Origin of the sequence: Kitasatospora indigofera, from assembly GCF_014655955.1 — a bacterium.
In the GTDB taxonomy this organism is placed as follows: domain Bacteria; phylum Actinomycetota; class Actinomycetes; order Streptomycetales; family Streptomycetaceae; genus Kitasatospora; species Kitasatospora indigofera.
This window is the reverse complement of the sequence record NZ_BNBO01000026.1, coordinates 1-115,343: the sequence shown is the minus strand read 5'-3', so window position 1 is coordinate 115,343 and position 115,343 is coordinate 1. Positions and strand designations below refer to the sequence as shown.

Sequence of the window (115,343 nt, the reverse complement as noted above, 5' to 3'; positions counted from 1 at the left end):
TCGGTCTGGGCGGTCAGGTACCCGCAGGGGTAGTGGATGCCGATGACGTCGACGGCCGCGGCGAACGCGGGGTCGGCGGCCATCGTGTCGGCCACCGTCCAGTCGGCGCCGCCGTCGTCGGCCCCGACGATCCTGGTGGGCAGGCCGTGTGCGGCGAGGGCGGCGTGGAACTCCTGGTACCAGGCCCGGTCGACGTCCTGGTGCTCGTTCCAGCCGCCGACGAAGTCGATGGTCAGGCCGTGGTCGCTGCGGGCGTGCTCGATCCACCGGACGTAGTAGTCGATCATCGCGGTGGACCAGAAGGAGCCGATCCAGCCGGGGGCGCCCCAGGCCAGGGCGTAGAGCCGGATGTCCGGGTTGCGGGCCTTGGCCTGCTCCATCAGCCACCACTCGTAGCCGCGGTTCCAGTCGACGTCGGTGGCGGTGTGCTCGGCGCTGGGCTCGGCGCCGTCGGTGGAGTTGGTGTCCCCGCCCACCTCCACCTTGAGGATCTGCAGGCTCGCGCCGTAGCCGGGCTTGAAGAGCAGGTCCAGGATCTCGGAGCGCTGCGGCTCCGGGTAGTCGTACAGCAGCCGGCTGTTGCCGCCGCCGCCGCTGGCCGCGCCGATGCCGTCGAGGAGCCGCCCGCCGGAGGCCCCGTCGACGGTGATCGTCCCGCCGGCCGCCGGTCCCGGGGCCGCCGGCGGTACCGGGACCGCGGCCGCGGGCGGCGCGGCAGCAGGGTGCGCGGCCGTGGGGGGTGCGGCGCCGGCGGCCGGCGGGACGGCCAGGACCAGCGCGGCGGCCAGGCCCACGGCGCGCAGACGGCGGAGCGCAGGCCGGCGCCGGCCCGTCGGCGGGGCCGGGCGGGCGGGGGTAGCGGCACCGGCCGGGCCGGCGGGCGGGTCCATGGGTGCGGGCGGGTCCAGGGGCGCGGACGCGGGGGCGGGCAAGGCGGACTCCCGGGGTGCTCCGAAGGAATGCCGGGACGTCAGGACGCCGCCGGGGCGGGACTCGTGCGCGCGGCACCGCCCCGCGCCCGACCCGGGGCCGCGTCGCGGGACCCGTGCTACCCGTCCGTCATACCGGCCGGTCCGCCCGCCGGCGGGTGACGCGCCGTGAGCACTCGCCCTACCGGGTGAGCGGAGGCATGGAACGGGCCCCGCACCGGGAACGACTCCGGCCCGACCGGAGGAGGCCGACATGCAGACCGTACGCACCTCGGAGCGGATCACCGAAGCGGTGACCGCCTACCTGGAACCCGCCCTGCGCGAGGCCACGGCCCGGCTCAGCCAGCCGGTCCGGCGGATGGCGGAGTACCACTTCGGCTGGATCGACGCCGACGGCCGGCCCTCGGTGCCCGTCGGGTTCCGGCGGCGGCCCGCACTGGTCGCGCTGCTCTGCGCGGGGAGCACCCGCGAGGCCTGGGACGCGGTGCGCGGCGCCGCCGTCGCGGGCACCCTGATGTCGGCGGCGGGCACCGTGCACGACGACATCGGCGACCGGGAGATGCTCCGCAAGGGGCGGCCGACCCTGTGGACGGTCTTCGGGGTGCCCGCCGCCGTGCAGGTCGGGGTCGCGCTGCACTGCCTGGCCTTCGAGCTGCTGGCGCAGGAGGCCACCCCGGCCTCCTGCGAGCTGGGCCGCCAGGCGGCCTTCGCGATCCGCGAGTGCTGCTCCGGGCAGATCCGCGACCTGGACTCCGAGGGGAGTTCGCGGGCCGACCTCCAGGGTGCGCTGGACCTGCTGGAGAGCACCATCGCGCTGCCGACGGCGGGTGTGGCGATGGTCGGCGCGGTGGTGCGCGGGGCGCCGGTGGCGGAGGTCGAGGCGGCGAAGCTGTTCGGCTACCACGCCGGGATGGCGATGGCCTTCTTCGACGACTGGGAGGGCGTCTGGAGCGACGCCCGGGACCAGCTGGAGGACCCGCTGGCCGACCTCCGCCGGCGCAAGGCGCGGGCCTTCGTCGCGGTGGCGCTGCAGGGCGAAGGACCGGCCCGGGACCGGTTGGCCGCCTTCTACGACGACGGCTCGGACCCGTCCCTGGCGGAGCTGGAGCAGGTGGCCGCGCTGATCGAGGAGTGCGGCGGGCGCGCCTGGCTGGAGGACCGGATCAGGGAGCACGTCCGGCTGGCCGCCCGCGCGCTGCCCGGTGCGGTGCCCGACCCGGTCGCCCGGGCCGAACTCGCGGCCTTCGTGAACATGATCGCCGACGAACTGCCGTAGCGGGCCGCCGCCCCGGCGGACGGCCGAGGCCGTACGGCCGCGTCCGCACGGCCTCGTCCGGACGGGACCGCGAGCGGACGGTGGCTCGCGCGTACGGACGGCATCGCGGGCCGAGCCCCTCCGGGCCGGCTACGGCGCGTCCGGCGCCGCTCCGGCGTGCCCGCCGGGCTCGTCCGGCGCGGCCAGGCCGGCCGGGGAGCGCCACTGGGCGGGGGTGCGGCGCAGCGACAGGGCGGCGATGTCGTCGCGCCGGGCGCCGGCGGTGAACCGGTCGATGTCGCTCCGCAGGGCGGTGAGCAGCTCCGCCGGGGGCAGCTGGGCCATGTCGGGCAGCCGGCGTTCCAGGGGGTAGAAGCGCCCCTGGGGGTCGCGGGCCTCCGTGACCCCGTCGGTGTACAGCAGCAGGGTGGTCCGCGGCGGGAGGTCGAACCAGCCGACGAGGCGGGGGCCGTCGGCGAGGGCGGCCAGGCCCAGCGGGACGGCGGTGTCCGCGATCGGGACGGACCGGCTGCCGCCCTCGTCGATCAGGTACGGCTGGAGGTGGCCGCAGTTGACCACCTGGACTTCGGCCGACTCGTCGATGCTCAGGGCGAGCGCGGTGACGAACCGGGACGGCTCCTCGTTCTCCTCGGCGAAGGCGTTGTGGCGGACCACCGCGTCCTCCAGGGCGTCGACCACGGCGGTGAGCGTGGGTTCGCGGAAGGCCGCCTCGCGGAACGCCCCGAGGACGGCGAAGCCGGCGCCGATCGCGGCCAGGCCCTTGCCCTGGACGTCGCCGATCAGGACCCTGGTGCCGTACGGCGAGCTGACGATCTCGTAGATGTCCCCGCCGACCAGGCGGTCCTCCTCCACGGGCGAGTAGAGGCCGTCCACCATGACCTGCCGGGTGACCGTCGGGAGCGGCCGCAGGATCTGCCGCTGCAGGGTGACCAGGGTGGAGCGGAGCCGGTCCAGCTCGCGCTGCCGCGCCGTCCGCCAGAAGCAGGCGGCGACGGCCAGCGCCTGGAAGGCCAGCGCGGCGACGGTCGCGGCGACGACGTCACCGCGGTGCGCCGGGTGCTCGTAGAGGAACGACGCCCAGAGGCCGGCCATCGCCCAGGCGGAGGCGATGACCGTCTGGCGGACGCTGCCCAGCCCGGCCACCAGGGCCGGCAGCACGATCAGCAGCGGCGAGAGCCGGCCCGCGGTGCTGGTGGTCACGGCGAGCAGGACGACCATCAGGGTGACCAGGATCAGACCCGGCCAGAACACGCGGGCGTTCAGCGCGGAGCGGTCGGCCCCCGCCTCCCGGGGAGTGGCTGTCGCGGTCATCTGTCCTCTCCTGGCCCGGCCGCGGCCCCCGGCGGGCGACGGCCGTGGTCCCGGACTGCGGGTTGCTCTGCCTCCATTGCCGCGCGCGAGGACCGTCGGCGCCACCGGACCGCCCGCGGGCCGCCGGCCGGGGGCCGCGCGGGGCCCGCGGAACCCGGGGTCCGCGGCGGTCACGCGGGGTAGCGTGGCGGCGGGCAGCAGGCCGGCCCGCCGGGCCCCGCGCGTCGGCCGGCGCCGGGCCCGGGGCAGCCGTGCCCGCGCCGCCGCCGTACCCGGTGCCGCTGACGGCCGCACGCTGACAGCCGCACGGTGACGGCCGGACGGTGACGGCCGGGTGCCGTCGGACGGCCGGGCGGTGCCGCCCACCCGACCGGACGACCAGGGGAGAACGTGATGGACAGGACGATGCGGGCCGTGGTGCTGGACGGGCCGGGGCCGGTGGAGCAGCTGCGGCTGACCCGGCTGCCGCTCCCGGAGCCGCCCCCGGGGTGGGTCCGGATCAAGGTCGAGGCGTTCGGGCTGAACCGCTCCGAGCTGCACACCCGGCTCGGCCTCGCCCAGGGGGTGACCTTCCCCCGGGTGCCCGGCATCGAGGCGACCGGGACGGTGGACGCCGACCCCGACGGCGTGCTGCGCCCGGGCCAACAGGTCGCGACGCTGATGGGCGGCATGGGCCGCACCTTCGACGGCGGCTACGCCGAGTACACGGTGGTGCCCCGCGCACAGGTGGTGCCGTTCCGCTCCGAGCTGCCCTGGGAGGTCCTGGGAGCCGTCCCGGAGACCCTGCAGACCGCGTACGGGTCGCTGACCGTCGGGCTGGACCTGCGGGCCGGGCAGTCCCTGCTGATCCGCGGCGGCACCTCGGCGCTCGGCCTGGTGGCGGCCACCCTGGCCAAGGACCTCGGCGCCACCGTGCTGGCCACCACCCGCGCCGCCGGGCGGGTGCGGGCGCTGGCCGACCACGGCGTCGACCACCCGGTCCTGGACGACGGCGAGGTCGCCGCCCGGGTCCGGGCGATCCTGCCCGGCGGGGTGGACGCGGCGCTGGAGCTGGTCGGCACGCCGACCCTGCCGGACACCCTGGCGGCGACCCGGGTGCACGGCACCGTGTGCTTCACCGGGATGCTCTCCAACCGGTGGACGGTCCCGGACTTCTACCCCATCGACTACCTGCCCCGGGGCGTGCGGCTCACCGCCTACTCCGGCGGGGCCGCGGACCTGCCCGCCCGGGTGCTGCAGCGCCACCTCGACCGGATCGCCTCCGGCGAACTCACCCCCGGGCCCACCCACGTCTACCCGCTCGACGCGATCCGGGCCGCGCACGAGGACCTCGAACACGGCCGCCGGATCGGAAAGCTGGTCGTCCGCACCGGCTGAGCGCGGCCGCGGCGGGCCTCCCGGCAGCCCGGCGGGGGCCGCCCGGCCCGGTGCCCGGCGGCGCCCCCCGGGGGGCGGCTCCGTCGACGGGCCGTCAAAATCGTATACATAGTGTGGGACCGGTGAAAGTCGCCCGCGTCTTTCGTTCAGCTGTCCCGTGTCCGGCGTTCATCCCGTTGCACCTGAGCGGTATCGCTGAGCCGACACCGTCCCTTTCCAGCCAGGTAGTGCGGCGGAAGGGCGAACCCCGGCATGAAACATCCCAGATTCCTGATCGTCAGCAGACCGTCCCGTCCGGACCGTTCGGCGAGCGGCGCCGTCTGGCGGCTGCTCGGGGCCAACAACCGGCACCTCGGGCAGAGCGAGGAGACCTTCCGGGACGCAGCCGCCTGCCGGGCCGCGATCGAGCAGTACCAGCACCGGCTGGCCGACGGCCGGGCCACCCTCTGCGCGCAGGGCGGCGGCGGGCTCTGGCTGTGGAAGCTGGAGCTGGACGGCCGGACCGTCGCCGCCTCGGCCCGTGGCTACCGGCGCCAGCGGGAGTGCCAGTACAACCTGGCGCGCTTCCTCGCCGGTGCCCGCGCCGCCTCCGACGCCGCCCGGCCCGGCGCCCCGCTGGGCGGTGCCGGATGAGCGCCGGGCAGCTGCCGCACCGGCCCGACGTCCGGCGCTCGCCGGCCGCCGACCCCGGCCTGGCGGACCGCCTCTTCCTGCTCTGGGCGCGCTGCAGCGGCGCCTTCGTGCTGCTGGTGATGCTCGGCGTGGGCGGCTACCTCGCCGTCCGGGCCGCCCGCGCGCTGCGCGTCGCCGGCCTCTCCTTCCTGACCACCGAGAGCTGGAACCCGGACGGCGGGCACGGCCAGTTCGGCATCGCGGCCGTCCTGGCCGGCACGGTGCTGATCGGCGGCATCGCGGTGGTCCTGGCGGTGCCGCTGGCCCTCGGCAGCGCCCTGTACATCAGCGAGTACGCCCCCCGGAAGCTGCGCCGGACGCTGATCGGCATGGTCGACCTGATGGCCGCCGTGCCCAGCGTGGTCTACGGGGTCTGGGGCTTCGTCCTGCTGCAGTACCAGCTGACCGGCGTGGCCCGCTGGGTGTCCACCTACTTCGGCTGGATCCCGCTGTTCAAGGTCAACGGCGTCGACGTGGACGACCCGCTGACCCCGCCGCTCGTCTACACCGCGTCGAGCCTGATGGCCGGCACCGTGGTCGCCTTCATGATCACGCCGATCATGTGCTCGATCATGCGCGAGGTCTTCGACCAGGCCCCGGCCGGCGAACGCGAGGGGGCCTACGCCCTGGGCAGCACCCGGTGGGGCATGATCCGCTCGGTGGTGCTCCCGTTCGGCCGCGGCGGCATCATCGGCGGCACCATGCTGGGCCTGGGCCGGGCCCTCGGCGAGACCATCACCGTCTACCTGATCCTCTCGATGACCTTCGAGATCCAGCCGCACATCCTGCAGACCGGCGGCAGCGCCGTCGCCCCGATGATCGCGCTGCGCTACGGCGACTCCACCCCCTTCTCCATCTCCGCCCTGATGGCCGCGGGACTGGCGCTCTTCCTGCTGACCCTGGTGGTCAACTTCGCCGCGGCCGCCGTGGTCGCCCGCAGCCGCTCGGGAGCCAGCACATGACCACCACCGCACCCCGTACCACCGTGGTGGTGCCGCCGCCCGCCGCGGCGGCCCCGCAGCAACGCCGCCGGCCCGGCCGGCGCCGGGCCTCCGACCACTACGCCTTCTGGGGCAGCCTGGCCGCCGCCGTGGCGCTCTCCGCCCTGGTCTTCCAGCGGATCGCCCCGTTCAGCGGCGGCATCGGCTTCGTGGTCTGCACCTGGCTCGCCTTCCTCGGCCTGTACGCGCTGCTGGTCTCCCGCGACGAGACCGGCCTGGCCGTCCGGGACCGCCTGGCCTCCGCCGTGGTGCACAGCACCGCCGTCGTGCTGCTCGCCGTCCTGGTGTGGACCGTCGGCTACGTCTTCCTGCACGGCTTCGACGCCCTGCGGCACGTCAACTTCTACACCCAGGACCTCTCCGAGGCCGGCCCCACCCAGCCGCTCGGCCAGGGCGGCGCCCTGCACGCGCTGGTCGGCACCCTGACCCAGATCGGCATCGCGCTGGCGATCACCATCCCGCTCGGCGTCAGCTGCGCCGTCTTCCTCAGCGAGGTGCCGGGCCGGTTCAGCCGGCTGGTCCGCACCCTGGTCGAGGCGATGACCGCGCTGCCGTCCATCCTGGCCGGGCTGTTCGTCTACGCGCTGGTGCTCGGCCTGCACAAGCACCGCTCCGGACTGGCGGCCGGCGTGGCCCTGTCGGTGATGATGCTGCCGATCCTGATCCGGGCCGCCGACGTGGTGCTGCGGCTCGTCCCGGCCTCGCTCAAGGAGGCCTCCTACGCGCTGGGCGCGAGCCGCTGGCGCACCGTCCTGACGGTCACCCTGCCGAGCGCCCGCTCCGGCCTGGCCACGGCGGTGATCCTCGGCGCCGCGCGCGGGATCGGCGAGACCTCGCCGGTGCTGCTCTGCTCCGGCTACACCAAGAACCTCAACCTCGACCCGCTGGACGGCCCGCAGGCCAGCCTGCCGCTGATGGCCTTCACCCTGGTCAAGTTCCCCTCCCAGCTCCAGGTCACCCGGGCGTTCGGCGCGGCGGCCCTGCTGCTCGCGCTGGTGCTGCTGCTCTTCCTGGTCGCCCGCACCCTCGGCGGGCGCGGCCCAGGCGACCTGACGAAACGTCAGCAGGTGCGCCGGGCCCGGAGGTCCGCCGAGGACCTGCGGCGGATGGCCGCCGTCCCCACTGCCCGAAAGGCGCCCGTGCTCACCCGTACCGTCACCCTGCTGGCCGCGCTCGCGGTGTTCAGCACCTCCCTGCTGCTCGGCCCGGCCCCGCGGGCGGCGGCGGCCGACTACCGGCGGATCAGCGGCGCGGGCTCCACCTGGAGCAGCAACGCCGTCGACTCCTGGGTCAGCAACGTCCGCCAGTACGGCATGACGATCGACTTCGACGCACAGGGCTCCAGCTACGGGCGCAACCAGTTCAAGAACGGCGCCACCGACTTCGCGGTCTCCGAGATCCCCTACGGGCTCACCGACGGCGGCCAGTTCGACGCCCCGCCGCCGTGGCCGTCGGCCTACCTGCCGATCGTCGCCGGCGGTACCGCCTTCATGTACAACCTCAAGATCAACGGGAAGCGGGTCACCAACCTGCGGCTCTCCGGCGGCGTGATCGCGAAGATCTTCACCGGCCAGATCACCCGCTGGAACGACCCGGCGGTGGCGGCCGACAACCCCGGCCTGAAGATGCCCGACGTCGCCGTCCGCCCGGTGGTCCGCTCGGACGGCTCCGGCACCACCGCGCAGCTCACCACCTGGCTGAGCAAGCGCCAGCAGTCCGTCTGGGACGCCTACTGCGTGAAGTCCCCGCGCCGGGCCCCCTGCGGGATGACCTCCTTCTTCCCGCTGCTCGGCGGCTCCACCTGGCAGGCCCTGGGCACCTCGGTCGCGGTGGCGAACGCCGTCGCCACCGACTCCAACGTCGGCGCCATCACCTACGTCGAGTACTCCTACGCGCTGAACAGCGGGTTCCCGGTGGTGAAGATGCTCAACCCGGCCGGCTACTACGTCGAACCCAAGGGCCAGAATGTCTCGGTGGCGCTGGAGAAGGCCCGGATCAACGCCGACCTCACGCAGAACCTCGACGCCGTCTACGACAACGACCTGCCGAACTCCTACCCGCTCTCCAGCTACAGCTACATGGCCGTGCACACCTCCGAGGTGGGCACCTTCACCGCCGAGAAGGGCCGCACGCTCGCCGCCTTCGGCTACTACTTCCTCTGCGAGGGCCAGAAGCAGGCCGACCAGCTCGGCTACTCCCCGCTCACCAGGCAGCTCGTGCAGTCCGCCTTCGAGCAGTTCGCCAAGGTGCCCGGCAGCGAGGCCCGCGCCTTCGACGCCGCCAAGTGCAGCAACCCCACCTTCGGGGCGGGCAGCACCAACCCGTACGCGGCCGGCGCGCCCAAGCCGCAGGACTGCGACAAGAAGGCCTCCGGCGGCCAGTGCGGCACCGGCACCGGCGGCGCCGCACAGACCCCGACCCAGACCAACACCGGTACCGGGACGGGCGGATCGGGCTCCGGCGCCGCCACGGGCGGTTCCGGCGGCAGCGGCTCGGGCGCGGGCGCGGGCTCCGGCGGCGGGAGCGGCCCGGCCGCCGCCGGCGGTGGCTCCGCGGCCTCGGGCGGCGCCGCGGCGGGCGGTACCACCGCCGGCGGGACGGCCGGCGGTGCGGCAGGCGGTCCCGGCGGTGCGGCCGGCGCGGCCGGCGGCGGAGACCCGGCGCTGAGCGGCGGCGCCGGCGGGGGAGACCCGGCGCTCGGCGGCGGCACCGGTGGCTCGGGCGGCTCGGGCGGCTCCGGCGGCCAGCAGGTGAGTGCCGACTCGACGGCCATCGCCGCCGATGCCGGCAGCGGCCTGCGGTACTCGCTGATGGTGATCGCCGTGCTGCTGCTCGGCGCCGTCGTCGTCCTGCCGCCGCTGGTCGCCGGCCGCGCGGCCGGTGCCTCGAAGGAGCGGGCATGACCAGGGCCACCGGCCTGCGCCGGGTGCTGCGCACCACCGGACTGCTCACCCTGCTGGTGGCCACCGCGGCCGGGGCGGCGCTGTCCGGCACCCCCGCCGCCGCGCCCGGCCGGGCCCCGGTTGCGGCCTCGGGCGCCCCGGACATCCCGGTGGACGCGATGACCGGCGCGCCCGTCCCGATCGACCCCCCGGCGGCCTCCGGTGCGCCGGCCGCGTCCACCACCGGCGGCGCGACCGGCCCGGCCGCCGCGGCCGCCGCGGCCGCCGCGACCGCCGCGACCGCCGCCCCGAGGGCAGCGGCGCAGCCGGCCGCCCGGACGGCTCCGCTCATCGCCACCTCCTCGTCGGCCTTCGCGGCCCGGGAGGCCGGCGCGGCACCGACCGCCGCCGGCGACCCCGTCCCCGTGGTCGTCCGCGGCAGCGGCGAGTTCGCCGGCCTGGAGGTGACGGTCAGCCAGACCAGCCACCTGGTCAACCAGGTGATCGGGCTGTCCTGGACGGGCGGCCGCGCCACCTCGCCGAGCCCGATGTCCTTCGGCCAGAACTACCTGGAGGTCATGCAGTGCTGGGGCGACCAGGCCGGCGGCCCGGACCGCGAGCAGTGCCAGTACGGCGCCTCCAAGGGTGACGGCCGCGGCGGTGCCTACGTGCCCAGCCGGCAGCTCAACTACGGCCGTACACTGACCGATCCGGCCGAGACGATCCGTCCCGCGGGCGAGAACCAGAACGTCTACGCGCCGTTCCGCCCGGCCGGCGGCGGCCCGGCCGAGACCGACGGCAGCAGCCAGTACTACGACTCGCAGTCCACCAACGAGGTGCCGTTCGCACCGACCCGGGCCGACGGCACCGGACAGCTCTACTTCGAGATCCAGACCGGGATGGAGGCCCCCGGCCTCGGCTGCGGCCAGACCCCGGCCGACCGGCCCGGGCCGTTCACCGAGGGCCGGGCCTGCTGGCTGGTGATCGTGCCGCGCGGCGACCGCGAGGTCGACGGACAGCCGCCGACCGGCGACTCCGCAAAACTCCAGTCCTCCCCGCTCAGCGCCACCAACTGGGCCGAACGCCTGGTCGTCCCGCTGCACTTCGAGCCGGTCGGCCTGTCCTGCCCGATCGGCAGCACCGAACGCCCCACCAGCGGCACCGAGATGGCCGCCGAGGCGGTCTGGCGCTGGCAGCCGGTGCTCTGCCGCCAGGCCGGCGGGATCTTCAGCTTCACCAGGACCACCGACTCGCTGGCCCGCGGCCGGCTCCTCCAGGGCGACCCCGGCCTGGTCTACGTCGGCTTCCCGCTTCCCAAGGACGCCCAGACGCCCGGCCGGACCCCGGTCTACGCACCGCTCGGCGTCTCCGGGCTCGCCATCTCCTTCGTGGTCGAGAGCCAGTCCTACTCGCTCACCCCTCCGGAGATCCGGCAGAAGGACGGCCAGCGCATCCAGGAGATGAACCTGACGCCGAGGCTGGTGGCCAAGCTGCTCACCCAGAGCTACCGGTACGCCGTCAACCCGGGCGATCCCGACGTCCCCGCCGGCAACCCGCTCGACCTCACCTCCGACCCCGAGTTCCTCGACCTGAACCCGCAGTTCAAGAACCTGTACTTCCCGTCCAGGATCCCCGACCTGCTGCTGCCGACCGGCGACAGCGACGCCGCCTCGCTGGTCTGGGCCTGGCTCTACTCCGACCCGCAGGCCAAGGCCTTCCTGGAGGGTGTGGTCAGCCCGGGGTGGGGCGACTCGGTCAACCCGGCCTTCCTACGCGACGGGATCACCCTGCCGGTCTCCAACTACCCCAAGCCGGACAGCTACTGCCAGAGCTTCCCGGACGATCCGACCGCCCGCCCGGCCTGGTGCAACCTCGACTCGCACCCGTACGCCAACACCATGCTGGAGGCGGCCCGTTCGGCGGCGCGCGGGGACACCCTGTCCAAGTCCGTCTGGGACTCCACCACCACGCCGGGCTCGCTCAAGAAGGGCGCCGCGCAGGCCCAGGGCCTGCGCGGGGTGCTGGCACTCACCACCACCGCCCAGGCGGCCAGGTACGGCCTGAGCACCGCCCGGCTGCGCAACGGCAAGGGCGAGTTCGTCGCTCCGGACAACACCTCGATGCTGGCGATGCTCGACCAGGGCCTGGTGCCCACCACCAGCGGCCTGCCCATCGTTTCGCCGGCCGCCCAGGTCGCCGGTGGCTACCCGCTGACCTCGATCACCTACGCGGCGACCGTGCCCTCGGCCCTCGACGCCGCGAGCGGCGCCTCCTACGCCTCGCTGCTGCGCTACGCGATGGGCGACGGGCAGACGCCGGGCGTCGCGGCCGGGCAACTCGCCGAGGGGTACCTGCCGTTGCCCGAGGACGTCCGGTTCGCGACCGGCGTGGTCGCCGGCGTCATCGAGGCCCTGGCCGGCAAGCCCGAGCCGACGCCCAAGCCCACACCCACTGCCACGCCCACCTCGACCGCCGGACCCTCGCCGAGCGCCCGGCCCACGGTGACGCCGACCACGCCGAGCGGCTCGCTGGCCGCCGGTGTCACCGGCCAGCCGGTGGTGCGGGAGGCCTCGGACGCGACGGAGGCCGCGCCGTCGAACGACCGGCAGCCCGCCGCCCTGGCCCCGTCCGGCGGTGGCGCGACCGGCGCCCCGGCCACCACCCCGGCGCCCGACCCGTCCCCGGCCGGCCCGTCCCCGGAACACACCCCGGTCGTGCTGGCGCCGGCCACGCCCGCCGCGGCGGTGGCCAGGACGGCGAGGACCGAGGTGGGCAACGTCCGCTTCCTGCTGCTCGGCGCCCTGATCGCCGGAGTGCTGGCGGGCGCCGCCGGGCTGCTGGTGCCCCGGCTGCTGCGCAGGCGCCGCCCCTGACGGACGGCCGGCCCGGCCAGGCCCGGCCCCGACAGCCGGCCCGGGCCCGCCCGGCCACCGGCCGTTCCCCACGACCAACCTCCGAACGGCGGCCGGACCCACCGGCCGGACCCACCGGCCGACCACCGCCACCGATCCGCCGCGTCACCCGACCGGCCGCTTCACCGGCTCCACCTCCGACGCATGTGCGCCACACGGCCGGAACTCCTCCGGCCGTGCCCGAGAGATGCCTCCACACAGGGAAGATCACCATGAAGAGCCTCACCAAGAGCCACCTCGCCAAGTGCGTGACCGTCGCGGCCGGCCTCGGCCTGGTGCTGGCCGGCACCGGCTCCGCCCAGGCGGACCCGTCCGGCCCGCCGGTCTACCGCCCGCTCGCGGGCGTCGGCTCGGACACCACCCAGGGCGTCATGAACGCCCTCGCCGGCGACATCACCGTCGGCGGCCAGAAGGTGCTCGGCTCCTACAACGCGCTCGGCTCGGCCACCATCGCCACCAAGGACTCGGCCGACTGCCAGGCGCTGGCCCGCCCCAACGGCTCCGGCGCCGGCCGCTCCGCCCTGCTGAACGAGCTCAACAAGGGCAAGGGCTGCCTGGACTTCGCCCGCTCCTCCAGCCTGAACCTGGCAGCCGCCACCCCCGGCCTGACCTACGTGCCGTTCGCCGTGGACGGCGTCACCTACGCCGTCAGCGCCGGCAGTTCGCTGCCGCTCGACCTCACCACCGCGGACCTGCACGCCATCTACAGCTGCGACCCGGGCTACGTCGGCACCGCCCCGAACTACGGCATCCACCCGCTGCTCCCGCAGGCCGGCTCCGGCACCCGCTCGTTCTGGCTCTCCGTGGTGGGCATCACCGAGGCCGACGTGGTCGCGAACAAGTACCCCTGCGTGAGCGACACCAAGGGCGGCAAGAAGATCGAGGAGCACGACGGCCGCGTGCTGGACACCGCCTCGCTGGTGCCGTTCTCGATCGCCCAGTACATCGCGCAGAGCTCCAACACCATCGCGGACATCCGCGGCACCGCCCAGCTCGGCAACATCAACGGCGTGCCGTCGGTGCTGCTGAACACCGGCGCCCCGGCCACCCGCGACGTCTACAACGTCATCCCGACCAGCAAGGTCGCCACCTCCCCGTGGAGCGACGTCTTCGTCGGCGGCACCTCGCAGATCTGCCAGCGCTCCTCGCTGATCAAGCAGTACGGCTTCGGCGTCAACACCAACTGCGGCGACACCTCGCGCACCACCGGCTGATCCCCGCCGCGCCCTCCGTCCCCTGCGTGCCCCTCCTTTCACCCTGGAAGCGAGCAACACCGTGAGCATCCGCATGACGCGCTCCGTAGCACTCGGCGCGGCCACCCTGCTGGCCGCCGGCAGCATCAGCATGATCGGCTCCGTCGCGTACGCCGCCGACGAGAGCCCGGCCATCGGCACCCTGGCCCTCAACCCGGCGACCGGCGCGGACGACGAGCTGATCAGCGTGGTCAGCTCCGCCTCCTGCCCGGGCGGCACCAACCTGCAGACCCTGGTCTTCGGCCAGGGCTTCCCGGCCGAGGGCTACGGCGTCACGCCGAACCAGGCGCAGTCGGTCTTCCCGCCCGACGCGCAGGGCCACCTCACCATCCCGCTCAGCGACACCATGCGCAGCTTCGCGCAGAAGAACGGCTTCTCCACCCTCTCCGGCAAGTACGAGTTCCGGCTGCGCTGCCGCGCCAAGATCGGCACCACCTACTTCGGCGACTTCGTCGGCGCGGTCTGGTTCACCAGCCCCACCAGCTACACCTCCACCGACCCGAACACGCCCGCCGCGGTGGCCACCGGCACCGCGCTGAGCGTCACCCCGGCCGGCTCGGCGACGGCCGGCAGCGACGTCACGCTGACCGCCGACGTCACCCCGGCCGCCTCGGGCACCGTGCAGTTCCTGGACGGTGCCACCCCGATCGGCACCCCGGTCGCGGTGTCCGGCGGCCGGGCGAGCCTGACCACCGCGGCCCTGGCCGAGGGCGCCCACACACTGTCCGCCGTGTTCAGCTCGACGAACGCGGGCTTCCTCGGCTCGACCTCCCCGGCGGTCGCCTACACCATCAGCCCGCGCGGCGCCGCGGCCACCCGCACCGCGCTGGCGGTCTCCCCGGCCGGCTCCGCCGCCCAGGGCACCCCGGTGCAGCTCAGCGCCACCGTCACCCCGGGTGTCGCGGGCACCGTGCAGTTCAAGGACGGCGGCGCCGTGCTCGACACCAAGCCGGTCGTCGCGGGCGCGGCCCAGCTGAGCGTCAACGGCCTGCTGGAGGGCGACCACTCGTTCACGGCCGCCTTCACCCCGGCCGACCCGGCCGCGTACGCCGCCTCCGCCTCGGACGCGGTGGCGTTCACCGTGACCCCCGTGGTCACCCCGCCGAACCCGGGCGGCCCGACGCCGCCGGCCCCGGTCGGCGAGACCATCACCACCACGGTCGCCCCCGGCGCCCTGGTGATCAGCGTGGCCGGCGGCAACGTCACCCTGCCGCCGCTCGCCCTGAACAGCACCAGCACCCTGTTCAGCACCAACGGCCCGATCCAGACCGTCACCGTCACGGACACCCGCGCGGGTGCGCCGGGCTGGTCGGTCAGCGGCCAGGTCGCGCAGTTCGCCTCCGGCGCCAACGCCATCAACGCGCAGAACCTCGGCTGGGCCCCGAACCTGGTCTCCAAGGGCGACGGCCTCAAGGTCACCCTCGGCGGCCAGGTCAGCCCGGCCAACGCGGTCGGGGCGAACGACGCCGGTGTGCTCGGCCTCCGGTCCGCCCGGACGCTGGCCGTCGCGACCGGCCTCGGCACCGCGAAGTTCGGCGCCGACCTGACCCTGCTCGCCCCGACCTCCACCCAGGCCGGGACGTACCAGGGCGTGCTCACCCTGACCGCGATCTGACGCCGGTCCCCACCGGGGACCGGTCAGGCCGTCATGCGGCGGCCGGACCGTCCGGGCGACATTCGCCTGAGCCCGGACGGTCCGGCGGTCGTGCTCCAACTCACCTTCCCGCAAACGAGGATGACGCCACCATGCAGCACCGATGGCTCCTGGTACCCGCCCTGGCGGCACTGCTGCTGGCCGGCGGTCCCGCGTTCGCCGACGACCCGCCGGCCGCTCCGGCGCCGGTCGCTCCCGCATCGGCCGCCCCGGCACCGGCCGGGCCCGCGCCGACTGCTCCGGCACCGGCGGCCGGCGGCCCCGCCGCCGTGCAGACCTTCGGCATCCAGCCCGCGAGCGAGACCGGACCGGACACCCGGGGCACCTTCAGCTACGGCGTCACCCCCGGCGCCCTCCTCAAGGACAACGTCGCGGTCTGGAACTACAGCGAGCAGCCGCTGACCCTGCGGATCTACCCCGCCGACGCCTTCAACACCGACACCGGCGGCTACGACGTGCTGCCCGAGGGCACCGCCTCCACCCAGGCCGGCAGCTGGCTGCGGACCGCCGTCGCCACCGTCGACCTGCCGGCCCGCAGCCGCCACATCGTCCCCTTCACCCTGGCCGTCCCCGCCGACGCCCCGCCCGGCGACCACCCCGCCGGGATCGTCGCCTCCCTGCGCGGCGAGAGCAAGGACGCCCAGGGCAACGCCGTGACGGTCGACCAGCGGGTCGGCGCCCGGATCAACATCCGGGTCTCCGGCGAGCTGCGGGCCGAGCTCAAGGTGGAGGACGCCCACGCGGCCTACCACCCCAGCCTGAACCCGCTCTCCACCGGGCACACCACCATCAGCTGGTCGGTCCGCAACACCGGCAACGTCCGGCTGGGCGGCAAGCAGGCCGTCCGGGTCGCCAACGTCCTCGGCACCATCGCCACCGGTGACGCGCCCGCCGACCTCCAGGAACTGCTGCCCGGCAACGTGGTGCACCACCGGGTGGACGTGGCCGGGTCGTACCCGACGCTCTGGTCCACCGCCGGGATCACCGTCGACCCGCTGCCGATCGCGGGGGACAAGGACCCGGCGCTCTCCAGCAGCGTCGACAAGCGGCGCTTCGCCAGCATCCCCTGGGCGCTGCTGGCCCTCCTGGTGCCGCTCGGGCTGCTCGGCGGCTGGTGGTGGAGCCGACGCCACGGGACGCCCGCCGGCCTGCCGCCCGCCGGGTTCCCGCCCGCCGGTTTCCCGCCCGTGGGCCCGGCCGAGCCGCCCGTGGGCTCCCAGCCCGTCGGCCCCGCCGGGGCGCCGGTCGCGGCCGGGGCCGGCCCGTCGTCGGGTCCGTCGTCCGGGGCCGGCCCGTCGTCGGGCCCGTCGTCGGCTCCGTCGTCCGGCGCCGGTGCGGTGGTCACCGCCACGACGCTGCTGCTCGCCGCGCTGGTGCTCTGCCAACTCCCGTTCGCCCCCGGCGCGTCCGCCGCCGAGCCGGTGGGCACGCTGGCCTTCGACTACGCGACCGGCCGCGACGACGACGCCCTCGACCTGCTCAGCTCGGGCCAGTGCCCCGACCCGGCGGCCGACTACCTGGCCGTCCGGATCACCGGCGAGGGCTTCCCGGCCGAGGGCGCCCCGCTCACCGGCACGGTGGCCGCCTCGGTCTACCGGACGGCCGCCAACGGCGGGTACGTGCTGCCGCTCAGCAACACCCTGCGGGTGGTCGCCACCCGTAGCGGCACGGGTCGGCTGACCGGTGCCTACACCATCACCGCCAGCTGCCGGGGCAAGGTCAGCCCGATCTCGCACCGGGACTTCACCGGGGTTCTCACCTTCACCACCCCCACCACCTGGCAGGCCGTCACGGTGGCCCCCGAGGGTCTGATCCACGACGCCGCGGCGGCGGCCGAACCGGCCCCTCCGGCCGCTTCCCCGCCCGCCCCGGCGGCGGTGGCGGCCGCGCCCCGCCCGTCCGGAACCCCGTGGTTCTCGCTGCTGGCCGTCGGCGCCGGAGCGCTGCTGCTCGGCCGGGCCGCCCTGCCGTACGCCCGCCGGTGGCGCCGCCGCCCGGCCCCGGAGGCCGCCGAATGACCGTCACCGAACTCCCCCCGGCGCCGGCCGCGGCCCCGTCGGCCCGGCCGCCGGCGGCCGCGCCGCCCACCCGGGCCCGCCTCCGTCCGGACGGTCCGCAGGCGCTCGGCGCCGGGCTGGCCATCGTGGCGGCCCTGCTGCTCGGCCTGCTGCTCGACCTCGGCCCGCTCGGCGGGCTCCGGCACCTGCGCGACCACGAGACCGGCTACGCGGAGCTGCGGCAGACCCTCGCGATGGGCACCGCCCCGGTCGGCCAGCTCGACAAGGACGGCAGACCGGTGCGGCTCGGGACCCCGGTCGCCCTGCTGGAGATCCCGCAGCTCGGCCTGCGCGAGGTGATCCGGGAGGGCACCACCGGGGGAGTGCTCGCGCAGGGCCCCGGCCACCGCAGGGACAGCCCGATGCCCGGTCAGGCCGGCACCAGCGTGCTGCTCGGCCGGCAGGCCGGGTTCGGCGGCCCGTTCGGCGTGCTGGGCAACCTCCGCGGGGGCGAGACCTTCACCGTCACCACCGGGCAGGGCACCCACACCTACCGGGTGCTGGGCCTTCGGCGCGCGGGCGACCCGGTGCCGCCGGTGCCCGCCGACGGCGCCGGCCGGATCGCGCTGGTCACCGGCAGCGGCGCGAGGTACGCCCCGTCCGGGGTGCTGCTGGTCGACGCGGACCTGATCACCGACGTCGTGCCGGCCAACGCCCGCCCGTTGACCCCGGGCGCGCTGCCGGCCGCCGAGCAGGCCATGGGCACCGAGGACGCGGCCTGGATCCCGCTGGTGCTCTGGGGGGAGGGGCTGCTGCTCGGCGCGGTCGCGCTCGCGATGGCCTGGTCGCGCTGGGGGCGGCGGCAGGCCTGGATCGTCGGGGTACCGGTGCTGACCGCACTCGCCCTCGCGGTGGCCGACCAGGTGGCCCGCCTGCTGCCGAACCTGGTCTGACCGCCCCGCCTGACCGCCCCGCCTGACCGCCCCGCCTGACCGTCCGGCCCCGACCGTCCGGCCCCGACCGTCCGGCGGCGACCGTCCGGCCCTGATCGCCCCGCCCGCACCGCCCGCACCGCCCGCACCGTCCGCACCGTCCGCCCGGCCCGTTTTGCCCGTCCGCCGGTCAACCGTCACCACCACGAAAGGGGCCGTCCCGTGACCAGCCTCGACACCACGGCCGTCCCGCCCACCGTCCTGGCCCGCCCGGCCGGCACCGCGGGCACCCTCGACGCCCGGGCCGTATCGGCCTGGTTCGGCGACCGCAAGGTCCTGGAGCAGGTTTCGCTGCTGATGCCCGCCGGGCAGGTCACCGCACTGATCGGCCCGTCCGGCTGCGGCAAGTCGACCTTCCTGCGGATCCTCAACCGGATGCACGAGCTGATCCCGGGCGCCACCCTCGCGGGCGAGGTGCTGCTGGACGGCGCCGACATCTACGCCCCGGAACGCCGCCTCACCGCCGCCCGCCGGGACATCGGCATGGTCTTCCAGAAGCCCAACCCGTTCCCCGCGATGAGCATCTACGACAACGTGGTGGCGGGCCTCAAGCTCACCGGGGTCCGGGCGAGCCGCCCGGAGAAGGACCAGCTGGTCGAGGAGTGCCTGACCAAGGCGGGCCTGTGGCGCGAGGTCCAGGACCGGCTGCGCCAGCCCGGCGGCGCGCTCTCCGGCGGCCAGCAGCAGCGGCTCTGCATCGCCCGGTCGCTCGCCGTCCGCCCGAAGATCCTGCTGATGGACGAGCCGTGCTCGGCCCTCGACCCGACCTCCACCCGCCGGATCGAGCAGACCGTTCGCGAGCTGGTCCACGAGGTGACGATCGTGATCGTCACCCACAACATGCAGCAGGCCCAGCGGGTCTCCGACCAGTGCGCGTTCTTCCTGGCCGAGCAGGGCACCCCGGGCGCGATCGTCGAGCACGGCCCGACCGAGGCGATGTTCAGCACCCCGGTGGACCAGCGCACCTCCGACTACGTCAACGGCCGCTTCGGCTGAGCGCCGCGGACCGGCGCCCCCGGCGGTCGGCACCCCGCCCCCGCGTTCGGGCACCTGCCCCCCGCATTCGGGCACCCGGCCGCGCCGGGGCCGGGGCACCGGCCCGCGCCACGGCCGGGGGCGCCCGACCCGCTCGCGGGCGCCGGCCACCGTACGCCTGGACAGTTCGTCCGATCTGGACGTACAGTCCGAACATGGCAGATGCAGAGGTGGGACAGGATCCGCGCGTCCGGATGTGGGCCCCGGTGTGCCAGGCCGTCGTCCTGCTGCTCGGACCGTACGCGGAGGTGGTCCTGCACGACCCGCGGACCGACCGGGTGCTCGGCATCTGGAACCCGATGACCGCCCGGCAGCACGGTGATCCGTCCCTGCTGGGCGAGCTGGACGCGCTCGATCAGGCGAAGCAGGACGTCTACGGGCCCTACCTCAAGGTGCTGGCGGACGGGCGGCGGCTGTCCTCGGTCAGCGCGGTCCTGCGCGATCCCGGGGGCGAGCCCTCGGCGGTGCTCTGCATCAACCTCGACCGCACGCCGCTGGAGGAGGCGGCCGCCGTCCTGGCGGGCTTCGCGGCCCCCACCGTCCAGCGGCCGGAGCCGCTGTTCGAACAGGACTGGGTGGACCGCGTCCAGCACACCGTGGGCAGCTACGTACGGGAGTCCGGGCGGCGGGTCGAGCGGTTCGGGCGGGAGGACCGCCTCGCCGTGGTCGGACGGCTCGACGAGGCCGGCGTGTTCGCGGTGCGCCGCGCGACGCCGGTGGTCGCCGCGGCCCTGAAGGTCTCCCGCTCGACCGTCTACGCCCTGCTCGCCGAACATCGCGACCGAAGGACCAGCCCGTGACCCGACTGCCGGACTTCCGCCTGGAAACCTACTTCTCCCGCTGGGAGTTCACCGCCCGCCACCACCTCACCGCCTCCGACGCGCAGACGATGACGTTGTCCGGACTGCTCGCGCTGGCCGACGACGAGGACCGCGAGGCCTTCGAGAACCTGTCCCTCGGCTACACCGAGACCTTCGGCGACCCGGGCCTGCGCGAGGCGATCGCGGCCGGCTACCGGAACGCCGGGGCCGACGACGTGATCTGCTTCGCGGGTGCGGAGGAGGCCCTCTACCTCGCGATGAACGTGCTGCTCGGCCCCGGCGACCACGCGGTGGTGCTGACCCCCAACTACCAGGCGGCCGAGACGGTGCCGATGGCGCTGTGCGAGGTCACCGGCGTGGCCCTCGACCCGGCGCGGGACTGGGCGCTGGACCTGGACCAGGTCCGCGCGGCCATCCGGCCGAACACCCGGGTGGTCTCCGTCAACTTCCCCAACAACCCGACCGGGAAGCTCCTCGGCGCCGACGAGTTCGGCGCGCTGGTCCGGCTGTGCGACGAACGCGGTATCCACCTGTTCAGCGACGAGGTCTACCGCGGCCTGGAGCGCGACCCGGCCCGCACCCTGCCGAACGCGGCGGACCTCTCGGAGCGTGCCCTCTCGCTGAACGTGACCTCGAAGTCGCTCGGGCTCCCGGGCCTGCGGATCGGCTGGATCACCTGCCGCGACCGCGAGTTGCGCTCCCGCCTGGAGCGCGCCAAGCATTACACGACGATCTGCAACTCCGCCCCGAGCGAGGTGCTGGCCCGGATCGCGCTGAAGGCGAGCGGGACGATCCTGGCCCGCAACCGGGCCCTGGTCGCCGCCAACCTGCCGCTCTTCGACGCCTTCTTCGCCGAGTTCGCCGACCTGTTCGAGTGGCGTGCCCCGGACGGCGGCTGTGTGGCCTACCCGCGCTACCTCGGCGAGGACGGCGTCGAGGAGTTCTGCGCCCGCCTGGTGGAGGAGGCCGGCGTGCTGCTGCTGCCTTCCGGCATCTACCGGTCCGAACTCACCCCCACGCCCACGGACCGCTTCCGCATCGGCGTGGGCCGCGCCGACCCGCAGGACGGGCTGGAGGCCTTCGCTCGCTGGCTGCGCGAACGCCGCTGACCCGTCCGGGGGCGGGTCGCCGGGGCGCGGACCGACCGGTCGTCATATTCGGTCGGCTCAGGGACGAATGGACCGATCGGTCGTCATATTCGGCTGGCTCCTACGTGAACAGACCGACCGGTCGTCATATTCTGTGGCCGCGGACAGGAATGGACCGACCGATCGTCATATTCGACCGGGCGGGACGTGATGGACCGACCGGTCTTCATGCGGCTCCGCTCCCGGGCCGTCAGCCGGCCTCGGTGGCTGCCCGGGCCTTCGCCTGCTCGCGGGTGATCCGCCAGATCCGGTCCACGCCGGTGTCGGCCGGGGCGAGCCGCTCGGCGGGGCGCCGGAGGTGTTCGGTGAAGCCGAGCCTGGCCGGGACGGCGCCGCTGGCGTGGTTCGCCACGTCGTGGACGACCTCGACGTAGTCGACGCCGGGGAGCCGGAAGGCCTGTTCGACCAGGGCGCGGGTGGCCCGGGTGGCCACCCCGCGGCCGGTGGCGGCGGGGTGCAGCCAGTAGCCGATCTCACGGCCGTTCGCCGGGGTGTCGCCGCGCCGGAACAGCCCGCAGGCGCCGACGATCGCGCCGTCCAGCACGATCGCGTAGGTGTGGTCCTCGCCGCTCGCCCAGCGCTCCGCGCGGCGCGCCAGGAACTCGGCCGTCCTGTCCCGGCTGTGCTCGGCGATCCAGGGCATCCACGGGCGCAGGTGCTCCAGCGCCTCCTCGATCACCCGGAAGAGCTCCGGGAGGTCTGCCGCGCCGTCGAAGCGGCGCAGGGTCAGGTCGTCCAGTTCGATCACCTGCTGCGGAAGGTCCATGACAGGAGGATCGTCGGCGCACACTCCCGTCGGCAACGGGATTTCGGGGGCCCGGCCGCTTTGATGGCCCGGCCGCCCCCGTCCGGCTCCGCGGACGACCGGACGACCGGACGACCGCACGACCGGACGGCAGCCGTCAGACCGGCTCGGGCCGGCCCGTCCGTTCGCGGGTGAGGGCGGTCAACAGGGGGACGAGGAAGCGGCGTTCGAGCTGGCCGGGTGGGAGCTGCTCCGGCTCGACGTAGCTCTGCGCCAGCCCGCCCTCGCGGATCGCGATCAGCAGCCGGGCGAGTTCGTCGGCGTCCACGGTGAGGGTGCGGCCGGCCCGCGCCAGGTGCTCGGTGAGGCAGCGGGCGATCTCCGCGCGCAGGCGGGCGTCGTGTTGGGCGAGGGCCCAGCCGGCCTGCGGGTCGCGGATGGCGTACAGGGTGAACTCGGTGGTGACGAGGTACCAGTCGCGCTCGGCGGGTTCGATGTCGGCGAGGACCTCCACCAGGCCCTGGAGCGTGAGGTTCTCGGTGCTGATCGAGTCGACCAGGGTGGTGATCCGGGCGACGACCCGTTCGCTGTGCTCGTCGAACAGTGCGAGGAAGAGCTCCTCCTTGCTGCTGAAGTTCGAGTAGAACGCGCCCCGGGTGAAGCCGGCCCGTTCGCAGATCTGCTCGATCGGGGCCGCGTGGAAGCCGTGTTCGGCGAAGACCTCCAGTGCGGCCGCCAGCAGGGCGGCGCGGGTGCGCGGGCGGCGCTTGGTCACTCCCCTGGGCATGGGCTCCCTCTCCCGGCGGTGCGGTGCGATCCGGCAGTGCGATCCGGCGGTGCGATCCGGCTGGGCGCCGCGCGGAGCGGTGCGGTGCGACGGCGTCCGCCCGTCACGATACCGCCCGGACGGGTGAGTCGGATGCATTGGCGTATCCGATACAGCACTGTATCTTTCGTGCTGTCCGCACCGCCGCTGACTCCTGGAGCTGTCATGAGCACCTCGCTGCCGTCCGCCCTGGCCGCCGTCGTGGGACCGGTACCGGAGGGCGTCACCCTGCCGATGCCGCCGGTCTTCGACTCGGTGGCGGCGGAACGCCAGTACCGCAAGGAACAACTCGCTGCCGGATTCCGGCTGTTCGGCCGGTTCGGGTTCTCCGAAGGGGTCGCCGGGCACATCACCGTGCGCGACCCGGAGAACCCGCAGTCGTTCTGGGTGAACCCCTTCGGGATGAGCTTCCAGCAGATCAAGGCCTCCGACCTGGTCCTGGTCGACCACGAGGGCACCCTCCTGCACGGCAGCCGTCCGGTGAACCGCGCCGCCTTCGTCATCCACTCCGAGGTGCACGCCGCCCGCCCGGACGCCATCGCCGCCGCGCACTCCCACTCGCTGTACGGGAAGGCGTTCTCCAGCCTCGGCATCCCGCTCGACCCGATCACCCAGGACGCCTGCGCCTTCTTCGAGGACCACGGCCTCTACAGCGACTACCGGGGCGTGGTCAACGAGGTCGAGGAGGGCAAGCGGATCGCCGCCGCCCTCGGCGGGCACAAGGCCGTCGTCCTGCAGAACCACGGCCTGCTCACCGTCGGCCATTCGGTGGCGGAGGCCGTCTGGTGGTTCATCACCATGGAGCGGTCCTGCCAGGCCCAGCTGCTCGCGATGGCCGCCGGCACGCCCCGGCTGATCGACCGGGAGACCGCGTTGACCACCCGGGCGCAGATCGGCTCGCACCTCGCGGGCTGGTTCCAGGCCCGGCCGCTCTGGGACCAGATCACCGCCTCCGACCCGGACCTCTTCGACTGAGGCCGGGCCGCCGCCGGCCTCGCCCCGGCCCGCGCCGCCGCCGGCACGCCCCGGCCCGCTCGCCGCGCCGGACCCACCGCGTACCTCTCGCGCCTCTCGCGCCCCCTGCCCCCGCCCCCGTCCGGAGGAACCCGCCCGTGCCCACCGAGACCGCCCCCGCCCCGCCGCGCCTGCGGATCGCCGTGTTCGGCGCCGGCAGCATCGGCTGCCACCTCGGCGGCATGCTCGCCGAGGTCGCCGACGTCACGCTGATCGGCCGGCCGGCCGCGACGGAGGAGATCGGGCGGCTGGGGCTGACCCTGACCGGCCCCGCCGGGGCCCGTCGCGAGGTCCACGGCCTGGCCCTCGCCACCGACGCGGCGCCGGCCGCCGGCGCCGACTGGGTGCTGGTGACGGTCAAGAGCGACGACACGGCCGCCGCCGCCCGTGACCTCGCCGGGCACCTGACCCCGGGCACGGTGGTGGCCAGCTTCCAGAACGGCCTGCACAACCCCCGGGTGCTGCGCGCCGGACTCCCCGGTCACCGGGTGCTGGCAGGCATGGTCCCGTACAACGTGGTGCGCACCGGCCCGGCCGCCTTCCACCAGGGCAGCGGCGGACAGGTGATGCTGGACGCGGGCGGCCCGGCCACCGGCGGCGGTTCGGACGGTGACGCGCTGGCGGCGGCGGCCTCGGCGGCCGGGCTCCGGCTGGCGCTGCGCCGGGACATGCCGGCGGTGCAGGCGGCGAAGCTGCTGATGAACCTCAACAACGCGGTGAACGCACTCTCCGGCCTGCCGCTGCGCGAACAGCTCGGCGGCCGCGCCTACCGGGCCTGCCTCGCCCGGTGCCAGCGCGAGGCGCTCGCGGCCTTCCGGGCGGCCGGCCTCCGCCCGGCCCGGCTGGGACCGGTGCCCCCGGGCTGGACACCGGCCGTACTGGGCCTGCCCGACGCGCTGTTCCGCCGACTGGCCGGGGCCTCGCTACGGATCGACGGGCAGGCCCGCTCCTCGATGTGGGAGGACCTGCAGCGCGGTCGCACCACCGAGATCGGCAGCCTCCAGGGCGAGATCGTCAGCCTGGCCGGGCAGTCCGGCCTGGCGGCCCCGGCCAACGCCCGACTGGTGGAACTGGTCCGGGAGGCGGAGCGGGCCGCCCCCGGCACGGCACGGCGGTGGAGCGGCCCGGACCTGCTGACCGAACTCGCGAAGGCGGCCGGGTAGGTCGGGCGGGTTCGCGGGCCCGCCGAGCGGGCCGCGGTACGAGTAGCACCCGGAACGAGCGGGCCCCCGGTACGGGCGGCCCCCGGAACGAGCGGGCCCCCGGGCTGACGGATCGGCCCGGGGGCGGGTGGACAGGTGGGGCGTGAGCGGTCGGAGGGGCGGGGCCGGGCGCGCGGGTGGCGCTGGGTCAGCTCGCGGCGGGCGGCTCCTGCTTCCACTCGGGGTCGCAGTCGATCGGCAGGACGAGCAGCTGGTCCGCCTCCTGGTTCTGCGCGCGGTCGACCGAGCGGAAGAGCAGCTCGTGCCGGCCCTGGCCGCTGACCGTGACCGGCCCGGTGTACGTCGTCCAGCCGGCGCCGTCGAGGTTGTACTCGGTCAGGGCGACACCGGAGATGTCGTCCGTGGCGGTGAGCGTGACGACGGCCTCGTCCCGGTGGTCACCGCCCTTGTGGTGGACCTGTACCGGCCGGGTGGTGGCGGTGGTCACCGGGGGAGTGCTGTCCACCGGGAGGTCCATCGCCTCGTCCTCCGGGGTGGCCTCGTTGTCCAGGGTCGGCGCCGAGACGCCGCCGGTCGCGCCCTGGTGGCCGACCGAGCCGCCGCGCAACTGCAGGGCGCTCCAGTCGTCGTGACCGGCCAGTGAGGTCTTCTGGGTGTCGCCGTTGACGTCGACGCTGACCGACTCGGTGGCGATCCGGCCGTTGCAGTCCCAGTCGACCGAGGTCCTGGTGGACGGCACCGTCACGAACTTGCCGACCGTCCCGTCCACGCCGGGGCAGTAGTGGCTGACGTCGTAGCGCGGTGTGGTCGGCGGGTAGGTGTTCTCGAACAGGGTGGTCTCGTTCAGCGAGAGGTTCTGGCGGGAGTAGTCGACCAGGCCGGTGGTGGTCCCGCTGGCCAGGCCGAACTGGTAGGTGTAGTTCATCACGCTGAAGTACTGCGGCTCGTGGTTGGGCAGGTCGGAGTCGCCGCTGTGCCGCAGGCCGAGGTTGTGCCCCAGCTCGTGCATCAGCGTGCCGGCCTGCTCGCTGACCGTGCCGACCTGGTTGGTGAAGCCGCCCAGGCTGACGATGAAGTCGCTGCCGGGAGTGCCGGCGGAGATGCCGCTGGAGTTGGTGCCGACCTCCAGCTTGTGCGCCGAGATCGCGTAGTGGAAGATCGGCGCCCGCGCGGTGCTGCGGAACCCGCCCACGGCGTTCTTCAGCGCGGTGAAGGCGTCCCACTGGTACATGCCGTCGACCTTGGTGCCCAGGTTGGCCGTCTCGGTGAGCTTCTTCGCCTGGCTGAGGGTGCCCCAGGTGGTGTTGGTGGCGAAGTCCATGATGCTGTCGGGCCCGGCGTCGATGTGCAGGTTGATGCCGGTGCCGGTCTGGCGCTTGCTGTACGGCGAGTTCTTGAACGCGTCCACGACCTGCTTGATCGCGGCGGGGGCGATCGCGTGGCTGTGGGCGGTGTCGGCCATCCAGTCCAGCTGGATGAAGACGTCGGGCTTGTTGACGTCGGCACCCATCTTCTTCAGGTCGATGAACTTCGCGGGGCTCCCGTCACCCGGGTTGAGGGTGACGCCGTTGAGCTTCCACGCGTCGGGGATGCCGTCACAGGTCTTGGAGTTGCAGTCGAAGGCGAACCGGACCGGGGTCTCCGGGTCGGTGCCGCCGGTGTGGCTGATCACGTAGCCGGTGGGCGCCGACTCGGTGAAGGTGTTCTGGCCGGTGAGCGGGAGGTCCCAGCCCACCTGGAGCGTCGCGTTGCCCTCGCCCTGGACGAAGAGGTTGACGGTGGCCCGGGCGCCGTACGTGGAGTCGCACGGCGCGACCGTCCAGCTCGCCGAGGAGCCGGCCGGGATGGTGGACGGTACGAAGGGGATCACGCAGCCGTCGGGCTGGTTGGCGCTGGCGGCCGTCACGTCGCGGTCGCTCTTGTTGTCGAAGAACACGGTCACGGTGCCGCCCGCCCGGCGCGCGGCCGCGGCGGGTGTGATCGCCGCGATGAACGTGAGCAGGGCCAGAGCCAGCACGAAGAGCGCTGCGAACCTGCTGCGCCGGGGCATCTCGAAGATGCCCGGCCCGCCCGCGGCGCCGAGAGAGCGATGTACATTCATGCTGTCACGCTAGGTGGTGGCTTGACCACATCACGTCACGGCGCGACCTGTTCTCACTCCTACGGACGCTTCACCGGACGGCTGCCCCGCAGGACGGCTGCCCCGACGGACGGTCGTGTCTGCGACGGCCCGCCGGGCGGTCGCCTCCTGCGACGGCCCGCCGCGCAGGGTCGGCGCCCGCCGTTACCGGGGTGACCAGCCGACGTCGCGGCTCAGCTCCAGGGCGAGCACCTGGTCCACCCGGACGAAGGTCTCGAACACGGCGCCCGTCGGGAGTTCCGGACGGGTGCTCAGTTCGTCCAGCAGTCGCAGGGCCGGTGCTGGGTCCAGGTCGTCCGCGAAGCCGTCGAAGGCGAGCCCCACGGCGTCCGCGAACGGCGGCCTGGAGACCGTCCGGGCCGCCTCGGCGACCACCCGGCGCCAGCGGTGCAGGGTGGCCTGCGCCTCGGCGAGCGACTCGGCGGTGAGGTCGGCGGGCGCGTGGTGGGGCGTGCCGAGCAGGGCGAGGCGGACGGCGAGCGGTTCGGGCCCGGCCGGTGACAGGGCGGCCAGCGGGCTCGGCAGCCCGGCCTCGTCCGGAAGGAAGGGCGCCGTCACCGGTCCGACCTCGATGCACGGCGGCGGCCCGTCCGCGCCCGGCGCCTGCTCCGCGGTGGCCGGCCGCCCGGCCGGCCCCGCCCGGTGGGCCCGCACCTCCAGGTCGGCCGGGCCGGCGTCCTCGTCGGCCGGCGGATGGATGCCCAGCAGGCCCGCGTCCCGTTGGAGCAGTTTGACCTGCTGCGGCGTGCTCGCCGGGTGGCCGAGGGAGGTGGTGACCTGGAGGTGGCGGATCTCGGCCGTGCGCAGCAGCAGGTCGGTGACCAGCAGGGCGCGCAGGTCGGAGAGGTCGAACGGCCGGCCGGGCCGGCCGGCCAGGGTGCGGACCCGGAGCAGTCCGGCGCGGCGGGGGCGGATCTCGGTGCCGCGGCCGGTGCGGGCGTCGGTGATGCGCAAGGCTTCCTCCGGGGCCGGCCGGGGGAGGGGGCGGTGGCCTGCGGTGCGACGGCCGGCCGGTCCATTCTCCGCCCGCCGGGGGCGGCCGGTCCGGAAGGTGCCGTCTTCGGGCGCGTTCCCCTCCCGTCGTCCGTTCCCGCTGGTCGTCCGCCCCCGCCCGTCGTCCGGACCGCCGCCCGTCCGTACGGTCCCTGTCCGTTCCCGCCGCCTGTCCCGCCCCTCCCGTCGTCCGTTCCCGCCGGTCGTCCGGACCGCCGCGAGCGGGGCCCGACGCCCCGGTGGGCGTCGGGCCCGACGGTTCAGCGGGTGACCTGCCAGGACAGCGAGTCGGTCAGCGAGTCGCGCAGCTCCGGATCGAGGACGTCCGGGGTCGGGTCGGTCGCCACCGCGGTGAGGCGGTGCCGCAGGCCCTTGGGCCCGGTGAGGCCGAGGTCGGCCGGGCGGACGGTGGTCCGGCCGCTCAGGGCCGGGAGCTCCCGGCCGTCGACGAACCAGCGCACCCGGGTGGCGGGGGTCGCCAGGCCGACCGTGACCGGGTCGGTCCGGCCGAGGAGGGAGCCGACGGGGGTGGTGCTGGCCAGCACCGAGGCGTACCGGTAGAAGCCGCCGATCATGGCCTCGCGGCCGGGCAGGTTGAACTCCCGGCCCAGCGACCGCATGATCGAGTTGTCGGTCGGCCGGTAGAGCCCGAGCGGGTGGTAGCCGCCGCCCTCGTAGGTGCCGACGGTGCCGCCGTCCGGCGAGGTGCGGCCGAGCCAGCGGTACCACTTGCTGTGGGTGCGCCGCAGCTGGGACGCCGTCAGTTCGGTGAGGTTGGCCTCCGGCGGTTCGTCGCCCTGGTAGGCGCCGCCGTCCTCGTAGGAGTACTCGTCCGCGAGCTTGCCGAGCGAGTGGCCGGTCTCGTGCACCGCGATCTGGCCGGACTTGGCGTTCCCGCCGGCCACCGTGGCTATGCCCGAGTACCCGAGCGGCGACACCACGTCGTTGTAGCCCGCGCCGCCGTACTTGGCGCTGTTGGCGACCACGATGACGAGGTCCGCCTGCGGGGCCCTGGCCGCGTACCGCTCGACGGCGCCGGTGTCCACGCAGAGCAGGCGCTCCACCCCCTCGCACCAGAACCAGGAGCCTAGGGCGGTGCTCCGCACGGTGGCCGGGTCCGGGTCGCCCGAGACGCCCGACTCGGCGGAGACGGCGTCCACGGCCCACACGTTGAACAGCGCGCGGTACGTCGCGTACGGCTCCACCGCGGTGATCTCCTGCCACTTCGCGGCCGCGTCGGCACGGAACCGGCCCTGCTCGGCGGCGGTGTAGCCGTCGCCGACGACGACCACGTCGAGCTTGGCGTCGGTGCCGCCGTTCTGCACGATCGGGGTCACGGTGCCGTCGTCCGAGGCCGCCCCCTCCGGTGCGCCGAGGCCCTGCGTCAGGCTGCCCGGGCGGCCGGACGCGACGGGGGAGGCGGTCCGGACCTGGGTCCGGCCGATGCTGCCGTCCTCGCCGAAGACCTCGACCTGGTGGATGGGCCCGGTTGTTGACGGGGCGTGGGCGACGGCGGCGGACGGGCCCGCCCCGGCGGGGGCGGCCGCGGCGCCCGGCGCACCGGCCGGACCGAGGACCGCCAGGGCGGTGAGGCCGGCCAGGGCCATGGCGGTGAAAGGGGCTCTGCGCACTGGAGCAACCTCCTGGCTGATGTTAACTTGACGCTTAATCAGACTTAAGCGCGGGGTTAATGTAGGGCACCCCTACGCGTCGGGCAACGGTGCGGGGAAGAATGCGAGCGAACGACGAAGGAGGCGGCGATGACCCAGCGGACCGGGACGGACGGTGCCGGAACGGCCGCGGCCGCGGTGGACGAGGAGTCACCGGCCGACCGGCGGGACGCGGCCGCCATCGGGGCCCGGGTCCTCCGGCTCCGCCGCGAACGGGGCCTCACCCAGCGGAAACTGGCCGAACCCGCGTACACCGCCGCCTACGTCTCCACCCTGGAGGCGGGCCGGGTCAAACCCTCCGAGCCGGCCCTGCGGCACCTCGCCGAACGGCTCGGCGTCACCTACGACGAACTCGCCACCGGCCGCCCCGCCCACCTGGCCACCGAACTGCGGCTCGCCCTGACCGAGGCGCACGGCGTCCTGGCGGCCGGGGACACCGCCGACGCGGCCGGACGCTTCGCCGACTGCCTGGACCGGGCCCGCCGGCACGGCCTGACGGCCGTCCAGCCCGCGGCCCTGCTCGGCCTCGGCGAGTGCGCCCTGGAGAGCGGCCGGCTCGACCTGGCCCGCGAACACTTCGAGGAGGCCGAGCGGCTGCAGGCCGGCGAGCCGCTGCCCCGCCGTGCGGCCGCCGTCCGCGGGCGGGCCGTGGCGCACCTGCTGGCGGGTGAACTCCGTTACGCCTGCTACCTGCTGGAAACCGCGATCGACCGGCTCAACGAGAGCGGACTGCACGACCCGGACGCCCTGCTGCTGCTCTACTCGGCCGCCATCGGGCCCTACATGGACATGGGCGCGCACGCCCGCGCCGCCCAGGCCGCCGAACTGGCCCTCGCCCTGGCGCCCGGCGCCACCGACCCCGCGCTGGTCGCCGGGATGCACCGCAGCGTCGCCCGGACCCTGATCGCCGAGGGCCGCACCGCCGAGGCCGACGTCTCGCTCGCCAAGGCCCAGGAGCTCTACCAGGGGCTGCGGCTCAGCGCAGACCTCGCCAAGTGCCACTGGATGCGCGGATACGTCCACGCGCAGGCCGGCGAGCTGGAGCGGGCGGAGAGCGAACTGCGCACCGCCCGGGCCATGCTGGCCTCCCGGCAGGCGGCCCTGTTCACCGACCAGGTCGAGGTCGAACTGGCGGACGTGCTGCGCCGCCGGGGCCGTACGGACGAGGCCGGTGAACTGCTCGGCAGCCTGCTCGGCCGGATCGGTCCGGAGCGCGGCGCCGTCCACGCCGCCGGGGCGCACCGCCTGCTCGGGCTGATCGCGGAGGACCGCGGCGACGCCGAGGCCGCCGAGGAGCACTACGTCAACGCCCTGTCGCTGCTGGAGCGCGCCGGAGCCGCCGGCGACCTGGCCGACCTCTGCCGGCTGCTGGGCGACCTGCTGCGCCGGACCGGCCGGGTCGAGGCGGCGCTGGACGTCTACCGGACCGGCCTCGGACACCGCGCCGCCCCCGGGACGACCACGCTCGGGCCGGCCCCGGCGGCTCCGCCCCTCGGAGCCGGCGGCTCGCGGGCGGCCCGGCGCGCCTAGCGTGCCGACACCGCGGCCCCGGCCCGGCCGTACTCCGGGAGGGTGCACCCGAACGCCTCGGACGCCGGTGCGGGGCGTTGCTCCGGAGGGGGCAACGCCCCGCCCGGTGCGGACCGGAGCCCGCGCGGGGCAGGAGACCCCCGCGCCCGGGCTGCGGGCCACGGCCGTGGTGCGTCCGCCCGGCGGGCGGCGATGGCTCCCCGTCGCCCGTTCGGGCAGATGGCCGGGAGCCGGCCGGGCGGAACCGGGGTTGCCGGTCCGGCGCGGCGCTGAGTCAATGAGCCGGGGGTGACCAGCCAGGGGGGCGCAGCACGCCCCCGCCCGGGGGCCTCACCGACAAGGAACGCAGATCATGATCCTCAACAGTGGCCTTCTCGGCCTTCTCCAGCCCGTGGCCGATGCCGTCGCCAACCTGCTGTACGCGGTGGCCGACCTGCTCTAGGGGCGGACAGGCCCTGGGCCTGGGCGTACAACGGGTCGACCGGCCCACCGTGGTGGGCCGGTCGACCCCGCGTGCGGGGTGCGTCGCCCCGGCGTCCGGTGGGTTCCGGTGCCGTCCGCCACCGGGGTGCGCCCGTCCGCGCCGTGCCGTCCGGTCCCCCCTGCCGTGCCCGCCCGCGCCGCGCCGCCCGATGCCGGACGCCGGGCCGATCACGCCGCACGCCTTGCATGAGCAAGGTTAGTGCGAGTGGCCACATCGCAGATGCGAGGCCACCGGCGGTCCGTCCCAGCTGGTCGATCCTCCAGCCGGGCGGTGGATCACTGGTGCTCGACACCACTCGTTCCCGCTGCCGGGCGTTGCTTCAATCGCCGTAACGAGCCGCTACCGAGCTGCCGAGGACGGTGGGACAACGTGGATCTGAACACGGTGCTGGAGGTGCGCGACGCCCGCAGCGGCGGCGCGTGGCAGCCCGGTGACGCCTGGCTGGGCGGCGGCACCTACCTGTTCTCCGAGCCGCAGCCGCACCTGCGGCGGCTTATCGACCTCAGCCGGACCGGCTGGGAGCCGCTGCAGATCACCCCCGGGGGCGGCCTGGAGATCGCCGCGACCTGCACCATCGCCCAGCTCTCGCGGTTCGCCCGCAACGCGTCCTGGACGGCCCGGCCGCTGTTCGAACAGTGCTGCCGGGCCTTCCTGGCCTCCTGGAAGATCTGGAACATGGCCACCTTCGGCGGGAACCTGTGCAACTCGCTGCCGGCCGGCCCGATGATCTCGCTGGCCGCCGGGCTGGACGGGGTCGCCCTGCTGCGCGCCCAGACCGGGGCGCTGCGCCGGGTGCCGGTCGCCGACTTCGTCGTGGGCGCCGGGCGCAACCTGCTGAAGCCCGGTGAACTGCTGCGCTCGGTCACCCTGCCGGCCCGGGCCCTGGCCTGCCGGACGGCTTTCCGGCAGGCCTCGCTGTACGGGCTGGGCCGCTCGGCCGCGCTGATCACCGGCACCCTCGACCCGGTGGACGGGACCTTCACGCTCACCGTCACCGCCTCCACGGTGCGGCCGGTCCAGCTGCGGTTCGCGACGGCGCCGAACGCCGAGGCGGTGCGCGAGGCCGTCGAGTACGCCGTCCGCCCCGACGAGTACTTCGACGACATCCACGGGCTGCCCGCCTGGCGCCGGCACATGACCTTCCGGTTCGCCGAGGAGATCCGCCGCGAACTGACCGAGTCCGAGACCAGCGAAGGGGCCGGACGATGAGCTTCTCGATCCGCGTCAACGACCAGCCGTTCGAGGAAGAACCGCGACCGGGCCAGTGCCTGCGCACCTACCTGCGCGACCGCGGCTGGTTCGGCGTCAAGAAGGGGTGCGACGCCGGCGACTGCGGCGCCTGCACCGTGCAGGTCGACGGGCGGCCGGTGCACAGCTGCATCTACCCGGCGGTCCGCGCCGACGGCCGCGCGGTGACCACCGTCGAGGGCCTCGCCCGCGAGGGCGGCGAACTGCACCCGATGCAGCAACGGTTCCTCGACGCCCAGGGCTTCCAGTGCGGCTTCTGCACGGCCGGCTTCCTGATGACCACCTCGGCCCTGGACGAGGAGCAGCTCACGGACCTGCCGCGGTCGCTCAAGGGCAACCTCTGCCGCTGCACCGGCTACCGGGCGATCGAGGACGCGATCCGGGGCGTCAAGCACGCCGAGGAGCCGTGCGCCGGCCAGGCGGTCGGCCGCAGCCTCGGCGCGCCGGCCGGCCCGCAGGTGGTCACCGGCACCGCCCGCTACACCTTCGACGTCGAGGTCGAGGGCCTGCTGCACATGAAGCTGCTGCGCTCCCCGCACCCGCACGCCCGGATCCGCTCGATCGACACCACGGCCGCGCTGCGGGTGCCCGGCGTGCACGCCGTCCTCACCCATCACGACGCGCCGGCCAAGCTCTACTCCTCCGCCCGCCACGAGCACCCCACCGAGGACCCGGACGACACCCGGGTGCTGGACGACGTGGTCCGGTTCGCCGGCCAGCGGGTCGCGGCCGTGGTCGCCGACACCGAGGGCGCCGCCGAGGAGGGCTGCCGCCGGATCGTCGTCGACTACGAGGTGCTCCCGTTCGTCGTCGACCCGGAGGAGGCGATGCTGCCGGGCGCGCCGGTGATCCACCCGAAGGGCCCCGAGTCCCGCATCTTCCGCGCCCAGGACAACGTCTGCGGCGAGGTGCACGGCGAGATGGGCGACGTCGAGCAGGGCTTCGCCGAGGCCGACGTGGTCTACGAGGAGACCTTCCGGACGCAGCGGGTGCAGCACGCCAGCCTGGAGACCCACGGGTGCCTCGTCCGGTTCGAGCCGGCCCCCGGCGAGGACGGCGAGCCGGAGCAGGAGCGGATCGTGGTCCGCTCCAGCACCCAGGTGCCGTTCCTGACCCGGCGCGCCCTCTGCGACCTGTACGACCTGCCGATGGAGCAGGTCCGGGTGGTCGCGGGCCGGGTCGGCGGCGGCTTCGGCGGCAAGCAGGAGATGCTGACCGAGGACATCGCGGTGCTCGCCGCGTTGAAGCTGCACCGCCCGGTCAAGCTGGAGTTCACCCGCCCCGAGCAGTTCTACGGCGCCACCACCCGGCACCCGTTCAAGATCACGGTGAAGCTCGGCGCGAGGAGCGACGGCACCCTGACGGCCATCCAGTTCCGGGTGGTCGCCAACACCGGGGCGTACGGCAACCACGGCCCCGCGGTGATGTTCCACAGCGTCGGCGAGTCGATGGGCGTGTACCGGGCGCCCAACAAGAAGGTCAACGCCTACTCCGTGTACACCAACTGCGTGCCCGCCGGTGCCTTCCGCGGTTACGGGCTGGGCCAGGTCACCTTCGCCTTGGAGTCGGCGATGGACGAACTCGCCCGCCGGCTGGGGATCGACCCGCTGGTGCTGCGCGAGAGGAACGTCATCGGCCCCGGCGAGCACATGGAGGGCCCGCTCGGCGAGGAGGAGGACCTGCACATCGCCAGTTACGGCCTGGACCAGTGCCTCCAGGTCGTCCGGGACGCGCTCGCCGACGACAGCAGTGCCGAACTCGCCCCCGAGGGATGGCTGGTGGGTCAGGGCTTCGCCATGGCGGCGATCGCCTGCGGTCCGCCCGGCGGGCACATCGCCGACGCCACGGTGAAGCTGCTGGAGGACGGCACCTACGACATCGCGGTGGGCACCGCGGAGTTCGGCAACGGCACCACCACCGTGCACAAGCAGATCACCGCGGGCGCGCTCGGCACCACCGTCGACCGGATCGGCATCCGGCAGTCCGACACCGACGTGGTCAAGCACGACACCGGCGCGTTCGGCTCGGCCGGCACGGTGGTCGCGGGCAAGGCGGTGATGAAGGCCGCCAACGCCCTCGGCGAGCAACTCCTCACCTTCGCCGCCGAGTACACCCGCACCCCGCGCAGCCTGTTGCGGCTCACCGCCGACTCGGTGGAGTGCGAGGGGCGGCCGGTGTCGCTGAAGGAGATCTTCGCGGCCGCGCGCGCCGAGGGCGTCGAGCTGAAGGCCGACGGGTACTTCGGCGGCTCGCCCCGGTCGATCGCCTTCAACTCCCAGTGGTTCCGGATCGCGGTCGACCCGGACACCGGGGAGATCAGGATCCTGCGCAGCGTGCACGGGGCCGACGCGGGCAAGGTGATGAACCCGATGCAGTGCCGGGGCCAGGTCGAGGGCGGCGTCGCGCAGGCGCTCGGCGCGACCCTCTTCGAGCAGGTGCTGCTCGACGAGGACGGCCAGGTCACCACGGCCGCCTTCCGCCGCTACCGGCTGCCGGCCTTCGCCGACGTGCCGCGCACCGAGGTGCACTTCAGCGAGACCTCCGACGCCATCGGCCCGCTGGGCGCCAAGTCCATGAGCGAGAGCCCGTTCAACCCCGTCCCGCCGGCCTTCGCCAACGCGCTGCGCGACGCCACCGGCATCCGCTTCACCGAAGCGCCGTTCCTGCGGGACAAGGTCTGGCTCGCCCTGGAGGAGGCCCGGACGGGCCGCCCGGTGGCGACGGGCTGAGCCCGGCCGGGGCCCGGAACGACGTCGCCCGGCTCCCTCGCGCGGTGCCGGCCCGGGTGCCCTCGGTCACCCGATCGACCGACTCCCGCCGGCCCCGCCTCGCCCGGGGTTCACCGGCCGGGGTAGGGAGAGGGCGGGACGACCGGGAGGGCCGCCATGACCGACGAACGGGTACGGGACGATGCCGGGGACGGGCCGGCGATCGACCGCCGGGGCCTGCTCCGGGCGGGCGCGCTGGCCGGCGCGGTCACCCTGGCATCGGGGGTGACCGCCGCCGCGGCCGCGGCGGAACCCGGCGGCGCCGCCCGCGCCGCGGGCGACGCGGGGCCGGCCGGTGGCGAGGCGGCCGTCGTGCTGACCGGCCGGCTGGACACCGGCGCGGCGGACTTCGTGCACCTGCCCTTCGACGTCCCGGCCGGGGTCCGGGAGATCGCGGTCTCCTACTCCTACGACCGGCCGCCCGTCCCGGCCGGGACGCCGGGGAACTCCTGCGACATCGGCATCTTCGACGAGCGCGGCACCGAACTCGGCGGCCGCGGGTTCCGGGGCTGGTCCGGCGGGTTCCGGACGTCCTTCGCGATCAGCCGTACCGAGGCCACCCCCGGTTACCTGCCGGGCCCGGTGCGGCCGGGGCGCTGGCACGTCGTCCTCGGCCCGTACCAGGTGGCGCCGCAGGGGCTGGAGTACCGGGTGGAGGTGACCCTGCGGTTCGGGGCGCCGGGGCCGGAGTTCAAGCCCGCCTACCCGCCGGAGCGGGCCCGCGGCCGCGGCCGCGCCTGGTACCGGGGGGACTGCCACCTGCACACGGTGCACTCCGACGGGCGGCGGCTGCCGGCCGAGGTGGCGGCAGCCGCGCGCGAGGCCGGGCTGGACTTCATCGTCTCGACCGACCACAACACGCCTTCCGCGCACGGCAGCTGGGGCCCTTCGGCCGGGCCCGACCTGTTGGTGATCACCGGTGAGGAGGTCACCACCCGCAACGGGCACTGGCTGGCGCTGGGCCTGCCGGCCGGCCGTTTCGTGGACTGGCGCTACCGGTCCCGCGACGAGGCCTTCCCGCGGCTCGCCCGGCAGGTCCGGCGGGACGGCGGCCTGGTGGTGCCGGCGCACCCGTACTGCCCGTACGTGGGCTGCCAGTGGAAGTTCGGCTACCAGGACGCGGACGCCGTCGAGGTCTGGAACGGCCCGTGGACGTACGACGACGAGTCGGCCGTCGACGGCTGGGACGCCGGGCTGGCCGAGGCCCTCCGGCAGGGCCGGTCGTGGCTGCCGGCCGTCGGCAACAGCGACGCGCACAGCGCGCCGCAGGTCGTCGGCACCCCGCACACCGTGGTGCTGGCGGACGACCTGACCCGGGACGACGTGCTCGCCGGCATCCGGGCCGGTCGCAGCTGGATCGCCGAATCCGCCGCCGTCCGGCTGGAGTTCACCGCGACCGGGGCCGGCCGGCAGGCGGGTGTCGGTGAGCGGCTCGCGGTGCCGGCGGACGCGCCGGTGGACGTCCGGCTCACGGTGTCGGGGGTGCCGGGCGGCACGGTGCGGTTCCTCACCGACGAGGGGCAGATGCACCAGGAGTCACTGCCGGCCGACGGTGCGGGCACGGTGGTCTGGCGCACGACGGCCTCGCTGGCCGGATACGTCCGCGCGGAGGTCCGCCACCCCAGGGCCGACGGCACGCCCGGGCGGGGGAACAGCATGGGCCCCGAGCTGCCCTGGGGCCCGATGGCGGCACTCACCAACCCGGTCTTCCTCGGGGTGCCGCCGGAGGGCCGCTGAGCCGGGGTGCCGCCGCTGGTCCGCCGAACCGCCGGCGGCCCGGCACGCGCCGGGCCCCGCCCGACCGGTGCGCCCCGCCGTAGCCCAGGGCCGCCGGCCGGCTGCCGGACCTCCCCGGCAGCCGGCAGGGAAAAGGCCTAGACCACTGGCCCTGCGGGTGACCGCTGCCCTATCGTTCGAGGTGATCGGAACCCACCCGCCCGGCGGCCCGTCGAGGCGCCGTCCCCCCCGGCACGGTACGGCTGTTGGCGCGCCCCGGACCCGGCCGCCGCCGGGCACCCATGCCCCGAAGTGGAGCCCCGCACCATGAGCGCCTGGCCACAGTTGCGTGAGTCCCGTACCGTCCGCGCCGGGCAGGCCCCGGGCACGGTGGTGCGCTGCGGGCTGGTCGACACCATGCTGGCCGACCTCTCGGTCTCGGTCGTGTACTTCTTCGAGCAGGCCCTGGACGAGGAACGCCTCACCGCCGGGCTGGCCCGCGCCCTGGAGCGGCTGCCGGTCTTCGGCGGCCGGCTGCGGACGGCCGACGGACGGCTGGAGATCGTCTGCGACGATTCCGGTGTGCCGGTGGACAGTTACGACCTGGACGAGACACTCGCCGAGGCGATGGGCCGGGTCACCATGCCCACCGCGCGGCTGGTCGACCCGGTCGAGGCCTCGGCCGCCCGGGCGGGCGGCCTGCCGCTGTTCACCGTCCGGGTCAGCCGCCTGGCGGGCGGGGGCACCGCGCTCGGCTGCTCCTGGCACCACGCGGTCGGCGACGTGCAGACCTTCATGCTGTTGATGCGGACCTGGTCCGCGGCGGTCGAGGGGACGGAACTCCCGCCGGCCGAACTCGTCCAGGACCAGGACGCCTTCCTCGACGAGGTGCTTCCGGCCGGGGACTGCGGACGCCCGGGATTCCGCCTGCCCGGCCCGGAGGAGGCCGCGCTGCTGGGGCGGGAGGTGGCCGGCGCGCTGCGGGCCAACCGGACGGTCCAGGTGTACTTCGGCCAGGCCGAAGTGGACCGGATGCGCCAGGAGCTCAGTGCCCAGGCCGGCCGGAGGCTCTCCTCCGGCGACGTTCTCTGTGCCCATGTGGTTTCCTCCGTGCGGGAGTTGGATGCCGACGCGGAGGTCAGATGGCTGACCGTGCCGGTCAACGTCCGGCGTCCGCTGGGGCTGTCCGCCGGTCTGGTGGGCAACCTGCTCAGCGAGATCCACCTGCCCTGGGCGCCGAAGGAGGGTACGGCCGCGCTCGCGGAGGCGCTCCGCGGGGCGGTGGAGGAGTTCACCGCCGAGCACCTCAACCTCCGGGCCAACCTCCGGTTCCTGGAGTCGATCGGACGTGAGCGCTTCGCCGACTGCGTGCCGCTCGGGTTCGACCCGGAGCGGCGCAGGTTCACCTTCTCGAACTGGAGCCGGTTCGGTGCGTACGACGTCGAGTTCGGAGGGCGGCGCCCGGTGTTCTTCAGCCCGGCCGCCAACCTCCCGCTGCCCTGGGTGTCCTGGATGGTCGAGGGTTTCGAGGGCAGCGGGTACCTCTTCACCGTCGTGCTGCCCGCCAAGCTGGCCGGGCGCCTGCGCGGGGCGGAGGGCCGGGCCGTGCTGCACCGGTTCCGCGATCCGGCCGACGTGCTCCCGGCGGCGGCCGGATCCGTTCCCAAGGTCGTCTGAATCAACGTCAGGATCGTTGTTCGATCCGGAACATGCTCACGGCAACGCAGAGGGACGGAGGGGCGCCGGCTGACCTCGTGCCAGGCGGACGACCTGAGGACCCAGGCCGTGCCTGCTCGGTCACCGTGCCCCTCCGCCCGGGACTTCCGAGATCCCCGACGGGGCCGGTCCCGTGCTACGGGACCGCGCCGCTACCCTGCGTAGGTCTCGAACTCGGCGACCTTCGGCGTCCCGGTCGAGCTGGTGATCTCGAAGGTGATCTTGCTCAGCGAGGTGCGGGGGACGGTGATGGCGCCCGCACCGCTGCCGGAGGTCAGAACGGCGCCGGTGTCACCGTTGAGCACCCGCCAGGATCCGATGCTGCCCGCGGAGCCCGCCGCCTCCCGGATGTTGAGGCCGGCCACGGCGGTGGGGGAGGACCACTTGACCGAGACGGAACCGGTGGCGCCGGCCGGCGACCAGAAGGTGCTCAGGTTGCCGTCCTTCACGTTGCCGTAGCTCGTCCCGGCGGCCTTGCTGGAGCCGTCGGCACCGGCGCCGATGCTGAGGTTCGTCCCGCCGGGCTGGGTCGGGGTGGACGTGGGGCTGGACGTGGGGGTGGTGGTGGGGCTGGAGGTGGGGGTGGTCGGGGTCGGTGACGGCGTCTGCGGCGTGCAGGTGCCGTTCGACACCTTCAGTCCCTTGTTGGCCCCGGCCGTCTGGGTCACGACGTCCGGCACGCAGGTGGCCGCGTCGAGGCTGAAGGAGTAGGGGACGCTGACGGTGGCGGTGGACTTCACGTCGGGCCCGGCGGGGTTGTTGTCGGTGCCGGGGCTGGACCAGGTCACGTTGTCGAAGATGTTGCCGGCGACCTGCCAGTATCCGGCCGCACTGGTGTAGAAGGTGCCCAGGACGTCCTTGGAGTCCTTGAAGTAGTTGTTGTCCACCTTGGCGTGGGCCCCGGCCCGGGAGTTGATCCCGGACTCGTTGAGCTTCACGTAGTAGTTGTTGTAGATGTGCGCCGTGCCGCCACGCAGCAGGGGCGCGCGGGAGTCGATGTTCTCGTACAGGTTGTGGTGGAAGGTGATGAAGCTGTTCGAGAGCTCGGTCTCGCTGGACCCGATGAGGCCACCGCGGCCGGAGTTGCGCAGGGTGCTGTAGGACAACGTCACGTACTGGGTGTTGTCCTTCATGTCGAAGAGCCCGTCGAACCCTGCCGATTCGCCGCCCGACGCCTCCAGGCTGGCGTGGTCGACCCAGACGTTGCGCACGTTCGTCTCCATGCCGATGGCGTCACCACCGTTGGAGATCGGCGAACCCGACTTCTTGACGTTCTTGACGGTCACGTTCTGGATGATGATGTTGCTGGACTCCCTGATGTGGATGCCCAGTTGATCGAAGACGGCGCCGCTGCCGACGCCGACGAGCGTGACGTTGCTGATCTGCTTGAGCTCGATGACGCCGGCGGCGGTGTTGCAGGAGGCGCCCGACACCTTGTCGGTGTTGGCGTGGTTGATGGTGCCCTCGACCTCGATGACGATCGGGGTGCTGGCGCTGGCCCGGCCGCACAGGGCCGCATGGATCGCGGTCCCCGTGGTGGCGCGCACGGTCTGTCCGCCCGCGCCGCCGGTGGTCCCACCGTTCTGGGTCGCGTAGCCGGTGGCGCTGCCGGTCGCCGCGGCCGATGCCGAGGGCATCGCCACCAGCACACCGGTCGTGGCCGCAAGGGCCGCCGTGGCGAGCGTCGCGCAGAGCCGCAGGGCGACTGGTCGTCTCATATCCGTCTCCAGATCCGTTGTCCGACTCCGAGTGATGGTGCTGCGTACGTGCGACGGCCCTGCCGACGGACCGCCGGGACCACGGGCCCGTCGCCGGGCGGGCCCGTACAGGTCCCCGTTGTGAGCGCGCTCCCCGACGCCACCGGGCCGGCGTCTCCGCCGGAGCCCGGCCCCGCGAGGCCGGAGACCACTACGGAAGGTCACCGCCGCCGGTCACCGCGGCCGGCGCCGCGGCAGCGGCAACGGACGGTGCGTCGCGTCTTCGGCATGACGTGCACCCTTCGTTCCGTAGCGGGTCGACCACCTGCGCCGAGCCCCGCACCGGCATCGGCCCATGCGGAAGTCGCGGTCGACGCCGTGACGGCCGCACCAACCGGAACGTGGCTTGCGAGGGGAAGTGTCTCTGTCCGCGAGCGTAGGTCCGGGTCTGACGGACTGACAAGGTTCTGGTCACATATGGAATTTGTGCCGTCCTCTCCCGGATGACCTTGCCGTACGGTCTTGGTGGGACTACAAGGATGTTTTTCCTGCAAAAAAGCCAGTAGGCAGTAAATCCTACGGCTCAAGCCGTATTCGACGGTTCGATCGTCACGGGTGCTGCGACTGGAAAAGTTCAAGATGTCGAGCATTATTCGAGGATGTGAACATATATGGGTACTCTGCTGCTCCTGTGGTGATGCTGGGAAGACGTGACGATCAATCAAACACAAGACCCAGTAAGGGCCTTGTGGTCCTGGGTGCGGCGGGGCCAGGTCTGCCCGGCCGCCTTCCGGGGCGAGCGCCGGGGGGTCCGCGCAAGTGAGTGCCGAGCCGCACGGCCGCCATCCCTGGTGGTCGTCGAGGTCCCGAAGGTCGCTTGCCGGCCGTCGATCTGTCGTGCGGTCGGACAGGTGTGGGCGCGGTGGAACGGCTGACGGGGCCGGCGGCCCGGGGTGGGCGGCCGGCCCCGTCGGGGCTGGGCGAAGGGGCGGCGGGTCAGCCGGCGAAGGCCGCCTCGATCGCCGTCCAGAGCTGCACCCGGGCCCGGAGCGCGGTGCGGACGGTCTCGGCGCAGGCCTCCCACTTGGCGGTGTCGTCGCCGCAGAGGTCGATCAGCATCTGCATCGCCATCGGTGTGTGCTGCTCGCCGTCCACCTCGATGTGGCGGGCCAGGTAGTCCTTGAAGGTGGTCAGGACGCCGTCGGCGTCGTCGATCTTGATGACCTGGGCGAACATGTCCGGGATGAGGTCCTCCCGGCCGAAGGCGAAGGCCGCCGCGCGGCAGTGCACCGGCGCGTTCTCGATGATGCCCCAGGTGGTGCTGGTGAAGTCGACGGCCGCCTGCGGCACACCGGCCGCCCGCAGCGCCTCGGGCACGGGGGTGCCGGAGCGCAGCAGCGCCAGGAAGGCCTCGACCGGTGCGGGGTCGGCGCCGGCCTGCCGCATGCCGTCCACGTACAGCTCGAAGTGGCTGATGAAGCCCTCGCCGAGTTCGTCGCTCTCCTCGACGAGCACGATCTCGTTGATCAGGCGGCGGCTGGCGGTCGGGCCGGACGGGACCCACGGCACGTCCACGCTGGTCAGTTCGCGCTGCAGACTCTTCAGCAGCGACATGAAGTCCCAGACGGCGAAGACGTGCCGGTCCAGGAAGACCCGGACGCGGTCGAGGCTGTCGAGCCCGCCGTAGACGGTGTGCTCGACCACCTCGCGGCGCAGCGGCTCGATGGCCTGCTGCAGGCCGGACAGGCCGGGGTGCGAACGGTCCCAGTGGTAGCGGTTGTTGGACATCTGAGGGCTCCTCGGGGCAGGCCCGGCTCGGGTGCGGGCGGGCGTGGGGGGTGTGTCCGGTGCGGTGCGGAGCGCCGATTCTGGCAGGACCGGTGAGTCAGCGCCACGGATTCTTCACAACTGACCTGACGGCGTGCAGGAGTTGCTCGCGTCCGGGCTGGAGCGCGCGGTCCAGGGCCGGGGCGAAGGGCAGCACGGCTCCGTCCGGCCGGGTGATCCGGCGCGGTGGGGCGGTCAGGCGCATCTCCTCGGCGGCGGTGGCCAGGATCTCGGCGCCGATGCCGCAGCTGCGGTTGGAGTCGTCGATCACCACCAGTCGGCCGGTGCGCTCCAGCGAGGCGGCGAGCGCCGCCCAGTCGAAGGGGTGCAGGGTGCGCGGGTCGAGGACCTCGACCGAGATCTCGCCGGCCAGCTCCTCGGCCACCGCGAGCGCCTCGTGCACCAGGTGGCCCACGGCGACGACCGTGACGTCGGTGCCCGGCCGGTGCACCCGGGCCGAGCCCAGCGGGACGGGCGCCAGCTCCCAGGTGACGTTCTCGCGGACGCCGAGGACGGCGGCCGGCGCGAAGACGACCACCGGGTCCGGGTCCCGGACCGCCGACAGCAGCAGGCCGTAGGCGTCGGTCGGGGTGGCCGGCACCACGGTCTTCACCCCGGCGTGCGCGAACAGGCTGTACGGGTGGTCGGAGTGCTGGCCGGCCCAGCCGTCCCGGGAGCCCGAGCCGGGCACCAGGCAGGTCAGCGGGACGCCGGTCTGGCCGCCCGTCATCAGCGAGAACTTGTGCGCCTGGTTGACGAGTTGCTCGAAGACCAGGAAGAGCAGCGCGGGGATCTGGAACTCGATCACCGGCTTCCGCCCGGCCAGCGCGGCGCCGACCGCCATGCCGGTGAAGGCCTGCTCGGACAACGGGGTGTCCACCACCCGGCCGGGCCCGAAGCGGTCCAGCAGGCCGAGGGTCGGGCCGGCCAGGCCGGCGCCGATGTCCTCGCCGAGCACGAAGACCGCCGGGTCCTCGGCGAGGGCGTCGCCGAGTGCCCGGTTGAGCGCCTTGGTGTACGAGAGCTTGCTCATGCCACCGCCCCCGCCCGTGGCCGCAGCCCGTCGGCGTACAGGTGGTCGCAGGCGCCGGCGGGGTCGGGGTGGTCCGAGGCGAGGGCGAACCGTTCGGCCTCGGCCAGCTCCGCGTCGACCGCGGCGTCGAGGCCGGCCCGCCGGCCGTCCGCCAGGCCGGCGGCCGCCCGCTCCAGCGGGTCCCGCGCGCGCCAGTGCTCGATCTCCTCGGTGGAGCGGTAGCGCAGCTTCATCCGCCGCTCCATGGTGTGGTGCCCCTCGAACCGGTAGGTCCGGCACTCCAGGAAGGCCGGGCCGCCGCCCTCCCGGGCCCGGCGCACGGCCAGTTCGGTCGCCTCCCGGACGGCCTCGGTGTCCATCCCGTCCACCTCGACGGCCGGGATCCCGAAGCCGGCCGCCCGGCCGGTGCCGCTGCCGGCCACCGCGGTCGCGGCGGGCAGGGTGGTGGCGTACCCGTTGTTCTCGCAGACGAAGAGGACGGGCAGTCGCCAGACGGCGGCCAGGTTGAGGGACTCCAGCAGGACGCCCTGGTTGAGCGCGCCGTCGCCGAAGAAGCTGACCGCGACCCGGTCCTCGCCGGCCTGCCGGGCGGCCCAGGCGGCGCCGACCGCGATCGGTGCGCCGGCGCCGACGATGCCGTTGGCGCCGAGGATGCCGAGCGAGAGGTCGGCGGCGTGCATGGAGCCGCCCCGGCCCTGGTTCAACCCGCCTACCCGGCCGCAGAGTTCGGCGAGCAGCCGGCCCGGGTCGGCGCCCTTGGCGAGCACGTGGCCGTGGCCCCGGTGGGTGCTGGTGATCCGGTCCTGCGGGCGCAGCGCCGCGCAGACGCCGACCGCGACGGCCTCCTGGCCGATGTACGGGTGGATGCCGCCGGTGATGGCCCCGGACTTCACCAGGCCGAGCGCCAGCTGCTCGAAGCCGCGGATCAGCCGGAGCATCCGGTAGCGGCCCTCGGGGTCGGCGAGGTCCGGCAGGTGACGGTCTGTCACAGTGCGCCCCGCCAGATCGGCGGGCAGATGTCCGGGTCTGCGTAGTCGGGCCGCCCGTCGGGGGTGCGGCGGACCACCACGTCGTGGTTGTAGACCACCGGGCTGCCGTCCGGCCGGGTGTGCCCGCGGTACTCGTTGGCGCCGTCCTGGAGGTGCAGCGAGACGGCCCGGCGGGGGTCGGCGGCGAGGTTGGGACCGCTGCCGTGGTAGGTGCGGCAGTGGTGGAAGCTGACGTGGCCGCGCGGGATCAGCATCGGGATCTTCCGCACCTGCTGCCCGTTGAGCCGGGCGTTCTCGGCCAGCAGTTCCTCCAGCTCGGAGCGGTCGCGCTGGGCGAAGTGCCGGCTGGAGTCCTCGCCGGAGTCGAGTTCGCGCCAGCGGTGGCTGCCGTCGACCATGGTGATGGTGCCGTTCTCCTCCCCGCAGTCGTGGAAGGGGATGAAGGCGGTGAGCATCCGCTCGGAGGTGCTGGTCTGCCAGTAGTGCCGGTCGAAGTGCCAGGGCACCTGGTTGCTGGGCTCCTCGGGCACCGGCGGCTTGTAGATCAGGGTGGCCTGGAAGATCCGGATCTCCTCGGCCCCGGCGAGCAGCGCGGCGACCGCCCCGAGCAGCGGCTTGCGCAGGATCTCGCCGATCGCGTCGCTCTCGTGGTGCACGTAGTCGTTGTGGCGCTGGACGGGCCCGTGCGAGGGCTCCCAGGCGGCGAGGTTCGGCGGCCGGACCGCCAGGGTGCGGTCGCGGTGGCCCTCGTAGTACTTATCGGTGGCCGCCTGGAGGGTGTCCAGCTCCTCGTCGGAGAACAGCCGGCGGGAGAGGTACCAGCCGTGCTCCAGGTAGCCGGCCACCTCCTCGGGGGTGGGCAGCAGGGCGCGCTCGGCGTCGGTGAGCCGGAAGGTTGCGTGCGGGGTCGTCGTCACGTGCGGGCTCGTCATGGGCCGGGCCTCCTCGTTCGGTCGGTGCGTGCTCGGATGGCGCGTGTGCGGGCGGTGCGTGGACGGGCTGTCCGGCCGGAGTGCCGTGGTGGGCCGGACGGGCGCCGTCAGACGGAGGCGGTGGCGTTCTGCCGTTCGACGGCCTCGTACAGGGCCTTGATGTTGGCGGTGCCGAAGGTCCCGGCGCCCTGCCGCTCGATGAGTTCCAGGAAGAAGGTCCGCCGGGAGTGCACCGAGCGGACGAAGATCTGGAAGAGCTGGCCGCCGTGGTCCTGGTCCACCAGGACGTCGAGCTCGCGCAGGGTCTCGACCGGGATCGCCGTCCCGCCGAGGCGCGCGGTGAGGCCGTCGTAGTAGGCGGCCGGGGTGCTGAGGAACTCGACGCCGCGCTCCCGGCAGGTCCGGACGGCGGCGGCGATGTCCCGGGTGCGGAAGGCCAGGTGCTGCACGCCGGCGCCCTCGTGCGCCTCCAGGAAGGTGTCGATCTGACCCGGCCGGCGGGTGGTGTCCGGCTCGATCAGGGTGAAGGTGACGGCCCCGGAGCCGCTCTGCACGACACTGGAGTCCATCCCCTGCTCGCCGACCGAGATGTACTCGCCGAAGATCCGGTGGAAGCCCAGCGCGGCCTCGCAGAACTGCACGGCGGGGGCCAGCTCGCCGGCCGGGACGCAGATCGCGACGTGGTCGAGCGCCTCCAGCAGGTGCTCGGACGGGGCCGCTCCGGCCTCGGCCGGGGCGTCGGCGACGAACCGCAGGGCGACGTCGCCGAAACCGGCGACCAGCCCGCCCGCGCGGTCCAGCACGACCGCGCCGTGCCGCTCGGCGCGCTCCAGCGCGGCCTGCGGGTCGGCGCAGCCGAGCGCGATCACGGCGACGCCGTCCCCGTGCCGGGCCACGAACCGCGCGACCGGGTGGTCGGGGTGCCCGGCCGAGCTGAGCCGCAGCCGGATCGCGCCCTGGTGCAGGTGGACGGTGTGCAGGCCGGGCTGCGGTGCCGGCTGGTCGGCGTCGGGCGTGAAGCCGAAGCCCGCGCCGAGGTCGGCGGCGGACCGGGTGGCGTCCGCACAGTGGTACTCGACATGGGTGATGGCCTGGATGGACAACGGATCTCCCCGGACTGAAGGTCTGACTGGTGGACCGCTACTTCGCGGCGCAGGTGGACGGCGGGCCGAAGATCAGGCTGATGTTGTGGCCGCCGAAGGCGAAGGCGTTGCTGAGCGCGGCCCGCAGCGGGACGGCCCTGGCCCGGCCGCGCACGTGGTCGAGGTCGCAGCCGGGGTCGGGGCTCTCCAGGTTCGCCGTCGGCGGCAGCAGGCCGCGGGCCACGGCCAGCGCGGTGACCGCGGCCTCGACGGCTCCGGCGGCGCCGAGCAGGTGGCCGGTGGACCCCTTGGTGGAGCTGACGGCGGGCTGGTCGTCGCCGAAGACGGTGCGCAGCGCGGTCGCTTCGGCGAGGTCGCCCAGCCTGGTGCCCGTCCCGTGGGCGTTCACGTAGCCGATGTCGGCGGGGGCCAGGCCGGCGTTGGCCAGCGCCGAGCGCATGGAGTCGGCGGCGCCCTCGCCGTCGGGGCGCGGCATGGTCGGGTGGTGCGCGTCGGTGGACGCGCCCCAGCCGATCAGGTCGGCGTAGCCGGCCGCGCCCCGGGCGTCGGCGTGGGCGGTGCGTTCCAGCACCAGGACGGCGCTGCCCTCGCCGAGCACGAAGCCGTTGCGGCTCCCGTCGAAGGGCCGGCTGGAGCGCTCCGGGTCCTCCCAGCCGTGGGCCAGGGCACGGGCGTTGGTGAAGGCGGCCGCGATGGTCGGGTGCAGGGAGGACTCGCTGCCGCCGCAGACCACCACGTCGGCGTCCCCGGCGCGGATCAGCCGCAGGCCCTCCGCGACGGCCTGGGCGCCGGCCGCGCAGGCCGTCACGACGGCCGAACTGTAGCCCCGCACACCGTGCTTGATGGCGATCCGGGCGGCCGCCATGTTGGACAGCATCCCGGGCAGCAGGTACGGGCTGACGCCCGGCCGCCCGCGCTCCAGCCGCTTGTGCGACTGCTGTTCGAAGGTCTCCAGGCCGCCGCCGCCGGTCGCCAGCACCACCGCGACCCGGCGCGGGTCGGCGTCGCGGCCGACCACCAGGCCCGCGTCGGCGAGGGCGTCGTCGGCCGCGGCGAGGGCCAGCAGGACGAAGCGGTCCACGCAGCGGGTCTCGGTCGGCGGCAGCACCTCGCGCCCGTTGATCGCGGGGGCGGTGCCGGCCGCCTCCAGCCAGCCGTGCGCGGCGTGGCCCTCCGGCAGGGCCCGGATGCCGGAGCGGCCGGCGGCCAGCGCCTCGAAGACCTCGGCGGGCTTGCGGCCGACCGGCGTGACCAGGCCGATGCCGGTGATCACGGCGCCCGGCCTGGCCCGCGCGGAGTCGGCGGCGGGGGCGGCCCGCCCGGGTACGGGAGTCACCGGGCGGCCACCGAGTCGAGGTACTGCCGGCGCAGCAGCACCTTGCGGACCTTGCCGGTCGGCCCGAGCGGGATCCGGTCGCCGTCGACCACCAGGACCTGGCGGACGGTGGCGGCACTGTGCTCGTCGAGCGCGGCCGTCACCTCCTTGGTGCGGTCGGTCGCGGGGTCGGCGCCGGCGGTGAGCTGCAGCAGGATGTCGGTGACCACCCGCTCGCCGTCCTTGACCGCGACCACCGTGCAGTCCACCACCTCGGGGCAGGCGGCCAGCACCCGCTCCTCCGACATGGCGGTGAACAGTCGCTTCCCGTCGCCGAGTTCGACCGAGTCGACGGCCCGGTCCACGTGGTACCAGTAGCCCTCCTCGTCCCGGTACATCAGGTCGCCGGTGAGGAAGTAGCCGCGCACCCTGGTCCGGAAGGTGGTCGCCGAGTCGTTCCAGTAGCCGAGCGCCAGGGTGGGCGAGGTGGTGCCCAACTCGCCCACCTCGCCCGGGCCGAGGGGCTCACCGTCGGGGCCCAGCACCGCGCAGTCGACGAACGCGTGCGGGCGTCCGACGCAGCGGCCGTACCGCTCGGTGCCGGGCCCGTGGGTGATGAAGAAGTGCGAGTGGCCCATCTCGGTCGAGCCGAGCCCGTCCACGAACAGCGAGCCCGGGGTGCGGCCGCGGCCCTGCCGGGTGACGGTCTCCCGCGAGCCGGTCGCGATCAGCCGCCTGATGTGCACCTCGTGGGCGCAGTCCCCGGTGTTCCACCACAGGGCGACCGAGTCCAGCCCGCGCTCGGCGAGGTCGTGGTGGGCCAGTTCGGACCAGGTCGCGGCGAAGCCGATCACGCCGCGCGGCTGCCAGCTCTCGATCGCGTCGAGCACGCCCGCGCCGGCCTGCCGGGACAGCAGGGCGATCTCGGCCTGGGTGCTCAGTGCGAGGTTCACCGCGATCAGGGTGGCGGCGTGCGGCGCGGGCAGCGCGCTGAGCATCCGGTCGGAGCCCTGCGGGCGGGGCAGCGAGAGGCGGTGGCGGATCGCCGCGTACAGGCTCGCGTGCGAGTGCACGACGGCCTTCGGCATACCGGTGGTTCCCGAGGAGTGGGTGATCGCCACCGGGTCACCGGACCAGTGGCGGTACGGCTCGGGGGCCGCGTCCGGGTCGCCGGCGCCCAGGGTGGCGATCTCCGGCAGCGCGGGGGTGCCCGTCTCGTGCCCGGCGAGCGCCGTCAGGTGCTCCGCGTCGGCGAGGACGCCGGTGGCGCCGAGCCGGCTGATGTAGCGGGCCGCCCGCTCGCCGTCCAGGTTGGGGTTGAGCAGCGCGGGGATCGCGCCCAGCCGGGCCAGCGCCAGGAAGGACAGCACGTGGTCGGCGGCGTCGGTCGCGTAGACCACCACCGGGTCGCGCGGGACGACGCCGAGGGCGTGCAGCGCGGCGGCCCTGGCGCGGACGGCGCGGTCCAGCTCGCGCAGGGTGAAGGGCTGCCAGGCGGCGTGGTCGTCCACCGGGGTGTCGAAGGTCAGCAGTGGCTCGTCCAGGCCCACGCCCAGGGCGATCCTGCTGGTCAGCACGTTGCCGGCGCCGACCTGCGGATCGTCCGCCAGGAGGCTGCGGATGCTGCGGATGCTCACGGTGATGGATCCCTCCCATGGCGCGGGCCATGTTGGTGCGAGATGCGGCGTGCGGGAGCCGCTCGGGGCGGGTGACGGGTGTGCGGCTCGGTACGGGGTGGCTGCGGTGCCGGCGGTGGTGCGCGGGCAGGGGCTTCGGGCTGGGCTTCCCGGGCTGGGGGGCCGGGGCTTCGGGCGGGTCAGGCGAGGGTGACCAGCAGGGCGACGGCCGTGTCGCCGTGCGGCGGGGGTGCGGCGGGCCAGGACCTGCCGCCCGGGTGGGGCTGCTCGTCCGGACGGGGTGGTCCGGGCCGCGCGGCAGGTCCGGGCTGCTCGGCTCCTTCGGGCGGTGCGGTTTCGTCGGCCTGCTCGGCGGCGATGACGAGCACCTGGTCGGCGTCGCCGTCCGAGAGGAGCAGCGCCGCCAGTTCGAGGGCGTCCGGCGGGACTTCGCCCGGGACGCTCCCGGGTGGGCTGACGGCGACCACCGGGCCGGTCAGCTTCCAGCGGGCGGCGACCAGTCCGAGCACGGCGTTGGGGTTGGACTGGAAGAACAGCAGCGGCGGGACCCGCCGCCCCGACGCCGCGGCGGCGTCGATGGCCCGGGCGGTGGCGCGGTCGCCGCCGCCGCTGGCCAGCAGCAGCGCCGTCCGGCTCGGGGGCCGGTCCGGGGCGTCGGCAGGCCCGAAGTGGGCCCGCAGGCAGCGTTCGGCGGTCTCGGCGACCAGCGGGCTGAAGCTGGAGGCGGCGAACCCCGGGAGCGGGGGCAGCGCCGGCGCGGCCGCCCGGCCGGAGTCGTCCAGGGCCTCCGGGCCCGGCCAGCGGCCCTCGGCGAGGATGTGCAGCCGGCTCACCTGGCGGCCACCAGGAGCGCCGTGTTGGCGCCGCCGAAGGCGGAGTTGAGGCTGAGCGCGTACCGGGTGGCGGTCTCGCGCGGGCCGTCCAGCACGAGGTCCAGGCCGAGGTCCGGGTCCGGGCCGAGCCAGCCGGCGTTCACCGGCAGCAGGCCGTCGCGCAACGCCCCCACCGTGACGGCGAGTTCGAGCAGGGCGGACGCCTCCAGCGCATGCCCGTGGACGGACTTGCTGGAGCTGACCGGGAGTTGCTCCAGGTGCCGGCCGAACACCCGGCGCAGGGCCAGGGCCTCGGCCCGGTCGGCGAGCGGGGAGCCGGTGCCGTTGGCGTTGACGTACCCGACCTCCGCCGGGTCGACGCCGGCCCGGGCGAGCGCCGATCCGACGGCCCGGGCGAGCCCTTCGCCGTCCGGGACGGGACGGCAGACGTGGTACGCGTCCCCGGACCGGCCCCAGCCGGCCAGCCGGGCCAGCACGGGTGCCCCGCGCCGTTCGGCGGACTGTTCGGCCTCGACCACGACGGCCACCGCGGCGTCCCCGAGCAGGGTGCCGCTGCGCCCGGCGCTGAACGGCCGCAGCTCGCCGTCCCGGGCCAGCGCCCGTCCGGCGTCGAAGGCGGCGAAGACCCCGGGCTCCACCAGGTGTCCGGCCGCGACCAGCACGCGGGCGTGCCGGCCCGAGGCGATCAGGGCCGCGGCGTCCGCCACGGCGGTGCCGGCCGCCACGCAGGCGCCGGTGTACACCCGGGTGACGCCCGGGACGCCCCAGCGGCCCGCCACCGATTCCGCGACCCGCGCGGCGACCTCCGTGGTGCGGAGGTCGCTGTGCAGGGCCAGCAGCAGCGGCATCGGGGTGCCGTCGGGCGAGGCGGCGCCGTCCTGGGCCACCGGGTGCGGGTCCGGGTGGTCCGATGCGCCGGGTACGTCGTCGAGGCCGGCCTGCCGGCAGGCGTCGGCGATGACACCGGCCACGGCGACGCCGAGCGGTAACGGGTCGGGCAGCAGGGCGGCCCGGCGGGTCCGGCGCCCGGTGGCGTCGAAGCGGCGCACCTCGGTGAAGCCGGTCCGGCCGTGGGTGACCGCCGCGGCCAGCGGGCCGGGGCCGGGGCCGCAGGCGCTGAGCACGCCGAGGCCGGTGATCACCGGCCGGGCGGCGGGCGGGACGTTGGCGCTCATGGCCGGGCGGCCCCGGCGGGCGGCGCTTCGGCGGTCGCCCCGGGGCCGGTCGCCCCGGAGCCGGACGCCTTGCGGCCGGCAGCCTCGGAGTGCGCCGGGCCCGAGCCGGCCGGGCCGGCGGCGAGGACGGCCGCGCGCAGCACCTCGGTGGCGTCGTCCACCGTCCGGATCGTCTCGAAGCGCTCGTCCGACAGCTCCAGCTCGATGTCGAAGCGCTGCTCGAACTCCGCTATCAGCCATGTCAGTTCGAGCGAGCCGAGGGTGTCTTGGACGGCTCCGGGGGACCGCTCTGCGAAGGTGGCGAGCATCGCCAGGACGTCCGTCCGGTCCGGCGGTGCGAGCCGGGTCATGCGGGGCTGCCGGAGGTCGCCGGGGTCGCGGCGGCGGCGATCCGCGCGGCCACGTCGGCGGTGAACTCGTCCAGGGTCATCAGCGCGGTGCCCTCCATCTCGTCCAGGTCGAACTTCACCCCGAACTCGTCCTCGACCTGCACCGACAGGTCGGCCAGCGCGAGCGACTCCAGGTCCAGCCCGGCCGGGCCGAGGTCGGTGTCGCCGGTGACCTCGGACACGTCGTACTGCATCTCGGTCAGTGCCGCGAGGACGAACTCACGGATCCGGTCCTGCATGGTGGGCTCCTTGGGGGGTGCTGTGCGCCGGGGCACGGTGTCGGGGGGCAACGCGGGTTCGGGGGAATGCGGGCCCTGGGCGGGCCGGTCCGGGACGAGCCGGTTCGGCGGCAGCCAGGTCGGGGGAGGGCAGCTTGGGGAGGGGCAGGGGTTCGGGCGCGGTGGAGGGCTCAGGGCGCGGGAGGGTCAGGGCGCGGGAGGCGTCGCGACGGCCGCGTGCAGGGCCGCCGGGTCCCGCAGGAGCTTTCCGGTGGCCGTCCGGGGGAGGGCGGCGAGGAAGGAGAGCCGCCGCGGCCGCTTGTAGGAGGCGAGCAGGCGGGTGACGCCGTCGCGGATGGCGTCCGCGTCGGCGGCCTCGTCCGCGGCCAGGAAGGCCTCGACTGCTCCCCCTGCGAAGACCACCACGGCCTCGCGCACCTCGGGGAGCGCGGCCAGCGTCTGCTCGACCTCGGTGAGGTCCACCTTGAGGCCGCCGATGGAGACCTGCGAGTCCCGCCGGCCGAGGACGGTGACCAGCCCGGTGCCGGCGTCCAGCAGGCCCGCGTCCCTGGTGTGCAGCCAGCCGTCGGACCAGCGGCCCGGGTCCAGCAGCCCGGGGTAGGGCGAGGCGGCCGTCCGGATGTGCAGTTCGCCGCCCTCCTCGCGGAGTTCGACGCCGGGCACCGGCCGCGCCTGCGGATGCAGGGCGCCGCTGAGGTCGGTGGCGATCACCCCGAGCTCGGTCATGCCGTACATGGTGCCCAGCGGCACGCCGTAGCGCGCCGTGAACGCCGCGGGCAGCCCCGGCCGGACGAGTTCGCCGGCCACGATCATCCGGCGCAGCTGCGGGAGCCGCGGCGGTGCCGAGGCCGCCGCCAGCAGCTCGGCGTGGAACGGGACACCGATCACGGTGGTGGGGCGCTCGTCGGCGGCGACGGCGGCGAGGATGCCGGCCGCCGTCATCCGTTCGGGGACGCAGAGCGGGGCCCGGGCGTGCAGGCTGTTGAGCAGCCCGCCGACCAGTCCGAGGACGTGCACCACGGAGGAGAGCAGCACCACCCGCTCACCCGCGCGGGGGAAGCCGGCGAGGCTTGCGTAGCAGTCGAGTTCGCGGATCAGGTCGCCTGCTGTCCGGGCGATCACCTTGGACGGTCCGGTGGAGCCGGAGCTGAGCTGCACCAGCGCGTGCCCGGTGCCTGCCGGCCGCCCGCCCGCCACCGGTTCGGCGACCGGCTCGACCTCGGCCCAGCCCCGCAGCGCCGCCGAGGGGCGGTGCCGCGAACCTACCAGGACCTGCGGCCGCAGCCGCTCGACCGCGAGGCCGATCTCATGGTCGGTCAGACGATGGTCCAGCAGCACCACTTGGGCCCCGAGCCGCCAGCCGGCCAGCAGGGTGGTGACGAATCCGAGCGAGGGCGGCAGCCGGAGCGCCACCGTGCCGCCGGCTGCCAGGCCGGCGGCCGCGAGCTGCGTGGCCTGTCCGTCGACCAGGCCGCGCAGGGCCCGCCGGTCGACGGGAGCACCGAAGTGCAGGCACTCCTCGTCCTCGGGACCGGACAGGAGGACGTGCTCCACCCAGTCCTGCGGGGCTTCGGCGTGCGGATGTGAAGAGGAGGGAAAGCCGGTCAACGCCACTCCACACAGAGGAGGTTGATATGGACGTCGGTTCACAAGCAGTACGGTCAATTCCGAATCCAGACAATCGCACAGACGAATCGTCAAATCAAGGTCTATACCAATCAGGTCTGGACCTCCTACGCTGCCGATCCGGGACTGGTCCGAGCGCGGCCGTCCGGGAGAGGAAGCCCGAGGATGCCCGTGGGACCCTTCACACTCGCGGATGTCGAGCGCGAAGCGCGTGCCCGACTTCCCTCCGAGGTCTGGGACTTCATCCAGGGCGGCAGTGGGTCGGAACGCACCCTGGCGGCCAATGCCGCCCAGTTCGGCCGTTACGCCCTGCGTCCCCGGACGCTGGTCGACGTCTCGGCCTGCGACACCGGGCTGGACCTGCTGGGATCGGCCCTGGAGCTGCCGGTCGGGGTCGCGCCGATGGCCTACCACCGGCTGGCCGACGACGAGGGGGAGACCGCCACGGCGCGCGCCGCGGGCCGGGCCGGCGCACTGCTGGTCGCCGGGATCTTCGCCAGCCGGACTTTGGAGGAGATCGCGGCCGCCGCCACCGGGCCGCTCTGGCTGCAGCTCTACTGGCTGCGCCGCCGGGACGCGCTGGCCGCGCTGGTCGAGCGCGCCGAGGCGGCCGGCTACCGGGCGCTGGTGCTCACCGTGGACGCGCCCCGGGTCGGCCGCCGGCTGCGGGACGCCCGCAACGGCTTCGCCGTCCCCGCGGGGATCCGCGCCGTCAACCTGGACCCCGGCCTGATGGCCGCCAGCCACCGGAGCGCCGCGGGTGCGTCCGGCATCGAGTCGCACGCCCGGGAGCAGTTCGACCCCGCCCTGAGCTGGTCGGACCTGGCCTGGCTGCGGGAGCGCAGCAGCCTGCCGCTCGTCCTCAAGGGGATCCTCACCGCGGAGGACGCCCGGCTGGCGGCCGAGCACGGGGTGGCGGCCGTGGTGGTCTCCAACCACGGCGGCCGGCAACTGGACGGCGCCCTGCCGAGCCTGGCCGCGCTGCCGGAGGTGGTGGGCGCCCTGCCGCCGGAGATCCCGGCGCTGTTCGACGGCGGGGTGCGCACCGGTGCGGACGTCGCCGTGGCACTCGCCCTCGGCGCCCGCGCCGTCCTGGTCGGCCGCCCGGTGCTGTGGGGGCTGGCCGCCGGCGGCGAGGCGGGGGTCGACGCGGTGCTGGGCCTGCTGCGCAGCGAACTTGAGGACGCCATGGCCCTGCTGGGCCGCCCCGCACTGCGCGACCTGGACCGGACCACGCTGGCGCCCTGGCCCGGGGTGCCGGCCGGCCACCGCCCCGACCGGTAGGACGCGTCCGGCCCGCCCGATATCCCGCTGTGCCGGTGCGGCCCGGAGCGTCGCCCGCAGGCCGCGAGAACGGACGGTGGTATGTCGGCGAACAATCTTTTCGACAGTTTTTGACATGAACGGTCATAGGCGCACCAAAGAAAGACAAGGCGGAGCAGCGGACATGACAAAGAAGGCCTCCTTTCCCGGTTGGGACTGGGACGATCCGGACGCCCTCGCCGTCCTCCTCGACGACTTCAGCGAGCAGGTCGCCGGCTGCGGGAAGCTCGAACCGATCGCCTCCGAGCTGCCGCACGACCGTGCGGACTTCCTGGAACTCGGGCTCACCGGCATCGAGTTCGCCGCCTTCCGGACGGCCCACCCCGGCGGCCTCGGCACCGACCTCGCCGCCCTGCGCGGCCCCGGCCTCACCAGTGAGCCGGGCACCCTCTACCGGGTCGACGGCGACCGGGTCTTCACCCAGCTGGACATCTCCGAGCCGCTGCCCTTCGCCGACGGCAGCGTCGACTGGGTCTACGCCGAGCACCTGATCGAGCACGTCACCATGCCGGTGGCGGTCGGCTGGCTGCGCGAGGCGCGGCGGGTCCTCCGGCCCGGCGGCGTCCTCCGGATCACCACCCCCGACCTCGCCCGCTACCTGGCCGGCTACGTCAACGACGACGGCTTCCTGGCCCGGCACCGCCGACGGCTCGGGATGCTGGGCTTCGGCCCGCCGATGCCGGCCCGCCCGGCCTTCCTGGTGAACCAGATCTTCCGCTACTACGGCCATCAGTGGATCTACGACCTGGACGAGCTGCGGCACGTGCTCACCAGGGCCGGCTTCGAGACCGGCCAGGTCCGGGAGTGCGCCTACCGGCAGGGGGTCCGCCCCGACGTCGCCGACCTCGACACCGCCTTCCGCACCGACGAGACGATCTACGTCGAGGCCGACCGCTGACCTCGCGGGGCCGACGGATGCACCGGCCCCACCAGCCCCACGGGCCTCTTCTGGCGCACCGGCCCCACCGGCCCCGACCGGCCTCTTCTGGCGCACCTGCCCCGACCGGCGTGGCCGCCCGACCGCGTACCCGACCGCGACTCCCCGCACAGACCGACGGGACACCCATGCCACTGCACCCCCAGGCCCAGGACCTGCGCGACCGCCGCGCGCGCTCCGGGGCGCCACCCCTTTACACGCTGACCCTGGCCGAGGCCCGGGCCGCCGACCTGGCCGACATCCGGGCCGCCGCCGGAACCCCGGAGCCCGTGGCGGCGGTCGAGGAGCACCGGATCGACGGGCCCGGCGGCCCGCTCGTGCTCCGGCTCTACCGGCCGGCGGCGCCGCCGGGCCCGCTCCCCGGGCTGCTCTACCTGTTCGGCGGCGGCTGGACCCTCGGCTCGCCCGACACCTCCGACGCGATCTGCCGCCGGCTGACCAACACGGCCGGCTGCGTGACCGCCTCCGTCGGCTACCGGCTCGCGCCCGAGCATCCCTTCCCCGCCGCCGTCGAGGACTGCCGGGCCGCCGTCCGGTGGTTCGCCCGGCACGCCGGCGGCCTGGGCGTGGACCCGGCGCGGCTGGCCGTCGGCGGCGACAGCGCGGGCGGCAACCTGGCCGCCGCCGTCACCCTGCTCTGCCGCGACGAGGGCGGCCCCGCCCTCGTGCACCAGCTGCTCGTCTACCCCAACACCGACCACCGGGCCGACACCGCCTCGCTGCGCGAGAACGACGACCCGGCGCTCTTCAACCGCCGTTCGGTCCGCTGGTACTGGAACCACTACCTGGCGGACGCCGCCGACGGCGGCCACCCGCTGGCCTCGCCGCTGCGCGCCGCCGACCTGGCGGGCCTGCCCCCGGCCACCGTGATCACCGCCGAGTACGACCCGCTGCGGGACGAGGGCGAGCGCTACGCCGACGCGCTGCGGGCGGCCGGCGTGCCCGTCGCCCTGCGCCGCTACCAGGGGATGCCGCACGGCTTCTTCGCGATGGCGGGCGTCCTGGACGCGGCCCAGGAGGCGCAGCGGTACGCCGCCGAGCGGCTGCGCGAGGCGTTCCGGTGACGGCCGCGCCCGCCCGGGACACGGCCCGCGGCGGCGCCTCGGCGACGGCCCGCGACGACGGACCGAACCCCGTCCCGCCCGTCGCCCCGACCACCGGCGCGCCCGTCCTGCCCCCCGTCGCCCCGATCCCGATCGCCGACCTGCACGGCTCGCTCGCCGACCCGCTGCTCGACGCCATGACCTTCCTCAACGAGGTCACCGAGCGCTACCCCGACGCCGTCTCCTTCGCCCCCGGACGCCCCTACGAGGGCTTCTTCGAGCCGGAGCAGGTGCACGAGCACCTCGACGCCTACCTCGCCCACCTGGCCGAGCGCGGGCTGAGCCGCGCGGCCGTCCGCACGGCCCTGTTCCAGTACGGGCCGACCAAGGGCATCATCACCGACCTGGTGGCCCGCACCCTGGCCAACGACGAGGGGCTGGACGTGCCGGCGGAGTCCCTGGTGCTGACCGTCGGCGCCCAGGAGGGGATGCTGCTGGTGCTCCGGGCGCTCTGCGCGGACCAGGACGACGTCCTGCTGGTCAGCTCGCCCTGCTACGTCGGCGTCACCGGCGCCGCCCGGCTGCTCGGCCTCAGCACCGTGCCGGTGCCGGAGGGGCCGGACCACGGCCCCGACCCGGAGGCCGTGGCCGCCGCGGCCCGAGAGGCCCGGGCGGCGGGCCGGCGGCCCCGCGCGCTCTACGTCGTCCCCGACTTCGCCAACCCCTCGGGGGCCAGCATGCCGACGCCGGCCCGGATCCGGCTGCTGGACGTGGCGGCCGCCGAGGGCCTGCTGGTGGTGGAGGACAACCCGTACGGCTTCTTCACCCGCGAACCGGGCGCCAGGCCCACGCTCAAGGCGCTCGACCGGCGCCGGCAGGTCGTCTACCTCGGCTCCTTCGCCAAGACCTGTTTCCCCGGGGCCCGGCTCGGCTACGTGGTCGCCGACCAGCAGGTGGCCGGCCCGGGCGGGCGGCTGTCCCTGCTGGCCGACGAGCTGGCCAGGCTGAAGAGCATGACGACGGTCAACACGCCCGCCCTCAGCCAGGCCGTCATCGGCGGCATGCTGCTGCGCAACGACTGCCGGCTGCGCAGGGCCAACGCCCCGGCCACCGCCTTCTACGCGGCCAACCTGGAGACCCTGCTGAGGGAGCTCGAACGGCACTTCCCCGCGCCGGAGCGGGCGCGGCTCGGGCTGGACTGGAACCGCCCCGAGGGCGGCTTCTTCGCCGTCCTCACCGTGCCGTTCACGGCGGACGAGGCCGCGATGGAGCGCTGCGCCCGGGGCTACGGGGTGCTCTGGACCCCGATGGCGCCGTTCTACCCGGCGGGCGGCGGCGAACGCCGGCTGCGGCTGTCGATCAGCTCGCTCACCGAGCCCGAGATCGTGGCGGGTGTCGCCGGGCTGGCCCGCTTCGTCCGGGACGAGGCGCGGTAGGCGGCGGCCCGGCCGCGGGCATGCCGAAGGGGCCCTGTGCCCGCTCGTGGGAGCGGGCACAGGGCCTCTGTGTCGGCTGTCGCCGGGGTGTTACTTGGTGAGGCCGGCCTTGACGGAGCAGACGGGCCAGGCGCCGGGGCCCTGGGCGGCGAGGACCTTCTCGCCGATGGCGATCTGCTGCGCCTTGGTGGCCTGGTGCGCCTGCGGGGCGTACGCGGTGCCGCCGAAGGCGGCCCAGGTGGAGGAGGTGAACTGCAGCCCGCCGTAGAAGCCGTTGCCGGAGTTGATCGCCCAGTTGCCGGTCGCCTCGCACTGCGCGACCTTGTCCCAGGTCGACGCCGGCGCGGCGGAGGCGGAGGTGGCCGTGACGAGGCCTGCCACCGGCAGGGCCAGCACGGCACCCGCCATCAGGGCCGTCCGCACGCGGTTGCGCTTGGTGGCGGTCTTGGTGGTGGCAGCGGCGGTCTCGTTACGGAAGGTCATGTATATCCTCTCGGGCGCCCTGGCACGGGCAGGTGTGAGCAGGCCCGGCAGGGCCCGTTCGGTACTGGGGGAGTGCGCCGGCGGTGCTCCCGGCCGAGTGGCCGTTGTGCTCGCCGCACTGGTTTCGAAGTTACGGACCTCGGCCGAGGGCATCAAGGTTTCGAAGGAAAGACCCAGGTCAGGGCTTGGTTACCAGCGGTATTCGGCATGGCGGGGCGCCGAGTTCACGGGGATCCGGCCCGGTCGGGCGGCCCGGATGTGGCCCCGGTCACCGCCCCTGGCGGGTGACCTCGGCCACATTGTCGACCCAGCGTGACCCCGTGCGGACGTTCCGCCGAAGCTCCGGGCCCCGGCGCGGGCCGCCGGAATGGCCCAGGTCACATCGCGGCCCGGGGGGCCGGCTCCGGGCCCGCCGGCCGGGTTCGCACGCGGCCGGCGCGCACGCCAGGACGGACCGCGACGTGGGTCCGTCGAGGTCCGTCCGGGTCCTTCCTTGGTCCGCCGGGTCCGTTCCGGGCGGGCCGGCCGGAGCCGTCCCCTCACCGCACCCGGGAGGAGAACAGCCGGGCCGACCAGAACACGGCGGCCACCGTCATGGCAGCCACGATCAGCAGGCTCTGCCACACCGCGTTGTCGCCCAGGTGGCCGGAGAACAGCGCCCGCATGCCCTCGACGGCCCAGTAGAAGGGGTTCCAGTGGGCGGCCGCCTGCAGCCAGTGCGGCGCCAGGGCCAGCGGCAGCAGCACCCCGGAGAGCAGGGCGATCGGCTGGGCGATGGTGTTGACCACCGGGGCCAGTGCCGAGTCGCTCGGCACCAGCAGAGCGATGCCGTACGAGATGGCGGAGGTCATCAGCGCCAGCAGGGCGAGCAGCAGGTAGGCGAGCAGCAGGTCCAGCAGGCGGACCTGGAGGCCGAAGGGCAGGGCCAGCAGGGTGATGATGACGGCCTGCACCAGCAGCGCCACCACCTCCCGCAGGGCCCGCCCGAGCAGCAGGGCCAGCCGGCTCACCGGGGTGACCCGCGAGCGTTCGATGATCCCGGCGCGTAGCTCGCCGAGCAGGCTGAACCCGGTGAACAGGCCGCCGAAGATGACCAGCACGGCCAGCAGGCCGGGCACGTAGATCTGGTAGGTCTCGGCGTAGGTGGTGGCTCCCATCGGGGCGAACACGGGCTTGAGCAGTGGGGCGAACAGCAGCAGGTAGAAGAGCGGCTGGATGACCCCGACGGCGATCCAGACCGGGGTGCGGGCCATCAGCAGCAGTTGCCGCTGGAAGACCAGCCAGGTGTCGCGGGCGAGCTTCAACGGTGTCCCTGCCTCGGTCGGTCGGTGGTCCGGTCGGTCTGTGGCTCTGCGGCTCTGCGGCTGTGTCGGTCTGTGGTGCGCGGTCGGCCTGTCTGCGGGACGGGCGTGGTCGGCCCCGGCGTTCGGCGCCAGGGCCGCCCCGGCCCGCCGGGCGCCGCAGTCGGTGCCGCAATCGGCGCCGCAGTCAGTTCTGCTTCAGCGACCGTCCGGTCCGGGCCAGGAACACGTCGTCCAGGCTGGGCCGTTGGAGCTGGACGGTGCCGGGCGCCAGGCCCGCGCCCTCCAGGGTCCGCAGCAGCTGCGGGATCGCGGCCGCGCCGTTCTCCACGTAGAGCCGCAGGCCGTCCTCGCCCTGGAGTTCGAGCCGGTGCAGGTAGGGCTCGGCGCGCAGGGCGTCGGCGGCCCGCTGGGACCGGTCGGCCGCGCCGTCGCCGAGTTCGAGGCCGACCAGCACCACGTCCCCCGCGATCTCGCGCTTGAGCTCCTCGGGGGTGCCCTCGGCCACCGTTCCGCCGTGGTCGATGATCGCGATCCGGTCGCAGAGCGCGTCGGCCTCGTCCAGGTAGTGGGTGGTCACGAAGACGGTCATGCCCTCGGTGCGCAGGCGCCGGATCTCGTCCCAGACCTGGCTGCGGCTGGGCGGGTCGAGGCCCACCGTGGGCTCGTCCAGGAACAGCACGTTCGGCCCGTGGATCACCCCGAGGGCGATGTCGAGCCGGCGGCGCTGGCCGCCGGAGTAGCTGCTGCAGGGGCGGTCGGCGAACTCGGTGAGGTCGAAGGACTTCACCGCGTCCTCGGTGCGCTGCCTGGCCTCGGACTTGCCGATGCCGTACATCCGCGCCTGCAGCACCAACTCCTCGCGGGCGCTGACGGCGTCGGCGGTGCCGCCGCCCTGGGCGACGTAGCCGATCCGGCGGCGGACCTCACCGGGGTCGGTGAGCAGATCCGCGCCGGCGATCCGGGCGGCGCCGCCGTCCGGCCTGATCAGGGTGGCGAGCATGCGCAGAGTGGTGGTCTTCCCGGCGCCGTTGGGGCCGAGGAAGCCGAAGATCTCACCTGCCGCCACCGAGAGGTCGATGCCGCGGACGGCGTCCACGGTGGCGGCCTTGCTGCGTTTCCGGGACGGGTAGGACTTGCGCAGTCCCTTGGTCTCGATCAACCAGAACTCCCGGGAGGGGATGGGTTGCCGGGGCACCTGGGAATCGGTGCTGCGCGCCACCCTAGGGCTCCGGCCGTACCGAAAACAATGGCCTAGACCATTGGAAATCAGCTTGATCGAGTTCTGCCAATGCTTGCGGCCAGCGCCTCCAGGTGGTCCGCCGCCCGGCCGGCCCCGCCGCCCGCCCGCAGGGCCGCACCCACCCGAACGGCGGCCTCCCGGTGCGCCGTTCCGTCCAGCACCGTGCCGAGGGCGGCCGCCAGCGCCGCCGGTGCGACCCGGGGGAACGGCACCCGTACGCCCGCGCCGGATGCCACCAGCTGGGCCGCGACGAACGGCTGGTCGTGCCGGATCGGCGCCGCCACCAGCGGAATCCCGTGCATCAGGGCCTCGCCGACGGTGTTCATCCCGCCGTGGCAGAGCACCGCGTCCAGTTGCCCACGGGCCATCAACTCGACGACCGGAGCGCGGTCCACGGCCACCGTCCCGGTGGGCAGTGCCGCCGGCAGCAGCTCGCGCGGCGCGGTGACGACGGCCTGCACTCCCGGCCCGCAGAGTTCCAGCGCCCGGGCCGCCCGGGCGTGGAAGTCCGCGCCGATGTCGCCGGCCAGCGTGCCCATGGTGACCAGGACGGTGCGCCGGCCCGGGTCCAGGCGCTCCCAGGGGAACCCGGGATCGGCCGGACGCTCCGACAGCACCGGCCCCACCAGGGCGTACTGCTCCGGGAAGGGCGCCGGGCCGGTCAGTGCGGGCCCGGTCAGCGCGAGCACCAGGTCCGGCGAGAAGCGGGGGTCGGTGAACTCCTCCGGCGGCAGGCCGGCCCGCTGCCAGAGGTCGCCGAGCAGTTCGCGCATCCACGCTTCGACCTGCGGCAACGCCCGTAGCGGGCGGCCCAGTTCCATCGCGCCGGGCGCCAGGCTGGCCCAGCGCAGGCCGTGCCGGTGGGCCACCAGCGCCCCCGCCGGAGTGTGCTGGTCGACCAGCAGGACGTCCGGTCGGAACGCCCGGACCACCGCGTCCAGCGGCTTCGCGGTGAACCGCGCGTACGGGACGATGAAGCCCTCCCAGAGCGAGCGCAGCGCGGCGAGACCGTGCCCGCCCTGGGCCCGGAACAGCCGGCTGCCCGTCCCCAGCACCTGTTCCCCGGGCCCGAGCAGCGGCCGCAGGACGGCCTCCGAGCCCGTCCAGGCGACCTCGTGGCCACGGGCGGTGAGCTCCCGGGCGATGCCGACCGCGGGGTACACGTGCCCGGTGAGCGGGGGAACCACCAGCAGGAAGCGGCTCATCCGGACACCCGCCCGGGCAGCAGGGCGCGCTCCAGGGCGCCGACGGTGAGCGACTCCAGGCCGGCCAGGTCGAGTCCGGCGCGCAGCGCCGCAAGGTCGGCACCTGCTCCGAACCGTTCGCGCAGCAGGACGGCCAGGGTGGCGAGTTCGCACTCGTCCAGCATCAGGTCGCCGTCCAGCCGGGCCTGCGGCGTCACCAGCGCGGCCCATTCCGGCGGTGCTTCGGCGGCTGCCACCAGCAGCGACACCAGGTCGGGGTGCACTTCGGCACCCCGGCCCGGGGCCTGGGCAGGGGACGGTCGGGGGTGTTCCATGGGGGGCTCCACCTGCTCGACGGCACGGGGGCGGGGAATGCGGCGACAGCCCGTGATCACTTGTGCGACCCGGCGGGCGTCGGAATACTAGCCCGGGTGACCGCACTGGAGGCAGTGGCCGTTCACCTGCCCCGCCACACCGTTCCCATTGAGGCGGTAGGGGCCCGGATCGGCCTGACCCCACGTCAACTTCGACTCTTCCGCCGCTTCCACGGCCTGGACCAGGTGCGCCTGGATCCGGACGGGACGCTGCTCGACCTGCTGACCGGCGCGCTGGAGGCGCTGCCGGAACTGCGCGGGCGCGAGCACCTGGTCCGCTTCGTGCTGCACGCACGGAGCATGCCGGTGGCCGTGCCCTACCCGCTCAACCCCCTGCACGACCTGCTCGACCGTTTCGGCCTGAGCGGCGCCAACGCCTTCACCGTCACCCACCACGCCTGCGCGGTGGGACTGCTTGCGGTCGACCTGGCCGGCCGGCTGCTGGCCGGCGAGCCCGACCCGGAGGCGCTCGCGCTGGTGCTGACCGGTGAGAAGACCTTCACCAGGGATGCCCAACTGGTGCCGGAGACGTCCGTCTTCGGCGAGGGCGCGGCGGCCTGCCTGGTCCGGGCCGAGGGCGAACGCGACCGCGTGCTCGCCTACGCCGTCCGGCAGCGTCCGGAGTTCGACGGCCGGCTGGCCGAGGATCCGGATCTGCTGGCGCGCTACCAGCGGGACTACCCGGAGGTGATGGCCGAGGCCGTCCAGGCGGCGCTGGACCAGGCAGGACTAGACCTGTCGGACATCGCGCTGCTGCTTCCGCACAACGTCAACCAGGTCTCCTGGCGGGCGATCTGCCGTCGGATCGGCTATCCGCTCGACAAGGTGGTGCTGGACAACGTGCCATCGGTCGGGCACAGTTTCGCTGCGGACGCTTTCATCAATCTGCACACCGCCACCACACGGGGCCTGCTCCACCAGGGTGACCGCTACCTGATCGCCGCCGCCGGCATCGGAGCCACCTTCTCGGCCATGGTCGTCACGCACTGACGGACCGTCAGCCGAGCCACCCCGTAGGAACCTCAGCCACTGCCGCCCGCCGGCCCCCGGACCGCTGCCCGCGATCACCGGGCCGCGGGCCGGCGAACTCCCGGGCCGGGCCCGGACAAGTCCACTCCTCCACGCACGACGGGACGGGATAGCCATGTCAGACTCCGCGGTACGGACCGACGCCGAACTGCGCGGCCAGGTCCTCCGAAGCATCGGGGACCTGCTGCCGCGCGTCCTGAAGCGCGAACTCGCCGAGGTGCCGGAGAACGCCTGCCTCTTCGACGACCTCGGCCTGACCTCGGCCGGCACCCTGGAACTCATCCTGGAGCTGGAGGAGTCGCTCGACATCCAGGTCGACGTGGAGGAGATCGGGGAGGACGACCTGCGCTCGGTCGCCAGCCTGGCCGACTTCGTCGCCGGACACGTCATCCCCGAGGACTGACCGGATGCCAGGTGCGACCGCCCCCGCCCCCGTCTCCGGCGCAGTCCGGCCGGGCGCCCCGGCGGGGCCCGGACTGCGCGTCGCCCGGGTGCTGACCAGGGACTTCGGCGGCCGGTCGGAAACCTCGCTCGACCCGGACCTGCGGGTCTTCGTCTCCGACCTGGCCCGCCCCTACGGCGTCCCGCTCCGCGAGGACCTGCTGGCGCAGGGCGTCGGGCACTCCTACGGGGAAATGGCCGAGGGCCTGCTGCGGGAGGTCCTGCCCGAGGACGAGCCGGTGGACCTGCTGATCCTGGCCTTCTCGTCCCCCGACGTACGGCCGGGCCGCTCCACCGCCCTGCACCTCAGCCGGTTCTGCCCCGGCTCGCCGCTGGCCTTCGCCGTCTGCGACCAGGGCTCGGCCGCCCCCTTCACGGCGCTCCGGATCGCCACCGACTACGCCCGGACGGGGGCCTGCCGCCGGGCGGTCGTCCTGGTGATGGAGGCGGCCCACCTGCACCACGAACCGGCGGGCCCGGTGGCACTGCCGGAGCGGCACTGCGCGGTCCTCCTGGTCTGCGAGGCGGACGGCGGTGAGGGCGGCGGCGCGGTGGTCCGTCAGTCCTCCGGGCCGGCCGCGGACCCGGCCCCCGACCTCGTCCGGGCCGAGCGGGCGGCGCTGGGTCCGGCGGCGGCCGTCGTGCTCGGACCCGGGCTCACCGTGCCGTCCGGGCCCACTGCACCGCCGGGGCTCACCGCACTGTCCGGCGTGACCGGTTGCGACCGGACGGCGGAGGCGAGGGGCGGGCAGCCGCTCACCGGCGTCTGGAGCGCGCTTGCCGAGCGGCTGCCCGGCTGGCGCGCCGAGGGACGACCGGTGCTGGTCGCCGACCTCGACCGGCGGCTCGGCCGGCTGAGCACCCTCACGCTGCTGCCGGAGCCCGCGCCGTGACCGCCGATCCGCCGCCGCGCGAAGGCGCCGGCCAGGGCTCCGGAGATCCCCGCCCCGCCGGCCCGCGCCCCTCGGCGCCCGACCTCGAACCGGACCCGGTGGACCTGTGGGTGATCCGCACCGACCAGCCGGCGCCCGTCGTCCACCGGCTGCGCCAACTGCTCGACCGGACCGAACTCCACCGGGCCGGCGCCGGCCACGACCCCGAACGGACCGAGCGGTTCACCGTGGTGCACGGCGTCGTCCGGCTGCTCGCCGCCGAGCGGCTCGGGGTGGCCCCCGTCGACCTGGCCTGGCGCCGCGGCCCGCACGGCAAACCGGAGCCGGTGCCCGACGGCTCGGCGGCCGGCGCCCGGCTGCGGCTCAGCTGGTCGGCCTCCGGCGCGCTCGCCGTGCTGGCCCTCGCCGAGGGGCGGCGGGTCGGGGCGGACGTCGAGGAGATCAGGGACGAACGGGTGGCGGCCCGGGTCGCCGGCCGGTACTTCCCCGACACCGACGTGCGGTTCGTGGCGGCGGCCCGCTCGCCCGGCGCCCGGGCCGAGCGCTTCACCCGCCTGTGGTGCCGCCGCGAGGCCGTCGTGAAGGCCTACGGCGGGCGGCTGGCCCAGGGCCTCGGTCTGCCGCTGGCCGGCCCCGCCCCGCTGTGGCTGCCGGACGCCGGCCCCTTGGACCCGGGGCCGTGCTGGGTACGGGACGTCCCCGTGCCCGGGCCGTTCCGCGCAGCCGTTGCGGTCGAGGGCGACCGCCCGTTCCTGGTCCACCGCCGTCGGTGGACCGCCGCCGGCCTTCCGGCGATCCGCTGAGCCACGGCCTCCCGGCCGTCCGCTGAGCCACGGCCTCCCGGCCGTCCGCCGGGCTGCGACCCCTGGCCGTCCGCCGGGCCGCAGCCGTCTCCGAACCGAGCAGGGAAGAACAGGACATGACGAGTACTCATCTCACGATGCCCGACGGCGAGGCCGCCCCGATTCCGGCCGGAGCGCCCGGCGTCCAGCTGTACCCGGCGCCCTTCGAGGCGGTGGTCACCCTGCTGCGCCAGGGCATCGACGCCCTGGCCGCGGAGGAGGGCTTTCCCCGGCTGGCGATCCCCCCGGTCGTCCCGCGAGCCCTGGTCGAGCGGGCCGGCTACGTGAAGGCGTTCCCGCAACTGCTGGGCACCGTGCACAGCTTCGCCGGGACGCCGGCGGAGTGGAAGGAGCTGGCCCCGCACGCCGTGGAGGGCGGCGCCTGGGACTCCGCGCAGCGGGCCGGCGACCTGGTGCTGCTGCCCGCCGCCTGCTACCCCGTCTACGCGGGGCTGGCCGGCAGGGAGTTGGCGCAGCCCGAACGCTTCGCCGTGGAGGGGCAGTGCTTCCGGCAGGAGGCGACCAGCGAGCCGGGCCGGCTGCGCAGCTTCCGGATGGTGGAGCTGGTCACCGCCGGTACCGAGGCGCACTGCCTGGGCTGGCGGGCGTCCTGGCTGGAGACGGTGGCCGGCTGGCTGCGCGGGATGTCGCTCAAGGTGGAGATCGAGGTGGCCGACGACCCGTTCTTCGGCCCGACCCGCCGGCTGTTCCAGGCGGCCCAGCGGGCCCAGGAGTTGAAGTACGAACTCAAGGTCCCGGTGGCGGACGGGCTGGTGCAGGCGATCGCCTCGGCGAACTTCCACAAGGACCACTTCGGCGAGGTCTTCGGGTTCACCGGCGAGGGCGCCCCCGGCAACACCGCCTGCATGGCGTTCGGGATCGAGCGGATCGTTCTCGCGCTGCTGCACGCCCACGGCGGGCGCCCCGCCGAGTGGCCGCGGTCCGTCATCGACGCCATCCGCGGCGACAACTGAGCAAGTGTCACCGGATGACCGGTTTGGTATGGACCAATGACCGGGGGCGCTGATAGCGTCCCGATCCACACCCGCTGAGACGGGCCGGCCGAAGGACGCGTGCGACGTGACACCGACCAGGCGGATCACAGTCCGCTACAGCGCCGAGGGCGGCGGCTCGGGGCCGCTCACCATGGGCCAGGACAACATGATCCGCTGCATCCGGCGCGACGATCCGGAGCAGATCAACAAAGAGGCCGTCTGGCCGGTCCCGGCCGGCACCGACCTGCCCGCCGCGCTGGCCGCCCTGCGCACCCTGGCAGAGCGGCACGCCTCGCTGCGGACGGTCTTCCCGTCCGGCCCCGACGGCTTCCCGGCCCGCCAGGAGGTCCGGGGGGAGGGGGAGTTCACCGTCCGGGTGGTGGAGGCGGGCCTGCTCGGCGAGCGCGAACTCGACCGGCTCGCCGACGACCTGGCGCGCGCCGACAACGCCGTTCCCTTCGACCTGGCCGCCGACTTCCCGCTGCGCTGCACCCTGGTGACCGCGGAGGACCGGCCGGTCCGGATGCCGGTGGTGATCTGCCACTCCGGCGCGGACGGCGCGGCCACCGCCCTGCTGATCCAGGAGTGGCTGCTGCTCGCGGCGGGAAAGGAACTGCCGCCCGCCACCGCGCGGACACCGTTGGAGGTGGCCGCGTTCGAGAGTTCCGCGTTGGGGCGCCGTCGTGCCACCGCCTCGCTGCGGCACTGGGAACGGATCCTGCGCACCGGCCCGCAGGCCGTCTTCGCGGACTCCCGGATCACCGGGCCGCCGGACGTCGTCTCGACGCTGATCCTCCGCTCGCGCGAGGCGGCGGAGCACCTCACGGCCGCCTCGCTGCGGACCGGGGCCAGCCCCTCCGTGGTGCTGCTGGCGGCCTTCGCTGCGCTGGTGGCGCACCGCGCGGACCAGCCCCGGCTGGTGATCGCTGCGCTCTCGGCGAACCGGCACCGCCCGGTGATGGCCGACCACATCGGCACCCTCGCCCAGGACGCCTTCATGGCGGTGGACACCGGCCTGCGCGACCTGGACGAGGTGATCGGCCACACCAAGGCGGCCTCGCTGGCCGGCTACTGGCACAGCACCTTCGACGCCGAGCAGATCTGGCGGATGATCGACGACGTCGCCCACCTGCGCGGCTCCCGGTACGCCCGGCACGTGGTGGTGAACGATCTCAGTCTGACGATCCCCGAATCGGCCTCGGACGCGCGGCCGCCCGCGGTCGCCGACCCCGAGATCAGCTGGTTCCCCGACCAGCGGGTGCCGGTCCGGCTGATGTTCAACATCCTCCGGGTCAACGGCTCGCTCGAACTCGCCCTGCTGGCCTGCCCGCAGGTGCTGGACCGGACCGAGATCGAGGAGTTCGCCCGCGGACTGCTGGCCGTGGTCAGGGCTGCCGCGACCGGCCCGGTCCCGCTGGCCGGACTGGACGCGCTGACCACGGTCCGCCCGGGCGTACGGGAGGGGGACTGGCACGAGGTCGACGGGTCCTGGATCGACCTGGACGCCGTCCGCCAGTTGCTCGCCGACGTCCTGGGTGCGGGTGTGGCCACGGGTGCTGTTGCGAACGCGTCCGTTGCGAACGTGGACGTTGCGAACGCGTCCGTTACGGACGTGGACGTTGCGAACGCGTCCGTTGCGAACGCGTCCGTTACGAACGTGAACGGGTCGAACGTGGACGGGTCGAACGTGGTTGCGGCGAACATGCCCGTCTCGAATGCGTTCGTCCCGAACGCGTCCGCTGCCAACGTGGACGGCCCGAATGCGGTCGGGGCGAACAAGGACGCCGCGAACGCGATCGGGACGAATGCGATCTCCACGAATGAGATCGCCACGAACGCGATCGTGACGAACGCGATCGTTCGGAACATGGCCGTGCCCGCTCCGAAGGTCACCGCCCGTGTTGAGCTGACCGACGGCCGACTGATCGCCCACCTGTGGACGGATGCCGCCATCTCCGGCGGCCCGGCGCTCACCCCGCTCACCGTGCACCGAGCCGTGGTCGACGCGCTGCCCGGCCGGGACACCGCGATGGCTCCGCACCACTACGTGATCCACCGGACCGACCCGGTCGGGCCGGAGCACCGGGACGGCGGGGCGGTGCCCGCGCCGGTGGTGGAGGGCGACGGCCGGGACCCGGAGGTGGCCGGCCGCCAGGCGTAGCAGGTCCGACCAGGCGCCAGGCGCTGCCGGGCGGCCACCCGGGCGGCCACCCGGCCGACCGCCCGGCCAACCGCCCGGCGCGACCCTCCGGCAGCACCGCGTTCGGCGGCCACCGTCGGCGCGGTCACCCATGGCACGGTCGCCTCAGCCTGTCGAACTTGGCGCACCCGCCGTCAGGGCGCCCGGCGGGTGACCGGCCGGACGTCGATGACCGCCATCCCGGCCGCCCGGGCGGCCTCGATGCCCTCGTCGCTGTCCTCGTACACCAGGCATCGGGCGGGCGGGACGGCCAGGGCGTCGGCGGCCCGCAGGAAGATGTCCGGTGCGGGCTTGCCGCGCCGCACCTCGTCCCGGGTGACCAGGGCGGTGAACAGGCCCTGGTAGGGGAGGTGCCGCATGGTGGTCTCGATGATCAGGCGGGCGCCGCCGGACGCCACCGCCATGGGGAGCGTGCCGTGGTGGGCGTGCACCACCTCGGCGACCTCCGGATGGACCTCGATCCGGTCGGCGTTGGCCAGGAACAGCACGTCCCGGGCTGCGACGAGTTCCTCGACGGGGAGGTCCGGCCCGGCCCCGCCCTCCTTCGCGAGCGTCCGGATCAGGTCGGCGGAGGAGAGGCCGGTCCGGGCGTCGAACCACTCCTGCTGGAGCGTCACCCCGTGCGGGGCCAGGACGTCGGCCATCGCGCGGTAGTTGGCGTACTGGCTGTCGACGAGCGTGCCGTCCCAGTCGAAGAGGAGCGCTTCGGCGTGGCCCGGGTGGAGTTCGGGGAGCAAGGTGGCGGCGGCCTTCCTGATCGGCGGGGGCCGGGGCCCCGGAGAGGATCTGCGGTCGACGCTGTCACACCCGGACGGGTTCCGCGCGCGTGTCGTCCAGGCTGATGCCCTTGGTCTCGGGCATCCACCTGGCCAGGCCGAGCGCGGCGGCCAGTGTGACGGCGCCGTACAGGGCGAACGCCCCGCCCAGAGACAGGGCCTTGACGAGCGGGAGGAAGGTGGCCGCCACCACGAAGTCGGCCGCCCAGTGTGCCGCCGTGGCCAGGCTCATCAGTGCGCCCCGGGCTCGTCGCGGGTAGATCTCCGCGGCGAAGACCCAGAAGACCGGGGCCGGGCCGACGGCGCCGGCGACGATGAACCCGCAGAGGAGCAGCGCGGTCGTGCCGGCGTGCCCGCCGGACCACTGGGTGGCGGCGATGCCGGCGGCCGCGGCGGCCATCGCGGCGAGTCCGCCCAGCATCAGCGGCCGCCGGCCGCCCCGGTCGAGCAGGGCGATCGTCACCACTGTGGCCGCGACGTTGCAGACGCCGACCAGGACGGCGCCCAGGACCCCGCCGGACGGGGTGAGGCCGGAGGCGGCGAGGATCGTCGGGGCGTAGTAGATGGCGGTGTTGAGGCCGGTGAGGTGCACCAGGACGGCGATGCCCAGGCCGAGTGCTACCCGCCGGGGCCCGGCCTCGGCCAGCGCCTCCCGGAATCCGGCCCCGCCGCCGCGCCGCCCATCTCCCTGCGGCCCGCCTCCCTGCGGCCCGCCTCCCTGGGGCCCGGCGGCCGCCGGCCGCTCCGGGGCCGGCGGCAGTCCGAGCGCCGCGGCCGCGGCCCGGGCCCGCGCCCGGTGGCCCGCGCTCTCCAGCCAGGACGGCGACTCGGGGACACCGGCCATGCCGACCAGCAGGACCAGTGCCGGGGCCAGACCGGCCGCCAGCATCAGCCGCCAGGCGCCGTCGGACTGCAGGGCGTACGACACCGCGTAGGCGAGCAGCAGGCCGATGGTGATCATCAGTTGGTTGAGGGTCACCAGTGCGCCGCGGCGGGCCGGGGGCGCGATCTCGGCGATGTAGAGCGGCACCGCGAAGGAGATCGCGCCGAGGGCCAGGCCCACCAGGAACCGGCCGAGGACGAGGGCGGCCGGGCCGCCGGCCGCCGCGGACACGGCCGTGCCGGCGGCGAAGGCCGCGGCGGCGGCCGCGATCACCGGGCGGCGGCCGAAGCGGTCGGTGAGCCGGCCGCTGACGGGGGCGGTGAGGGCCGCGCCGAGCAGCGCCGCGGACACCACCACCCCCTGGGTCCAGGCCGACAGGCCGTACTGCTCGCCGATCAGCGGCAGCACCCCGGCGATCCCGCCGGTGCCGTAGCCGAAGAGCAGCCCGCCGGTGGACGGGATCAGCACCGCCAGGACCCGGCCGCGGGCCCCGCGGGCCCCGTCGGGTGCCTCGCGGCCTTCCGTCCCCGCGCCGGCCTCCACGGCCTCGGCCGCCATGACGCCGTCCTTCATGACGCCGTCCTCCAGGGCACGGGCCTCCAGGGCACGGGCCTCCAGGGCACGGGCCTCCAGGGCACGTGCCTCCAAAGCACTTACGTCCATGGCACGGGCCTCCAATGCGCCGGCGTCCGTCACCTGACTGTCCGTCATGTCCGCGCCGGCCCGGCACCGACCGGCTCGTCGGCCCGGCCGTCCGCCGTGGCCACCGGCGTGCCACCGGCCGCCGCCGACGCCACCAGCGCCGCACCGACACGCGCCGCCCGCCGGGAGTCGGCGATCGGGTACGGTCCGGGGCGGCCCTCGGCCACCGCCCGGGCGAAGGCGCCGACCTGGAGCTGGTAGTGGTCGGCGGCCGGTACGGTCTCGGTCAGGACGCCGTCGGCGGTGCGGACGGTCAGGACGCCGTCCTCGCCGGACATCGCCCAGGCGTTCCGGACGCTGATCGTGCCGCTGGTGCCCTGCAGTTCGTACCAGGCGCGCGGCCCGTAGTCGATGCTCCAGTCGAGGACGGCGCCGCGGCCCTCGCCGAAGTCCATCCAGCCGAAGGCACTGGTCTCCACCTGGTGCCCGGGGCGGCTGCTGAACCGGGCGCCGACCCGGTCGGGCGCCCGGCCGAAGAAGAACTGCGGGACGTCCACGGCGTAGCAGCCGACGTCCCAGGTGGCGCCGCCGCCGAGGGCCGGGTCGAGCCGGATGTTGCCGCTGCCGGTCGGGATCTCGAAGGCGAACGCGGTACGGACGAAACGGAGTTCGCCGATCGTCCCGGCGGCCAGCAGGTCCGCGGCCCGCTGCTGCTGCGGGTGGAAGCGGTACATGAACGCCTCCGTCGCGATCCGCGAGGCGTCGGCGGCGGCCCGCTCGATCCGCCGGACGCCGTCCTCGTCCATCGCCATCGGCTTCTCGACCAGGACGTGCTTGCCGGCGGCCAGCGCCCGCACCGTCCACTCGACGTGGTCGGTGTTGGGGAGGGCGATGTACACCGCGTCGACGTCGGGATCGGCGATCAGCGCGGCGTAGTCCTCGTGCGCGGTCGCGCCGTACGGCTTGGCCACCTCGACGGCCTGCGCGTGCCGCTCCGGGCGGCTGGCGACGGCGGTCAGCACGCAGCCGTCGGTGCGGGCGATCGCGGGCAGCAGGAGGCCGCTGATGTAGGCGGTCGCGCCGAGGGCGCCCCAGCGCAGCTCGGCTCCGGCGGGGCGGGCGGGGGTCGGCGTGGTCATCGGGTGGGCTCCTGGATGAAATCGGCGGCGCGCTCGGCGACCGCGACCACGGCGGCGTGGATGTTTCCGGTGATCATGCTCGGGATGACGGAGGCGTCGGCGACCCGCAGGCCGGCCACACCGCGCACCCGCAGCCACGGGTCGACGACCGCCGACTCGTCGTCGTCCGCGCCCAGCCGGCAGGTGCCGACCGGGTGGAACTGCGTCTGGGCGTTGCGGCGGACGAACTCCGCCAGCTCGGCCCGGCCGGTGAACGGGGGCGGCACCGGCGACGACCGCAGCGAGCCGAGCGGCTCGGTGGCGGCGATCTCCTGGGCCAGCTTCACCCCCTCCAGCAGGGTGTCGAGGTCGGCGGGGTCGTCCAGGTAGGCCGGGTCGATCAGCGGGTGCCCGAGCGGCCCGGCCGGGTCGAGGGTGAGCCGGCCGCGACTGCGCGGCCGGGTCAGCGCCGGGCCGATGGTGAAGCCCCAGCCGAGCCGGGAGGCGTTGTTCAGGTCCTTCATGGGGGCGAACGACAGCTGGATGTCCGGTGCGGGGGAGCCCGGCAGCACGGTGACGAACCCGCCCGCCTCCCCGAGGTTGGAGCGGTCGGCCACCGGGTGCCCCTCGGTGGTGTCGTACGCCAGCGAGACCTGGACGTGGTCGTGCAGGTTCTCGCCGACGCCCGGCAGGTCCACGGTGGACGCGATGCCGAGCGCCGCCAGCCGGTCGGCCGGGCCGATGCCGCTGAGCAGCAGCAGCTGAGGGCTGGCCACCGTGCCGGCGCAGAGCACCACCTCGGTGCCGGCGCCGATGCTGTGGACCTCCCCGCCGTGGCTCACCCGGACGCCACGGGCCCGGCCGCCGGTGACCTCGATCCGCAGCACCGTGGCGTCGGTCAGCACGGTCAGGTTCGGCCGGTCCAGCACCGGGCCGAGGTGGGTGAAGGCGGTGTTGGCCCGCCGGGCCGGCTCCTGCGGGGTGCCGGCGGTGACGGTCGTGCGGTACAGGCCGACCCCCTCCTGGGTGGCCGCGTTGAAGTCCGAGTTGGCCGGCAGCCCGGCCTTCTGCGCGGCGGCGACGAAGGCGGCCGCGAACGGGTGCGGGTCGGTGTTCTCGGCGACCGGTACCGCCCCGGGCACGGGCGCGTCCGCCGGAGCGTCCAGCCGCTCCAGGTACGGGAGGAAGGCCTCCGCGTTCCACAGCTCGCCGCCCCACCGGCTCCAGGCGTCGAAGTCCGAGGCGGCGCCGCGGATGTGCACCATCGCGTTGATCGCGCCGGAGCCGCCCAGCACCCGCCCGCGCGGCCAGGCCAGCCGCCGGCCGTTCAGCGCGGCCTGCGGCACCGTCCGGTACCCCCAGTCGAGTTCGCCGCCGAGCAGCCCGGGCCAGGCCACCGGGCGGGCGATCCGCGGGTCGTGGTCCGCGGGGCCGGCCTCCACCAGCAGGACGCTCTGCTCGGGCCGGGCACTGAGCCGGGCGGCGAGGACGCACCCCGCCGCTCCGGCGCCGATCACCACGAAGTCGTACGTCCGGGCCGGGATCTCCATGGACACCTCTCATCCTGCGTTCGGGTGGGTCTGTCAGGGGCCGGCCGGCGGCCTCGGGAGGAGGACCGCCGGCCGGTGGGGCCGGTACGGCGGGCCGGGCGGTGCTCAGACGGCGAGGAAGCCGCCGTCCACGGCCACCACCTGGCCGTTGACGTAGCCGGACGCCTCGGAGAAGAGCCACAGCACCACGTCCGCGACCTGCCGGGGGGTGCCGATCACGCCGGACGGGATCAGCCCCCGCCAGGTGGTGGCGCCGCCGACCGCCGCCTCCGAGGCGGCCAGCATCTCCGTCTCGATCGGCCCGGGGGCGACCGCGTTCACCCGGACCCCGTCCCGCGCGTGCTCCAGGGCGCCGATCCGGGTCAGCGCGATCGCCGCGTGCTTCGACGTCACGTAGGCGCCGATGCCGGGGAAGACGGTCCGCAGCCCGTGCACCGAGGTGTTGTTGACGATGCTGCCGAAGCCCTGCGCCGCCATCGTCCGCAGCTCCTCCCGCATGCACAGCCACAGGCCGCGGGTGTTCACCGCGAAGGTGGCGTCGAACTGCTCGGGCGTCAGGTCGACCAGCCGGCCGTCACCCGGGACGCCCGCGTTGTTGAACGCGTGGTGCACCGCGCCGTACGTCGAGCGCACCGTCGCGAACAGCTCCCGCACCTGCTCGGGGTCGGTGACGTCGCAGGCCAGGAACTGCGCCTCGCCGCCCGCCTCCTTGATCTCCGCGGCCGCGTCCTCGCCCTGCTCGGCCCGGCGGGAGGCGAGTACCACCCGCATCCCCGCCTCCGCGAAGGCCAGCGCCGCGGCCCGGCCGATGCCGGTGCTGCCGCCGGTGACGACGACCACCCGGCCGGCCGGGCCCGGGGGCACCGGCCGGCCGGCGTCGTCCGCCACCGTCACCCGAGCCGCCCGGCGGCCACCGGCACGGCGGCGGGGCCGAGCAGCCGCCCCATCCGGTCGGCGGCCGAGGCGATCTCGGCGACGGTGAGGTCGTCGAGGAAGCAGACCGCGCCGATCCGGGTCAGCATCGGCAGGTGCTGCTTGCCGTTGCGGTGCCGGACGGTGTCGGCGAGCGCCTCGGTCAACAGGTCGACGTCGCAGAACAGCGGGTGCGAGGGGCTGAGGCCGAGCCGGGCCGCGGCGGCGATGATCCGCTCCAGCACGGCCTCGCCGATCAGGCCGCGCTGCGCCGCCAGGACGGCGGAGAAGACGCAGTCCATCGCCACGGCCTCGCCGTGCAGCAGCTCCGGCAGCGCCCGCATCTCCACCAGGGGGGAGAAGGAGTGCCCGTAGTCGACGCTGCGCCGCAGGTCCTTCTCCCAGAGGTTGGGCTGGAGCTCCTCCGCCATGCCGGCGATGGCGCGGCCGATCACCTCGTCCGGGACGCCGGCCGGCAGCGGACGGTCGCCGCCCGAGGCCTGGAAGCGCGCCTCGATCAGGTCGGCGCCGTACTCCTCCAGCAGTTCGAACAGCCGGACGTCCTTGATCAGGGCCATCTTGAAGATCTCGCCCATGCCGTTGCGGATCTGCCGGCGCGGCACCGTCGCCAGGAACTCGCGGTCGATCAGCGTGCGCGGCGGCGGGCTGTAGCTGCCCAGCCGGTTGCGGTACCCGCCGAAGTTGATGCCGGTCTTCGCCGCGACACTGACGTCGACCTGGCCGAGCAGGGTGGTGGGCACCCGGATGTAGGGGATGCCGCGCCGGTACAGGCTGGCGGCGAGTCCGACGACGTCCGCGAGCACGCCGCCGCCGATCACGATCGGCGGATTGCTGAGGCGGTTGGTGCCGACCTCGTTGAGCTTCGCGACGACGTCCAGCACGTTGCCGATCGACTTGCTCTCCTCGTCCCCCGGCATGGAGAGGTAGGTGACGGGCACGTCGTTGGCGTCGAAGTAGGCGCGGATCCGCTCGCCGTACAGGTCGGAGACCGAGTGGTCCAGCACCACCAGGCGGGTCTCGGTGCCGGTGCCGCCGCCGGGCAGGCTGAGCAGTTCCGGGTTGGCGGGGTCGAGCAGGCCGGGCGTCTCGACGATCTCGTAGGCGACGGGGAGCTGGGTCCTGATCGTCCAGCGCAGGGGCTCTCGGGACTGGGCTGCTGTGTTCAAGGCCTGATCCTCAACTGTGAGAGGTGACGACACCCGCCGTCAGGACTTCGCGACAGGGCGGACGAGCCACAGGGTGCTGTGGTCGATGGTGTCGTTCGAAGGAGGTGAGGCTCTCGCAGGCAGGGCAGCACTGGCCGGCCGTGCGGGGCGTGCCGCCGGAGGGCGCGCCAGGTCTGACCTGGCGTCCGGGTGACCTCCGGCCGTTCAAGGGGTGAATTCACCGTAGTCATATGACGTGGCGTCAATCAAGGACTACCCCTGCGGGAGGGGCCGCCCCGGCGGGGGCTCCGGGCTCGCTCCGCCGGCCCTGGTGGCAGGCGCTGGCCTGCGACGATCGGGCCACGCTCCGGATGCCGGTGGTCACGGTCCGCACCGGCTCGCGGGCGGAGAAGTGATGCAGGCCACATGACGCGCCTCTTGCCGGGCGGTCGAGGCCGGCCGGCGGCGGCCCGCCGGGGCGGGGCGGGGGTGGGGGCGCTACGGCCGGCCGGACGGTGACGGGCCTGGTGGTGGCGGTGCTGATGGCCTTGACGGTGCTGGTGGGGCTGTTGGTGCTTGAGGTTCCTGGAGTGCTTGTGGCGCCTGTGGTACTCGGGGCGCTTGAGGTACTCGGGTGTCTGAGGTGCGAGGGATGCCTGTGCTTCTGGCGGTGCCCGCGTCGCGGGGGCGGGGCCCGTCGGCGGTGCGGGCACCCGGGTCGTGCTCCCTCCGCCCCGGGTGTGGAAGCACACAGCGGCGGCCCCGGAGCGGTCGTACGCTCCGGGGCCGCCGCTGGGGTGCCCGTTCAGGTGCCGGCGCGGGGAGGCGCCCACCCCGGGGGCGGCACCGTCACCGCCGCCCCCGGGTGGCGGTGATCAGAGGCCCTGCCAGGCGGGCTTGGCCGCGTAGGTGTCGCGGAAGTAGTCGGCGAGCTTGAGGCCGGCTGCGGCGGCCTCGTCGACCACCACGGTGGCGTGCGGGTGCAGTTGGAGCGCGGAGGCCGGGACGGCGGCCGACAGCGGGCCCTCGAGGGCCAGCGCGACGGCCTCGGCCTTGGCCTCGCCGGTGGCCAGCAGCACCAGGTGGCGGGCCTCCAGGATGGTGCCGATGCCCTGGGTGATGACGTGGTGCGGCACCTCGTCCAGGCTGTCGAAGAAGCGGGCGTTGTCCTCCCGGGTCTGCCGGGTCAGCGTCTTGATCCGGGTGCGGGAGGCGAGCGAGGAGCACGGCTCGTTGAAGCCGATGTGCCCGTCGGTGCCGATGCCCAGCAGCTGGAGGTCCACGCCGCCGGCCTCGGCCAGCGCGCGGTCGTAGGCGATGGCGGCCGCGGCGATGTCCTGCGCGTTGCCGTCCGGGCCGAGGAAGGACTCCTCGGTGAGGCCGAGCGGCTCGACGACCTCGCGGAGCACCACCGAGCGGTAGGACTCGGGGTGGCCGGCGGGCAGGCCCACGTACTCGTCCAGCTGGCAGATCCGGGCCCGCGAGGCGTCCAGCGTCGCGGCCTGGACCCGGGCGGCCAGGGCCTGGTAGATCGGCAGCGGGGTGGAGCCGGTGGCGACGCCGAGCAGGGCGTCGGGCTTGGCGGACAGGAGATCGGCGATCGCCGCGGCGATGAGCTCGCCGCCGGCGGCGGCGTCGGGGACGATCACGATTTCCATACAGGGTCCGCCATTTCTGGAGCGACAGAGAGAGGTCTAGACCATATTGCCGTGAACTCGCCCCTCAGGTCCAGTCCGGCAGGTGGTCGCCCCGGCCCCGCGGGCGGGCGGGGTCCGGCCCCTGGCCTGCCGGTCCGTGCCGCCGGCCGCCGTGGGCCCGCCTCCGGGCCGCCGGACCGGCCGCCCGCCGGACCCGCCCGGCGGCCCGGTCCGGCGGTGAGGTGACGTCAGCGGAGGTACCACTTCTGGTTCGCGGTGCCGGCGCAGTTCCAGAGCTGGAGGCGGGTGCCGTTCGCGGTGCCCTGGTCCTTCGCGTCCACGCACTTGTCGGCCTGCGGGTTGACCAGGTCCCCGGCGCCGCTCAGCACGAAGCGCTGGGCCGGCCCGCCGTTGCAGTTCACCAGCTGGATGGCGGCGCCGTTGGCCACCGAGGCCCAGGCCACGTCCATGCAGAGGCCGAGCGCGCGGACCGAGCCGTCGGCCCGGAAGTCCCAGGTCTGCCCGGCCGAGCCGTTGCAGTCCTGCAGCTCCAGCGGGGTGCCGTCGGAGCCCTTCCCGCCGAGGACGCCGATGCACCGGCCGGACGCCCGGCCCGCCACCGGCCGGCCCGGTACGGGCGCCGGTACGGGCTTGGCGACGGCCGGGGCGGGCGGGGTGGCCTGCGCCGGCGCGGCGGACTGCGCAGGTGCCGCCGCCGGGGGAGCGGCGGCGGCCGGTGCGGACGCGGCCTGGGCCGGCGCCTGGGTCCGGCCGGGCGCGCGGTCGGCACTCTGCGGCGCGGCCCCCGCCGCCCCGGACCCGGCTCCGGCCCCGGACCCCGCTGCGGCCGGCGGCGCGGCGGCCCCGTCGGGCTGCCCGGCCGGGGCGGGGTCCGCGGGATCGGCGACGGCCTGGTTGGCGGCCTGCACGGTGACGGTGGGCGCGGGCCCGGGTGTGGCCGGTGCGGACCCGGCGGGGGAGGCCGCCCCGCCCGCGGCTGACGGCCCGCCGTTGGCGGCCGCCACCGGCCGCCCGGCGCCGCCGCCCGGGGGCTGCCGGAGCAGCTCCGGCAGCTGCGCGGCGCCGAGCACGGCCACCCCGGCCAGGGTGGCGGCCGCCGCCGTCGCCCCCCAGGCCCGGGCGCCGGGCAGCAGCCCGCGCGGCGGCGAGGGGGTGTGCCGGGCGAAGGTGTCGGCGAAGCGGTCGGCGGGCGGGCCGGCGGGCCGCGCCGGCCGCGGGTCGGACGGGGGCACCGGGCCTCCAGGGGGCGTGAGGGTGTGGGCGACACCTTCCTCCGCACACACCACGGGCGGGTGAACAGTTGCCGTTCCGGAGGTGGCGGACAGTCAAGATGTGCTGCCGGTTGGCTGGTTGAACGACATGACTTGGCCTGCTGTTCACCCTGGCACGAACTTTCGGACGACTTGCGTCAGTACCGTGGCCGCCGGTTGGGGATGCGCGACCTGCGCGCACATGACATGGGGGTCTCCGCCGCTGCAGATCGCCGTACGATCAGGAAGAGCAGTGTCATGGAGCGCACCGCCGGCCCGACCCACCGGGCGTCCGCCAGCCAGTCCGAGCCCCCGGGTGCAGTCCGCCGCAGAGCGGTGGCCGCGCCGCCCGCCCCGGAGCGGCGCGCCGAACTCCTGCTGGCCGAGCGCGAACGGCTCCAGCGGTTCGTCACCAGCCTCTCCCGGCACGACCCGCACCAGGTCGAGGACATCGTCCAGGAAACCCTCTTGCGGGCCTGGCAGTTGTCGGACCGGCTGGACTGGAGCGACCTGCCGATCCGGATGTGGCTGTTCCGGGTCGCCCGCCATCTGCTGATCGACGGCCGGCGCAAGGACCGCGCCGTCCCGGTCGGCATCGCCGCCGAGGGCTTCCCGGACCAGGCGCCGGTCGCCGACCAGACGGCGCAGGTGCTGGACCGCCAGGTGCTGGTCGACTCGCTGCGCTCGCTGGACCCGATCCACCGGGAGGCCGTCGTGCACGTCCACCTGCTGGGCCGGGCCGGCCCGGACGCCGCCCAACACCTCGGGATACCCGGCGGAACCCTCAAGTCCCGTACCCATTACGGGGTGCAGGCCCTGCGCCGGAACCTCGCCGACCGCGGCGTGGTCGCGCACGGGATCGCCTCGTGAGCGCCCTGCCCGCCGTGCCCGGCGGCACGGCCACCCTGTTCGGCCTGGCCGGTCTGCTCCTGCTGCTCGCCGTGCTCGCCCAGCTGGGCGCCCGGCGCGCCGGCGGCTGGCGGGTCGTCCGGCGCCGCCTGCGCCGGGAGGCGGCCGCCACCGCCGCCGCGTTCGCCGCACCCGTCCGCGCCCAGCTCCGCTACCGCCGCCACCTGCGGCTGCTGCTCCGCCTGCTCGGCGACCGGTCCGGCTGGGCCGACGCCGAACGGGCCGCGCTGGGCGCCGGGCGGGTCCCGGGCGTCCAGCCGTACGGGGTGCTGCTCGGCCGGACCGTGGTGGGGGTGCTGGTGGCCTGCGGGCCCGCCGCGCCGCCGCAGCCGCCCAAGCCCTGGGCGGCGGACGACACCGACCCCCGGCTCTGGTGGCTCGACCGCGCGGACGCGGCCCGGGTGGCCACCGGCGGCCGCCCGGCGCCGCTGCTCGCGGCGTTCGGCACCGACGGGCGGCACGCCGTCCTGCTGGACCTGGCCACCGGGCCGGCCGTCACGGTGCTGGGCGGCGACAAGGGCACCGCCCGCGCCGTGCTGCAGGCGCTGGCGGCCCAGCTCGACGCCCGGCTGCCGGCCGGCGCCGTGACCGTCGCGGACGGCGTCAACCCCCGCCACACCGGCCCCGAGCCGGCCGCCGCACTGGCGCTGGCCGAGCGGGCCGCCACCGGCGGTGCCCCGGCCTTCGCGGTCTGCGCCGAACTGCCGGCCGGGGCCCGCCCCGCCGCCGGCTCCCGACTGCTGGCCCTGAGCGGCGCCAGGGGCTCCGCCCGACTGCTCACCGCGGACCGGGCCGGGCTGAGCGTCCTGGGCACCGGCCTGCGGGTGGACGCCGTCCCGCTGGCCAGGGCTACCGCCCGTAGCCTCCCGCTGCTGCCGCCGTACCCCGCGCACGACGCGGGCCCCACGGACGACAGCGACCTGTCCGAGCCGGCCCTCGACGCGGAGGGCCCCGGCGGGCCCGGCGCCGCTGCCGGCCCCGGCGGTCCCGTCGCCATCGAGCGGCCGGCGCCCGCCGGGCTGCCCGGCCGGTCCGCGCTGGGCGCGACGGTGGCGGGCGCGACGGTGGCGGGCCCGACGCCGGCGGGGGGCTCCACCGGCCCGTCGGCCGGCCCGCTCGCCGGTCCCGCCGCGGTGCGAGGCACCCGCCCCGACGCGGCCCGCCCGGCGACCGGGGAGCCGGTGGGGCCCCGGCCCGGCTCGGCCGAGCTGCCCGGCCGGTCCGCCCTCGCCCCGCCGCACCCGGACGGGCCCGTACCAGCCGAGCCCGTGTCGGCCGAGCCCGTACCGGACGGGCCCACGCCGGACGAGTCCGTACCGGGCCGGCCCACGCCCGGCCGCCCGGAGCCTGGCCGGGCGGTCGACCCGGTGACCACCGCAGTCGGCCCCACCGCTCCGGCCGCTCCGGCCGCACCGGAGCCGGAGCCGGAGCCGGAGCCGGGCCCGCCCCCACTGGTGCTCGGCCCGGTGATCGTCCCTGGCCGGGCGACACCGCCCGGGGCGCCCCGGCCCACGGGCCTGACGCCGCCGGCCCGGCCACGCTTCGTCCAGCGCCCAGGCCCGCCGGCCGGCGACGGCCCGGCTCCCGGGCCGGTGCAGCCCGCGCCCGTCGCGCCCGGGCCCGTGCTGCCCGATCCGGCCACCCGGTACCCCCTGGTGCCCGGCCGGGCCGCCACCGGCCCGGTGCTCTCCGGCCCTGCCCGCGCGGCCGCCCCGGCCACCGGTACCGGCCTCCGCCCGCCCGGTGCCGCGGCCGCCCCGGCCACACCCGGCTCGCCGGACCCGGCCGGTCCGATCACGGCTTCGCCCGCCGGTCCGATCACCGCTCCGCCCGCCGGCGGCGCTCCCGCGGCCCCCGGGGTCCGGGGGCGGCTCAGGCTGCCGGCACCGCCGGCCGCGCCGCAGGGCGACCAGGACACCTTCGGCCCGGTTCGGGTGCCCGGTGGCCCGGAGGCCGGCCGGAGCGGTCCGGCTCCGGCGGCCGGCGGACCGGACGTGCTCACGGCTGCCCTGGCGGCCCCGCCCCTCGTTCCGGTCCTCGCCGCCGTCCCCGCTCCGCCCGCCGCCCGGATCGGCGTCCCGGCCGCCCAGCTCCCGGTCGACGACGACCTCGCCGAGCCGGAGCCGGACCCTGGTTCGGGCCCGCCCGGGGTCTCCGCCGCCGTCCCGAACTGACCGTCCCGAACTGACCGTCCCGAACTGACCGTCCCGAACTGGCCGCCCTGACCTGACCGTCCCGGCGCCGGCCCACCCCCGGCCGGCGCCACCGGGCCCCGGGCCCCGCGCCCCCACCCTCCCGACACCCGACACCCGACACCCGACACCCGACACCCGAGCCCGACCCCTGGAGACCACCCGGTGAAGCTCACCGTCACGCTCGTCGACAGCGCCGACGCCCGCCGCCGCGACCATGTGCTGGACCTGCCGCCGTACGCGACCGTCGGTGACCTGGCCGCCGCCGTCGACCGGCCCCCGTCCGACGCGCACGGCCCCCGCGGGGAGGCCGGCGCGGCCGGCGGCGCGGCGGCGTTCGCGGCCGGCCAGGCGGCGACGGCCGCCCCGCGTGCGCTGCACCTGGGCCCGGCGGTGCTGGACCCGGCGGCCCCGGTCAGCGGGGCTGGCGTGCTGGAGGGGGCGGTGCTCGGGCTGGGCGCGCCGGTCGACGACCACGACCGGGTACGGGTGCCGGCCCCGGACGGGCGGCCCGGCGGCCCGGCGCAACTGGAGCTGCACCTGGTCTCCGGCCCCGGCGCCGGCCGCAGCTGGCGGCTCGGGCCCGGCAGCCACGAGATCGGCTCCGACCCGGACTGCGCCGTCCGGCTGTCCGGCGCCGGCGTCCCCGCCGGGGGTCTCTGGCTGACGGTGGGCCAGGACGGCTCGGCCTTCTGGCAGCGCTCCGGCGGCTCCTCCGTGGAGGTCAGGGCCTGCGTCCCGGGCCCGCCCGGGAGCGCACCGGCCGATCCGCCCGCCCCCGGCACCGCATCAGCCGCATCAGCCCGCCCGTCCGCGTCACCAGCCTCACCCGCCGCGACGGACGGTCCCGCCGCCTCCCGGCCCACCGCCGGGACGCTCCCGCCCGCCGAGGCGCTGCCGCCCGGCGCCACCCCCTGGCCGCTCGGCGGCGACGTGGCCGCCGGCGCCGCGCTGCTGCGCCTGGTGGAACCGGTCGAACCGGACGCCGCCGTGGTGCCCTCCGCGGACGGCATCGGCGTGGACTACAACCGCCCGCCCCGGATCGCCCCGCACCTGGACGCCGAGCGGATCCGGCTGCCGATGCCGCCCACCGCGCCGTCCCGGCGGCCGTTCCCGCTGCTGCTGATGGTCGCGCCGATGGTGCTGGGCATGGTGATGGTGGCGGTCTTCCACTCCTACTTCTACCTGGTGTTCATCCTGTTCAGCCCGCTGATGGCGCTCTCCAACTGGATCGTCGGGCGGCGCGGCAACCGCAAGGCGCACGAACTGGCCGAGGCCCGCTACCGGCAGCGCCGCCGCACCCTGGAGGGGGAGATCCGGACGGCGGCCGACCGCGAGCGGGTGGTCCGCGGCCTCGCCGGGCCGGACCCGGCGACGGTCGGCCTGACCGCCGTCGGCCCGGGCAGCCGGCTCTGGGAGCGGCGCCGCCGCGACCCGGACCACCTGGTCCTGCGGCTCGGCACGGTCGACCAGCCGTCCGTGAAGGAGCTGGACGATCCCGCCCGCGACGAGAACCACCGCACGGTGCGCTGGAACATCCCGGACGTCCCGATCGGGGTGGAGATCGCCGAGTACGGCGTGGTCGGCGTGGCCGGCGCGGGTGAGCCCGTCCAGGCGCTGGCCCGCTGGCTGGTCGCCCAGTCGGCCGTCCTGCACAGCCCGCGCGACCTGCGGATCGTGGTGCTCACCGAACGGGCCGGGGCGGAGGGGTGGGAGTGGGTGCGGTGGCTGCCGCACCTGCGGCCGGCCACCGCCGGCGGACCGGTGGTGAGCATCGGCAACGACCCGGAGTCCACCGCCAACCGGATCTCCGAGCTGGTCGCCCAGATCCAGGCCCGGCAGCGGGCGCTGGGCTCGTCCATGGGCAAGGCGATGTTCAACGAGCCGGACGTGCTGGTGATCGCCGACCGGGCCCGGCAGCTGCGCGACGTCCCCGGCATGGTGCAGGTGCTCACCGACGGCCCCCGGGTGCGGGTCTTCAGCGTCTGCCTGGACGAGCAGGAGCGGCTGCTGCCGGAGGAGTGCGCCGCCGTGGTGCTGGCCGCCGGCCACCGCCTGACGGTGCGCCGGACCGGCGCGCCGGACATCACGGACGTCCGCGCCGACCTGGTCGACACCGACTGGTGCGAGCAGGTCGCCCGCGCGCTCGCCCCGGTCAGGGACGTCAGCCCCGAGCACGACGCCGGGCTGCCGCAACAGGTCAAACTGCTGGACCTGCTGCGCCTGGAGCCGCCCGCCCCGGCCGAGCTGCTGGCGCGCTGGCGCCGCCGGCCCGCGTCCACCGGCTTCCTGCTCGGCACCGGCTACGACGGTCCGCTCACCCTCGACCTGGTGCGGGACGGCCCGCACGCGCTGGTCGCGGGCACCACCGGCTCCGGCAAGTCCGAACTGCTGCAGTCCTTCGTCGCCTCGCTGGCCGCTGCCAACCGGCCCGACGAGCTGACCTTCGTGCTGGTCGACTACAAGGGCGGCTCCGCCTTCCGCGAGTGCGCCGAACTCCCGCACACCCTGGGCATGGTGACCGACCTCGACGCCCACCTGGTGGAGCGCGCGCTGGAGTCGCTCGGCGCCGAACTGCGCCGCCGGGAGCGGCTGCTCGCCGAGGTGGCGGCCAAGGACCACCCCGAGTACCGCTCCAAGCGGCTGGCCGACCCCACCCTCGCACCGCTGCCCCGACTGCTGCTGGTCATCGACGAGTTCGCCACCCTGGTCCGCGAGGTGCCGGACTTCGTGCCCGGCCTGATCGGGATCGCCCAGCGCGGCCGCTCGCTCGGCATCCACCTGGTGCTCGCCACCCAGCGCCCCTCGGGCGCCGTCACCAGCGACATCCGCGCCAACACCAACCTCCGGATCGCGCTGCGGGTCACCGACTCGACCGAGAGCCAGGACATCATCGACACCTCCGAGGCCGTGCACATCCCGGCCTCCGCCCCCGGCCGGGCCCTGGTGCGCCTCGGGCACCGATCCACCGTGCCGTTCCAGGGCGCCTGGGCGGGCGCCGCCCGGCCCGGTACCGGCAGCGGCCCGGCCCGGCCCGCCGGCGCCCCGGTCCGCGCCGCCGAACTCTCCTGGGCCAGGCTCGGCCGGCCCGTCGCGATGCCGCTCGGCGACAGCGACCCGGGCGCCCCCGCCGCGCCGGCCCCCACCGACCTCCAGGCCCTGGTCGCGGCCCTGCGCGAGGCGGCGGCCGGCCTGGACGACTTCGTCCCGCAGCCCAGCCCCTGGCTGCCCGCCCTGGCCGAGCACGTCCTGCTGGACGACCTCACCGCGCTGCTGCCCGACCACGCCGGCCCCCTGCCGCCGATCCCGTACGCCCTGGAGGACGTCCCGCAGCTCCAGGAACGCCGGGTGGCCACCGCCGACCTCGCGACCTTCGGCCACCTGTACGTGATCGGCGCGCCCCGCTCCGGCCGCACCCAGGTGCTCCGCACCCTGGCCGGCTCCGCCGCCCGTACCGCGTCCTCGGCCGACGTGCACATCTACGGCATCGACGCGGCCGGCGGCGGCCTGGCCGCGCTGTCCGCCCTGCCGCACTGCGGCGCGGTGGTCTCCCGGCACGACCTGGAGCGTCTGGAGCGCCTGCTGCACCGGCTCACCGCCGAGCTGACCGCCCGCCAGGAGAGCTGCAGCGAGCACAGCGCGGCCGGGCTGAACGAACTGCGCGCGCTGCTCCCCAGGGCCGAGCGGCCGGCCCACATCCTGCTGCTGATCGACGGCTGGGACGCGCTCTCCGGCCTGCTCGACGACCACGACAACGGGCGGCTGGTGGACCTGGTCACCCGGCTGCTGCGGGAGGGCGCGGCGGCGGGCATCCATGTGATCGCCAGCTCCGAGCGCTCGCTGCTCGGTGGGCGGCTGGCCGCCCACAACGACCACAAGCTGCTGCTCCGCCAGGGGGACCGCAACGACTACCAGCTGGTCGGGCTCTCCCCGGGCAAGGTGCCCGCGGCGGTGCCGCCCGGCCGCGGCTGGCACGCGCTGAGCGGCACCGAGACCCAGGTGGCGCTGCTCGCCCCCGGTGACGGCGGCCAGGAGCAGGCGAAGGCGCTCGCCGCGATCGGCATCGAGACCACCCGCCGGGACGCCGCGGTGCCGGACGCCCGGCGGCCCTTCCCGGTGGCCTCGCTGCCGAGGTCGGTGGACTTCGCCGAGGCCTACGAGACGGTCGACGCCGGACTGCGCCGCCCGATGTGGGGCCTGCTCGGCATGGGCGGCGACGACGCCGGCCCGGTCGGGGTGGACTTCGCCGGCCCGTCCGCCGCCTTCGCGGTGCTCGGCCCGCCCGGATCGGGCCGCAGCACGGTGCTGGCCTCGCTGGCGGTGTCCCTGCTGGCCGGCGGCACCTCCCTGGTGGTGCTGACCCCCCGCCACTCCCCGCTGCGGGCGCTCGCCCGGCACCCGCTGGCCCGGGTCCTCACCGAGCCGGACCCGGCCGCCGAGCTGGTCCAGGCGGCCCTGGACGACCTGGGCGGCCCCCGGGTGATCGTGGTCGACGACGCCGACCTGCTGGCGATGCCGGCCTGCGACCGGGTCCTCAAGGAGACCGCGACCTTCGGCCGCGACCGGGGTCTCGGCCTGCTCTACGCCGGCCCGGCCGACGCCCTCCAGGTGGCGATGGGCGGCTGGGTCACCGCCGCCAAGCGGGCCCGCCGGGGGCTGCTGCTGGCACCGAAGAGCCTCCAGGAGGGCGACATGATCGGGATCCGGCTCCCGGTCCACCTGATCCGCGCCACCCCGGTCACCGGCCGCGGCTGGACCACCGGCCGGGCCGGCGAGGCGATGGCGGTGCAGGTGCCGCTGACGGTGCTGCGGGCGGACGGCTGAACCGGCCGGGGCCGGCCGGGCCTTGACGGCGGCGGGCACGCGGGAGGGGCCGGGACGGGTGTCCCGGCCCCTCGGCGTCCTGCGGTCAGCTGCCCTCGCGCAGGCTGCTGGCCATGTCGGCGTCCATCTGGTGCATCTGGTCCTTGATCTGGCGGAACTGCTTGGCGAAGCCCTTGATACCGTCCATCGCGGCCAGCAGGCTGGTGTTGAACTTGTCGTAGGCCTCCTGCATCGCCGGGCTGGACTGCTGGAACACCATGCCGTCGCCGAGCAGGTTGTTCACGTCGTTCTTGAGGTCGTTGAGCATCGGCACGATGTTGTCGCTGGCCGAGTCCAGGCGGGCCGAAGTGGCCTCGATCTTGTCGAAGTCCAGGGAGATGTTGGGCATGGTCGTCCTCTCAACGGGGATGGTCGATACGGGTGTTCGCATCGTGCGGGTGCGGGTGCGGGTGCGGGTGCGGGTGCGAGGGCCGGGTGGGCGTCGGGCCCGGTGGGCGTCGGCGTCGGCGTGCGGTCAGAACACCGGCGGGTAGGAGCTGTCGTCCGAGGAGTCCTCCGGCTTGCCGCCGCCGGTCTGCTGCCACTCCTGGCCCGGGCCGCCGCGGTGGTACTCGGTCTTCACGCCGTCGTTGTCCGTGACCGTCATGTCGCCGGTGCCGTCGTCGTGCAGATGGGTCTCGGCGTGGTTCTTGGTGCCGTCCGAGTACACGGTGTCGGTGGTGAAGGACTTGCCGTTGTCCGTGTAGCTGGTGGTGGAGGTGTAGGTCTGGCCGTCGTGGGTGACGGTCGTCTCCTCCTTCACCACGTTGTTGTTGCCGTCCAGGGTGAGATGGGTGTGGACCGAGCCGTTGGCGGTGTTGATGGTCTGGTCGACCGGCGGCGCGCCGGGGTCGGTGGCGCTGCAGAACTCCGGCACCTTGCCGTGCTCGTCCGGCGTGCACTGGTCGGCGTGGGCGTTGCGGTAGTCCCAGGCGGACTTCCGGCCGCGCCAGGCGTCCAGCCCCATGTTGGCGCCCATCACGCCCAGGCCGTCGGAGATCTGCGCGTCCACGTCGAAGTAGCCGTCGGCGACGGCCCCGAAGACGTCGCCCAGTTGCTTGAGGTGGTCCACGGCCCGGTTCATCGGGTCCTTGGAGAGCCGGTAGAGGCTGCGGAACCCGTTGGTCACGTTGGGGTCGCCGAAGACCGCCTGGGCGTCGCCGAGATTCCCCGAACCCAGCTGGGAGAAGATGCTGTTGGACAGCGTGGGGGAGATCCGGTCGGCCAGGTCGTGCAGGTCCTTGCGGGCCTCGTTGAGGATGCCGTAGTCCATCGCGAAGTCGGGCAAGAGGTCCCTCCGGTCGGGTAGCCGTGCTGCTCCGGCCTGACCACGTGCGGGAGGGGGCCGCGGTTCACCGCGCCCCGGCGTGCCGGCCGTCCGGACGCGGGGAACCGGCCCGGGGAGCCGGCCCGCCGCCACCCGGTGAACCGCGCCGGGGCCTCGCACGTGGTCAGGCCGGGAGTGCTGTGCGCACGCCGGGGGAGGGCCCCGCCCGCCAGGCCGCGTACGGAGAGGACCCGAGATGGCCCAGCGTCCGACCGACTGGAACGCGATCGGCCTGACCGCCGACCCCACCCCCGGGGACCCGGAGCGGATGGACGAGGTGCAGCGCTCGCTGGCCGACCTCGGCCGGGTCGCCAGGGAGATCGACGACGCGCTGGACGCGGTGCTCAACAAGACCGGCGACGGCGCCTTCGTCGGCCAGACCGCGGACGCCCTCCGGGACAAGATCAGCGGTCCGCTGCGCGGCTTCGTGCAGTCCGTCGCCGACGCCTTCGAGAACTCCGCCCGGGCGATCACCACCTACGCGGGCGTGGTCCGCGACCAGCAGTGGCGCGCCGACAACGCGCTCTCCCAGGGACGCGGCCTGGCCAAGGACGACACCCGGCTGACCGAACTCGCGAGCACCGCCAGGGCGGCCGGCACCGCCCAGGACGAGGCCGGGCGGACGGCCGGCAGCGCGCTGAGCAGCGCCGCCCGGGGCATCAAGCAGCCGGTCTCCGACTGCGACCTGTTCTGGGAGGCCTTCCAGTGGCTGGCGATCGCGCTGATCCTGCCGGCCCTGATCTTCGGCGGCCCGATCGCGCTGATCGCGATCGGCGTCAACCTGGCGATCTTCGTCAAGACCGCCGTGGACTTCGCCCAGGGCAAGGCCAGCGCGCTGGACCTCTTCCTCTCCGGCCTCGGCATGATCGCGCCGACCACCAAGGGCCTGCCGCTGCTCAAACTGATCAGCGCCGGGGCCAAGTTCACCTGGAAGGGCATCAAGGGCGTCGGCCAGGCGGTGGCCAACTTCTTCCGCGGCATGTTCACCGGCGGCGGGATGCACGGCTTCGCCTTCCTGCCCGGCCTGCGCGACTTCGCCTCGCTGACCGGCAACTGGGTGAAGTCCGGCGGCCTCTGGGTGCTGAACTCCGTCACCAAGCTGCCCAACTGGGCCGGCATGACCTTCCGCGGCAGCGGCCTCGCCGTCATCAACGGCATCAAGGCGATCCCCGGGCTGGTCCGCGGCCTGCCCGCCGGGCTCGGCCGGTTCGGCACCGCCTCCTGGAACTTCGCCCGCGCCGAACTGGGCGGCACCAAGTGGCTGCGGCTGGTGCTCCCGGTGGACGCGGCCGAGATAGGCCAGTACGGGCTGCGCGGCGCGCTGCGGATCGGGTTCGTGGAGCGCGGCGTGCTGGGCAAGTTCCGGTTCGGCGCGCCGATCCTGGGCACCGCCGGGCGGACGGCGGCGGCGATCCCGGTGCCGCCGCCGCTGCACCAGGTGGACGCCCTGGTCGACCTGCCGCGCGCGGACCTCGCCAAGATCCGGCTCGGCGACTGGTCGGGCCCGCGCGGCCTGGAGCTGCCGCACCTGGAGCCGGGCGGCCTCGGTCTCGGCTTCTCCCGCCCGCCGGCCTTCGGCGTGCACAGCGGCTTCACCGACCAGCTCTCGCTCGCCCCGCACGCGGTACGGCAGTTGGACGCGCTGCTGGACACCCCGGTGCGCGAGCTGCACGCCGTCCGGATGGGTGACTGGGCCAACCTGACGGTCACCCCGAGCGGCCTGCACCTGGACACCGGCCTCGGCGTCAGCGCGCACACCCCCGTCGGCGCCGGCACCCTGGCCGGCCACGCCGGCAGCCCCGGGACCCTGCACCTGCCGGGGACGCTCGGCAGCGCGCACCCCGTGACCCCGGCCGCCCACCTCACCGACAGCCTCGGCGCCGGCACGGGCACCGTCCACCTGCCGGCCCTGCAGACCCAGACGGTGGGCCTGCTGCACCAGCCCGGCACCGCCGTGAACGGGCTCGGCACCGTCGGCGCCGCAGGCACGGGCGCGCTGCACACCGCCGCCCCGCACGTCCCGGCGGTGCACACGGCCGACCTGCTCGCCCCGGCGAACAGCGTCCACCCGGCCGCCACCCTGCACCCGGCCACCGCCCTGAACCCGAGCGCGGGCGTCCACCCCGGCGGCGCGTTCACCCCGGTCACCACCGCGCCCGCCGGCACCGTGCACGGCCTCGGCCAGATCGGCTCGCCAGGGGCGCAACTGCACGGCGCACTGGACCTGCTGGCCACCGGATCGCCGCTGAACCGGGCCGACGCGCCGGTCTTCAGCACCGGCGGCCACCTGGGCGAGCACAGCACCCAGGCGTTGACGGCCCATCAGGTCAACATCCACCTGTCGGAGTTCGCCCCGCCCCGGACCGTCACAGCGCCTCCCGCCGTGCTGCCGGGCGTGCACGCGCCGGGAGCCGGTGCCGGTACGGTCACCCGGGTCGACGATGCCCTCGGCCTGCTGGACCACGGCGGCCGGTCCCTCACCCCGCCCCCGGTCAGCTCCGTTGTGCAGCCGCCCGCCGTCCACACCCCGGGCCCGGCCGTCCACACCCCGCCGCCGCTGGTCCAGGCCCCGCTCGTGCAGGCCCCGCCGGTGCACCCGCCGGCGGCCGGCGCGGCCCCGCACGGCGCCGGAGCCGGCCCGGGCCGGCTGACGGGCGCCCAGCTCGACCAGCTCTGGCGGCAGCAGAGCGACCGGGTGGTCGCCCTGTTCGGCGCCGCCGACGACCCGGCCCGCGCCGCCAAGCTCCAGGCCTGGCAGGAACTCACCCTGGCCCGGCACGAGTTCGGCAAGGCCGAGCGGCTGCTCGCCGACCTGGACGCCCGTCCGGGCTCCGGCTCCCGGCCGAGCCCCGTCCGGATCCACGCCCAGGCCTCGGCGGACCTCGCCGCGCAGCGCCTCGACGAGAGCCTGGACCGGCTCGGCGCCCTGGGTGTCGACCCGGCCCGGATGGACCAGGACCTCGCCCGGCTCAGCGCCGACAGCCTGCGCGAGCGCCCCCGGCTGCTCGGCGGCTCCGGCGGCTCCCAGGCGATGCCGCAGCTCAACCCGCAGCCGGTGCCGCAGGTCCTGGTCCAGGCCCCGCCCCCGCCGCCGGTGCTGCTCCCGCTGGCCGACAGCGCGGCGGCAGGCCCGAACGGCTGGCGGATCGAGACCACCGTCACGCCCGGCGGGCCGGTCCACCGGATGCTGGACGCGCACAACGTCCCGGACCCGCTGCTGCAGCCGGTGGCCCGGCCCGGTGGCGGTTTCGACGTGCACAACGCCCATCTGGGCAGCACCCAGAGCTACGACGGCACCGGCCGACTGGTCGCCGAGGAGATCCCGCTGGGCGGCCTGGACGGCGCACCCACCGGCCAGTGGGTGCACACCGACTTCGACGGGCACGGCGCCCCCACCCACGAGGTGCGCGACGCCACCGGCCGGCTGCCGCTGAACGTCACCGCCCGGCCCGGCGGGGGCTTCGACCTGCGCGACCCGCTCACCGGCGGGCACCGCGGCTTCGACCAGGGCGGCGCGCTGGTCGAGGAGGGCCGTCCGCTGCTCGACGCCGGCGGTGTCCGGGTCGGCCCGGTCCTGGTGCTCTCCCACGACAACGGGACGCTCACCCACGCCCTGGCCGGCCCCGGCGGGCACCGGCTGGACGTGCTTCCCGGCGGCGCCGGCCTGCGGGTCACCCACCCGGTCACCGGCCGGTCCGTGCACGTCGACGTGCAGGGCCGGTTCCTGGACGAGGGCCTGGCGCTCGGCGACGGCGCGGGTCTGCGCGGGGCCCGGTTCGCGGTGCCGGACGGCGCGGGGGGCCATCTGCTGACCGACGCGGCCGGCACCCGGCTGGCGCAGCCGGTCACCACCCTGCCCGACGGCACGGTCCGGATCACCGACGCCGGCACCGGTGTCTCGGTCCGGTACGGGGCCGACGGCCTGCGGGTGGAGACCGGCCTGTCGCTGGCCGACGCCGCCGGAGCCCGGGGCGGCCACTTCCTGGTGGACGGTGCCCCGCACCGGATCACCGACGCCGCGGGCCGGCCGAACGGCCTGACCGCCGACCCGCTGGCGGGCGGCGGCTGGCGGGTCACCGACCCGCACACCGGTGCCTCCACCCGGTACACCCCGCAGGGCGGCTTCGCCGAGCAGGGCCTGGCGCTCGGCGACGGCGCGGGTCTGCGCGGGGCCCGGTTCGCGGTGCCGGACGGTACGGGCGGTCATGTGCTGACCGACGCGGCCGGCACCCGGCTGGCGCAGCCGGTCACCACCCTGCCCGACGGCACGGTCCGGATCACCGACGCCGCCACCGGTGTCTCGGTCCGTCACGGCGCGGACGGCCTGCGGGTGGAGACCGGCCTGTCGCTGGCCGACGCCGGGGGCCTGCGCGGGGCCCGGTTCGCGGTGCCGGACGGCGCCGGCGGCCACCTGCTCACCGACATCACGGGGGCCGGTCTGCCGGAGCGGGTGGTGGCCCACCCGGGCGGCGGGTTCCGGGTCGAGCGGCCGCCCACCACCCCGGGCGGCGGCCTGCGCTACGAGCGGCACGGCGCGGACGGCACGCTGGACGCCCGGGGGCAGCAGCTGCTGGACGCGGGCGGGGTGCAGGTCGGCCACCTGGAGCACCCGGTGGGCGGACCGCCCCACCCGCCGGCCCCCGCCCCGCACTGGCTGGACGGCGGCTTCCGGCCCGACCCCCGACGGGTCGTCACCGCGGACGGCACCGGGTTCCGGGTCGGCGACCTCGACGGCGGCCACCAGGTCTTCGACGACGCCGGCCGGCTCACCGACGACGCGACCCGGCTGCGCGGCCCGGGCGGCGCCCCGGCCGACCGGTGGGTGGTGGCGCACACCCCGCAGGGCGGTCCGCGCACCCTGACCGTGGTGGACGCCACCGACGCCCCGCTGCCGCACCTGACCGTCACCGAACGGCCGGGCGGCGTCCGCCAGATCACCGACACCACGGCCGGCGGCGACTTCGTCCGGCACGGCGCGGACGGCAGCAGGCTGGAGGCCGGCACCTCGCTGCGCGGCCCGGACGGCAACCCGGACGGGACCTTCGCGGTCGTCCCCGAGCCGAACCCGGCCGGCGTCCGGGCACCCGGCCGGCTGGAGGACGCGGCCGGCACGGCGGTGCCGCACCGGGTCGTCACCGTCCGTGCGGACGGCGGCCTCCAGGTCACCTTCGACCGCCCGGGCGGCGCCCGGGACGGGGAGTTCACCGCGTACGACCCCAACGGCGGCGCCGTCACCCACCAGGGCGTCAACGTGCTGGACGGCGGGCGACGCACCGACCACCAGTACGTCATCGACCACACCCCGGCCGCCGGGGCCACCTGGAGCCGGCAGCCGCACCCGGCCGCCGCGCACCCCGCGCCGGCCGCCGGCACCGGTGCCTTCCACCACGGGCGGGTCCAGATCACCGGCGACGGCGGCCGGATCCGGCTGCTCGGCTCGACGTACACGCCGGTGGAGGTGTTCGAGCGCCGGGTGCTGCCCGGCGGCGGTGTGCTGGACGCCTACCGCCGCACCGACACCATCGCCTTCGGCGACCTCAACCGCCGGACCGGCTGGGCCCACTGGGACGACACCGGCGCGCTGGCCGGGCACGGCACCCGCCGCTACGACACCTCCGGCTTCGGCTGGCGGGACGTCGACCACCGGGGCACCACCGTGCACGAGTACCGCGACGGCCTGCAGAAGACCGGCGGGGTGGCCGGCCACACCTTCGCCGTCCGGGGCGCCGGCGGCCGCTGGACCTGGCACCGCTTCGACGGCGCCGGCACCGAGCTGGCGCACGGCCCGCGCACCCCGCACCGGGACGGCGGCTGGACCGACCGGCTGGCCGACAACACCCTCGTCCAGAAGCAGTACGGGATGGCGCACGGCCCGGACAAGGCGGGCCACTTCCAGGAGCACACCTGGCGGGCCGGCGTCCAGCACACCTGGGAGCGGCAGTCCCCGCACGGCAAGGAGGTCGGCAAGCGCGAGGTGCTGACCACCGACCAGGGCGTCCTGGTCACCTCCCGGTGGTCCGAGCAGCGGCCGCCGGTCTGGGTGCGCGACCGGCTGGTGCACGCCGGTACCCCGCAGGGCGCCGCCGCCCATCTGGCGACCGACACCCGCTTCCAGACCTTCCACTGGAACAAGACCGGCGGGGTGAACGCGGGCGGGGTCAACGCCGTCGGCGGGGTGCGCTACGTCGCCATGGACGGCGCGCTGGTCGACCTCGGCGCCGACGGCCGTTTCGTCCGCTCGACCGTCAAACTGCACAGCGGCAACACCCTCAAGGTCGGCGACCACGCCGCCCCGCCCGGCCACCCGCCGACCCATCCCGCGCACATCCCCTGGGAGGAGCCCGGCCGCCGCGGCTACCGGGCCGACCTGCCCCCGGCGCCCGGCGGCGGCGCGAACCGGCCGATCTGGCAGGACCGGTTCCAGGACCCGGCCGGCGGCTGGGTGGTGGCCCGGGAGGGCTTCGCGGACGGCTCGGTCCGCGAGTACCGGGTGCCGCCGCAGGTGAACCCGGCGACCGGTCAGGTCAACGGGCGCCTGGACAACCCCTGGGTGCAGCGCGACGCGCACGGCAACCTGACCGGCACCCACGACACCTGGAGCGACGCGCACGGCAACCCGGCGCGGATCACCGGCACCGGCCGCCCGGACTCCGCGCGCTGGACCTGGACGGCCACCGACCACCTCGGCAACGTGACCACCGGCAACCGGACGTTCTTCCGCGGCTCCGCGGACCCGCGGCTGCCCTGGGACGACTCCTTCCGCGACTTCGACGGCGCCGGCGCCCTCGTCCGCGAGCGGAACATGCTGGACGGCGGCCGGTGGACCGACTCCTGGCGGGGCACCGCGCCCGGCGGCGGCGAGCGCTGGTTCACCCAGAAGTACGGGCCGGGCGGCGCCGTCGTCGACTACGGCGCCGGGCAGCAGGTCCGCCGCTGGTGGAACGGCACCACCCGGGCCTGGGAGGACGGCCGGCAGGCCGGCGCCCGGCACTTCCGGGACGAGTTCCGCCCGGCCGGCGGCGGTCCGGCCCTCACCGTCCGCGAGGTGCCCCCGCACCTGGCGCTCGGCGACGGACCGCTGCGGGTGCGCGAGTACGTGCCGGGCGGCGGCGCGCCGCACCCGGCGGGCGCCTGGAAGGAGTTCGACCACGGCGCGGTCGTCCGGGAGCGCAAGCCGCTGGGCGACGGCACCTTCCTGGAGAAGGACGCCTGGCGCAGCCAGTGGCGCCGCTACGACGGCACCGGGCGGATCGTCGCCCAGCGCACCGACAGCGGCCTGGTCTGGGAGAGCACCCCCGGCGGCGGCCTGCGGGTCACCGGCAACGAGTACGACTTCCGCGGCCCGCTCACCGAGATCCGCGGCTTCGGCCGGCGGGTCCGCGAGGCCAACCGGCTGCCCTGGGGCGACTCGGTCTCGGTGCGCGTCCCGCGGATGCAGAACGCGCTGGACGGCGTTCCGGGGCTGCCCGCCGCGGCCGGCGGCCGGGTGCCGCTCGGCGAGGCGCTCTACCAGCCGTACTGGAAGGTGCTGGCGAAGAAGGTCGCGCTGGAGTTCGGCCAGGAGTTCATCCTGGAGTTCGGCGCCAACCTGGCCGTCAACGGGATCGTGGCGGCGGCCAACAACAAGCCGTTCACCGGCAAGGACGCGCTGAAGGCCTTCGCCAACGCGGCGGTCGGCGCGGGCGTGAAGAGCCTGGTCAGCACCGGCATGCACGAGATCCGCGGCTCCTTCACCGGCGGCCCGAAGTCGGTCTGGGGCAACGTGGACGGCGGTAAGCACGAGATGCGCCGGCCCAACAACCACGACAAGAACTGGGCCAACGAGTGGGCCGGCAACGAGACCCCGACCCGCTGGCGCGGCGGCACCTACGACTTCTTCTACAACGCGGCCCTCGGCGGCGTGGTCGGCTGGGTGAACGGCTCGATGAACGCCGCCGTCTGGGGCGTCACCGGCGCCGACGGCAAGACCCACGTGCTGAGCGGCATGGACGCCTTCCTGGACGGCGGCATCGCCGGCCTGGCCGGGCTCACCACCGCGAGCAGCGCCGCGCTGGCCAAGAACGCCGTGATCATGGGCGGCGGCAGCCGGTTCTTCCACCGGCAGGGCTTCGGCGAGTTCTGGCTCCAGCTGCCCTTCAAGATCTTCGAGAAGACCGTCACCTCGCTCTGGCTGACCAACGCCTACCGGGCGAGCATCAACCCCCCGTGGTACCGCAACCCGCTCCCGCCGGCCCCCGGCCCGCAGCAAGGACAGAACCCCTGATGGATCGTCGGACCACCCGTCAGAGCGCCGCCCGGCCGGCCGAGCAGCCCACCCGGATCCACGCCGTCGGCCCGCGCGGGCGCGGCGCCCACCGCCTGATCGGCGACGCCCTGCGGGCCGCCGTCCCCGGCGACACCGTGGTGGTCGACCCCGGCCGCTACGAGGAGGCGGTGGTCCTGGAGCGCCGGGTGGTGCTGGTCGCCCGCCAGGGCTCCGGCACCGTGGTGCTGGCCGCCCCTGCCGGGGCCGGCCCGGCCCTCACCGTCCAGGGACCGGACTGCCTGGTCCGCAGCCTGGACATCGAGGCCGCCGACCCGGGCGAGCCCGCGGTCAGCGTCGCCCCCGGCGCCGGCGTGGTGCTCGCCCACTGCACCGTGCGCGGCGGCCGGATCGAGGTCCGCGGACCGGAGCGGGCCGAGCAGGACGGACCGGGCGATCAGGACGACGCGCAGGGCACCTCCGCCGTGCTGCTGCGGCACTGCCGGCTGGAGGGCGCCCGGCTGGCCGCGCTGCGGCTGTCCGGCGGCGCCCGGGTCCGGGCCGAGGACACCGTGATCACCACCGTCGACGGCACCGGCGTGGTGCTGTCCGGCACCGCCCGGCTGGACGCCGTCCGGCTGCGCCTGGAGTCCACCACCGGCTCGGGCATCCGGCTGCGCGGCCGGTCCCGGCTGCGGCTCGGCGACTCCGTCCTGCACCGGACCGGCCGCGCCGGACTGCTGCTGGAGGACGACTCCCGGGCCGGCGCCGACGGCACCCGGGTGGAGTCGGCCGGCGCCGCCGGGGTGCAGGTCACCGGCTCCGCCCGGGCCGAACTCGCCGACTGCCGGATCGGCGGCGCCGGCGCCAGCGCCCTGGTGGTGCAGGACGAGGGCCGCCTGGTCGCCCGCGGCTGCACCGTCCGGGAGCCGGCCGCCAACGGGCTGCTCGCCACCGGCTCCGCCCGCGCCGAACTCACCGACTGCCGGCTGGACGACTGCGCCTTCAGCGCCCTGCACCTCTCCGGCGAGGCCGACGGCACCCTCACCGACAGCCGGGTCCGCGGCGGCGCCGAGCACGGCGTGCACCTGGCCGGCCGGGCCCGCGCCGCCCTCACCGACTGCGCCGTCAGCGGGGTCACCATGGCCGGCGTGGCGGTCACCGAGCAGTCGGCCGCGACCGTCACCGGCTGCCGGATCTCGGCCGCCGACACCGGGGTCACCGTCTCCTCGCCGGCCGGCTCCCGGATCGCCCACTCGACCGTCACCGCGACCGTCCGCAGCGGCCTGGAGATCGGCCCGGGCGCCAAGGCCGAACTCGTCGGCAACCGGGTGTCCGGCGCCGGCGCGGCCGGGATCCTGCTGGACACCGGCTCCGAGGTCACCGTGGAGGGCGGCACGGTCGAGGACAGCGCCGGCTCGGGCCTGGTGGTGTGGACGGGCGCCCGCCCGGTGGTCGGCGGCCTGCGGATCGAGGGCGCCGGCAAGAACGGCATCTACTTCGCCCAGGACTCCGGCGGCCTGCTCACCTCCTGCGACGTGGTGCGTTCCGCCTTCCCCGCCCTGCACCTGGCCGCCGGCGCCGGCCCCCGGCTGCGCCGCTGCCGGGTGCTGGACTGCGCCGAGGCGCTGGGCGGCGAGGAGGGCGCGGCGCCCGTGTTCGAGGAGTGCGACCTCGGCGACCGCCCGGCGCCGCCGGCCGCCGCGCCGGCCCCCTTCGGACTGCCCGCCGGCGCCCCCGCGCTCCCGCCCGCCGCCCTGGCCCCGGCCGGGCCGCCGCCCGAGCCGGCCGAGGAGCACCTGGACGACCTGCTGGCGGAGCTCGGCACCCTGGTCGGCCTCGACCGGGTCAAGCACGACGTGCACTCCATGGTGAAGCTGATGCAGGCGGTGCGGCTGCGCCAGGAGGCCGGCCTGCCCGCCCCGCCGCTCAGCCGCCACCTGGTCTTCGCCGGCAACCCCGGCACCGGCAAGACCACCGTCGCCCGGCTCTACGGCCGGCTGCTGAAGGCGCTCGGCCTGCTGCGCCAGGGCCACCTGGTGGAGGTCGACCGCAGCGCGCTGGTCGGCGAGTACGTCGGCCACACCGGGCCGCGGACGGCCGCCGCCTTCAACCGGGCGCTCGGCGGGGTGCTCTTCATCGACGAGGCGTACTCGCTGGTGCCCGCCGCCGGCGGCCACGACTTCGGCCTGGAGGCCGTCGCCACCCTGGTCAAGCTGATGGAGGACCACCGCGACGACGTGGTGGTGATCGCCGCCGGCTACCCGGCCGACATGGCCCGCTTCATCGGCTCCAACCCGGGCCTGTCCTCGCGCTTCACCCGCACCCTGCTCTTCGAGGACTACCGGGCGGCCGACCTGGTGGCGATCGTCGAGCACCAGGCGCAGGAGCACCGGTACGAGCTGACCGCGACCGCCCGGGAGCGGCTGCTGCGGCACTTCGAGACCGTCCCGCGCGACGCCGGCTTCGGCAACGGCCGCTCGGCCCGGCAGACCTTCCAGGAGATGACCGAGCGGCAGGCCCAGCGGATGGCGGAACTCGGCAACCCCACCCCCGGCCAGCTCACCGCGCTGGAGGCGGAGGACCTGCCGCCGCTGGGCTGACCTGCCGCTGGGCCGCGCCCCCGCTCGGCTGACCCGCCGCCGAGTCGACCCGGCGCCGCCCCGGCCACCGCCGCCCAGGTGCGGCGGTGGCCCGGGCGGTGGACGGTCAGTGCTCCCCGGCGGGCACCAGCATCCGGCCGAAGTCCCGCAGCCCGGCCTGCGGCATGTATGCCCGGGTCAGCGCCACGCCGATCCGGGGCAGGTCCGCCTCGTCCCGGTAGACCAGGTGCATGGGCTCGTGGACGGGCTGGAACTTGGCCTTGAAGGAGTGCAGCGAACGGAACCCGTAGTACGGCTCCAGCGCCGCCCCGAGCTGGTCCAGGAACCGCTCCAGCGGGCTGTCCGCGGTGCTCGCCCCGCGCGCCAGCGGGGCTCCCGACAGCGACAGGAAGGTCGCGCCGTCCTCCCGCACGGCCAGGCAGGTGGACGCGATGAGGAACTCCACCACCGGGCGGAACGCCCCCTGCTTGCGCCGGCGCATCACGTCCAGCGTCCAGCCGACCGGCGTGCCGCCCTCGCCGTACACCGGCATCCACGAGGTGACCCCGTGCACCTGCCCGTCCGGGTCGATCGCCAGGCCCACCCGGACGTCCCGGTCCAGCGCCTCCTCCACCCCGCCGAGGGTGAAGCCCATCTCGGGCAGGCCCATGTCGCTGACCCACTCCTCGGAGATGGCCCGCACCTGCGCCACCACCTTGGCGGGTTCGTCGGCCAGCGCGCCGAGCCGGTACTCCATGCCCTCCTTCTTGGCCCGGTTCAGCGCCGTCCGGACGTCCTGCCAGGACTTGCCGCGGAACTCCAGCCCCTCCAGCTCGATCACGGTGTCCTCGGCCACCTGCACGTGCTGCCAGCCCATCCCCTCGGCGGCCAGCGCGGTGCGCTCGGAGGCCGAGAACAGGCACGGCACCACCCCGGACGCGTCGCACATGCCCGCGAACTCCGTCAGCGCCCGGTCCCGGTCCTCCGGGCGCCCGACCGGGTCCCCCAGCGCGACGGCCACCCGGGCGTGCGTGCGGTAGGCCACGTACGCCCGCCCGTCCGCGGCCGACAGGTAGGAGTTGTCCCGCCAGGTGGTCATCCAGGACAGGTTGCTGCCGCCGTACCGCTTCAGCAGCTCGGTGGCCCCCGCGCGGTCCAGGCCGCCCTTGGCGGCCGCCTTGCGCCGCTTGCGCCGCGAGGGCGCGCGGAACGCGTCCCGGGCGCCGATCAGCAGCACCAGCTCCATCGTCCAGACCACCGCCTGCGGCAGCAGCACCGGCAGACCGGTCACCTCCACGTCCGCGTCGGTGGTCACCGAGAGCACCAGCACCACGGCGGCCAGCAGGCCGACCAGCACGTTGAGGACGGCGAACCCCACCGTCCAGCGCCAGGCCAGCCGGCTGCCCCGGCGCAGCCCGTTCACCAGCAGCGCGATCACCACCAGGCTGACGGCCAGGCCCAGGTGCGAGTCCGAGAGGCCGTGGGTGTCGCCCAGCGGGCCGTAGCCGGGCGCCAGCCAGACCACGATCTGGGTGACCGCCACGATCACCAGGCCGGTCACCGCCCCCAGCCGCCACTCCCGCCGGCTCGGCGGGCCGGTGCCGGCCGCCCGGTCCCCGGCCAGCCGCCGCCCGACGGCGAGGCCCAGCACCACCGCCAGGAAGTGCTCGACGTCGCTCACCGTGCCGGAGTACAGCAGCCAGATCACCGCGAACGCGATCAGGGCGGCCCGCAATCTGCTGCGCCACGGTGCCCGCATGGCCGCCGTGGCCGCCGCGGCGGCCGCCAGCGCGCCGGCCGAGAAGCCGGTGTCCAGGTCGTGCGACAGGGCCTCGGCCCAGTCCCAGCCGCTCTGGCGCAGCGCCAGCAGCAGGGCGGCGCAGCCGAGCGTGGCGGCCAGCTGCCCGGCGCAGCAGACCAGCGCCGCGCGGGCGGTGCCGAGCCGCCACTCCGTGTAACCGACCAGCAGGGCCAGCCCGATGACGACCAGCAGGTAGACCACGGGGTCGGAGGCGAAGAACGCACCCGTGACGAAGGTCCACAGGCGGCCCGCGGTGAGCGAGGGGGTGCCGTACGCCACCTGCGGGTACCAGGACTTGTCCTCGGCGGAGGACCACAGCGTGCCGCTGGCGAGCGCGACCAGCAGGACGGCCACGCAGACCCCGCAGGTGAACGGGAGCCGGGTCACCAGCGCCACGGCCCGTCCGCGCAGCCGGCCGGCCCCGGTCGGGGCGGCCTCCGGCGGGGCGCCGGCCTTCTTCTCGGACGGCTGCTTCTGCTGCTTGGGCTGTTGCCCGGCCTGCTTCTGTGAGGCCGGTCGCTGCTGGGAGGCCTGCTGCTCCTGGGAGGTCTGCTGCTCTTGCGAGGCCTGCTGCTTCTGCGAGGCCTGCTGCTGAGCGGTCTGCTGCTTCGCGGAGCGAGGCGGCGAGGACTGCTCGCGGGCCGGCTGCCGGGCCGGCTGCTCGGGCGACGGCTGCTCCGGCGCCGGTCGTGGTGGCGCCTCGTCCCGTGAGCTCCGCTCCTGTGACGCCTGCCTCGACCGAGCGCCGTCGGCGTTCTCCATCGTTGCTGTCACCCGCCTCCGGGGCGCGTCCCGCGGCGCGGCCGGACGGCCGGGCCCGCAGGCCTGTCCATGCACCCATCGTTGCCGGTCGGCGGGGGCCGCGCGACTTCGGCGGCCCGGGCCGCGGGCGCGGCCCCCGGCACGCTCCCGGCCCTGCACGCCCCCGGCAGCCACCGCCGAAGAGGGCCGGAACCGTGTCCCGGTGGTCGGTGTCCCCCCTGCGGGCAGCCCCAGGGACCCGGGCCCGACCGCGCTCCGGGCCGCACCAACTCGTCGCCGAAGGTGGCGGGCGGCCGCCGGGCCTGTCAGGTCGTTCTCGGCGGGGCCGGACGTGGCGGGCGGCCGGTGTCTTTGTGAGCATCCTGGTGAGGAATCCGGCCGTGCCGGTGCGGCGGTGGCCGGGCGGGAAGAAGGAGGGGATGTTCGGTGACAGCGTTTCGGTGACGGCGTACCTGCGTAGGCGGCTCAAGGACCCGGTGGTGGTCCTGACGGTCCGTGCGACGGTGGCGGCGACGCTCTCCTACGCCGTCGCGCTGCAGCTGAGCAGCGAGCCGGCGCCGCTGACCGCGCCGCTGACCGCCCTGCTGGTCGTCCAGGTCACCCTCTACTCCACGCTGACCACCAGCATCCGGCGGGTGAACTCGGTGGTGGTCGGGGTCCTGATCGCGATCGGGTTCAGCTCCGTGATGGGCCTGTCCTGGTGGAGCCTGGGCCTGATCATCCTGGCCTCGCTGACGATCGGGCAGTTCGTCCGGGTCGACGAGTTCGTCAACGAGGTGGCGATCAGCGCCATGCTGGTGCTGGGCGTGACCCGGCTCGCCACCCAGGCCTGGGACCGGGTGCTGGAGACCCTGATCGGCGCCGGGGTGGGACTGCTCTTCAACCTGGTGTTCGCCCCGCCGGTCTGGGTGGACACGGCCGGCGAGTCGATCGAGGACCTGGCCCGCCGGGCCCGCCACCTGCTGCTGCGGATCGCCGAGGAGTTGGGCGGCCCGACGCCGGTCGAGCGGGCCGCGGCCCGGCTGCACGAGGCCCGCCGGCTCGACCAGGCCATCGCCGACGTGGACGCGGCCCTGCGGCAGGCGGAGGACAGCCTGCGGCTCAACCCGAGGATCTCCGAGGGCCTGCTCTCCCGGCTGGTGCTCCGGACGGGGCTGGACACCCTGGAGATCTGCGTGGTCGTGGTGCGGGTGCTGGCCCGCTCGCTGACCGACCTGGCGAAGCGCCGGGGGGAGGACGAGCGGTTGTTCCCGCCGGATGTGGCGCTGGCCCTGGAGGAGTTGCTCACCCACATCGGCGGGGCGCTGGTGAGCTTCGCGGTGCTGGTGTCGACCCAGGTGAGCAGCAACGCCGAGGAGGCCGAGGAGCGGCTGGCGGCCGAACTGTCGGCGGCCTGGGCCAGTCGCGAGCGGGTCGCGCAGATGCTGCTGCGGCGGGTCCAGGAGCACCCGGAGGCCTGGCAGTTGCACGGCTCGCTGCTGGCCGAGATCGATCGCATCCTGGACGAACTGGACCTGGAGCACCGCGGCCGGCGCCTGATGGAGGAGCTCGACCGGGCCTCGGTCGCGAACCGCGAGCGCTTCACCCGGCTGGGCCGGCTCCGGCGGTTCGCCCGCGGCGAGGGCTGAGGCGAGGGCCGTACCGAAGGTTGCGCGGTGGCCGGGCGGGGCCCTGGGGCGGGGTCGGAAGTGAGGGCCGGGTGGCGGCCGGGTGGGGGTTGGGTGGGTGCCGGGTGGCCGGTGGCGGGCCGTCCGTGTTCGTCCTGTCCCGGACGCTCCGACCGGGGTCGTTTCACGATGCAAAACGCTACAGTGGCCCCGGGCCGGGAGGCCCACTCCCGGCGCGGCAGCGGCATATGACGCTTTGACGGAACATGCAATTGGTCCAGACCAATGCTCTATGCTGACGGAGCGCAGCGAAGTGCTCGCACTGCGTAGAAGCCACCGGTGGGGAGGCGCTCTGCCATGCTCGAAACATCCGAACTCGACGGCACGTCCGGCAAGAACCGTTACCAGGTCATCGCCCAGCAGCTACGGGCCGACATCCACAGCGGCCGGATCCCGGCCGGCACCCGGTTGCCGGCCGAGCGGACCCTCGCGGCCACCTGGAGCGTCAACCGCCAGACCGTCCGTGCCGCGCTGCGCGAACTGCGCGACCAGGGACTGGTGGAGAGCCATCCCACCGGGACCTACGCCAGGGCCGGCGCGGACGACTCGCCGAACCCCCCGGGGATGACCTTCCCGGGCTCGATGGTCGTCCCGCACGAGGACGTGGTGACGGTCTTCCGCACCCACTTCGCCACCCCGGCGGGCGACGTCGCCGCCGTGCTCGGCATCCCGCCGGACGAACCGGTGCTCGCGCACCAGCAGCGCGTGCACGACGCGGCCGGCCAGTTGCTCCAGGACTCCCGCTCCCACTTCGCGCCCGAGCTGATCGCCGAACTGCCGGAGCTCGAACGCGCCGCCGGCACCGGCCAGGAGAGCGACCTGACCGGCCTCTACGGCTGGATGCTCGGCGCCGGACTCCGGCCGACCCGCTACGACCGGATCAACGTCCTGCCGAGCGACGGCGACGTGCCGCACCTCGCCGTCCGCCGGGTGGTCCACGACCACATCGGGCGCCCGCTGGCGATCACGGACTTCCGGGTGGTGGCCGCGCACGCCGAGCTGGAGTACTGCACCTCGCCGCTGGACCCGCAGCAGGTCCGCCCCCGGCCGGCGGCGCCGGTCCGCGCCGCCGACGCGCTCGCACCGCTGCGCCTCACCGGCCAGGAGCGGGCGGCGCTGCTGGCCTGGCTGCAGCCCGGGGCCCGGAGCGAGTCGCTGGCCCAGCGCGCCAGGATCGTGCTGGCCTGCGACGACGCGGCGGCCGGCGGCGCACCGGTGGCCGCCGGCGCGATAGCGCGCCGGGTGCGGTCCTCGAAGGCGGCGGTGGAGGAGTGGCACGGGCGCTTCCTGGAGAAGCGGGTGGAGGGACTGCTGCCCAGGCGCGGCCGGGGCCGCCCGCGCAGTGTGACGGACGCGCAGGTCGCCGACGTCCTGGCCAGGACCCTGCACGACACCCCGCCGGACGCCCCGCGCTGGACCAAACACCTGATGGCGGCCCAGGCGGGCCTCTCCGCCTCGACGATCAGCCGGATCTGGCGGGCCCACGGGGTCAGCCCCGCCTCGGCCGGGCCCGCCCCGGCCCGGTCGGCGGCGGGGGCCGGCGTCCGCCGGGTGGGGGCGGGCGCGTCCTGAGGGCCGCCGCCCGGCGGTGGACGCCTGCTGTTCCGTCGGGCACCCGGACCCGCACCCGCGCCCGCACCCGGATGCCCACCCGCACCAGGACGCCCACCCGCACCCGGACGCGGGCCGCCGCGCGCACCGGCCGGGGTACGGGCGCGGGCGGGCCGCACGGTCCGCGGTAGCCCGCCCCGGTGCCGCGTGCCCCGCCCCCCCCGGCGCGCGCGGCGGCGGGCGGTCGGGCGGTTCACCTGCCGCTCTGGGTAGGGTGGCCCGGCTCACGCTCGCCGGACGGGGTACGGGCCCGGACCCGGCGGCCCGCACCGACGCATGGAGAAACACACGGCATGGCACCCACGGACGACCACTCCCTCTCCGGCCAGAGCATCGGCGAGAGCGAGGGCGAAGCGCGTACGGCCCGATGGGAGTTCATGCGGACCGAGGCCGGCAGCGCGGCCGTCCTGCTGGTGGCCACGATCGCCGCGCTGATCTGGGCGAACGCCGCCCCCGGGTCCTACCGGGCGTTCTGGGAGACCCACCTGGCGGTCGACCTCGGCGGCCGCGGCGTCGCGCTGGACCTGCGGGAGTGGGTCAACAGCGGCCTGATGACGCTGTTCTTCTTCGTGGTCGGGCTGGAGGCACGCCGCGAGTTCGACATGGGCGAACTCCGCGAGCGCCGGCACCTCACCCTGCCGCTGCTCGCCGGCCTCAGCGGCATGGTCGCCCCGGTGGCGATCTACCTGGCGGTCAACGCCGGGCACCCGTCCACCCACGGCTGGGGTGCGGCGATGTCCACCGACACGGCCTTCGCGCTCGGCATGCTCGCCCTGCTGGGCAACCGGCTCCCCGGGCGCCTGCGGACCTTCATCCTCACCGTGGCCGTGGTGGACGACTTCGTGGCGCTGGGCGTCATCGCGGTCTTCTACAGCGACCGGATCGTCCTGCCGGCCCTGCTGGTCGCGGGCGGGGTGCTGGTGCTCGTCCTGCTGCTGCGGGCCCAGGGCCTGCGCAGCGGCGCCGCCTACGCGGTGCTCGGCGTGGTGGCCTGGGTGGCACTGCTGAAGTCCGGGGTGGACCCGGTCGTGATCGGACTGCTGCTGGGCCTGCTGACCCTGGCGTACCCGGCCACCCGGGACGACCTGGAGCGCGCCAGCGGCCTCTTCCGGTCCTTCCGCGAGCAGCCGACCCCCGAGCTGGAGCGCTCCGCCCGCCGGGGGATCGCCTCGGCGATCTCGCCGAACGAGCGGTTGCAGCGGGCCATCCACCCGTGGAGCAGCTACGTGATCGTCCCGCTGTTCGCCCTCGCCAACGCCGGCATCACCCTGGACAGCGACCTGCTGGGGCGGGCCGCCACCTCGCCCGTCACCCTGGGCATCCTGCTGGGCTACCTGCTCGGCAAGCCGCTCGGCATCGTCGGGGTCTCCTGGCTGACCACCCGGATGAGCGGCGGCCGCACCCGCCCGCCGATCGGCTGGGGCTCGGTCGCGGCCGGCGGCACCATCGCCGGCGTCGGCTTCACCGTCTCGCTGCTGATCGCCACCCTGGCCTTCGAGGGCGAGCAGCTGGACGAGGCCAAGGCCGGGGTGCTGGCCGCCGTGCTCTGCGCCTTCACCGCGACCTGGCTGATCTCCTGGGTGCTCGGCCGGCTCCCGCAGCCGCTGCGGGCCCGTGCCCTGCTGGGCACCGCCGAGGGCATCGTCGACCTGGCCACCCCGGTCGACCCGGCCCAGGACCACGTGCGCGGCCCCTTCGACGCCCCGGTCACCGTGGTCGAGTACGGGGACTTCGAGTGCCCGTACTGCGGCCAGGCGGAGCCGGTGGTCCGCGACCTGCTGGCCGACTTCGGCGACGTCCGCTACGTCTGGCGCCACCTGCCGCTCACCGACGTCCACCCGCACGCCCAGCTGGCCGCGGTGGCGGCCGAGGCGGCCGCCGAACAGGGCGCCTTCTGGGCCGTCCGGGACCTCCTGCTCGAACGGCAGGACGCCCTGAAGCCGAGGGACCTGCTGCGCTACGCCGACGAGCTGGGCCTGGACGTGGAGCGCTTCCGCGACGCGCTGCGGGCCGGCCGCGGCGCCGAGCGGGTCGCCCGGGACGTCGAGTCGGCCGACCTGAGCGGCGTCTCGGGGACGCCCACCTTCTTCATCAACGGGCGGCGGCACCACGGTGCGTACGACATCGCCACGCTGTCCGCCGCCGTCCGCTCGGCCAAGGACCGCACGACGGCGCGCCGGGGGCGCCGCGAGGAGCGCTGACCCGCCGGCCGAGGACGGACCCGGCGCACCGCGAGGACGGGCCGCACCACGAGGACGGGCGCCGGCCCCGGTCACCGTCCCCGCGGTGGCCGGCCGGCGCCCGTCGGCGCTCCCGGTTCAGTGCTTGCCGGCGTCCTTGATCTTCTCGAACGCCTGCTTGAGGTCGCTCTTGGCCTGGGTTCCCTTGCCCTCGGCCTCCAGACCGCGGTCGCTGGTGGCCTTCCCGACGGTCTCCTTCGCCTTGCCGCCGGCCTTCTCGGCGAGGTTGTCGGCCTTGTCCTTGATACCCATGGCGTTCTCCTCTCGACGGGCGGCGGCCGAGCCGGCCCACCTGCCCGGGGAGGCGCCTGCCCGGCTTCCCCCGTTCCATGCGCCGCCGCGCCGGCCGGTTATTCGTGTACAGGTGTTTCGGCTGCCCGGCTGCCCGGCCGCTGCGCCCGGGCCACCCCGGGCTACGGGGTGGGCGGCGGCGCCGGGTCGGGGTCGGGACTCGGCGGGACGGGCGGCGGGAGCGGGTCCGGCAGGTCCGGGCGCGGCTGCGGGCCGGAGGCGGGGAAGGGCCCGGCGTCCGGGCCCGAGGGGGCGTGCGTGCTCATCGCGGGTCCCTCCTGGTTCCTGCGGCCGCCGGCCGGTCCGCGGGCCGGTCCGCGGCTCTCACCAAGGCGCCTACCCGGGCGGCGCGGGCCCGTAACGGATCCGCCGGACCCGGCGGGGCGGGCCGGGCCGCCGGGACTCCCGGGCCAGGCCCGTCCGGCCCCTCCCGGATGCGGATCCGGACCGGTCTGGGTTGACTTCCGACCAGGACCGCGCCGCAGGACCGCGGGCGGGCCCGGCACCGGGACGAAAGGCTGGCGGATGGGCGCGAGGAGCGAGTTCGACGGCTGGGACATCCACCGGTCCGGCCCGGCCGGCGCCGCCCACCGGGTGCTGCTGCTGCCGGGCGCGCTCTGCACGACGGCGTTCCTGGAGGACGTGACGTCCCAGCCGGCGCTGGCCGAGGCGGGCGTCGCCGTGCTGGCCGTGACCCTGCCCGGGTTCGGGCGGACCGCCACCCCCGAGGACCTCTCGGTCGAGAACTACGCCCGGCTGGTGGGCGGCCTGGCCGCCGGCCTCGGCTGCGACCTGGTGGCCGGCCACAGCCTCGGGGCGAACGTCGCGATGGAGCTGGCGATCACCGGCGGGTTCGGCGGTCCGGTGCTGCTGCTGGATCCGAGCTTCTCCCGCGAGGACGAGGCCCAGGACCTGGCGCAGCTCGACCGGATCGGCCGGGTGCCCGGCCTCGGCACCCTGGCCTGGGCGGTGATGCTCAGGCTGGTGCCCCGGACGATGGAGGACAGCTTCCCGCCCGGGCGGCGCGCGGCCCTCTCCGCGGACCTGCGCAACAACGCCCCCGGGGTCTGCCGCCGCCTGGTCCGGGAGTACTTCGCGTACCTGGACCGGCAGGGCTCGCTGGCGGCCCGGCTGCGCGAGTCCGGGGCCCGGGCCTGGATCGTCCGGGGGGACCGCACGGAGATCGGGCTCACCGACGACGAGCGGCGGGCGCTGGAGGCCGGCCCGAACATCCGGCTGATCACCGTGCCGGACTCCGGCCACATGCTGGTCACCGAGCAGCCGGCCCGGGTCGCGCAGCTGATCCTCGACCTGCTCGGGGTGCCCGCGGGGCGCTGACGCGGGCCGGCCGCCGCGCCGTCCGAGGTTTACCGGCGGGGACAGGGGCAGACGCGGGGTGTGCGGCCGCGTCACCGAGCAGCGGCCGATCGCCCAGGCCCCGGGTCCCCTCCCCGGGGCCTGGCGGCTGTGACGAGGGGACCGGAGGAGACCGACCCGTGCAGATCTGGAGTGTTGTGCGCCCGCTGGCCGTGGTGGTCATGGTCCTGGTGCTGGTCCTGGGGCTCGACCGGCTGATGGACCGGGCCCTCGGGCGGTTCGCCGTCAGACGCCCGGGCTCCGTCCTGCTGTCGTTGCTGCGCCGCTGCCGGATGCCCTTCCTGGCGGCGGCGGTCGCCGTCCTGCTGCTCACCGGCGAGCCCGCGATGCGGCTGGCGGACGGCCTGCGCCCGGTGGTGCGGCACGCCCTCCTGCTGGCCGTCCTGGTGACCTGCGGCTGGCTGACGGCCCGGGTCGTCTCGCTGCTGATCGACACCGGCCTGCGCAGCTACGCCACCGACCGGCGCGACCCGGCCCGGATCCGCCGGGTCAGGACCCAGGCCGGGCTGATGGGCCGGATCTGCGACGCGGGCATCGCGGTGGTCACCCTGGCCGCCGTCCTGATGACCTTCCCCGCCGTCCGGGCGGTCGGCACCAGCCTGCTGGCCTCGGCGGGCCTGGTGGGCCTGGTGGTCGGCGTCGCGGCCCAGAGCACGCTGGCGAACCTCTTCGCGGGGATCCAGCTGGCCTTCGGGGACATGGTCCGGATCGGGGACGTGGTGGTCGTCGCGGGGGAGTGGGGGACGGTCGAGGAGATCACCCTGACCTCCGTGGTGATCGCCACCTGGGACCAGCGGCGGATCGTGATGCCGGTCTCCTACTTCGCCGGCAAGCCCTTCGAGAACTGGTCCCGCGGCGGCTCCGGGATCACCGGCACGGCCGTTCTCCACCTGGACCACAGCGCGCCGGTCGCCGAGCTGCGGGCGGAGTTCGCGCGCAGGCTGGCCGGCAACGAGCGCTGGGACGGCGAGGGCTGGGCGCTCCAGGTGGTCGACACCACCGCGACGACCGTGGTGGTCAGGCTGCTGATGACGGCGCGCAACGGCGAGGACGCCTTCGAACTGCGCTGCTGGGCCCGCGAGGAGCTGATCGGCTACCTGCGCGAGCAGCACCCGTACGCCCTGCCGAGGGTGAACCTGGCCACCGCCGCGGGGCGCGCGGACGACCAGGCCGGGGAGGCCGGGGAGGCCGGTGACGGCCCCGGTCCGAGCGGCGGGGCGGCCCGCTCCGGTGATCTCCCCGCCCGCCCGCACGCCCGCCCGCACGTCGGCCCGCAGGCCGGTGCGCCCGAGGGGCCGCCGGCCGGACGTCCCCGGTCCCGGGCGGGCCGGGCCGACGGCCGGTAGCGCCCGTCACGGTGGTGGGGGGGTGGCCCGCCGCCCCCACCGGCCGGTGACGGGCCCGGCCGGCCGGCCCCCTCACCGGCGGGCGAACCACGTCACGGCGACGCCGTTGTCGAACGAGACGCGGTCGGTGACCTCGAAGAGCGTGGGACTGAAGCCCCCCTGGAGGACCGGGATCCCGGATCCCGCCACCACGGGGTAGCTCTTGATGATCAGCTCGTCGATCTCGGGCAGCAGCGCCCCGGCGAGCACACCGCCGCCGCAGAGCCAGATGTCCTGTCCCTCCTCCCGCTTGAGGTCGCGGACCAGGGCGAGCGGGTCGGCGCCGACCACGGTGACCGCCGGGTCGGTGTCGGGTGCGAGCGTGCTCGACACGACGTACTGCCGCAGGTGGGGGTACGGGCTGGGGAAGCCGGCGTCCAGGCCGGGGCGGTAGCTGCCGAGCCCCATCAGGACGGTGTCGAAGCGCTGGTTGGGGGTGTCCGCCAGGCCCTTCGCGGCGCGCAGGAAGCCGGGCACCGTCTCCGGGTAGCGGGCGTCGGTCCACTCGGCGTAGGCGGCGGCCTGCTGCTCGTCGCCGAGCGGGAAGAAGTCGTACTCGCCGCCGGGGCCGGCGATGCGGCCGTCGAGGGTGACGGCGACGTAGTAGACGAGCTTTCGCATTCAGATGACTCCATGTGTAGTACTCTGCCTGAAGTGGTTTGACCGTAGTACTACGAATGGAGTGGTGTCAATGGCGCGCAGGAACGCCGAGCGCAGGGCCGCCCTCGTCGACGCCGCGATCGAGGTGCTGGCAGAGGAGGGCGCCCGGGGGCTGACCTTCCGGGCGGTGGACGCGGAGGCCGGGGTGCCCGCCGGCACCGCCTCCAACTACTTCGCCAACCGCGACGACCTGCTCACCCAGGCCGGGGCCCGGGTCTACGAGCGGCTCCAGCCGGACGAGGAGACCATCGCGCGGCAGCGGGCGGCCGGGGCGGACCGGGAGACGTACGCGCTGCTGATGCGCGAGACGGTCGGCCGGATCAGCGCCTTCCGGACCGGCTACCTGGCGCTGCTGGAACTGCGCCTCGAAGCCACCCGGCGCCCCGGCCTGCGCGCGGTGCTGACCGAGCGGGTCCGGGCGGACGTGGACGCCAACGTGGCCTACCACGAGGAGTCCGGCCTGCCCGGCGACGCCACCGCCGTCCGGCTGCTGTACCTGGCGTTCAACTGGCTCATCGTCGAGCAGCTCACCCTGCCCGGGGTGTTCTCGGAGGCCGAGCGCGAGCGGCTCGTCACGGCCGCGGTCGAACGCGTCGTCGGGCCGTGACCCGGTCGGCACCCCGGGGGCCGGCCCGGCCCGCGTGGGGCCGGGCGGGGGATTTCCGCCGGTCGGGGGCATGGCCGCGGTGATCCGGGGTAGGCGGGGCCGCGGCAGAGGCCCCCGCCCGGCGGCGGAGGGGCCCGCCGTTCCGACCGGCCCAGCCCCCAGGGAGAACACTTGAGCAACGACCGGTACGACCACGACGGCTTCGAACTCGTCTTCGCCGCGCCCGCCCCCGGCGACGCGCCGGATGTGGTGGTGGTCCGCCGCAGCGCCCTCACCGGCCCGGGCGGGCACCCCGTCTACCTGGACGCCACCGGCATCGTCTGCGCCGAGATAAGCGACCGGGGCGAGGCCCGGATGCTGGCCACCGGCGCGCACCAGCGGCTCACCCGCCCCGTGCGGGTCCGCCGGGCCCACCCGCTCCGGGAGCGCGAACCGGCCCTCGGCCAGGACGCCGGGCGCGGCCGGCGCGGCGGCGCCGGGGCGGCCCGCCCCGCCGTCCGGGAGGGCGTGCCGACGGGCTGAGCGGCGGCGGTCCCCGGGAGGCGGGCCGTGCGCCTCCCGGGTGCGTGCCCGGCTCCGGCCCCGGGCCGGGCACGCACCGTGGCGGGCGGCACCGTCCCGGTCACACCGTGCTGACAGCCGCGAAGCATCGGATGATGGGGGTATCCGGTGCGGAGTGAGGGGTGAACATATGCGCGGCTCGGACGGCTACCAGTCGCCTTTCGCCACCGAGAGCACCGCCGGTGTCCTGGTCGACGCGGCGGACGGCACGGTGCTGGGCTGGTCCGCGGAGGCCGAGCGGATGCTCGGGCTCGCCGCCCCCGAGGTGTGCGGCCGGCCCGTCCGCGAGCTGCTGTCCGACCCGGCGCAGTGGTCCGCCGTGCTCGCGCAGCGCGACGACGGGCCGTCCTGGGTCGGGCGGGTGCTGCTCCGGCACGGCACGGACGGCGAGCTGGAGGTCGACTTCCGGGTGATGCCGCTGGACGACGGCGCCGGCCGGGCGGACGGCCCGGCCCCGGCGGGCGGGCGGCGCGCCGAGGGCGGCCGCCTGCTGGTCCTCGGCGCGCCGACCGCGCTGGTCTCCAAGTGGCGGCAGGACCACGCCTTCACCCAGGAGCTGTTCCTCCAGGACCGGATCGGCCTGGCCGTCTTCGACGAGAACCTGCGCCTGCTGCGCACCAACTCCCACCTGCTGCCCTACACCGGCATCCCGGAGGACCTGACCGGGTTCCGGATGGAGGACCTCCTCCAGCCCGAGGACGCGCACTCGATCAACACCCACCTGCGGGAGGTGCTGGACACCGGGGTGCCGCGCTTCGGCATGGAGACCCGGGTGCGGACCCTCGACGACTTCGGCGACGGCCGGGTGATGATGTTCACCGCCTTCCGCCTCCAGGAGCCCCAGGGGCCGCCGCTCGGCGTCACCATCGCCTTCACCGACATGACCGACTTCGACCGGGCCCGGCGCCGCCTGGAGGTGCTGCACGCCTCGACCGTCGCCCTCGGCGGCTCGCTGTCCGTCACCCGGATCACCGAGGACCTGGTCGGCGTCCTGGTGCCGGCCCTGGCCGACGCCGCCGCGATCGACATCACCACCGCCGTGCTCACCGGCGACGAGCCCGCCGCCGAGCACGAGCGCCCCACCTCGCTGCGCCGCACCGCCACCGCCGGGACCGATCCCGGGCCGGGCGGCCGGCCACCGATCAGCGCCCCGATGCGGGCCCGGGGCAGCTACCTCGGGACGGTCACCGTCTGGCGCGGGCCGGAGCGCCCCCCGTTCGACGAGGAGAACCTGTCCCTGCTGCAGGAGATCGCCAGCCGTGCGGCCCTGGCCGCCGACAACGCCCGCCGCTACACCCGCGAGCACCGGGCCGCCGTCAGCCTCCAGCGCAGCCTCCTCCCGCCGGCCGCGAGCGACACCGTCGCGGCCCAGACCGACAGCATCTACCTGCCCACCGCGGCCGCCGGCGGGGTCGGCGGCGACTGGTTCGACGTCATCCCGCTCTCCTCCGCCCGGGTCGCGCTGGTGGTCGGCGACGTGGTCGGCCACGGCCTCCAGGCCTCCGCCACGATGGGACGGCTGCGCACCGCCGTCCGGGCGCTCGCCGACCTCGACGTCGACCCGGAGGAGCTGCTGAGCCACCTCGACGACCTGGTGTCCCAGCTGACCGTCGAGGCGCTCGGCGAACCGGACGAGGAGTCCGTCCGGGACGACGTCGAGCTCGGCGCCCCCGGGGCGGTCGGCGCGACCTGCCTCTACGCCGTCTACGACCCGGTCTCCAGCACCTGCGTGCTGGCCAGCGCCGGCCACCCGCCGCCCGCCGTGGTCCGCCCGGACGGCAGCTTCGAGTACGTCGAGCTGAGCCCCGGCCCGCCGCTGGGGGTGGGCGGCCTGCCCTTCGAGCCGGTGGAGTTCGAGGTGGAGCGCGGCAGCGTGCTGGCGCTCTTCACCGACGGCCTGGTCGAGTGCGGCGACGGCGACCTGGACGAGGGCATGGCCGACCTGCGGGACCGCCTGCTGAAGGCGGACGTGCTGCGCCGCCCGCTCAAGGACGTCGGCCGGGACGTCACGGCCGGGCTGACGCCGGGCCGGCTGCCGGACGACGTCACCCTGCTGCTGGCCAGGACCCGCACGGTGGAGCCGGCGGACACCGCGACCTGGCAGCTGGCGGCCGACCCGCAGGAGGTCTCCCGGGCCCGGCAGCTGGTGGGGGGCCAGCTCGCCGTCTGGGGCCTGGACGAGCTGGTGTTCCCGACCGAGCTGGTGGTCAGCGAGCTGGTCACCAACGCCGTCCGGTACGCGGGCGGCCCGGTCGGCCTGCGGCTGATCCGGGCGGGCGCGCTGATCTGCGAGGTGTCCGACCCGAGCAGCACCCAGCCCCGGATGCGCCGGGCGCTCGCCACCGAGGAGGGCGGCCGCGGCCTGTTCCTGGTCGCCCAGGTGTCCAGTCGCTGGGGCAGCCGCTACACCCGCTCGGGCAAGACGATCTGGTCGGAGCAGCCGTTCCCGGAGGCTCCTCCGGAGGTCCCCCCGGGGGACGCCGCAGCCTGACGGTGCGCCGGGCCGGCCGGGCCGGGCG

Annotated in this window: 82 protein-coding genes (1 of these 82 running past the window's edge); 43 read left to right on the top strand and 39 right to left on the bottom strand. The window is 75.2% G+C overall.

Going from position 1 to position 115,343, the window contains the following annotated elements; translation table 11 throughout:
• On the bottom strand, positions 1-794 hold the 5' end (the start) of the coding sequence (locus IE329_RS22245; protein ID WP_229927660.1) for a ricin-type beta-trefoil lectin domain protein. 1,639 nt of this gene lie to the left of the window's left edge; the window shows 794 of its 2,433 coding nt (coding positions 1-794); the start codon lies at positions 792-794; its stop codon lies off the left edge, out of view.
• A gap of 388 nt (positions 795-1,182) precedes the next feature.
• On the opposite strand from IE329_RS22245, the gene IE329_RS22240 reads away from it, so the two are divergent.
• The gene (locus IE329_RS22240) at positions 1,183-2,205 is read left to right on the top strand and encodes a polyprenyl synthetase family protein (RefSeq protein ID WP_190212700.1); all 1,023 of its coding nucleotides are present in this window, start codon (positions 1,183-1,185) and stop codon (positions 2,203-2,205) included.
• Positions 2,206-2,334: 129 nt separating this feature from the next.
• On the opposite strand, the gene IE329_RS22235 is transcribed toward IE329_RS22240, so the two are convergent.
• On the bottom strand, positions 2,335-3,516 hold the full coding sequence (locus tag IE329_RS22235) for a PP2C family protein-serine/threonine phosphatase (RefSeq protein ID WP_190212699.1): 1,182 nt from the start codon (positions 3,514-3,516) through the stop codon (positions 2,335-2,337).
• Between the two features lie 393 nt (positions 3,517-3,909).
• On the opposite strand from IE329_RS22235, the gene IE329_RS22230 reads away from it, so the two are divergent.
• The 12 genes from IE329_RS22230 (at position 3,910) to IE329_RS22170 (ending at position 21,221) form a co-directional block, all read left to right on the top strand.
• A complete protein-coding gene (locus IE329_RS22230; RefSeq protein WP_229927659.1) occupies positions 3,910-4,893 on the top strand; it encodes a zinc-binding dehydrogenase in 984 nt (327 codons plus the stop codon).
• Between the two features lie 252 nt (positions 4,894-5,145).
• Positions 5,146-5,526: a hypothetical protein gene (locus tag IE329_RS22225; RefSeq protein ID WP_190212698.1), complete on the top strand. Its 381-nt coding sequence runs from the start codon at positions 5,146-5,148 to the stop codon at positions 5,524-5,526.
• Positions 5,523-6,527, top strand: a complete 1,005-nt coding sequence (gene pstC / locus IE329_RS22220) for a phosphate ABC transporter permease subunit PstC (protein ID WP_190212697.1) — start codon at positions 5,523-5,525, stop codon at positions 6,525-6,527. The genes IE329_RS22225 and pstC overlap by 4 nt, the downstream gene beginning before the upstream one ends.
• Complete coding sequence (gene pstA, locus IE329_RS40800) at positions 6,524-9,469, top strand: phosphate ABC transporter permease PstA (protein ID WP_229927658.1); 2,946 nt, start codon at positions 6,524-6,526, stop codon at positions 9,467-9,469. Before pstC ends, pstA begins: the two co-directional genes overlap by 4 nt.
• Positions 9,466-12,321 (top strand): hypothetical protein, encoded by a 2,856-nt coding sequence (locus IE329_RS22205; protein ID WP_190212696.1) that lies wholly within the window; start codon positions 9,466-9,468, stop codon positions 12,319-12,321. The genes pstA and IE329_RS22205 overlap by 4 nt, the downstream gene beginning before the upstream one ends.
• 251 nt (positions 12,322-12,572) lie before the next feature.
• The gene (locus tag IE329_RS22200) at positions 12,573-13,574 is read left to right on the top strand and encodes a substrate-binding domain-containing protein (protein ID WP_229927657.1); all 1,002 of its coding nucleotides are present in this window, start codon (positions 12,573-12,575) and stop codon (positions 13,572-13,574) included.
• A gap of 73 nt (positions 13,575-13,647) precedes the next feature.
• Positions 13,648-15,228, top strand: coding sequence for an Ig-like domain-containing protein (locus IE329_RS22195; protein ID WP_190212695.1), 1,581 nt, complete (start codon positions 13,648-13,650; stop codon positions 15,226-15,228).
• 131 nt (positions 15,229-15,359) lie between these two features.
• Positions 15,360-17,285 carry a hypothetical protein gene (locus tag IE329_RS22190; RefSeq protein ID WP_190212694.1) on the top strand — a complete coding sequence of 642 codons (1,926 nt, stop codon included), beginning with the start codon at positions 15,360-15,362 and terminating at the stop codon, positions 17,283-17,285.
• Entirely contained in the window at positions 17,282-18,217 is a 936-nt protein-coding gene (locus IE329_RS22185) for a sortase domain-containing protein (RefSeq protein ID WP_190212693.1), read from the top strand. Before IE329_RS22190 ends, IE329_RS22185 begins: the two co-directional genes overlap by 4 nt.
• A gap of 240 nt (positions 18,218-18,457) precedes the next feature.
• Positions 18,458-19,252: a phosphate ABC transporter ATP-binding protein gene (locus tag IE329_RS22180; RefSeq protein WP_229927662.1), complete on the top strand. Its 795-nt coding sequence runs from the start codon at positions 18,458-18,460 to the stop codon at positions 19,250-19,252.
• A gap of 194 nt (positions 19,253-19,446) precedes the next feature.
• Positions 19,447-20,091 (top strand): helix-turn-helix transcriptional regulator, encoded by a 645-nt coding sequence (locus IE329_RS22175; protein WP_229927656.1) that lies wholly within the window; start codon positions 19,447-19,449, stop codon positions 20,089-20,091.
• On the top strand, positions 20,088-21,221 hold the full coding sequence (locus IE329_RS22170; RefSeq protein WP_190212691.1) for an aminotransferase class I/II-fold pyridoxal phosphate-dependent enzyme: 1,134 nt from the start codon (positions 20,088-20,090) through the stop codon (positions 21,219-21,221). The genes IE329_RS22175 and IE329_RS22170 overlap by 4 nt, the downstream gene beginning before the upstream one ends.
• A 229-nt stretch (positions 21,222-21,450) precedes the next feature.
• On the opposite strand, the gene IE329_RS22165 is transcribed toward IE329_RS22170, so the two are convergent.
• Positions 21,451-22,026: a GNAT family N-acetyltransferase gene (locus IE329_RS22165; RefSeq protein WP_190212690.1), complete on the bottom strand. Its 576-nt coding sequence runs from the start codon at positions 22,024-22,026 to the stop codon at positions 21,451-21,453.
• 136 nt (positions 22,027-22,162) lie between these two features.
• Positions 22,163-22,792: a TetR/AcrR family transcriptional regulator gene (locus IE329_RS22160; protein WP_190212689.1), complete on the bottom strand. Its 630-nt coding sequence runs from the start codon at positions 22,790-22,792 to the stop codon at positions 22,163-22,165.
• A 204-nt stretch (positions 22,793-22,996) separates the two neighbouring features.
• On the opposite strand from IE329_RS22160, the gene IE329_RS22155 reads away from it, so the two are divergent.
• Both IE329_RS22155 and IE329_RS22150 read left to right on the top strand, forming a co-directional pair.
• Entirely contained in the window at positions 22,997-23,806 is an 810-nt protein-coding gene (locus IE329_RS22155) for a class II aldolase/adducin family protein (protein WP_190212688.1), read from the top strand.
• Positions 23,807-23,943: 137 nt separating this feature from the next.
• Complete coding sequence (locus tag IE329_RS22150) at positions 23,944-25,008, top strand: 2-dehydropantoate 2-reductase (protein WP_229927655.1); 1,065 nt, start codon at positions 23,944-23,946, stop codon at positions 25,006-25,008.
• Between the two features lie 187 nt (positions 25,009-25,195).
• On the opposite strand, the gene IE329_RS22145 is transcribed toward IE329_RS22150, so the two are convergent.
• From IE329_RS22145 to IE329_RS22135, 3 genes are all read right to left on the bottom strand, one after another.
• Positions 25,196-27,109 (bottom strand): OmpL47-type beta-barrel domain-containing protein, encoded by a 1,914-nt coding sequence (locus IE329_RS22145; protein ID WP_190212687.1) that lies wholly within the window; start codon positions 27,107-27,109, stop codon positions 25,196-25,198.
• Between the two features lie 183 nt (positions 27,110-27,292).
• Positions 27,293-28,102, bottom strand: coding sequence for a hypothetical protein (locus IE329_RS22140; protein ID WP_190212686.1), 810 nt, complete (start codon positions 28,100-28,102; stop codon positions 27,293-27,295).
• Positions 28,103-28,401: 299 nt separating this feature from the next.
• Positions 28,402-29,772: a M64 family metallopeptidase gene (locus IE329_RS22135; protein ID WP_229927654.1), complete on the bottom strand. Its 1,371-nt coding sequence runs from the start codon at positions 29,770-29,772 to the stop codon at positions 28,402-28,404.
• 129 nt (positions 29,773-29,901) lie between these two features.
• Here IE329_RS22135 and IE329_RS22130 point away from each other — a divergent pair, with 129 nt between their 5' ends.
• The 5 genes from IE329_RS22130 (at position 29,902) to IE329_RS22110 (ending at position 39,234) form a co-directional block, all read left to right on the top strand.
• Positions 29,902-31,341, top strand: coding sequence for a helix-turn-helix domain-containing protein (locus IE329_RS22130; protein ID WP_190212685.1), 1,440 nt, complete (start codon positions 29,902-29,904; stop codon positions 31,339-31,341).
• An 853-nt stretch (positions 31,342-32,194) separates the two neighbouring features.
• Positions 32,195-33,034, top strand: coding sequence for an FAD binding domain-containing protein (locus tag IE329_RS22125; protein WP_190212684.1), 840 nt, complete (start codon positions 32,195-32,197; stop codon positions 33,032-33,034).
• Positions 33,031-35,802: a molybdopterin-dependent oxidoreductase gene (locus IE329_RS22120; RefSeq protein WP_190212683.1), complete on the top strand. Its 2,772-nt coding sequence runs from the start codon at positions 33,031-33,033 to the stop codon at positions 35,800-35,802. Before IE329_RS22125 ends, IE329_RS22120 begins: the two co-directional genes overlap by 4 nt.
• A gap of 156 nt (positions 35,803-35,958) precedes the next feature.
• Positions 35,959-37,578, top strand: coding sequence for a CehA/McbA family metallohydrolase (locus IE329_RS22115; RefSeq protein WP_190212682.1), 1,620 nt, complete (start codon positions 35,959-35,961; stop codon positions 37,576-37,578).
• Positions 37,579-37,884: 306 nt separating this feature from the next.
• Entirely contained in the window at positions 37,885-39,234 is a 1,350-nt protein-coding gene (locus IE329_RS22110; protein ID WP_190212681.1) for an acyltransferase, read from the top strand.
• Positions 39,235-39,425: 191 nt separating this feature from the next.
• On the opposite strand, the gene IE329_RS22105 is transcribed toward IE329_RS22110, so the two are convergent.
• From IE329_RS22105 to IE329_RS22045, 13 genes are all read right to left on the bottom strand, one after another.
• Positions 39,426-40,991 carry a pectate lyase family protein gene (locus tag IE329_RS22105; protein ID WP_190212680.1) on the bottom strand — a complete coding sequence of 522 codons (1,566 nt, stop codon included), beginning with the start codon at positions 40,989-40,991 and terminating at the stop codon, positions 39,426-39,428.
• Positions 40,992-41,966: 975 nt separating this feature from the next.
• A complete protein-coding gene (locus tag IE329_RS22100; protein WP_190212679.1) occupies positions 41,967-42,758 on the bottom strand; it encodes a DUF3050 domain-containing protein in 792 nt (263 codons plus the stop codon).
• 97 nt (positions 42,759-42,855) lie between these two features.
• Entirely contained in the window at positions 42,856-43,830 is a 975-nt protein-coding gene (locus IE329_RS22095) for an alpha-ketoacid dehydrogenase subunit beta (RefSeq protein WP_190212678.1), read from the bottom strand.
• The gene (locus IE329_RS22090) at positions 43,827-44,819 is read right to left on the bottom strand and encodes a thiamine pyrophosphate-dependent dehydrogenase E1 component subunit alpha (RefSeq protein WP_229927653.1); all 993 of its coding nucleotides are present in this window, start codon (positions 44,817-44,819) and stop codon (positions 43,827-43,829) included. The genes IE329_RS22095 and IE329_RS22090 overlap by 4 nt, the downstream gene beginning before the upstream one ends.
• Positions 44,816-45,751 carry a phytanoyl-CoA dioxygenase family protein gene (locus tag IE329_RS22085; protein WP_190212677.1) on the bottom strand — a complete coding sequence of 312 codons (936 nt, stop codon included), beginning with the start codon at positions 45,749-45,751 and terminating at the stop codon, positions 44,816-44,818. Before IE329_RS22085 ends, IE329_RS22090 begins: the two co-directional genes overlap by 4 nt.
• A 107-nt stretch (positions 45,752-45,858) precedes the next feature.
• Complete coding sequence (hppD, locus tag IE329_RS22080) at positions 45,859-46,854, bottom strand: 4-hydroxyphenylpyruvate dioxygenase (RefSeq protein ID WP_190212676.1); 996 nt, start codon at positions 46,852-46,854, stop codon at positions 45,859-45,861.
• Between the two features lie 37 nt (positions 46,855-46,891).
• Positions 46,892-48,190: a beta-ketoacyl-[acyl-carrier-protein] synthase family protein gene (locus IE329_RS22075; RefSeq protein ID WP_190212675.1), complete on the bottom strand. Its 1,299-nt coding sequence runs from the start codon at positions 48,188-48,190 to the stop codon at positions 46,892-46,894.
• On the bottom strand, positions 48,187-49,806 hold the full coding sequence (locus tag IE329_RS22070) for a class I adenylate-forming enzyme family protein (RefSeq protein ID WP_190212674.1): 1,620 nt from the start codon (positions 49,804-49,806) through the stop codon (positions 48,187-48,189). The genes IE329_RS22075 and IE329_RS22070 overlap by 4 nt, the downstream gene beginning before the upstream one ends.
• A 179-nt stretch (positions 49,807-49,985) precedes the next feature.
• Positions 49,986-50,639, bottom strand: coding sequence for a hypothetical protein (locus tag IE329_RS22065; protein WP_190212673.1), 654 nt, complete (start codon positions 50,637-50,639; stop codon positions 49,986-49,988).
• Positions 50,636-51,814 (bottom strand): beta-ketoacyl-[acyl-carrier-protein] synthase family protein, encoded by a 1,179-nt coding sequence (locus IE329_RS22060; protein WP_190212672.1) that lies wholly within the window; start codon positions 51,812-51,814, stop codon positions 50,636-50,638. Before IE329_RS22060 ends, IE329_RS22065 begins: the two co-directional genes overlap by 4 nt.
• On the bottom strand, positions 51,811-52,164 hold the full coding sequence (locus IE329_RS22055; protein ID WP_190212671.1) for an acyl carrier protein: 354 nt from the start codon (positions 52,162-52,164) through the stop codon (positions 51,811-51,813). The genes IE329_RS22060 and IE329_RS22055 overlap by 4 nt, the downstream gene beginning before the upstream one ends.
• Positions 52,161-52,442, bottom strand: coding sequence for an acyl carrier protein (locus IE329_RS22050; protein ID WP_073926500.1), 282 nt, complete (start codon positions 52,440-52,442; stop codon positions 52,161-52,163). The genes IE329_RS22055 and IE329_RS22050 overlap by 4 nt, the downstream gene beginning before the upstream one ends.
• 186 nt (positions 52,443-52,628) lie before the next feature.
• Positions 52,629-54,056, bottom strand: a complete 1,428-nt coding sequence (locus IE329_RS22045; protein ID WP_373311252.1) for a class I adenylate-forming enzyme family protein — start codon at positions 54,054-54,056, stop codon at positions 52,629-52,631.
• Positions 54,057-54,233: 177 nt separating this feature from the next.
• Between IE329_RS22045 and IE329_RS22040 the strand changes: the two genes are divergently transcribed.
• The 4 genes from IE329_RS22040 to IE329_RS22025 all read left to right on the top strand — a co-directional run bounded on the left by IE329_RS22040 (position 54,234) and on the right by IE329_RS22025 (position 58,807).
• Entirely contained in the window at positions 54,234-55,352 is a 1,119-nt protein-coding gene (locus IE329_RS22040; protein WP_190212669.1) for an alpha-hydroxy acid oxidase, read from the top strand.
• Positions 55,353-55,515: 163 nt separating this feature from the next.
• A complete protein-coding gene (locus tag IE329_RS22035) occupies positions 55,516-56,289 on the top strand; it encodes a methyltransferase domain-containing protein (protein ID WP_190212668.1) in 774 nt (257 codons plus the stop codon).
• 167 nt (positions 56,290-56,456) lie between these two features.
• Positions 56,457-57,392: an alpha/beta hydrolase gene (locus IE329_RS22030; RefSeq protein WP_190212667.1), complete on the top strand. Its 936-nt coding sequence runs from the start codon at positions 56,457-56,459 to the stop codon at positions 57,390-57,392.
• Positions 57,389-58,807 (top strand): aminotransferase-like domain-containing protein, encoded by a 1,419-nt coding sequence (locus tag IE329_RS22025; RefSeq protein WP_229927651.1) that lies wholly within the window; start codon positions 57,389-57,391, stop codon positions 58,805-58,807. Before IE329_RS22030 ends, IE329_RS22025 begins: the two co-directional genes overlap by 4 nt.
• A gap of 90 nt (positions 58,808-58,897) precedes the next feature.
• Here the strand turns inward: IE329_RS22025 and IE329_RS22020 are convergent, their stop codons facing one another.
• The 5 genes from IE329_RS22020 to IE329_RS22000 all read right to left on the bottom strand — a co-directional run bounded on the left by IE329_RS22020 (position 58,898) and on the right by IE329_RS22000 (position 63,353).
• Positions 58,898-59,290 carry a transglycosylase family protein gene (locus IE329_RS22020; RefSeq protein WP_190212666.1) on the bottom strand — a complete coding sequence of 131 codons (393 nt, stop codon included), beginning with the start codon at positions 59,288-59,290 and terminating at the stop codon, positions 58,898-58,900.
• A 539-nt stretch (positions 59,291-59,829) separates the two neighbouring features.
• Positions 59,830-60,594, bottom strand: a complete 765-nt coding sequence (locus IE329_RS22015; protein WP_190212665.1) for an ABC transporter permease — start codon at positions 60,592-60,594, stop codon at positions 59,830-59,832.
• A 184-nt stretch (positions 60,595-60,778) separates the two neighbouring features.
• Positions 60,779-61,753 (bottom strand): ATP-binding cassette domain-containing protein, encoded by a 975-nt coding sequence (locus IE329_RS22010; RefSeq protein ID WP_190212664.1) that lies wholly within the window; start codon positions 61,751-61,753, stop codon positions 60,779-60,781.
• A 107-nt stretch (positions 61,754-61,860) separates the two neighbouring features.
• A complete protein-coding gene (locus IE329_RS22005; protein WP_190212663.1) occupies positions 61,861-63,039 on the bottom strand; it encodes a glycosyltransferase in 1,179 nt (392 codons plus the stop codon).
• Positions 63,036-63,353, bottom strand: a complete 318-nt coding sequence (locus tag IE329_RS22000; RefSeq protein WP_190212662.1) for a hypothetical protein — start codon at positions 63,351-63,353, stop codon at positions 63,036-63,038. The genes IE329_RS22005 and IE329_RS22000 overlap by 4 nt, the downstream gene beginning before the upstream one ends.
• Before the next feature lie 96 nt (positions 63,354-63,449).
• Here IE329_RS22000 and IE329_RS21995 point away from each other — a divergent pair, with 96 nt between their 5' ends.
• From IE329_RS21995 to IE329_RS21970, 6 genes are all read left to right on the top strand, one after another.
• Complete coding sequence (locus IE329_RS21995) at positions 63,450-64,382, top strand: 3-oxoacyl-[acyl-carrier-protein] synthase III C-terminal domain-containing protein (RefSeq protein ID WP_190212661.1); 933 nt, start codon at positions 63,450-63,452, stop codon at positions 64,380-64,382.
• 154 nt (positions 64,383-64,536) lie between these two features.
• Positions 64,537-64,824: a phosphopantetheine-binding protein gene (locus IE329_RS21990; protein WP_190212660.1), complete on the top strand. Its 288-nt coding sequence runs from the start codon at positions 64,537-64,539 to the stop codon at positions 64,822-64,824.
• Positions 64,825-64,828: 4 nt separating this feature from the next.
• Positions 64,829-65,755 carry a 2-hydroxy-acid oxidase gene (locus IE329_RS21985; protein WP_190212659.1) on the top strand — a complete coding sequence of 309 codons (927 nt, stop codon included), beginning with the start codon at positions 64,829-64,831 and terminating at the stop codon, positions 65,753-65,755.
• Positions 65,752-66,558: a 4'-phosphopantetheinyl transferase family protein gene (locus IE329_RS21980; protein WP_190212658.1), complete on the top strand. Its 807-nt coding sequence runs from the start codon at positions 65,752-65,754 to the stop codon at positions 66,556-66,558. Before IE329_RS21985 ends, IE329_RS21980 begins: the two co-directional genes overlap by 4 nt.
• A gap of 116 nt (positions 66,559-66,674) precedes the next feature.
• On the top strand, positions 66,675-67,571 hold the full coding sequence (locus IE329_RS21975; protein WP_229927650.1) for a class-II aminoacyl-tRNA synthetase family protein: 897 nt from the start codon (positions 66,675-66,677) through the stop codon (positions 67,569-67,571).
• A 106-nt stretch (positions 67,572-67,677) separates the two neighbouring features.
• Positions 67,678-69,753 (top strand): condensation domain-containing protein, encoded by a 2,076-nt coding sequence (locus IE329_RS21970; RefSeq protein WP_190212657.1) that lies wholly within the window; start codon positions 67,678-67,680, stop codon positions 69,751-69,753.
• Positions 69,754-69,926: 173 nt separating this feature from the next.
• Here IE329_RS21970 and IE329_RS21965 read toward each other — a convergent pair whose 3' ends face one another.
• The 8 genes from IE329_RS21965 to IE329_RS40795 all read right to left on the bottom strand — a co-directional run bounded on the left by IE329_RS21965 (position 69,927) and on the right by IE329_RS40795 (position 79,729).
• Positions 69,927-70,529 (bottom strand): HAD family hydrolase, encoded by a 603-nt coding sequence (locus IE329_RS21965; RefSeq protein ID WP_190212656.1) that lies wholly within the window; start codon positions 70,527-70,529, stop codon positions 69,927-69,929.
• 64 nt (positions 70,530-70,593) lie between these two features.
• On the bottom strand, positions 70,594-72,114 hold the full coding sequence (locus IE329_RS21960) for a sugar porter family MFS transporter (protein ID WP_229927649.1): 1,521 nt from the start codon (positions 72,112-72,114) through the stop codon (positions 70,594-70,596).
• A gap of 44 nt (positions 72,115-72,158) precedes the next feature.
• A complete protein-coding gene (locus IE329_RS21955; RefSeq protein WP_229927648.1) occupies positions 72,159-73,232 on the bottom strand; it encodes a Gfo/Idh/MocA family protein in 1,074 nt (357 codons plus the stop codon).
• Complete coding sequence (locus IE329_RS21950) at positions 73,229-74,761, bottom strand: GMC family oxidoreductase (protein ID WP_229927661.1); 1,533 nt, start codon at positions 74,759-74,761, stop codon at positions 73,229-73,231. The genes IE329_RS21955 and IE329_RS21950 overlap by 4 nt, the downstream gene beginning before the upstream one ends.
• A 105-nt stretch (positions 74,762-74,866) precedes the next feature.
• A complete protein-coding gene (locus IE329_RS21945) occupies positions 74,867-75,649 on the bottom strand; it encodes an SDR family NAD(P)-dependent oxidoreductase (protein WP_190212655.1) in 783 nt (260 codons plus the stop codon).
• Between the two features lie 2 nt (positions 75,650-75,651).
• Positions 75,652-76,860 carry a sedoheptulose 7-phosphate cyclase gene (locus tag IE329_RS21940; RefSeq protein WP_229927647.1) on the bottom strand — a complete coding sequence of 403 codons (1,209 nt, stop codon included), beginning with the start codon at positions 76,858-76,860 and terminating at the stop codon, positions 75,652-75,654.
• Between the two features lie 854 nt (positions 76,861-77,714).
• Entirely contained in the window at positions 77,715-78,497 is a 783-nt protein-coding gene (locus tag IE329_RS21935; RefSeq protein WP_190212654.1) for a glucosamine-6-phosphate deaminase, read from the bottom strand.
• Between the two features lie 227 nt (positions 78,498-78,724).
• Entirely contained in the window at positions 78,725-79,729 is a 1,005-nt protein-coding gene (locus IE329_RS40795) for an RICIN domain-containing protein (RefSeq protein WP_229927646.1), read from the bottom strand.
• Positions 79,730-80,005: 276 nt separating this feature from the next.
• On the opposite strand from IE329_RS40795, the gene IE329_RS21925 reads away from it, so the two are divergent.
• The 3 genes from IE329_RS21925 (at position 80,006) to IE329_RS41580 (ending at position 87,672) form a co-directional block, all read left to right on the top strand.
• Positions 80,006-80,617, top strand: a complete 612-nt coding sequence (locus IE329_RS21925) for a sigma-70 family RNA polymerase sigma factor (RefSeq protein WP_190212653.1) — start codon at positions 80,006-80,008, stop codon at positions 80,615-80,617.
• On the top strand, positions 80,614-82,830 hold the full coding sequence (locus IE329_RS21920; RefSeq protein WP_190212652.1) for a hypothetical protein: 2,217 nt from the start codon (positions 80,614-80,616) through the stop codon (positions 82,828-82,830). Before IE329_RS21925 ends, IE329_RS21920 begins: the two co-directional genes overlap by 4 nt.
• Before the next feature lie 183 nt (positions 82,831-83,013).
• A complete protein-coding gene (locus IE329_RS41580) occupies positions 83,014-87,672 on the top strand; it encodes an FtsK/SpoIIIE domain-containing protein (protein ID WP_190212651.1) in 4,659 nt (1,552 codons plus the stop codon).
• 85 nt (positions 87,673-87,757) lie between these two features.
• Here the strand turns inward: IE329_RS41580 and IE329_RS21910 are convergent, their stop codons facing one another.
• On the bottom strand, positions 87,758-88,060 hold the full coding sequence (locus IE329_RS21910; protein WP_073926773.1) for a WXG100 family type VII secretion target: 303 nt from the start codon (positions 88,058-88,060) through the stop codon (positions 87,758-87,760).
• 126 nt (positions 88,061-88,186) lie between these two features.
• Complete coding sequence (locus tag IE329_RS21905) at positions 88,187-88,999, bottom strand: hypothetical protein (protein ID WP_190212650.1); 813 nt, start codon at positions 88,997-88,999, stop codon at positions 88,187-88,189.
• 235 nt (positions 89,000-89,234) lie between these two features.
• On the opposite strand from IE329_RS21905, the gene IE329_RS21900 reads away from it, so the two are divergent.
• Together IE329_RS21900 and IE329_RS21895 are read left to right on the top strand one after the other, a co-directional pair.
• Positions 89,235-97,301 carry a hypothetical protein gene (locus IE329_RS21900; RefSeq protein WP_190212649.1) on the top strand — a complete coding sequence of 2,689 codons (8,067 nt, stop codon included), beginning with the start codon at positions 89,235-89,237 and terminating at the stop codon, positions 97,299-97,301.
• Entirely contained in the window at positions 97,301-99,883 is a 2,583-nt protein-coding gene (locus IE329_RS21895; RefSeq protein WP_190212648.1) for a right-handed parallel beta-helix repeat-containing protein, read from the top strand. The genes IE329_RS21900 and IE329_RS21895 overlap by 1 nt, the downstream gene beginning before the upstream one ends.
• A 106-nt stretch (positions 99,884-99,989) precedes the next feature.
• Here IE329_RS21895 and IE329_RS21890 read toward each other — a convergent pair whose 3' ends face one another.
• Positions 99,990-102,437, bottom strand: a complete 2,448-nt coding sequence (locus IE329_RS21890) for a bifunctional lysylphosphatidylglycerol flippase/synthetase MprF (protein WP_229927645.1) — start codon at positions 102,435-102,437, stop codon at positions 99,990-99,992.
• A gap of 407 nt (positions 102,438-102,844) precedes the next feature.
• On the opposite strand from IE329_RS21890, the gene IE329_RS21885 reads away from it, so the two are divergent.
• The 3 genes from IE329_RS21885 to nhaA all read left to right on the top strand — a co-directional run bounded on the left by IE329_RS21885 (position 102,845) and on the right by nhaA (position 107,904).
• Positions 102,845-104,053 carry an FUSC family protein gene (locus IE329_RS21885; protein ID WP_190212647.1) on the top strand — a complete coding sequence of 403 codons (1,209 nt, stop codon included), beginning with the start codon at positions 102,845-102,847 and terminating at the stop codon, positions 104,051-104,053.
• Positions 104,054-104,389: 336 nt separating this feature from the next.
• The gene (locus IE329_RS21880; protein WP_190212646.1) at positions 104,390-105,664 is read left to right on the top strand and encodes a GntR family transcriptional regulator; all 1,275 of its coding nucleotides are present in this window, start codon (positions 104,390-104,392) and stop codon (positions 105,662-105,664) included.
• A 332-nt stretch (positions 105,665-105,996) separates the two neighbouring features.
• Complete coding sequence (nhaA, locus tag IE329_RS21875; protein WP_190212645.1) at positions 105,997-107,904, top strand: Na+/H+ antiporter NhaA; 1,908 nt, start codon at positions 105,997-105,999, stop codon at positions 107,902-107,904.
• Between the two features lie 117 nt (positions 107,905-108,021).
• Here the strand turns inward: nhaA and IE329_RS21870 are convergent, their stop codons facing one another.
• Both IE329_RS21870 and IE329_RS21865 read right to left on the bottom strand, forming a co-directional pair.
• Positions 108,022-108,195 carry a CsbD family protein gene (locus IE329_RS21870; protein WP_190212644.1) on the bottom strand — a complete coding sequence of 58 codons (174 nt, stop codon included), beginning with the start codon at positions 108,193-108,195 and terminating at the stop codon, positions 108,022-108,024.
• A 161-nt stretch (positions 108,196-108,356) separates the two neighbouring features.
• Positions 108,357-108,500, bottom strand: coding sequence for a hypothetical protein (locus tag IE329_RS21865; protein WP_190212643.1), 144 nt, complete (start codon positions 108,498-108,500; stop codon positions 108,357-108,359).
• Between the two features lie 259 nt (positions 108,501-108,759).
• On the opposite strand from IE329_RS21865, the gene IE329_RS21860 reads away from it, so the two are divergent.
• Together IE329_RS21860 and IE329_RS21855 are read left to right on the top strand one after the other, a co-directional pair.
• Complete coding sequence (locus tag IE329_RS21860) at positions 108,760-109,572, top strand: alpha/beta fold hydrolase (protein ID WP_190212642.1); 813 nt, start codon at positions 108,760-108,762, stop codon at positions 109,570-109,572.
• A 158-nt stretch (positions 109,573-109,730) separates the two neighbouring features.
• Complete coding sequence (locus IE329_RS21855) at positions 109,731-110,957, top strand: mechanosensitive ion channel family protein (RefSeq protein ID WP_229927644.1); 1,227 nt, start codon at positions 109,731-109,733, stop codon at positions 110,955-110,957.
• 72 nt (positions 110,958-111,029) lie between these two features.
• On the opposite strand, the gene IE329_RS21850 is transcribed toward IE329_RS21855, so the two are convergent.
• Positions 111,030-111,617, bottom strand: coding sequence for a dihydrofolate reductase family protein (locus IE329_RS21850; protein ID WP_190212641.1), 588 nt, complete (start codon positions 111,615-111,617; stop codon positions 111,030-111,032).
• Between the two features lie 70 nt (positions 111,618-111,687).
• Between IE329_RS21850 and IE329_RS21845 the strand changes: the two genes are divergently transcribed.
• From IE329_RS21845 to IE329_RS21835, 3 genes are all read left to right on the top strand, one after another.
• The gene (locus IE329_RS21845) at positions 111,688-112,263 is read left to right on the top strand and encodes a TetR/AcrR family transcriptional regulator (RefSeq protein ID WP_190212640.1); all 576 of its coding nucleotides are present in this window, start codon (positions 111,688-111,690) and stop codon (positions 112,261-112,263) included.
• Positions 112,264-112,434: 171 nt separating this feature from the next.
• Complete coding sequence (locus IE329_RS21840; protein WP_308438391.1) at positions 112,435-112,785, top strand: DUF6296 family protein; 351 nt, start codon at positions 112,435-112,437, stop codon at positions 112,783-112,785.
• A gap of 154 nt (positions 112,786-112,939) precedes the next feature.
• On the top strand, positions 112,940-115,315 hold the full coding sequence (locus tag IE329_RS21835) for a SpoIIE family protein phosphatase (protein ID WP_308438390.1): 2,376 nt from the start codon (positions 112,940-112,942) through the stop codon (positions 115,313-115,315).
• The last annotated feature ends 28 nt before the right edge of the window (positions 115,316-115,343 follow it).

Bases quoted from the DNA above. Each gene is read 5' to 3' on its own strand.
- IE329_RS22240 (WP_190212700.1), top strand. From the start codon at position 1,183: ATGCAGACCGTACGCACCTCGGAGCGGATCACCGAAGCGGTGACCGCC.
- IE329_RS22235 (WP_190212699.1), bottom strand. From the start codon at position 3,516: ATGACCGCGACAGCCACTCCCCGGGAGGCGGGGGCCGACCGCTCCGCG.
- IE329_RS22230 (WP_229927659.1), top strand. From the start codon at position 3,910: ATGGACAGGACGATGCGGGCCGTGGTGCTGGACGGGCCGGGGCCGGTG.
- IE329_RS22225 (WP_190212698.1), top strand. From the start codon at position 5,146: ATGAAACATCCCAGATTCCTGATCGTCAGCAGACCGTCCCGTCCGGAC.
- pstC (WP_190212697.1), top strand. From the start codon at position 5,523: ATGAGCGCCGGGCAGCTGCCGCACCGGCCCGACGTCCGGCGCTCGCCG.
- pstA (WP_229927658.1), top strand. From the start codon at position 6,524: ATGACCACCACCGCACCCCGTACCACCGTGGTGGTGCCGCCGCCCGCC.
- IE329_RS22205 (WP_190212696.1), top strand. From the start codon at position 9,466: ATGACCAGGGCCACCGGCCTGCGCCGGGTGCTGCGCACCACCGGACTG.
- IE329_RS22200 (WP_229927657.1), top strand. From the start codon at position 12,573: ATGAAGAGCCTCACCAAGAGCCACCTCGCCAAGTGCGTGACCGTCGCG.
- IE329_RS22195 (WP_190212695.1), top strand. From the start codon at position 13,648: ATGACGCGCTCCGTAGCACTCGGCGCGGCCACCCTGCTGGCCGCCGGC.
- IE329_RS22190 (WP_190212694.1), top strand. From the start codon at position 15,360: ATGCAGCACCGATGGCTCCTGGTACCCGCCCTGGCGGCACTGCTGCTG.
- IE329_RS22185 (WP_190212693.1), top strand. From the start codon at position 17,282: ATGACCGTCACCGAACTCCCCCCGGCGCCGGCCGCGGCCCCGTCGGCC.
- IE329_RS22175 (WP_229927656.1), top strand. From the start codon at position 19,447: ATGGCAGATGCAGAGGTGGGACAGGATCCGCGCGTCCGGATGTGGGCC.
- IE329_RS22165 (WP_190212690.1), bottom strand. From the start codon at position 22,026: ATGGACCTTCCGCAGCAGGTGATCGAACTGGACGACCTGACCCTGCGC.
- IE329_RS22160 (WP_190212689.1), bottom strand. From the start codon at position 22,792: ATGCCCAGGGGAGTGACCAAGCGCCGCCCGCGCACCCGCGCCGCCCTG.
- IE329_RS22155 (WP_190212688.1), top strand. From the start codon at position 22,997: ATGAGCACCTCGCTGCCGTCCGCCCTGGCCGCCGTCGTGGGACCGGTA.
- IE329_RS22145 (WP_190212687.1), bottom strand. From the start codon at position 27,109: ATGAATGTACATCGCTCTCTCGGCGCCGCGGGCGGGCCGGGCATCTTC.
- IE329_RS22130 (WP_190212685.1), top strand. From the start codon at position 29,902: ATGACCCAGCGGACCGGGACGGACGGTGCCGGAACGGCCGCGGCCGCG.
- IE329_RS22120 (WP_190212683.1), top strand. From the start codon at position 33,031: ATGAGCTTCTCGATCCGCGTCAACGACCAGCCGTTCGAGGAAGAACCG.
- IE329_RS22115 (WP_190212682.1), top strand. From the start codon at position 35,959: ATGACCGACGAACGGGTACGGGACGATGCCGGGGACGGGCCGGCGATC.
- IE329_RS22110 (WP_190212681.1), top strand. From the start codon at position 37,885: ATGAGCGCCTGGCCACAGTTGCGTGAGTCCCGTACCGTCCGCGCCGGG.
- IE329_RS22105 (WP_190212680.1), bottom strand. From the start codon at position 40,991: ATGAGACGACCAGTCGCCCTGCGGCTCTGCGCGACGCTCGCCACGGCG.
- IE329_RS22100 (WP_190212679.1), bottom strand. From the start codon at position 42,758: ATGTCCAACAACCGCTACCACTGGGACCGTTCGCACCCCGGCCTGTCC.
- IE329_RS22095 (WP_190212678.1), bottom strand. From the start codon at position 43,830: ATGAGCAAGCTCTCGTACACCAAGGCGCTCAACCGGGCACTCGGCGAC.
- IE329_RS22085 (WP_190212677.1), bottom strand. From the start codon at position 45,751: ATGACGAGCCCGCACGTGACGACGACCCCGCACGCAACCTTCCGGCTC.
- IE329_RS22060 (WP_190212672.1), bottom strand. From the start codon at position 51,814: ATGAGCGCCAACGTCCCGCCCGCCGCCCGGCCGGTGATCACCGGCCTC.
- IE329_RS22055 (WP_190212671.1), bottom strand. From the start codon at position 52,164: ATGACCCGGCTCGCACCGCCGGACCGGACGGACGTCCTGGCGATGCTC.
- IE329_RS22050 (WP_073926500.1), bottom strand. From the start codon at position 52,442: ATGCAGGACCGGATCCGTGAGTTCGTCCTCGCGGCACTGACCGAGATG.
- IE329_RS22040 (WP_190212669.1), top strand. From the start codon at position 54,234: ATGCCCGTGGGACCCTTCACACTCGCGGATGTCGAGCGCGAAGCGCGT.
- IE329_RS22035 (WP_190212668.1), top strand. From the start codon at position 55,516: ATGACAAAGAAGGCCTCCTTTCCCGGTTGGGACTGGGACGATCCGGAC.
- IE329_RS22030 (WP_190212667.1), top strand. From the start codon at position 56,457: ATGCCACTGCACCCCCAGGCCCAGGACCTGCGCGACCGCCGCGCGCGC.
- IE329_RS22020 (WP_190212666.1), bottom strand. From the start codon at position 59,290: ATGACCTTCCGTAACGAGACCGCCGCTGCCACCACCAAGACCGCCACC.
- IE329_RS22005 (WP_190212663.1), bottom strand. From the start codon at position 63,039: ATGAGCCGCTTCCTGCTGGTGGTTCCCCCGCTCACCGGGCACGTGTAC.
- IE329_RS22000 (WP_190212662.1), bottom strand. From the start codon at position 63,353: ATGGAACACCCCCGACCGTCCCCTGCCCAGGCCCCGGGCCGGGGTGCC.
- IE329_RS21990 (WP_190212660.1), top strand. From the start codon at position 64,537: ATGTCAGACTCCGCGGTACGGACCGACGCCGAACTGCGCGGCCAGGTC.
- IE329_RS21985 (WP_190212659.1), top strand. From the start codon at position 64,829: ATGCCAGGTGCGACCGCCCCCGCCCCCGTCTCCGGCGCAGTCCGGCCG.
- IE329_RS21975 (WP_229927650.1), top strand. From the start codon at position 66,675: ATGACGAGTACTCATCTCACGATGCCCGACGGCGAGGCCGCCCCGATT.
- IE329_RS21960 (WP_229927649.1), bottom strand. From the start codon at position 72,114: ATGGACGTAAGTGCTTTGGAGGCACGTGCCCTGGAGGCCCGTGCCCTG.
- IE329_RS21955 (WP_229927648.1), bottom strand. From the start codon at position 73,232: ATGACCACGCCGACCCCCGCCCGCCCCGCCGGAGCCGAGCTGCGCTGG.
- IE329_RS21950 (WP_229927661.1), bottom strand. From the start codon at position 74,761: ATGGAGATCCCGGCCCGGACGTACGACTTCGTGGTGATCGGCGCCGGA.
- IE329_RS21935 (WP_190212654.1), bottom strand. From the start codon at position 78,497: ATGGAAATCGTGATCGTCCCCGACGCCGCCGCCGGCGGCGAGCTCATC.
- IE329_RS21925 (WP_190212653.1), top strand. From the start codon at position 80,006: ATGGAGCGCACCGCCGGCCCGACCCACCGGGCGTCCGCCAGCCAGTCC.
- IE329_RS21910 (WP_073926773.1), bottom strand. From the start codon at position 88,060: ATGCCCAACATCTCCCTGGACTTCGACAAGATCGAGGCCACTTCGGCC.
- IE329_RS21900 (WP_190212649.1), top strand. From the start codon at position 89,235: ATGGCCCAGCGTCCGACCGACTGGAACGCGATCGGCCTGACCGCCGAC.
- IE329_RS21895 (WP_190212648.1), top strand. From the start codon at position 97,301: ATGGATCGTCGGACCACCCGTCAGAGCGCCGCCCGGCCGGCCGAGCAG.
- IE329_RS21885 (WP_190212647.1), top strand. From the start codon at position 102,845: ATGTTCGGTGACAGCGTTTCGGTGACGGCGTACCTGCGTAGGCGGCTC.
- IE329_RS21880 (WP_190212646.1), top strand. From the start codon at position 104,390: ATGCTCGAAACATCCGAACTCGACGGCACGTCCGGCAAGAACCGTTAC.
- nhaA (WP_190212645.1), top strand. From the start codon at position 105,997: ATGGCACCCACGGACGACCACTCCCTCTCCGGCCAGAGCATCGGCGAG.
- IE329_RS21870 (WP_190212644.1), bottom strand. From the start codon at position 108,195: ATGGGTATCAAGGACAAGGCCGACAACCTCGCCGAGAAGGCCGGCGGC.
- IE329_RS21865 (WP_190212643.1), bottom strand. From the start codon at position 108,500: ATGAGCACGCACGCCCCCTCGGGCCCGGACGCCGGGCCCTTCCCCGCC.
- IE329_RS21860 (WP_190212642.1), top strand. From the start codon at position 108,760: ATGGGCGCGAGGAGCGAGTTCGACGGCTGGGACATCCACCGGTCCGGC.
- IE329_RS21850 (WP_190212641.1), bottom strand. From the start codon at position 111,617: ATGCGAAAGCTCGTCTACTACGTCGCCGTCACCCTCGACGGCCGCATC.
- IE329_RS21845 (WP_190212640.1), top strand. From the start codon at position 111,688: ATGGCGCGCAGGAACGCCGAGCGCAGGGCCGCCCTCGTCGACGCCGCG.